At 51.2% G+C, this 115,343-nt stretch carries 111 protein-coding genes, 1 tRNA gene, 1 pseudogene and 1 riboswitch (2 of these 114 cut by a window edge); of the genes and pseudogenes, 58 read left to right on the top strand and 55 right to left on the bottom strand.

The features are described from left to right. On the top strand, positions 1–623 hold the 3' portion of the coding sequence (gene trpA, locus Dform_RS02130) for a tryptophan synthase subunit alpha (RefSeq protein ID WP_076003567.1). It extends 151 nt beyond the left edge of the window; only the last 623 of its 774 coding nucleotides appear in the window; the start codon falls outside the window, past its left edge; its stop codon occupies positions 621–623. Here the strand turns inward: trpA and Dform_RS11335 are convergent, their stop codons facing one another. The 3 genes and pseudogenes from Dform_RS11335 to Dform_RS02120 form a co-directional block, all read right to left on the bottom strand. Beyond that, positions 624–761, bottom strand: coding sequence for a hypothetical protein (locus Dform_RS11335; protein ID WP_158513452.1), 138 nt, complete (start codon positions 759–761; stop codon positions 624–626). A gap of 30 nt (positions 762–791) precedes the next feature. After that, positions 792–962: pseudogene (locus tag Dform_RS11330) on the bottom strand (redoxin domain-containing protein); the annotation flags it as partial. A 12-nt stretch (positions 963–974) separates the two neighbouring features. Continuing rightward, on the bottom strand, positions 975–1,163 hold the full coding sequence (locus tag Dform_RS02120; RefSeq protein WP_076003566.1) for a thioredoxin domain-containing protein: 189 nt from the start codon (positions 1,161–1,163) through the stop codon (positions 975–977). Between the two features lie 131 nt (positions 1,164–1,294). On the opposite strand from Dform_RS02120, the gene Dform_RS02115 reads away from it, so the two are divergent. Next, positions 1,295–1,930 carry a molybdopterin-dependent oxidoreductase gene (locus Dform_RS02115; protein ID WP_076003565.1) on the top strand — a complete coding sequence of 212 codons (636 nt, stop codon included), beginning with the start codon at positions 1,295–1,297 and terminating at the stop codon, positions 1,928–1,930. A gap of 79 nt (positions 1,931–2,009) precedes the next feature. Continuing rightward, positions 2,010–2,210 (top strand): TOBE domain-containing protein, encoded by a 201-nt coding sequence (locus tag Dform_RS02110; RefSeq protein ID WP_076003564.1) that lies wholly within the window; start codon positions 2,010–2,012, stop codon positions 2,208–2,210. Between the two features lie 376 nt (positions 2,211–2,586). On the opposite strand, the gene Dform_RS02105 is transcribed toward Dform_RS02110, so the two are convergent. The 11 genes from Dform_RS02105 to Dform_RS02050 all read right to left on the bottom strand — a co-directional run bounded on the left by Dform_RS02105 (position 2,587) and on the right by Dform_RS02050 (position 16,575). Beyond that, entirely contained in the window at positions 2,587–3,987 is a 1,401-nt protein-coding gene (locus tag Dform_RS02105; RefSeq protein WP_076005032.1) for a reductive dehalogenase, read from the bottom strand. A 123-nt stretch (positions 3,988–4,110) separates the two neighbouring features. Then, positions 4,111–4,794, bottom strand: a complete 684-nt coding sequence (locus Dform_RS02100; protein WP_076003563.1) for a response regulator transcription factor — start codon at positions 4,792–4,794, stop codon at positions 4,111–4,113. Positions 4,795–4,812: 18 nt separating this feature from the next. Continuing rightward, positions 4,813–6,561, bottom strand: coding sequence for an ATP-binding protein (locus Dform_RS02095; protein ID WP_076003562.1), 1,749 nt, complete (start codon positions 6,559–6,561; stop codon positions 4,813–4,815). After that, positions 6,558–7,148: a hypothetical protein gene (locus Dform_RS02090; protein WP_076003561.1), complete on the bottom strand. Its 591-nt coding sequence runs from the start codon at positions 7,146–7,148 to the stop codon at positions 6,558–6,560. The genes Dform_RS02095 and Dform_RS02090 overlap by 4 nt, the downstream gene beginning before the upstream one ends. A 218-nt stretch (positions 7,149–7,366) precedes the next feature. Further along, positions 7,367–8,152, bottom strand: coding sequence for a hypothetical protein (locus tag Dform_RS02085; protein ID WP_145925508.1), 786 nt, complete (start codon positions 8,150–8,152; stop codon positions 7,367–7,369). 597 nt (positions 8,153–8,749) lie between these two features. Next, positions 8,750–9,913, bottom strand: coding sequence for an NrfD/PsrC family molybdoenzyme membrane anchor subunit (gene nrfD / locus Dform_RS02080; RefSeq protein WP_076003559.1), 1,164 nt, complete (start codon positions 9,911–9,913; stop codon positions 8,750–8,752). Then, complete coding sequence (locus Dform_RS02075) at positions 9,913–10,749, bottom strand: 4Fe-4S dicluster domain-containing protein (RefSeq protein WP_076003558.1); 837 nt, start codon at positions 10,747–10,749, stop codon at positions 9,913–9,915. The genes nrfD and Dform_RS02075 overlap by 1 nt, the downstream gene beginning before the upstream one ends. Before the next feature lie 4 nt (positions 10,750–10,753). Then, a complete protein-coding gene (fdnG, locus tag Dform_RS02070; RefSeq protein WP_083635312.1) occupies positions 10,754–13,963 on the bottom strand; it encodes a formate dehydrogenase-N subunit alpha in 3,210 nt (1,069 codons plus the stop codon). 228 nt (positions 13,964–14,191) lie between these two features. Then, positions 14,192–14,806, bottom strand: coding sequence for a molybdenum cofactor guanylyltransferase (locus Dform_RS02060; protein WP_076003555.1), 615 nt, complete (start codon positions 14,804–14,806; stop codon positions 14,192–14,194). A gap of 63 nt (positions 14,807–14,869) precedes the next feature. Beyond that, positions 14,870–16,075, bottom strand: a complete 1,206-nt coding sequence (locus Dform_RS02055; RefSeq protein WP_083635311.1) for a molybdopterin molybdotransferase MoeA — start codon at positions 16,073–16,075, stop codon at positions 14,870–14,872. After that, complete coding sequence (locus Dform_RS02050) at positions 16,072–16,575, bottom strand: MogA/MoaB family molybdenum cofactor biosynthesis protein (protein ID WP_076003554.1); 504 nt, start codon at positions 16,573–16,575, stop codon at positions 16,072–16,074. The genes Dform_RS02055 and Dform_RS02050 overlap by 4 nt, the downstream gene beginning before the upstream one ends. A gap of 139 nt (positions 16,576–16,714) precedes the next feature. On the opposite strand from Dform_RS02050, the gene moaA reads away from it, so the two are divergent. The 4 genes from moaA to fdhD are packed head-to-tail and all read left to right on the top strand — an operon-like array spanning position 16,715 to position 19,546. Continuing rightward, on the top strand, positions 16,715–17,758 hold the full coding sequence (moaA, locus tag Dform_RS02045; RefSeq protein ID WP_083635310.1) for a GTP 3',8-cyclase MoaA: 1,044 nt from the start codon (positions 16,715–16,717) through the stop codon (positions 17,756–17,758). Positions 17,759–17,761: 3 nt separating this feature from the next. After that, positions 17,762–18,235, top strand: a complete 474-nt coding sequence (moaC, locus tag Dform_RS02040) for a cyclic pyranopterin monophosphate synthase MoaC (protein WP_076003553.1) — start codon at positions 17,762–17,764, stop codon at positions 18,233–18,235. Continuing rightward, entirely contained in the window at positions 18,219–18,695 is a 477-nt protein-coding gene (locus Dform_RS02035; protein ID WP_076003552.1) for an MOSC domain-containing protein, read from the top strand. Before moaC ends, Dform_RS02035 begins: the two co-directional genes overlap by 17 nt. A gap of 17 nt (positions 18,696–18,712) precedes the next feature. Then, entirely contained in the window at positions 18,713–19,546 is an 834-nt protein-coding gene (gene fdhD / locus Dform_RS02030; RefSeq protein WP_158513450.1) for a formate dehydrogenase accessory sulfurtransferase FdhD, read from the top strand. On the opposite strand, the gene mobB is transcribed toward fdhD, so the two are convergent. The 5 genes from mobB to Dform_RS11170 form a co-directional block, all read right to left on the bottom strand. Then, positions 19,512–20,156, bottom strand: a complete 645-nt coding sequence (gene mobB, locus Dform_RS02025) for a molybdopterin-guanine dinucleotide biosynthesis protein B (protein WP_076003550.1) — start codon at positions 20,154–20,156, stop codon at positions 19,512–19,514. The two genes, fdhD and mobB, sit on opposite strands and share 35 nt — an antisense overlap. A 125-nt stretch (positions 20,157–20,281) precedes the next feature. Continuing rightward, positions 20,282–24,268 (bottom strand): beta strand repeat-containing protein, encoded by a 3,987-nt coding sequence (locus Dform_RS02020; protein ID WP_145925507.1) that lies wholly within the window; start codon positions 24,266–24,268, stop codon positions 20,282–20,284. Between the two features lie 49 nt (positions 24,269–24,317). Beyond that, entirely contained in the window at positions 24,318–25,277 is a 960-nt protein-coding gene (locus tag Dform_RS02015; RefSeq protein WP_076003548.1) for a fibronectin type III domain-containing protein, read from the bottom strand. Beyond that, the gene (locus Dform_RS02010) at positions 25,274–28,399 is read right to left on the bottom strand and encodes a cupredoxin domain-containing protein (RefSeq protein ID WP_076003547.1); all 3,126 of its coding nucleotides are present in this window, start codon (positions 28,397–28,399) and stop codon (positions 25,274–25,276) included. The genes Dform_RS02015 and Dform_RS02010 overlap by 4 nt, the downstream gene beginning before the upstream one ends. A gap of 395 nt (positions 28,400–28,794) precedes the next feature. Continuing rightward, positions 28,795–29,028 (bottom strand): hypothetical protein, encoded by a 234-nt coding sequence (locus Dform_RS11170; protein WP_145925505.1) that lies wholly within the window; start codon positions 29,026–29,028, stop codon positions 28,795–28,797. Between Dform_RS11170 and Dform_RS11165 the strand changes: the two genes are divergently transcribed. Next, entirely contained in the window at positions 29,021–29,380 is a 360-nt protein-coding gene (locus Dform_RS11165) for a COG4315 family predicted lipoprotein (protein ID WP_076003545.1), read from the top strand. The two genes, Dform_RS11170 and Dform_RS11165, sit on opposite strands and share 8 nt — an antisense overlap. Positions 29,381–29,473: 93 nt before the next feature. Here Dform_RS11165 and thyX read toward each other — a convergent pair whose 3' ends face one another. Then, positions 29,474–30,058, bottom strand: coding sequence for an FAD-dependent thymidylate synthase (gene thyX, locus Dform_RS01995; RefSeq protein WP_076003544.1), 585 nt, complete (start codon positions 30,056–30,058; stop codon positions 29,474–29,476). A 240-nt stretch (positions 30,059–30,298) separates the two neighbouring features. On the opposite strand from thyX, the gene Dform_RS01990 reads away from it, so the two are divergent. Next, positions 30,299–30,784 carry a hypothetical protein gene (locus Dform_RS01990; RefSeq protein ID WP_145925504.1) on the top strand — a complete coding sequence of 162 codons (486 nt, stop codon included), beginning with the start codon at positions 30,299–30,301 and terminating at the stop codon, positions 30,782–30,784. Between the two features lie 191 nt (positions 30,785–30,975). Here Dform_RS01990 and Dform_RS01985 read toward each other — a convergent pair whose 3' ends face one another. From Dform_RS01985 to Dform_RS01970, 4 genes are all read right to left on the bottom strand, one after another. After that, a complete protein-coding gene (locus Dform_RS01985; protein WP_076003542.1) occupies positions 30,976–31,413 on the bottom strand; it encodes a c-type cytochrome in 438 nt (145 codons plus the stop codon). A 38-nt stretch (positions 31,414–31,451) separates the two neighbouring features. After that, positions 31,452–33,170, bottom strand: coding sequence for a GMC family oxidoreductase (locus tag Dform_RS01980; protein ID WP_076003541.1), 1,719 nt, complete (start codon positions 33,168–33,170; stop codon positions 31,452–31,454). Positions 33,171–33,185: 15 nt separating this feature from the next. Further along, complete coding sequence (locus Dform_RS01975) at positions 33,186–33,920, bottom strand: gluconate 2-dehydrogenase subunit 3 family protein (RefSeq protein ID WP_076003540.1); 735 nt, start codon at positions 33,918–33,920, stop codon at positions 33,186–33,188. A gap of 370 nt (positions 33,921–34,290) precedes the next feature. Beyond that, positions 34,291–34,530, bottom strand: a complete 240-nt coding sequence (locus tag Dform_RS01970) for a hypothetical protein (RefSeq protein ID WP_076003539.1) — start codon at positions 34,528–34,530, stop codon at positions 34,291–34,293. Positions 34,531–34,694: 164 nt separating this feature from the next. Here Dform_RS01970 and Dform_RS01965 point away from each other — a divergent pair, with 164 nt between their 5' ends. Continuing rightward, positions 34,695–34,889 (top strand): hypothetical protein, encoded by a 195-nt coding sequence (locus Dform_RS01965; protein WP_076003538.1) that lies wholly within the window; start codon positions 34,695–34,697, stop codon positions 34,887–34,889. A 220-nt stretch (positions 34,890–35,109) separates the two neighbouring features. Next, the gene (locus Dform_RS01960; RefSeq protein WP_076003537.1) at positions 35,110–35,505 is read left to right on the top strand and encodes a DUF2780 domain-containing protein; all 396 of its coding nucleotides are present in this window, start codon (positions 35,110–35,112) and stop codon (positions 35,503–35,505) included. Positions 35,506–35,795: 290 nt separating this feature from the next. Here the strand turns inward: Dform_RS01960 and Dform_RS01955 are convergent, their stop codons facing one another. The 7 genes from Dform_RS01955 to Dform_RS01925 form a co-directional block, all read right to left on the bottom strand. Next, positions 35,796–36,974 (bottom strand): aminotransferase class I/II-fold pyridoxal phosphate-dependent enzyme, encoded by a 1,179-nt coding sequence (locus tag Dform_RS01955; protein ID WP_076003536.1) that lies wholly within the window; start codon positions 36,972–36,974, stop codon positions 35,796–35,798. A gap of 12 nt (positions 36,975–36,986) precedes the next feature. After that, positions 36,987–37,472: an Lrp/AsnC family transcriptional regulator gene (locus Dform_RS01950; protein ID WP_076003535.1), complete on the bottom strand. Its 486-nt coding sequence runs from the start codon at positions 37,470–37,472 to the stop codon at positions 36,987–36,989. A gap of 95 nt (positions 37,473–37,567) precedes the next feature. After that, positions 37,568–38,032: a hypothetical protein gene (locus Dform_RS01945; protein WP_076003534.1), complete on the bottom strand. Its 465-nt coding sequence runs from the start codon at positions 38,030–38,032 to the stop codon at positions 37,568–37,570. A gap of 50 nt (positions 38,033–38,082) precedes the next feature. Next, positions 38,083–38,556 carry a DUF6174 domain-containing protein gene (locus Dform_RS01940; RefSeq protein WP_076003533.1) on the bottom strand — a complete coding sequence of 158 codons (474 nt, stop codon included), beginning with the start codon at positions 38,554–38,556 and terminating at the stop codon, positions 38,083–38,085. A gap of 85 nt (positions 38,557–38,641) precedes the next feature. Further along, positions 38,642–39,151 carry a ferredoxin-thioredoxin reductase catalytic domain-containing protein gene (locus tag Dform_RS01935; RefSeq protein WP_076003532.1) on the bottom strand — a complete coding sequence of 170 codons (510 nt, stop codon included), beginning with the start codon at positions 39,149–39,151 and terminating at the stop codon, positions 38,642–38,644. Continuing rightward, complete coding sequence (locus tag Dform_RS01930) at positions 39,148–39,426, bottom strand: glutaredoxin family protein (protein WP_076003531.1); 279 nt, start codon at positions 39,424–39,426, stop codon at positions 39,148–39,150. Before Dform_RS01930 ends, Dform_RS01935 begins: the two co-directional genes overlap by 4 nt. Then, on the bottom strand, positions 39,427–39,798 hold the full coding sequence (locus tag Dform_RS01925; RefSeq protein ID WP_076003530.1) for a TfoX/Sxy family protein: 372 nt from the start codon (positions 39,796–39,798) through the stop codon (positions 39,427–39,429). It lies immediately after the preceding gene. A 102-nt stretch (positions 39,799–39,900) separates the two neighbouring features. Beyond that, positions 39,901–39,981, top strand: a riboswitch (ZMP/ZTP riboswitch). A gap of 38 nt (positions 39,982–40,019) precedes the next feature. Between Dform_RS01925 and Dform_RS01920 the strand changes: the two genes are divergently transcribed. After that, a complete protein-coding gene (locus Dform_RS01920) occupies positions 40,020–40,487 on the top strand; it encodes a hypothetical protein (RefSeq protein ID WP_076003529.1) in 468 nt (155 codons plus the stop codon). Between the two features lie 61 nt (positions 40,488–40,548). Here the strand turns inward: Dform_RS01920 and gatA are convergent, their stop codons facing one another. Beyond that, positions 40,549–42,006, bottom strand: a complete 1,458-nt coding sequence (gatA, locus tag Dform_RS01915) for an Asp-tRNA(Asn)/Glu-tRNA(Gln) amidotransferase subunit GatA (protein WP_076003528.1) — start codon at positions 42,004–42,006, stop codon at positions 40,549–40,551. A gap of 9 nt (positions 42,007–42,015) precedes the next feature. Beyond that, entirely contained in the window at positions 42,016–42,303 is a 288-nt protein-coding gene (gene gatC / locus Dform_RS01910; protein ID WP_076003527.1) for an Asp-tRNA(Asn)/Glu-tRNA(Gln) amidotransferase subunit GatC, read from the bottom strand. Positions 42,304–42,492: 189 nt separating this feature from the next. On the opposite strand from gatC, the gene Dform_RS01905 reads away from it, so the two are divergent. After that, complete coding sequence (locus tag Dform_RS01905) at positions 42,493–43,680, top strand: type IV pilus twitching motility protein PilT (RefSeq protein ID WP_225973713.1); 1,188 nt, start codon at positions 42,493–42,495, stop codon at positions 43,678–43,680. Between the two features lie 78 nt (positions 43,681–43,758). Here the strand turns inward: Dform_RS01905 and Dform_RS01900 are convergent, their stop codons facing one another. Continuing rightward, complete coding sequence (locus Dform_RS01900; protein ID WP_076003525.1) at positions 43,759–45,105, bottom strand: hypothetical protein; 1,347 nt, start codon at positions 45,103–45,105, stop codon at positions 43,759–43,761. 229 nt (positions 45,106–45,334) lie between these two features. Between Dform_RS01900 and Dform_RS01895 the strand changes: the two genes are divergently transcribed. After that, a complete protein-coding gene (locus tag Dform_RS01895; RefSeq protein WP_076003524.1) occupies positions 45,335–45,730 on the top strand; it encodes a class II SORL domain-containing protein in 396 nt (131 codons plus the stop codon). A 74-nt stretch (positions 45,731–45,804) separates the two neighbouring features. Here Dform_RS01895 and Dform_RS11160 read toward each other — a convergent pair whose 3' ends face one another. Further along, positions 45,805–46,038: a hypothetical protein gene (locus Dform_RS11160; RefSeq protein ID WP_145925503.1), complete on the bottom strand. Its 234-nt coding sequence runs from the start codon at positions 46,036–46,038 to the stop codon at positions 45,805–45,807. A 6-nt stretch (positions 46,039–46,044) separates the two neighbouring features. Next, positions 46,045–46,713: a hypothetical protein gene (locus tag Dform_RS11155; RefSeq protein ID WP_225973739.1), complete on the bottom strand. Its 669-nt coding sequence runs from the start codon at positions 46,711–46,713 to the stop codon at positions 46,045–46,047. Between the two features lie 453 nt (positions 46,714–47,166). On the opposite strand from Dform_RS11155, the gene Dform_RS01885 reads away from it, so the two are divergent. Further along, positions 47,167–47,242 (top strand) — tRNA-Val (locus tag Dform_RS01885). Positions 47,243–47,428: 186 nt separating this feature from the next. Here Dform_RS01885 and Dform_RS01880 read toward each other — a convergent pair. After that, on the bottom strand, positions 47,429–48,517 hold the full coding sequence (locus Dform_RS01880; RefSeq protein ID WP_076003522.1) for a zinc ribbon domain-containing protein: 1,089 nt from the start codon (positions 48,515–48,517) through the stop codon (positions 47,429–47,431). Positions 48,518–48,533: 16 nt separating this feature from the next. Further along, positions 48,534–48,914 carry a TM2 domain-containing protein gene (locus Dform_RS01875; RefSeq protein WP_076003521.1) on the bottom strand — a complete coding sequence of 127 codons (381 nt, stop codon included), beginning with the start codon at positions 48,912–48,914 and terminating at the stop codon, positions 48,534–48,536. A 635-nt stretch (positions 48,915–49,549) separates the two neighbouring features. On the opposite strand from Dform_RS01875, the gene Dform_RS01870 reads away from it, so the two are divergent. From Dform_RS01870 to Dform_RS01860, 3 genes are all read left to right on the top strand, one after another. Beyond that, complete coding sequence (locus tag Dform_RS01870) at positions 49,550–50,347, top strand: SPL family radical SAM protein (protein ID WP_076003520.1); 798 nt, start codon at positions 49,550–49,552, stop codon at positions 50,345–50,347. A gap of 106 nt (positions 50,348–50,453) precedes the next feature. Then, on the top strand, positions 50,454–51,746 hold the full coding sequence (locus tag Dform_RS01865; RefSeq protein WP_145925501.1) for a hypothetical protein: 1,293 nt from the start codon (positions 50,454–50,456) through the stop codon (positions 51,744–51,746). Positions 51,747–51,753: 7 nt separating this feature from the next. After that, positions 51,754–52,185, top strand: a complete 432-nt coding sequence (locus Dform_RS01860) for a hypothetical protein (protein ID WP_145925500.1) — start codon at positions 51,754–51,756, stop codon at positions 52,183–52,185. Positions 52,186–52,379: 194 nt separating this feature from the next. Here the strand turns inward: Dform_RS01860 and Dform_RS01855 are convergent, their stop codons facing one another. Both Dform_RS01855 and Dform_RS01850 read right to left on the bottom strand, forming a co-directional pair. Further along, complete coding sequence (locus Dform_RS01855) at positions 52,380–52,847, bottom strand: hypothetical protein (RefSeq protein ID WP_083635308.1); 468 nt, start codon at positions 52,845–52,847, stop codon at positions 52,380–52,382. Between the two features lie 86 nt (positions 52,848–52,933). Then, positions 52,934–54,403: a hypothetical protein gene (locus Dform_RS01850; RefSeq protein ID WP_225973712.1), complete on the bottom strand. Its 1,470-nt coding sequence runs from the start codon at positions 54,401–54,403 to the stop codon at positions 52,934–52,936. A gap of 141 nt (positions 54,404–54,544) precedes the next feature. On the opposite strand from Dform_RS01850, the gene Dform_RS01845 reads away from it, so the two are divergent. The 3 genes from Dform_RS01845 to Dform_RS01835 are packed head-to-tail and all read left to right on the top strand — an operon-like array spanning position 54,545 to position 58,747. After that, positions 54,545–54,991 (top strand): winged helix-turn-helix domain-containing protein, encoded by a 447-nt coding sequence (locus tag Dform_RS01845; RefSeq protein WP_076003517.1) that lies wholly within the window; start codon positions 54,545–54,547, stop codon positions 54,989–54,991. 11 nt (positions 54,992–55,002) lie between these two features. Then, positions 55,003–55,974 carry a DNA-methyltransferase gene (locus Dform_RS01840; protein WP_076003516.1) on the top strand — a complete coding sequence of 324 codons (972 nt, stop codon included), beginning with the start codon at positions 55,003–55,005 and terminating at the stop codon, positions 55,972–55,974. Further along, positions 55,961–58,747: a hypothetical protein gene (locus tag Dform_RS01835; protein ID WP_076003515.1), complete on the top strand. Its 2,787-nt coding sequence runs from the start codon at positions 55,961–55,963 to the stop codon at positions 58,745–58,747. The genes Dform_RS01840 and Dform_RS01835 overlap by 14 nt, the downstream gene beginning before the upstream one ends. A gap of 26 nt (positions 58,748–58,773) precedes the next feature. Here the strand turns inward: Dform_RS01835 and Dform_RS01830 are convergent, their stop codons facing one another. Continuing rightward, positions 58,774–59,754 carry a tyrosine-type recombinase/integrase gene (locus tag Dform_RS01830; protein ID WP_076003514.1) on the bottom strand — a complete coding sequence of 327 codons (981 nt, stop codon included), beginning with the start codon at positions 59,752–59,754 and terminating at the stop codon, positions 58,774–58,776. A gap of 595 nt (positions 59,755–60,349) precedes the next feature. Between Dform_RS01830 and Dform_RS01820 the strand changes: the two genes are divergently transcribed. Further along, positions 60,350–61,726 (top strand): twin-arginine translocation signal domain-containing protein, encoded by a 1,377-nt coding sequence (locus Dform_RS01820; RefSeq protein WP_076003513.1) that lies wholly within the window; start codon positions 60,350–60,352, stop codon positions 61,724–61,726. A gap of 231 nt (positions 61,727–61,957) precedes the next feature. On the opposite strand, the gene Dform_RS01815 is transcribed toward Dform_RS01820, so the two are convergent. Both Dform_RS01815 and Dform_RS01810 read right to left on the bottom strand, forming a co-directional pair. Next, the gene (locus Dform_RS01815) at positions 61,958–62,245 is read right to left on the bottom strand and encodes a hypothetical protein (protein ID WP_076003512.1); all 288 of its coding nucleotides are present in this window, start codon (positions 62,243–62,245) and stop codon (positions 61,958–61,960) included. Between the two features lie 9 nt (positions 62,246–62,254). After that, positions 62,255–63,703, bottom strand: a complete 1,449-nt coding sequence (locus Dform_RS01810; protein ID WP_076003511.1) for a reductive dehalogenase — start codon at positions 63,701–63,703, stop codon at positions 62,255–62,257. Between the two features lie 374 nt (positions 63,704–64,077). Between Dform_RS01810 and Dform_RS01805 the strand changes: the two genes are divergently transcribed. The 22 genes from Dform_RS01805 (at position 64,078) to Dform_RS01700 (ending at position 86,779) form a co-directional block, all read left to right on the top strand. Then, complete coding sequence (locus tag Dform_RS01805; protein WP_076003510.1) at positions 64,078–66,279, top strand: PAS domain S-box protein; 2,202 nt, start codon at positions 64,078–64,080, stop codon at positions 66,277–66,279. A 4-nt stretch (positions 66,280–66,283) separates the two neighbouring features. Further along, positions 66,284–66,949 (top strand): response regulator transcription factor, encoded by a 666-nt coding sequence (locus Dform_RS01800; RefSeq protein ID WP_076003509.1) that lies wholly within the window; start codon positions 66,284–66,286, stop codon positions 66,947–66,949. Between the two features lie 269 nt (positions 66,950–67,218). Further along, positions 67,219–67,524 carry a DUF2769 domain-containing protein gene (locus Dform_RS01795; RefSeq protein WP_076003508.1) on the top strand — a complete coding sequence of 102 codons (306 nt, stop codon included), beginning with the start codon at positions 67,219–67,221 and terminating at the stop codon, positions 67,522–67,524. 109 nt (positions 67,525–67,633) lie between these two features. Further along, on the top strand, positions 67,634–68,347 hold the full coding sequence (locus tag Dform_RS01790) for a ferredoxin--NADP reductase (protein ID WP_076003507.1): 714 nt from the start codon (positions 67,634–67,636) through the stop codon (positions 68,345–68,347). Positions 68,348–68,433: 86 nt separating this feature from the next. Continuing rightward, a complete protein-coding gene (locus Dform_RS01785) occupies positions 68,434–70,836 on the top strand; it encodes a glycoside hydrolase family 15 protein (protein WP_076005027.1) in 2,403 nt (800 codons plus the stop codon). Between the two features lie 25 nt (positions 70,837–70,861). Then, a complete protein-coding gene (locus Dform_RS01780) occupies positions 70,862–71,152 on the top strand; it encodes a DUF427 domain-containing protein (protein ID WP_076003506.1) in 291 nt (96 codons plus the stop codon). Positions 71,153–71,181: 29 nt separating this feature from the next. After that, positions 71,182–72,543 (top strand): dihydrolipoyl dehydrogenase family protein, encoded by a 1,362-nt coding sequence (locus Dform_RS01775; protein ID WP_076003505.1) that lies wholly within the window; start codon positions 71,182–71,184, stop codon positions 72,541–72,543. Positions 72,544–72,560: 17 nt separating this feature from the next. After that, positions 72,561–73,208 (top strand): cyclase family protein, encoded by a 648-nt coding sequence (locus Dform_RS01770; protein WP_076003504.1) that lies wholly within the window; start codon positions 72,561–72,563, stop codon positions 73,206–73,208. A gap of 23 nt (positions 73,209–73,231) precedes the next feature. Then, positions 73,232–74,212 carry a phosphogluconate dehydrogenase (NAD(+)-dependent, decarboxylating) gene (gnd, locus tag Dform_RS01765; RefSeq protein ID WP_076003503.1) on the top strand — a complete coding sequence of 327 codons (981 nt, stop codon included), beginning with the start codon at positions 73,232–73,234 and terminating at the stop codon, positions 74,210–74,212. A 3-nt stretch (positions 74,213–74,215) separates the two neighbouring features. Continuing rightward, the gene (locus tag Dform_RS01760) at positions 74,216–75,124 is read left to right on the top strand and encodes a sulfite exporter TauE/SafE family protein (RefSeq protein WP_145925499.1); all 909 of its coding nucleotides are present in this window, start codon (positions 74,216–74,218) and stop codon (positions 75,122–75,124) included. A gap of 147 nt (positions 75,125–75,271) precedes the next feature. Then, positions 75,272–76,036 carry an HAD family hydrolase gene (locus Dform_RS01755; protein ID WP_076003501.1) on the top strand — a complete coding sequence of 255 codons (765 nt, stop codon included), beginning with the start codon at positions 75,272–75,274 and terminating at the stop codon, positions 76,034–76,036. Next, positions 76,037–77,020 (top strand): ROK family protein, encoded by a 984-nt coding sequence (locus Dform_RS01750; RefSeq protein ID WP_076003500.1) that lies wholly within the window; start codon positions 76,037–76,039, stop codon positions 77,018–77,020. A gap of 60 nt (positions 77,021–77,080) precedes the next feature. Beyond that, on the top strand, positions 77,081–77,986 hold the full coding sequence (gene gnd, locus Dform_RS01745; protein ID WP_076003499.1) for a phosphogluconate dehydrogenase (NAD(+)-dependent, decarboxylating): 906 nt from the start codon (positions 77,081–77,083) through the stop codon (positions 77,984–77,986). Positions 77,987–78,032: 46 nt separating this feature from the next. Then, on the top strand, positions 78,033–79,172 hold the full coding sequence (locus tag Dform_RS01740) for an alcohol dehydrogenase catalytic domain-containing protein (protein ID WP_076003498.1): 1,140 nt from the start codon (positions 78,033–78,035) through the stop codon (positions 79,170–79,172). A 435-nt stretch (positions 79,173–79,607) separates the two neighbouring features. Next, entirely contained in the window at positions 79,608–80,288 is a 681-nt protein-coding gene (locus Dform_RS01735; protein ID WP_076003497.1) for a response regulator transcription factor, read from the top strand. Positions 80,289–80,540: 252 nt separating this feature from the next. Then, positions 80,541–80,927, top strand: coding sequence for a response regulator (locus tag Dform_RS01730; RefSeq protein WP_076003496.1), 387 nt, complete (start codon positions 80,541–80,543; stop codon positions 80,925–80,927). A 106-nt stretch (positions 80,928–81,033) separates the two neighbouring features. After that, positions 81,034–81,312, top strand: a complete 279-nt coding sequence (locus tag Dform_RS11150) for a DUF2795 domain-containing protein (RefSeq protein WP_145925498.1) — start codon at positions 81,034–81,036, stop codon at positions 81,310–81,312. A gap of 94 nt (positions 81,313–81,406) precedes the next feature. Next, on the top strand, positions 81,407–81,613 hold the full coding sequence (locus Dform_RS01720; RefSeq protein WP_145925497.1) for a hypothetical protein: 207 nt from the start codon (positions 81,407–81,409) through the stop codon (positions 81,611–81,613). Further along, complete coding sequence (locus Dform_RS01715) at positions 81,610–83,406, top strand: adenosylcobalamin-dependent ribonucleoside-diphosphate reductase (protein WP_225973711.1); 1,797 nt, start codon at positions 81,610–81,612, stop codon at positions 83,404–83,406. Before Dform_RS01720 ends, Dform_RS01715 begins: the two co-directional genes overlap by 4 nt. A 1-nt stretch (position 83,407) precedes the next feature. Continuing rightward, complete coding sequence (locus Dform_RS01710) at positions 83,408–83,668, top strand: DUF2795 domain-containing protein (protein WP_076003493.1); 261 nt, start codon at positions 83,408–83,410, stop codon at positions 83,666–83,668. A gap of 144 nt (positions 83,669–83,812) precedes the next feature. Further along, positions 83,813–85,210 carry a reductive dehalogenase gene (locus Dform_RS01705; RefSeq protein WP_076003492.1) on the top strand — a complete coding sequence of 466 codons (1,398 nt, stop codon included), beginning with the start codon at positions 83,813–83,815 and terminating at the stop codon, positions 85,208–85,210. A 180-nt stretch (positions 85,211–85,390) separates the two neighbouring features. Beyond that, positions 85,391–86,779: a reductive dehalogenase gene (locus Dform_RS01700; RefSeq protein WP_158513448.1), complete on the top strand. Its 1,389-nt coding sequence runs from the start codon at positions 85,391–85,393 to the stop codon at positions 86,777–86,779. A gap of 94 nt (positions 86,780–86,873) precedes the next feature. Here the strand turns inward: Dform_RS01700 and Dform_RS01695 are convergent, their stop codons facing one another. Beyond that, on the bottom strand, positions 86,874–88,163 hold the full coding sequence (locus Dform_RS01695) for a radical SAM family protein (RefSeq protein WP_076003490.1): 1,290 nt from the start codon (positions 88,161–88,163) through the stop codon (positions 86,874–86,876). 208 nt (positions 88,164–88,371) lie between these two features. Here Dform_RS01695 and Dform_RS01690 point away from each other — a divergent pair, with 208 nt between their 5' ends. Together Dform_RS01690 and Dform_RS01685 are read left to right on the top strand one after the other, a co-directional pair. Then, complete coding sequence (locus Dform_RS01690; protein WP_076003489.1) at positions 88,372–89,091, top strand: YkgJ family cysteine cluster protein; 720 nt, start codon at positions 88,372–88,374, stop codon at positions 89,089–89,091. A 62-nt stretch (positions 89,092–89,153) separates the two neighbouring features. After that, positions 89,154–90,623 (top strand): B12-binding domain-containing radical SAM protein, encoded by a 1,470-nt coding sequence (locus tag Dform_RS01685; protein WP_076003488.1) that lies wholly within the window; start codon positions 89,154–89,156, stop codon positions 90,621–90,623. Positions 90,624–90,891: 268 nt separating this feature from the next. On the opposite strand, the gene Dform_RS01680 is transcribed toward Dform_RS01685, so the two are convergent. From Dform_RS01680 to Dform_RS01645, 8 genes are all read right to left on the bottom strand, one after another. After that, positions 90,892–92,295: a reductive dehalogenase gene (locus Dform_RS01680; RefSeq protein ID WP_076003487.1), complete on the bottom strand. Its 1,404-nt coding sequence runs from the start codon at positions 92,293–92,295 to the stop codon at positions 90,892–90,894. 165 nt (positions 92,296–92,460) lie between these two features. Continuing rightward, positions 92,461–93,876, bottom strand: coding sequence for a reductive dehalogenase (locus tag Dform_RS01675; RefSeq protein ID WP_145925495.1), 1,416 nt, complete (start codon positions 93,874–93,876; stop codon positions 92,461–92,463). A gap of 88 nt (positions 93,877–93,964) precedes the next feature. Beyond that, positions 93,965–94,687: a YkgJ family cysteine cluster protein gene (locus Dform_RS01670; RefSeq protein ID WP_145925494.1), complete on the bottom strand. Its 723-nt coding sequence runs from the start codon at positions 94,685–94,687 to the stop codon at positions 93,965–93,967. 139 nt (positions 94,688–94,826) lie between these two features. After that, positions 94,827–95,525, bottom strand: a complete 699-nt coding sequence (locus Dform_RS01665; RefSeq protein WP_076003484.1) for a response regulator transcription factor — start codon at positions 95,523–95,525, stop codon at positions 94,827–94,829. A gap of 235 nt (positions 95,526–95,760) precedes the next feature. After that, a complete protein-coding gene (locus tag Dform_RS01660) occupies positions 95,761–98,061 on the bottom strand; it encodes an efflux RND transporter permease subunit (RefSeq protein WP_076003483.1) in 2,301 nt (766 codons plus the stop codon). A gap of 72 nt (positions 98,062–98,133) precedes the next feature. Further along, positions 98,134–98,343, bottom strand: coding sequence for an AbrB/MazE/SpoVT family DNA-binding domain-containing protein (locus tag Dform_RS01655; protein ID WP_076003482.1), 210 nt, complete (start codon positions 98,341–98,343; stop codon positions 98,134–98,136). A gap of 601 nt (positions 98,344–98,944) precedes the next feature. Beyond that, positions 98,945–100,798: an ATP-dependent zinc metalloprotease FtsH gene (ftsH, locus tag Dform_RS01650; RefSeq protein WP_225973710.1), complete on the bottom strand. Its 1,854-nt coding sequence runs from the start codon at positions 100,796–100,798 to the stop codon at positions 98,945–98,947. A 167-nt stretch (positions 100,799–100,965) separates the two neighbouring features. Beyond that, positions 100,966–102,372 carry a glycosyltransferase family 87 protein gene (locus Dform_RS01645; protein WP_158513447.1) on the bottom strand — a complete coding sequence of 469 codons (1,407 nt, stop codon included), beginning with the start codon at positions 102,370–102,372 and terminating at the stop codon, positions 100,966–100,968. Positions 102,373–102,534: 162 nt separating this feature from the next. Here Dform_RS01645 and Dform_RS01640 point away from each other — a divergent pair, with 162 nt between their 5' ends. Further along, positions 102,535–103,158 carry a glycerol-3-phosphate acyltransferase gene (locus Dform_RS01640; RefSeq protein WP_076003479.1) on the top strand — a complete coding sequence of 208 codons (624 nt, stop codon included), beginning with the start codon at positions 102,535–102,537 and terminating at the stop codon, positions 103,156–103,158. A gap of 20 nt (positions 103,159–103,178) precedes the next feature. Here the strand turns inward: Dform_RS01640 and Dform_RS01635 are convergent, their stop codons facing one another. Beyond that, the gene (locus Dform_RS01635; protein WP_145925492.1) at positions 103,179–103,880 is read right to left on the bottom strand and encodes a DUF6629 family protein; all 702 of its coding nucleotides are present in this window, start codon (positions 103,878–103,880) and stop codon (positions 103,179–103,181) included. A 190-nt stretch (positions 103,881–104,070) separates the two neighbouring features. On the opposite strand from Dform_RS01635, the gene Dform_RS01630 reads away from it, so the two are divergent. Next, positions 104,071–104,976, top strand: coding sequence for a hypothetical protein (locus Dform_RS01630; RefSeq protein ID WP_076003477.1), 906 nt, complete (start codon positions 104,071–104,073; stop codon positions 104,974–104,976). A 315-nt stretch (positions 104,977–105,291) separates the two neighbouring features. Beyond that, positions 105,292–105,537, top strand: coding sequence for a DUF2769 domain-containing protein (locus Dform_RS01625; RefSeq protein ID WP_076003476.1), 246 nt, complete (start codon positions 105,292–105,294; stop codon positions 105,535–105,537). Positions 105,538–105,671: 134 nt separating this feature from the next. Here Dform_RS01625 and Dform_RS01620 read toward each other — a convergent pair whose 3' ends face one another. After that, positions 105,672–106,442, bottom strand: a complete 771-nt coding sequence (locus tag Dform_RS01620) for a 4Fe-4S binding protein (protein WP_225973709.1) — start codon at positions 106,440–106,442, stop codon at positions 105,672–105,674. A 595-nt stretch (positions 106,443–107,037) separates the two neighbouring features. On the opposite strand from Dform_RS01620, the gene Dform_RS01615 reads away from it, so the two are divergent. The 9 genes from Dform_RS01615 (at position 107,038) to Dform_RS01575 (ending at position 114,848) form a co-directional block, all read left to right on the top strand. Beyond that, the gene (locus Dform_RS01615; RefSeq protein WP_225973708.1) at positions 107,038–108,807 is read left to right on the top strand and encodes an adenosylcobalamin-dependent ribonucleoside-diphosphate reductase; all 1,770 of its coding nucleotides are present in this window, start codon (positions 107,038–107,040) and stop codon (positions 108,805–108,807) included. Between the two features lie 136 nt (positions 108,808–108,943). After that, on the top strand, positions 108,944–110,440 hold the full coding sequence (locus Dform_RS01610; RefSeq protein ID WP_076003474.1) for a reductive dehalogenase: 1,497 nt from the start codon (positions 108,944–108,946) through the stop codon (positions 110,438–110,440). 60 nt (positions 110,441–110,500) lie between these two features. Continuing rightward, positions 110,501–110,776 (top strand): dehalogenase, encoded by a 276-nt coding sequence (locus Dform_RS01605; RefSeq protein WP_076003473.1) that lies wholly within the window; start codon positions 110,501–110,503, stop codon positions 110,774–110,776. Positions 110,777–110,836: 60 nt separating this feature from the next. Continuing rightward, positions 110,837–111,229 carry a hypothetical protein gene (locus Dform_RS01600; protein ID WP_076003472.1) on the top strand — a complete coding sequence of 131 codons (393 nt, stop codon included), beginning with the start codon at positions 110,837–110,839 and terminating at the stop codon, positions 111,227–111,229. A 180-nt stretch (positions 111,230–111,409) separates the two neighbouring features. Beyond that, positions 111,410–112,246 (top strand): radical SAM protein, encoded by an 837-nt coding sequence (locus tag Dform_RS01595; RefSeq protein WP_076003471.1) that lies wholly within the window; start codon positions 111,410–111,412, stop codon positions 112,244–112,246. A gap of 43 nt (positions 112,247–112,289) precedes the next feature. Next, entirely contained in the window at positions 112,290–113,141 is an 852-nt protein-coding gene (locus Dform_RS01590) for a radical SAM protein (RefSeq protein WP_076003470.1), read from the top strand. 244 nt (positions 113,142–113,385) lie between these two features. Further along, a complete protein-coding gene (locus Dform_RS01585) occupies positions 113,386–113,583 on the top strand; it encodes a hypothetical protein (protein WP_076003469.1) in 198 nt (65 codons plus the stop codon). A gap of 72 nt (positions 113,584–113,655) precedes the next feature. Further along, positions 113,656–114,153: a hypothetical protein gene (locus tag Dform_RS01580; RefSeq protein ID WP_076003468.1), complete on the top strand. Its 498-nt coding sequence runs from the start codon at positions 113,656–113,658 to the stop codon at positions 114,151–114,153. Between the two features lie 17 nt (positions 114,154–114,170). Continuing rightward, positions 114,171–114,848, top strand: coding sequence for a cytochrome c biogenesis CcdA family protein (locus tag Dform_RS01575; protein ID WP_425481067.1), 678 nt, complete (start codon positions 114,171–114,173; stop codon positions 114,846–114,848). 43 nt (positions 114,849–114,891) lie between these two features. Here the strand turns inward: Dform_RS01575 and Dform_RS01570 are convergent, their stop codons facing one another. Beyond that, on the bottom strand, positions 114,892–115,343 hold the 3' portion of the coding sequence (locus tag Dform_RS01570) for a hypothetical protein (protein ID WP_076003466.1). The gene runs 328 nt beyond the window's last position; the window shows 452 of its 780 coding nt (coding positions 329–780); the start codon falls outside the window, past its right edge — the gene reads right to left on this strand; it ends in the stop codon at positions 114,892–114,894.

Below are 115,343 nucleotides of genomic sequence, written 5' to 3'. Positions count from 1 at the left end.
CGGATCCCATCGGTGACGGCCAGGTAATTCAGACCGCCAGCCACCGGGCGCTGATGAACGGCATTACCCCCGCCGCCTGCCTCGAGATGGCGGCGCGGTTGCGCCAGGAAACGGACCTGCCCCTGGTTTTCATGAGCTACTACAACCCGGTCCTGAGCTATGGCGTCGGGCGATTCTGCCGCGACTGCCAGTCAGCCGGCGTCAACGGCCTGATCATCCCCGACCTGCCGCCCGAGGAGTCAGGCGAACTTGGAGCCGCGGCGGCGGCATGCGGAGTCGACCTGGTGTTTCTGCTGGCGCCGACCAGCACAGCTGACCGCATCGCGGCGGTATGCCAAAAATCAAGCGGGTTCATTTACCTGACCTCGGTGGCCGGGATAACCGGCGCCCGCGACGGAGTCCCGGGGTATTTGCCGCAGTTCGCCGCCACGGTCAGGAGGGAAGCGCGCCATCCCCTGGCGGTTGGTTTCGGCATTTCGTCTCCGGCACAGGCGAGGGCCATCGCCGAGTTCGCTGACGGCGTCATCATCGGCAGCCGCCTGCTGCAGATGATCGAAGCGGACTTCTCGCTGAACCGGCTGGGAGAATTCGTTTCCAGCGTCAGAGACGCCCTCGACACCTGATCAAGCCCCAGGGCTTTCCAGGTCCAGCTGGTCGATGACGGAGAGGACTTCATCGGTCGAGGAAATATCGCTCGTGGCCTCCCCGTAATGGGAATAGCGGATCAGCCCTTGCTTATCGACGATCAGCACCGCCGGCATCCGTCCTATCAGGGTCTTGACCCGTTGGGCTTAAAGCCCGGCTACCCGGTGTTCCGGGCCGTCGGCAAGCCCCCGGAAGGGCATGTCGTGTTCCTTCCACCATTTTTGGAATTGAGCCGGGTTCTCAGGCCCGATGGCCACCACCTCGACTCCGCGCCGGGTGAATTCGCCGTACCGCTGGCGCAACTGCGCCATGTGCCTGCGGCAGTACGGTCAGAAAAATCCCCGGTTGAACACCAGGACAACGGGAGACTTGTTCTTGAAATCAGATAGCCCGAACTCGCGCCCGGCGGTATCTCTAAGCACAAAATCCGGGGCGGTTTTGGCGGTGTCTGAATTCAGCGGTTGGACCATCCATTCAATGATAGCAAGGGTAGCCCCAGAATCACAGCGGACAGTCATATGGCCAATAAAGCTCCCGTTAAAATAGTATTAAATTTTCAGGAAATCCGTAAAGATACGAATTCCAATTTTATTCACCCCGGCGCATAATCTTATTGGCTATAATCCAAATTTTTTAGAGATCGGGACACATGTTGAGAAGATTCTGGCTGATCTACTGCCTGGCCGTTGCGTCGCTCTTCCTTTCATCCTGCGCTCCGAAAGAATACCTTCCGGGGGAAGCCAGGGAATTCCAGGGGACAAAATTGACTCCCATAAGCGGCCAAAACAACAACGCCCTGAAGGGCACCCAGTACATTGACCGGGCCTCATACATTCTCACCGTGGACGGCCTGGTAGACCATCCCTTGAGTTTGAGTTACGCCGACCTGGAGGCTTATCCGCAGGTATCCCGATTGATGAACCTTCACTGTGTCGAAGGCTGGGAATTCACCGCGAAATGGACCGGTCCTTCTCTTGTCGACATTCTTAATGCGGCCGGAATCCAATCCGAAGGAAAAATCATCATCTTTCACACCACTGACGTGCCCTCGGGCTATACGTCCCTCAATCTCAGCTACATATTGGATAACAACATCATCCTCGCCCTGAAAGACAATGACATCACCCTTACGCCCGACCGCGGATTCCCTTTTCAGGTGGTGGCGATGTCCAAGTTCGGTTACAAGTGGGCCAAGTGGGTGACCCGCATCGAGGTGTCATCGGATACCGAATTCTTGGGCTACTGGGAGAGCCAGGGGTATCCCAATTCGGCCAATATCCCCTGACACGCGGAGCGCCTCCCAGGTTCTTAAACGATAGCTGATAGGGTATGATTGTAAAAGGAAGTTAAAAAGGAGGATTTTAATGCTTAGCGCTCGCAATCAATTCAAAGGTATGGTCAAAAGTGTAAAACTGGGCACGGTTATGGCTGAGATTGTAGTTGATACCGGAAATGTCGAGGTGGTCAGCATTATCAGCCGTGCCTCCGCCGAACACATGAATTTGAAGGTTGGAGACAAAGTAACCGCGGTCATCAAATCTACCGAAGTGATGATCGAAAAGTAATCGATTCAGCGGTGGCTCTCTATTCATTGTTCTAAAAGGGAGTGCCTAATTAGGCACTCCCTTTTTGCTGAGATTGTCATTAGTAGCGATCTCGTACGTCAATCATTTGGAGAGTAGGACACAAATGCAGAGATTGTATCGTAAACCTGTTAGGATGGTGATGAAAGAGTGTTAGTCTCTCTCAGAAACACAGGCCATTCTCAATGACTAAGACCCAAACAAAACGAGAGTTCAACGGTCTGATTTGCTATTAGATCTCTCATCCTGTTAGTCTGACTTCAGCTGAATGGGGGACAATATCCGGCGGCGTCTGGACAAGATAACCGAGGGACCAAAACCCCTCGGTTATCTTGTGAGGGTACCTGCGGATTGCGGCCTAAATATTTGAATTGAAACCAAACATTGGTTGCGTTTTAAGGTCCCACCAGGATTCGGGATCCCTATTGGCATAATTATAACCAAATGCTTGATCCATATTCTTAAATATTGTGTTAAATATTGGTGTGGTAGCAACCGTTGCTTTAACCACTTCATGGATACCTGCCTTGTCTTTTTTGGCGAAAACGCAAGTGGCTACGCAAATTGAACATAGACTTGTTGATTCGAACCAGTAGGTGCGACATTTTATTCCGTCGCAAAGGAACGCTTTTTTCCCAGGATGATTCCCTTCATATTTCCTATCCCATGATAGGGTATCATCGGGATTTAATGCTCCTGAAGGGCAATGGGTAGCGCATAGTTTACACGTTTGGCAAAAACGCCATATACCAGCATCGATAGGCTTATCAGGAGACAGCGGAAGGTCTGTAATGATGCTTCCCAATCGAGCCATTGTCCCATACTCAGGCATTATACATTGACCGAGGCGACCTTGTTCGCCTAATCCACTAACAACAGCAAGAGCAGGGTTGATACTGACATTATTCACGAATTGATAACTTCCCAACCCTTGATACCCGAGCATCCTGACAAATCGTTGAGCCCGTATTTGGAACAAAGTACTCAAAGAGTATGAGAGTGCGGTTGTCGCATCCCCAAGCAAAGTGGGTGCCCGTTTGTTCATCTCTTCTGACATGGGGAGAGAAAAAACGATGGCCCATTTACATTTATTCGGTATGACGCGTTTAGTCGTCGTTTCAGAAGCTGTCTCAACTTCCTCAAAAACGATGTTTTTACCGTCCCAATCAACACCGTCAATTAGCTTTCTATGATTATCATTTAACTCAACTACAGAAACAGTTCCGGCTCCAAGAAACCGGAAAGCTTTCCGGATTATAGCCGAATTTTCTTCAGGGCTTCCTTGCCAAATAGGCACACCAAGATCACCTGGTTTACCCATACCGTAAGGTGTTACTGTCGTGTCTCCAAAAAAATCATGTGAAAAACCTACCTGCCAACCGTACGCAGCCGCATCAAATAACGCATAGTCTTTTAAAGTGTAACCGGATTTATTTTCCAATATCCACTGTTTACGATCTTCTTTTTGTTTGGCACCCTTTGCATTAGCCACGTCTTTGCCAACGTAATTGGCATAGGAAACCTGGGGTATTTTGGTTGCGTCATGCCGCTGCATCATAGACCAATCAATTTCCACCGTCGGTTCATCTTGGTCTTTGATCCACCAATCCCGTTTATTGCCTGCGGTTGATTCAGACAACAATTCATCCAGATCACTAAATGTTGGACCTGCTACTGCTAAGGTTCCAATCCCTCCGCCCGCTAGTCCCAACCCCTTCATAAAATCACGACGACTCACTGTTGAATGATTGATCGACATTACACCCTCCATCAAATTTCCTAGGAATCATGATATAGGATGGGTGTAAACACAGGGGTTATTTGGGGCACCAGTATAGTGCATTATGGTAACAGTTGGGTAAACGGAACAGTTCGGATAGCTCTAATGAGGGGGAGGGATCATATACCCTATACCCCGTCTATTCAGAATGATTTCTGGTTGATCCGGTTTAGTTTCGATTTTTTTCCGGAGACGGCAGATGTAGTTTTTAATATTATCCGAGGAGCCAGAGATATAATCTCCCCAGAGTATTTCGGATAATTCCGCATTTGTAACAATTTGGCCAGCTTTCCTGATTAGGTGGTAGAGTAACCTGGCTTCGGTTGCTGTGAGAAATACCCGATTATCCCCAAGATATACTTCTTGAATTGAGGCACCGAATCGGATATTTGAGTAGGTGACCGATAAGTCTTCTTCAAGTAACCTGCGTTTTTTTAAAGCTGCTTTTAGACGGGCAATGAGTTCCATCTGTCGGAATGGTTTAACTAAATAATCGTTGGCATCAAGGGCAAAAGCCTTTACTAAAGCATTTTCATCGCCCCGGACAGTGATAATGATAATTGGGACAAAAGAGAAAGTCCGTATCTGTTTCAATACTTCATAACCGTCAATGTCGGGTAAACCAAGGTCCAATAAAATTGCATCAGGATTCAGCTTCTCGGCTAATGCCACACCGCTATTGCCATTTGAACTTGAAGTAACATGAATGTCTGGCCATGCCATACTTAAAACATAAGAAACTGTATCAACGATATTGGGATCGTCTTCAATTATAAGTAATTTCATGTTCGTTCCCAGGTAAAATCAAGCGAGTGGCAGCGTAAAGAGGAATGCGCTCCCGGTTCCTATTTTGCTTGTAACCCAAATCCGCCCAAGGTGTTTTTCAACAATCATTCTTGACAAGGCAAGACCCAATCCCAAGCCACTAAGATGAGAATTGGAGGAACATTTATAGGGATTAAAAATGTCAGCGATTCTATTTTCAGAAATCCCGGGACCATTATCAACAATTGAAAACAATATGTCGTTCATTTCGACACGCGTCGAGATAGTGATCTGCGAGTTATCCCCTGAATATTTTATCGCGTTATCGAGTAGGTTAGATATTACTTGAGTAATACGCTTTCGATCACCCATTGTTTTTGGTAGTTTAGAATCTAGATGACAAGCAATCGTTTGGTTGAATAATTTCGCTTTAGCCACATAGAATTCGACCGCATCACCTACGGCATCGTTTAACTGAAATGGTTTTGAAGTAACACGCAAGATACCGACTTCACCACGCGCTAGATCAAGTAGTTCGTCTATCCGGCTATTTAAGTCATGAGCACCGTGGTTAATACTATTTACCAATGGTCGCCATTGGTTATCACCATTCATATTGGACAGAGTATCACTAGCCAATAGAATGGGGGTTAGTGGCGTCTTTAGTTCATGGACAAGAGCGCGAGTGAATTCGACGCGTCGTTTTATCTCCTCCTCGAGCTCGACTCGCAATTGGGTCTCTTTTTGATATAATCTCTTTAACTCATCTTCGGTTTCTTTCCAAGCCGTGATATTCTCGAGTTTGCCTATAAAACATGGATTCAGGGTGCCGTCGTTGTTGTAGGTAGGGGAGAAACATTCTCTAACCCAAAGAACCGAGCCATTTTCATGACGCACTCGGTATTCTATGTTAAACGGCAATTGAATGCCGCGAGACAAACATTGAGCAAAATAGGAAAAGCGCTTCGTTGAGACCTGGCGGAATGTATCTTCGTCAAAGTAGAATATCCCGTCAGGATTCGAGGTGTACAATCGTTTGAATTCGCCAGGGAGAAAGCCAAGTAATTGAAATATTTTTGGGCTGACAAAAACCAATTTATTGCTCAAAGTATTGAGCTTAAATTTCGCTTCATTGATGGTCCCGATCGGGGTTTTACATCGTGAATGGTCTCGTTTCGTTTGTATGAACCCGCCTTTACTTATTCGTTCACCTGCAGTTTTCACACCGTTCATAACTAAGTGTTGGAAACCAGAGGTGTCGCACTCCCTGATCTCGTAAGGGACCCCAAAAGCTTGAGAAAACGAGGAGACATCCTGCTCTTTAGGTTTATCTGGCTCAAATCTACAAGCAAGTATTTTCTTTGTTCCACAATCTCGAATTAAATTTCCATGCTCGCTATTCGCACCGTAAGAAATGAAAACCTCTTTCCGCCACGTGGTACATAGCGCATTTTTCAGGAGCCAATAACCCTTAGCTAAATAATCCTGGGCTATTTCCTTACCAAGCAACATCTCCCAACAACTGTCGCCTTCTAACTTAATAATCCTTTTTGAATATTGGCGCAGGATATTCTGCAGGTCAGGGTGGCAATTTCCATAGACGAGTAAGGCAACGTCATTTTCTAAACAAGCTTGGTCAAAGACATGTCTTATTAAATCAGAAGAAATTGAGAACATGCAGGAAGGAACCAGGGGATATAATTTATATTCTTTGTTGAAACAGATGCTATTTCTAACCTGCGTGATAATGGAGGAGCATGAAATGATACCAATCTGGTTTTTAATCATTTGTCCTCCTTAACTATTGATTCAATCAAGCTTGGCAAATCTGGCGGAAAATAGAAACCTGGAAAATGTTTCATCAGCGATTTGTCAAGTGAAAATATCAATCCGCCCGCAAACGCTTTATTAGTTAAAGATCTCAATTGGGGGACATATGTTTGGACAAGGTTAATATATTGGAAAGACGAGAAACTAAAAATGATAGCTCTTGGTTGCTCGATTTTCCATTTATTAATAAGTAACTTTAAATCATCTTCACTAGAGATGCCCTGAAACGAGGTGGCGATATTGTGCGTCTCTAGATAGGCTTTTGTCATTAGTGCGCCTATTGTTTGAAGGCTCGAAAAGTAGCATATTGGTAGAGATTCTCTGTTTAACCAGGTAATTTTCAATGCTTTGATACGCTGGTTAACAAGATCAATGATTGAGTAGATGTGAGACGGCCTAATTTCTCTGGCGTTCCATGAAAGAATGGTGCTATCAAGTAAACGAATCAATTCAGACTGATTCATTCCATTTACTGGAGATTCACTGATTGCCCTAGATGAATAGCACCAATCCCAAGGACTACTAGTATGCGCAAGTTCAAACATGATCAACCCTTATGCCCATTATATCACTATAATCTCTGCGTTAGAGTAACAAATAGTACCAGAAAGGTAACAGCTGGATCTTATGAGTTAGAAACCAACAAACCTCTAAAGCGGAATGACAACCAAAAATAGTACAAGAAACCAACGATAAGAGCGACAATTGCCGGCATTGCAGCATTGTTGCCAAACAGGACGAAGGCAATTGCGCTTGCACCTGCTCATTTCTTCATGGAACCAAGTAACATGTAGCTTATTGCCTTGGAAGGTATAACGTTCAATTTGCGGCATATTCGAAAAATCAGTTCACCAAGGGCAAAGATAGTTATGAAAGCTGTGAGTGATGTCACCACAAGCAAATTTGATGAAGTCATCAAGAGATCACGATTTAACCCAATAAGAGTAAAAATGACAATGGCCAGACACCAATTGATTATCCAGCCAGTATTTTTCTCTGTGTATTTAATCAGGCCGGATAATCTAAGTATTTGGGAGAGTACGAGAGGTAAAACAATAAGTTGTCCCAAAATAACAAACAATTGATTGCCGGAATATTCATTGCCAAGGAAAACGTAGACAAGCAACGGTAAGATAAATATTGCGGCAACATATCCCCCTGCCGTACCAATATATGAAATAGCAATATCTCCCTTCAGATTGTAACTGAAAGGTGGGATGGTAAGAGATGGCGGTGCCGCAGCGAGGATAACAAAACCAGCACGGAGGATTGGGTCGTTGGTCATTAAATACCCCAGAGCGATATTTAATCCTCCTAAAAGAAGAAAATTTAAACTGAGGGAAATAACAAGGGGTCTGAACATGTGACTCGGGGCGAGTACCTCAGAAAGACTGATTCGACTTAGAGATAATGACATAGCGCAAACCAACATTGGGATAATTAGACCTTCTCCGTGTTTGGAAACAGACGGCAAACACAAACCCGCTATGATCGCGACTAGAAGAATAAAGTTATGTTGGCGCAAAAAGACCTTAATAATGATGTTCATATGCGAAAGCGGCCTAATCATAACATTTCAAGCTATTGTTGATCATACTTTCACTAAATCTTGGTTTGCGATAGTGCCAGCAGTTTTCTTGCCCAATGGCTTTGCAGTTTCTCAAAAATGAAAACGTACCGTAAAATATTTTTTGAAAATGGCACCAAAAACGTCACGAGACGCTTGACATCTTCGAGAACACTGGTGCTATAATACTTTCCATGAATATTAGCACACCTGTACATTTACCCCCAGTAACTCCGAAGCCCTCCACTCGCCACGTAAATCATGGAGGTGAATTGTTTCCTTTGTTTTCACGGGTGGCAACGGCGTTGAAATGTTTGGGCGACCTGCGGTCGCCCGCCGCGTCGTACCCACGCGGAACGCTAAATGCTAAATGCTAATATTCGGATTTCGGATTTGTGGCAGATTGGTTTTCCCTCGTTATTGGGAACGAATCCCGCGATTGGGCCAAAGCTGAAAATGGATGATTCGTTCCTTCATAAAACTTTCATTGAAAAAACGCAAACAACGAATCTTTCCGGCACAAAACAGTGGAGCGGCTCTTCCGAACCGCTCCACTTGGGATGCACTCGAGGGTGAGGGTTAGGCCGTTACGACCACCGGGTTGGTCTTGGCTACCGCTTCGGGCAAGCCGGCCTTGTTATCCGCGAAGAGCGGCAGGTACTTGGCAGCCAGCCTGAAGGCGTAGATGGCCCCGGCAATGAGACCCAGGGTGAAGATGAACTCCCACACCGTCGGGAAGTAGCTGCCCTGGCGGTAGACCGCGTGCGACAGCACCAGGGTGTTGATGCGGTTTAAGAGCATGCCGAAGAAGATGAGCGATGATGCCCAGAGGAGGCCAGCCCTGGACTCCCTGACCTTCTTCATGGCGATGAGGATGACCGGGACAATCATGCCCAGGCCCACCTCGGCGATGTACAGCAAGCCGTAGGTGTCGAACTTGAAGGCCGAGAAGTGGCCGGACTGGGCGGTATCCCAGATCCTCAGGCCCAAGTAGACGACCAGTATCCAGGCGGCGATGGACATGACCTTGGAGAGCACGTCCAACCGCAGCGTCAGTTTCCATGACTTGGCGGTGACGATGGTAAAAATGGTCAGCACCGAAAGGCCCAGCGACATGGCCGAGATGACGAAGAGGTAGCCCATGAGCGGCAGGTGCCACAGCGGCTGCTGTTCCGGGGTGATCAGGAACAGGGCGCCCAGGGACGACTGGTGCAGGAAGGACAGGAGGATGCCGAAGGTGACCAGCGGTACGGCCAGGGCATGCTGGACGGTTTCGGCCCTGTGCAGCCCGAAGCGGGCGAAGACGTTGGGCGAGAACTCAAGGTACAGCACCGTCAGGTACATCATGACGCACCAGGCCACTTCGAACATGATCGAACTGGGCTGCCACATCCACAGCGGGTGGACGATGAGCGGGCTGCGGCCAAGGTCGACGGCGATGCCCAGGGCGCCGATGGTGTAGCCCAGGGCGGCGATCAGGATGGCGGGCTTGACCAGGGGACGGAAGGTCTCGATCTTGAAGATGTAGACCAGAGCCGCCAGAACGAAGCCGCCGGCCGCCGAGGCGATATAGATGCCGACGTCGAAGGCGACCCAGAGTCCCCAGGGCCAGTTGTCGGACAGGTTGGTCACCGCCCCCAGGCCCCAGATCATCTTGGCGGCGAGCACGCCCAGGGCGCCCAGCGCCAGCAGGATCTGGACGACGCCCCAGAAGCTGAAGAGAGGTATATTCTTGTTGTTCACTAGTGGTTTCCTCCCTTCGAATTAGAAACGGCAGATTCCTCAAGGGCTTTCTTCTTGATTCTATTGTTGCGCCAGACATAAGTGCCGACCAGGAAGGCGCCGAGCGCCGCGATCTCGTACGGGATCCGGCTCAGGAATTCCCAGGTGAAACCGGGATAGCTTTCTTTTTCAACATTCGGGAACCCGATAGCCTGGGGATTCTGACCGGAAATGAACAGCACCTGGGTGCCGCCGGCTTCTTCTTCTCCATAGATGTGGTTGAAGTATTTGTCCGGCGAGTTGGCTATCCTGTTCTTGGCAACGGCCAGCAGGTCATTCCGTTCACCGAAAAGGATAGCCTTGGGTGGGCACGTCTTGGAACAGGCCGGAATTTCGGAAGGGTTCTTGTTTAGCTGGCGGTCCCAGCACAGGGTGCACTTGGCGATCTTGGGCCAGGGATCGGTCTTGCCGTTCTCGTCGAACCAGGTGTACTTGGGGATATCGAACGGGCAGGCGTTCTGGCAGTAGCGGCAGCCGATGCAGCGCCCTTCTTCCCAGACAACCGGACCGAAATCTAGTTTTTGCAGCGCGCCGACGGGGCAAACCGAGACGCAAGCCGGATGTTCACAGTGCATGCACCTCTTGGAAACAAAGGTCCAGTCAAGGTCTCCGTTGCTCTTGGTGCCCTCGTAGAACTCGACGTGAACAAAGGTATAGGCGTTGGTTTCCGGGGGATTGGTCATCGTCGGAGAGAACTTGGTCTCTACCGCCGGATTGAGGTTCCATTGTTTGCAGGCGCTCTGACAACCCCGGCAACCGGTACACTTGACAGTATCGATAAGCAGTCCTTTTGCCATCTTCTTAGCTCCCTCTCTTTATAAGCAGAGGTTCGATCGGTTTGGCCCGGCCGGTCCTCTCATCCATTTCAACCGTCTTCCCGGTGGTTTCGATCTTGACCAGGAAGGCTTTTGATTCCGGAATCATGGTATTGGCGTCACCCGCATTGGGTGTCAGGACATTAGCCGACAAACCCTGGGATAAACCGGCCCAACCCCAGTGCCAGGGTATGGCCACTTGATGGATGATCTTACCGGCCAGGTTGTAAGGCTTGATACGCCCGGTGACCATGGCCGCGAGTTCTACAGAGCCCCGGGCAGAGGTTATCTTGATCAGGTCACCGCTCTTAATGCCTTTTTCCTCGGCCAGTTGCTGACTGATCTCCACGTAGGGATGTGGTACCAGTTCAACCAGCCAGGGCAGGTTGCGGGACAGACCGCCGGCCTGCCAGTGCTCGACGACCCGGAAAGTGGTGCAGGCTATCGGGTAGTCCGCGGCGCTGCCCCGGACATCGAGTCCGCCTTCCCAGATCCTGAACGTCGGATCGAATTGAGCCAGAGGATTGGTGTTCATCGCGTTGGCTACGGGGCTCTCCCACGGCTCATAATGCTCCGGGAAGGGACCGTCAGCCAGACCCGGACCCCACATCCTGGCCACGCCTTCAGCTTGCATGATAAAGGGCAGGATGCCAGTCGCCAGGGCCAGAGGCGGCGCGGCGCTGTCCGCGATATCTCCGAGCCATTTGGCGCCATCCCATTTTATCACCGGGTGTTCGGTATCCCACGGAAGCCCGTTCGGGTCGACCGATGCTCTGTTGTAGATGATGCGCCGGTTTAGCGGCCAGGCCCAGCCAAAGTAGCTGTTGAGACCGATTTTGACCGGCTGGCCGGCGGCATCCAGGATGGAAAGAGGATGAGCGTCGGCGATATCCCTCCGGGCCGCCCGGTTACCGACGAGTCCGGCAGGGAACAGTTCCGGATGGGCCTTCTCATAGGCGTCCAGGTTTTCAGGTTCGACCCAGCTGCCGCTGTAGAGCCAGTTGCCGCAGCTGGTGTTCCCGTCGTCGGTCAAGGCAGTGAAGTTGGTCACCAGCTTGCCGGTGGTCAGATTGTAGCCGTTGATCTCCTTGGCGATCTTCCGGGTCAGCTCGGGGTCGTTCGGATCATACCACCAGTCCAACTTGGTGAGGGGCTCGGCTTTGAGCTTGAGGTCTGGATTGGTTTCAGCGTTGTAAAGCTTGCGCAGTTCCTGGAGGATGCGGATGATCATGTAAGCGTCATCTTTGGCATCTCCCGGGGGTTCCACGGCTTTGTAGCGCCACTGCATCCACCTGGAGGAGTTGGTGACCGAACCTTCCTTCTCATAAGAGCAGGCGGCGGGCAGCACGAATACCTCGGTATTGATGGAAGCCGGATTAGCGCCGGGGCGCTTCCAGAAGTTGGCTGTCTCCGTCTCCCAGAGCTCGGTAACCACCATCCAATCGAGCTTCTCCAACCCCTGTACCGTCTGGGCCTGGTTCGGACCGCTGACCGCCGGGTTCATGCCAAAGCACAAGAGCCCTTTGATCTTGCCCTCATACATATTCTTGAACAGGGGAATCCAGGAATAGTTGGCGCCCGTGTCATTCTTGGGCAGCCAATGGAAGCCGAAATCATTGTCCTTGGTGGCGCTGGTGCCATAGAAGCTCTTCAAAAGGCTGGTGGTGTATTTGGGGGTGTTCTTCCACCAGTTGAGGGATTTTGGCTCGGTAGCCACCGTGAAAGCACGGGGGGCGTTGGAGAATGAAGTCAGACTGGCATCGGTTTCCAGGGGCTGCTTCAAGTAACCCGGCAGATTGCCGAAGAGGAGGGCATAGTCGGTCGAGCCCTGGACATTGGATTCTCCGCGCAAGGCGTTGATGCCGCCTCCGGCCACGCCGACATTGCCAAGCAGCAATTGAAGGATGCCGTAGCCCCGGATGATCTGGGTGCCGTTGGTATGCTGGGTAGCGCCCATGGCGTACATGATGGTACCGGCCTTGCCGACTTTGCCCGTCGCGGCGAAGGTACGCGCGATGACATCGAACTTATCGGTCGGAATACCGGTAATTTCCAGCACCTTGGCCGGGGTATACCGGGCGAAATGGCGTTTCATTACCTGGAAGACGCAATTCGGGTCTTTTAGCGTTTTATCTTTCAGCGGAATGCCCGCCGAATCCACCTGGTACGTCCAATCAGCTTTGTTGTAACTTCGGTTGGCTTCGTTGTAACCGGAGAACAAACCATTCAGATCGGCCGGGGTCTTGAAGTTCGGATTCAGGAGATGGGGCGCGTTGGTGTATTCGGAGATATAGGTAAGATTGTAGTTGCCCGGATTGGCTTCGATATCCTTGATGACGAAGTTGATGATACCGCCGATCAGGGCAATATCGGTGCCGGACCGCATGGGGCTGTAGACATCAGCTTTGGCCGCCGACCGGTTGAACCGGGGGTCTACCACCAGGAGCTTGGCGCCCCTGTCGATAGCCCGTTCAATATGATTGAAGGCCGCCGGGTGATTCTCAGCCGGGTTTGCGCCGATGATCAGGATACAGTCGGCATTGGCAACATCAGTCCAATGGTTGGTCATAGCGCCGCGTCCAAACGATTCCGCCAAACTGGCGACAGTGGAGGAATGTCAGAGACGCGCCTGGTGTTCAATATACACCAGGCCCATAGACCTCAACGCTTTATGTAATATGTAGCATTCTTCGTTGTCGAGCGCGGCGCCGCCGACGTGGGCGATGGCCTCAGTCCGCCGGACCAGCTTGCCGCGGGAATTGGTCTCGATCCAGTTTTCATCGCGGGTCTTCTTGATGCGTTTGGCGATTTCGGTAACCGCGAAATCCCAATCTTTCTCTTCCCAATCCGTACCGCCCGGTTTGCGATAAAGGACCTTTTGCAACCGGCGGGGATTGTTATGGATTTGAGAAATGGCCGCGCCCTTGCTGCAGGCGCCTCCGGTGTTGACCGGGTGGTTCGGGTCGCCCTCAATGTTCACCAGGCGTCCCTGGTCATCGGTGTAGCAAAAGAAACCGCACCCTGACGCGTCATAAGGGCAAATGGTGTAGGTCTCTTTGGTCCATGTCGGGCGATTATCCAGTGGTTTCGAGGAATCGACGCCCGGGTTCGCTTTCGCCAGGCTGGCGGTGGCTAGCAACCCGGCCGCTCCGCCGGTTGCCGCTAGAAAGTCCCGCCTGCTGATTTCCGTTGTCATGCACCCTCCTTAGCTTGTTGCTATTCTTGGACATTTACTAACATCGATGATTTAGTTCTAGACCTATCACATCGAATGTATCAGAAGTACTAGTCCTATCAATCCGTAATGATAGCACCAGCCCCTTATAACCGCAATAGCCAGCGGACCAAAAACCTGCTTCAGTCATTCGAAAAATAATAACAATATCATAACCTTAGATATAAAGAGCGGATTCCAAGAATAAAATCAACTGGAAGGTGGCTTTTCACGAAGAAGTTCCCTGGCTTTCGTAAGGTCCTCGGGAAAATTGATATTGAAAAAACTGAGGCGCCCCGGATCAAGCGAGTCGATCTCCTGTTCTTCTATATACTTAACACGAACCTTGGCCAACAGCTGGCGAAGAGAGTACATTCCCTGGCCGATGAGTTCAGCGGCCGCATCTTTTGCGGCGCGGCGGTAGACAGCGTGAAGCGGTTCCAACATAGCGCCGATCCTGGGAATAACCGCGTCATAGCCATCCGACACAGATACCATATATTTGATCAATTCCGGATTCAAAAAAGGCATGTCGCAGGCGACCACCAGGTTCAAATCTGAGGTCGAGGCCGACAAGCCGGCATAAATCCCCATCAGCGGCCCCTTACCCGAGGCGGAGTCTTCGACAATCCTGACAGCCGGATAATCCTCCAACCCCAGTTGTGTCTTTCCAGGAGCCGTAACGACGATGATTTCGTTACCCAAACCCTGTAACACGGAAACCGAATGCTGGATAAGCGTCCGGGAATTGACTTTCTCCAGGGCTTTATCACTACCGAGGCGGAGTCCTTTGCCGCCGGCAAGTATGATACAGCTAATATTCACGCCTTACCCCATTGATCTAAAGCGAATACCCGCGGCGGCCAATCTTTTAGCTCACCGGTTCGGCTAGAACAGGTTGACCGTGACCAGTTCGCCTTTGGGCAAGATGTCCACATTGGCGGGGATATCGATATAACCGTCGGCGAGCGCCGTCGCGGTAATAGCCCCGGACTCTTTGAACATAGGTTTGGCCCGCTGTTCCGTTATCCGAACGGGAAGGAACTGCCGGCGGCCTACGGAGCCAGGGACGGCTTCCGCGAGCGGCAATTCCAACCTGAGTCCCTGGTCGAGTTTCCGCCGCGCCATTTTACGGATCATCGGCGATGCCAGGAGATAGGCGTTTATAAGGCACGAGGTAGGGTACCCCGGAAGCCCAAGAACAGGTTTGCCATTGACCCTGGCGAGCAGTGTCGGTTTTCCTGGCTTGACCTGGATGCCGTGGAAAAGAACCTCTCCCATCTCCGCCAAAATCTGCGACATCAGATCCCTTTCACCCACCGAAGACCCTCCCGATATGATGACCATGTCTGCCTTTAAAGCCTCTTGTATCGAGGAACGGAGTGAATCCGCCTGATCACGCGCTATCGGCGACATGGTCGCCTGGCCGCCGCTCTGACGGACGACGGCCGAAACGGTGTGGGAATTGATGTCCCAGATCTGGCCGGGTTTCAGAGGGCTGCCCGTTGCGGCTATCTCTTCCCCGGTCGGGACCACCGAAACACGGGGTTTTTCAAAGACCTCGACCTCGGTAATCCCCTGAGAAGCGAGCATCCCCACCTTGCCGGGATTCAGTTGAGTACCCGCGACAAGTAAAACGGATCCCTGTTGGATGTCTTCTCCGGCCCGGGCGATATTGCCCCCGGGGAATACCGCCTTCAATATATTGACCGTACCGCCGTCGAGTTCGGTTTCTTCCACCATGACAACGGCGTCGGCTCCGGCGGGCAGCCGGGCGCCGGTAGCTATCTGGAAGGCGTTCCCGGCTCTTAGCGCTTCCTCCGGAGAATCCCCGGCGAAAACGGCTCCGGCCAAAGGCAGCTTTTTAGGTTGATTGCGGGAGGAACCGAAAGTGTCGGCGGCAATGACCGCGTACCCGTCCATCGCCGCCCGGTCAAACGGCGGCACCGAGACGCGGGCCGTGATGTCCTGCGCCAGGATGCGGTCAAGCGCCGAATCGATGGGTATGGTTTCGGTGCGCTCGACGGGGTTTGCCAGCCCGAGAGACATCTCCCGTGCCTGATCAAAATCCAGCAGCCTGCCGAAAGGTTTCAACGCGATGCCTCTCTTACCATATGGGGTAATTCGGGAACGATTATTTTTTCAAGCGCCAGCCTCACCGCCGCGGCGGATCCCGGCAGACAAAGAACCACTTTACCGTTGGTTATGCCCCCGGCCGCCCTGGAAAGGACCGAGGCCGCGCCAATCTCCTGGTAGCTGAGCGACCTGAACAGTTCACCAAAGCCGTCCATTCTTTTTTGGAACTTAGGCGACACGGTTTCAATGGTGATGTCCTTGTGTGAAAGCCCGGTGCCTCCGGTGATTACCACCGCGTCAATACCGGCGCTCCCAAGCAGATCCTCCATGAGAGAGTCCAGTCCTGGCGTGTTGTTCGGCAAGAGGTGGTAGGAATGAATCCTGTGCGAATGGTTGATAAGGACATCTTTAATCAACCGTCCCGACTCGTCCGTTTCCAGGGTACGCGAATCCGAGACGGTTATCACGGCGACGCTGACGGATTTCGGGGCAAGTGCTTCGTGTTCAATGTGTCCCATAGCCGCATTATAACGCCTGTTTTGGAAATAGGGCAATTAGCAACAATTTTGGATACGTATCCCGGTGTCATTGACCTTAAGTACTAATACTCATATAATTAAAGCATTCGAACCGGATTCCCATCCCCAACAAAAGATTATGCCCGATTATTCCAACAACTTCGGCCTTCAAAGCCTGACCGCCCCGGCCGCTTCTCAGGCTAACGCCTCCCGCTGCCCTACCGAGCTTTATGACGGGCACAACCGGCGGATCGACTACCTGAGGATCTCAGTTACCGACCGCTGCAACCTGAGCTGCGTCTACTGCGGCGACGGCCGGTGTGATAATTTGCCGCATGACGCAATCCTGACTTACGAGGAAATCACCCGGGTCGCGAACATTCTCGCCGGCATGGGCATCTCCCATATCAGATTGACCGGAGGCGAACCGCTGGTCAGGCCGAAGATCGACGTGCTGATCAGAATGTTGAAACAACTAAACGGCATCGACGAAATTTCGATGACCACCAACGGCACCCTCCTGGAACGCTGGGCGGTGCTGCTTGAAAAGTCCGGGCTAAGGAGAGTCAATGTCAGCGTCGATTCTCTGAAACCTGAACGGTTCAGGGAGATAACCCGCGGAGGCGACTTGGGACGCGTTTTGACCGGGATCGAAACCGCCAGACAAGCGGGCTTGAACCCGGTCAAGGTCAACACCGTGGTCATGCCCGGGGTGAATGACGACGAAATCATAGATTTTGCCCGCTGGACTATCGACCGCGGAGCCAACGTGCGTTTTATCGAACAGATGCCTTTTGCCAAAGGCTCCGCGTCAGTCACCGTCGCCGACATGAAAACAGCTATCGAAACGTCGGTCGGGAAACTTGAACCGGTGCGTGAGCATGGCAGCGGACCGGCTAATTACTTCAGGCTGCCGCTGGCCAAGGGGACAATCGGCTTCATCCAACCGGTCAGCAATTGCTTTTGCGACAACTGCAACCGCCTGCGACTTACGGCTGACGGCAAATTGCGTCTGTGCCTGCTGGACGATTCAGAGCTGGACCTGAAACCGATGCTGCGCAGCGACCTGACCGATGACGAGATCAGGCAGGCTCTCCAATGGGCTATAATGAATAAACCGGCGCGACACCACCTCTCCGACGGAATCATACCGGAGAAAATGATGAGGCAGATCGGAGGTTAGATCTTGGAATTATCCCATGTCGACAGCTCAGGCGCCGCCCGCATGGTGGATATCAGCGAGAAATACGATACGGTACGCCGCGCTGTCGCCGTAGCCACGCTGGTGATGAAACCTGAAACCATGACGGCCATCAAAGAATCAACTATCAAAAAAGGCGATGTGCTGTCCGCCGCCCGCCTGGCCGGCATCATGGCGGCAAAAAAGACCCCGGATTTGATCCCGCTGTGCCATCCGCTGGCAATTTCCTCCGCCGCGATAGCTTTCAGTTTCGTCGACGACATCACGCTTTCCATCAGAAGCGAGGTCGTCTGCAAGGGCGCAACCGGCGTGGAGATGGAAGCCCTGACCGCGGCTTCAGTCGCGGCGCTCACCGTCTACGACATGGTCAAGGCGATCGACCGGGGAATGACGATTGAAAACATCTATCTCGAAAGTAAAGAAGGCGGGAAAAGCGGTAAATATGAACGCACCGGTTAACACCGAAGGAAAAATCCTTTCGGTTTGCTTCAGCACAAAGCGCGGCACCAAAAAGAAGGATGCCGCTTCCGGATATCTGGCCGAGGATTTCGGTCTGGTCGGCGACGCCCACGCCGAAGCCCACAGCCACCGGCAACTCAGCCTGCTGGACATTTCCAGCGTCGACAAGATGAGGGCTCAAGGCCTGGACCTGACCTTCGGCGATTTCGCCGAAAACATCACCACCGAGGGACTTTCACTCTATACCCTGCCGTTGGGAACGCACCTGGTCACCAGCCGCGGCGTGGAGCTTGAGATCACCCAGATCGGCAAGGAATGCCACCACCACTGCCAGATCTACCGCCAGGTGGGGATGTGCGTCATGCCCCTTGAAGGCGTCTTTGCCAGGATACTGAAGGCCGGCGAGGTTCATGCCGGGGACACGATCAAAGTGGTCGTGCCCGAGTCAGCCGCCGCCTGAAGCTCAAAGGATTCGTTTTGGAAAAGACCCAGCAAATCCAAATAACCCGGTTTACCGCCGGCGAACCCTCGATCATCGAGGATGAGGTAGCGCGGGAACGGGCATTGACCATCATCCTGAACGGCGAAGAGCTGGTGACCCTGCTCTGTTCGCCCGGGGAGTTCGATTACCTGGCGGCAGGCTACCTGGCTTCGGAAGATCTTATTACAAACGCGACCGATATCAAGGAACTCCTGGTCAATGAAAACACCGCGGTGGTCCGGGTCGATACCGTTGGCAACGCCAACGTCGAGCTGACCTATAAAAGAGTTATCTCCTCGGGGTGCGGGCGGGGGGCGGCGCTGTATTCGGCGGCCGATGTCAGTTCTTTAAAACCCGTTACGTCAACCCTGGAAGTCGGGCCGGCCCAAATATACCAGCTGGTACGTGATTTTCAGCACCATAACGGACTTTACAGGGAAACCGGGGGCGTACATTCCGCGGCCATCGCCGGCCAGGACAGCATTGAATTCTTCACCGAGGATGTGGGACGCCATAACGCCGTCGACCGGCTGTTCGGCAAAGCGCTGCTGGAGAATTTCGATTTTTCGTTAAAAATGCTGCTGACCACCGGGCGTATTTCTTCGGAGATCGTTTCCAAGGTCGCCAGGCGGAATGTAGGCCTATTGGTGTCGAGGTCAGCGCCGACCAGCTCGGCCATAGAACTCGCCGACCGGTTGAACATCACCCTGGTGGGGTTCGTCCGCGGCGAGCGGATGAACGTCTACACCCACCCCGGGAGGATAACGGGCGGTGACGCGCCTTCCAGCCCCGCCGCTACGGCTTCTTCAGCCGGAACTCCAAGTCCCTGACCTCCCCCACACCCTTCAGGGTTTTAGCCATCGTTTCCATGACCGCGGCGATGATTTCCGCCGGGTAGTTCGATAGAGCCACGGGTTCCCCGTTAATTCTGAGGTCAACCCTCGACCTTGAAGGCTTGATCACCGTATCGATAAGGAAATCGGCGATTAAAGACACATCTTCTAAACCAAACCGATTGACGTCGAGGGCAACGGGTTCGTCGCTGACGACGGCCACGACGCGGCTCAGAGATTCCGGGGGCGCCCCCGCCTCCCGCCTATGGACGAGGATCTTGGGAACCGGTGAATTCTTGAAACCCTCGGCCAGGATGATGTCGAAGTCATCGCTGAGCGACCAGGCAACATCGAAAAGGCTGCTTTCGGCCGACTGTTTTTTGACGAAAATCAATTTCTCCGGAGAATTAATCACGGAAGTGCTGCTGCCGGCGGCCAGATGCCTGTTGGTGTCTCTTTCATCAGCCGGCTCGACCAGATGGCCGGGCACGTGTTTCACCGTGGCGACGCGATAGCCCCGGGTCTTCAGCTCGGGGATTATCTTCTCCAGGAGAGTGGTTTTTCCGGAATTGCTCCTGCCGACGAAGGCGATTACGGGAGCGGGCATGTCGATTCTCCTTTAAACGAGGCTATCTTAGGATATTGTAAACAACCTTGCGGATTTTTGGTACTCGGCACATAAAAAGGACAGAGCGCTTTCGCGCTCTGTCCTTCGTTCATCCTATGGGGAATTTACGGTGTTTTCTTCGACCTGCTGCCTACGAAGAGGACTATGGCGAGGATCAGGGCAGCGGCGACAACCAGGCCGATGAGCAGCCAGTTGGTTCCGCCACCAGGTTGAGTTGTCGGCGGATTGGTCGTCTGGGAGGTCGTCGGCAATGTCGTCGTCGGCGGATTGGTCGTCGGAGGGTTAGTGGTCGGCGGATTAGTCGTCGGCGGCACGGTCGTAGGCGGCGGGGTCGTGGTCGGAGGCGCCTGCAGACCGATCAGGGCAAAGGTGGTGAAGTGGGTGATGGTCGCGGTCACCGTCTTGGCAGCCGTGTCGACGGTGCTGGTCAGTTTCACCCAGGCAGTGCCATCCCACCAGGCGATGTACAAACCGCTCTCTGTGAGTCCTGCGATGTCCGCAACGGTGTACTTGAACACCATGTTGATGCCGGGATTGAAAGTCACGCCGGTAGTGCCCATTTCAAAGGAAGAGACGATCTTGCCCTGAGCAGGCGCGCCCGGAACAGAAGCCGGGGTCTGCGCCGATAGGAAGGGTTGGGCGGCGCCGGCGGCGTTCCAGATGAAGACGCCGACGGGGATATTGAGAGTCAGTTTGCCATCGGTGGTGCTTATGGCCCCGGCGGTCAGGGACTTGCCGTTGCCGTCCATGAAGGGCGAGGTTCCGGCCAGGTTGATGCCGATGAGCTGGGAGCCGAAACCGCCGCCACCGCCACCACCGCCACCGCCGGCGGGAGCCGCAGCGATATCCGCGGTCGCCGTGGGAGTGGCGCCGTCGAACAGGATCGAGTAGTTGGCAGCATCAGCGCCGGTAAGAGTCGATCCGGTCAGGGACACAACCTTTCCCGTCCCGACAGTGGCATCAGCGAAAGCAGCGACTGCGTTCAGGGTCACCACATCCGGGTTTATGATGCCGGTCAGGTTCAAGGTATTGGTGCCAATGGTCGCCGATGCAGAACCATCGTAGGTCTTGTTGTTGGCGGTGAATGCACCGGTAATTGTCAGCGTTTTCTGAGTGATGTTGGCGGTCGTCGTTGCCGCGGTCAGGCTGTAGTTGCCGGCGCTGGTTCCGCCAAGGGTCAAGCCGGTGATATTCACAACCTTGGCTGTTCCAGCGGTTGCCGTAGCAAAAGCTCCAGCCGCGGTTCCGCTGACTGAGACAGTATCGCCCGTATACGGCTTGCCGTCGGTGGCTGTGCCGGTTCCGGTAGCCTCGGCGGCAAGGAGCGCGGCCGTACCGCTGACTGTTGCTGCGGTAGTGCGGTCATAAACCTTGTTGGCCGCCGTGATACCGGTTACGTTCAGGGGTTTGGCGGTAATGTTGGCGGTGGCGGTAACCGGGGCAGCAGAAAGCTGGTAGTTGCCGGCATTCGCGCCTCCCAGGACAAGACCGGTGACGGTGACTGTTTTACCCGTTCCTACGTTGGCGTCGGCGAAAGTAGCAGTACCACCGCTGATAGTGACTACGTCCGTGCCGACAACACCGGTCGGTGTGCCGTTAGTGAAGGTGGAAGAGTTAGTACCATCATAGACCTTGTTAGGAGCTATCACGGTTGGGGTGAGGGTGGCTTTGGTGACGTTGATTGTTACGGTGCCTACAGCTCCGTTATAGGTTGCAGTGTCGGTGGGAGTAAAGGTCACCTGCAATGTTTGACTCTGCCCGACGCCCAAAACCGTACCCAAAGCTGGAACGTAAGTGAATGTTCCAGCAACGGGAGCGCCTGGGTTAACAGAGGGCGGAACCGGGGGTTCGTTCGCAGTTGCGTTAAGTTGTCCAGATCCCAACTGAGTACCATAGGCGATGTCGGCCGGATTAGCCCATACTATAACAGGAGTGATTTTATTGTTAGTAACGTTGATGGTAACAGTAGCATTAACAGGTGACACGTAATTCGTTGTATCTGTTGGCAAGAAAACCAAGCTTAGGAACTGACTTCCTCCAACGTTCAGAGCGGTCCCTGCCGAAGGATTATAGTTAAACGTACCGGGAATCGCCGCAAACGGGGCATAGGGGGAGGTTGCAGTTGCATTCAACTGCGAAGCACTCAACACCGTGCCCAGGAGAACACTTCCTGGAGAAGCCCAGGTGATGACTGGAGTCGCTTTGTTGACCGTGAAATTCGCACCCACAAAGGTTATCGTATAGTTGGTATTTGCTAGTGTTCCTTGCGAAATCGCGTAGACTCCAACTGTCTCACCAGCCGCTCGTGTTAAAGCCCCTGTTAAAGTGTCAGTGCCAACAAGGGCTCCTGCCGTAATCTGATATGTCAAAGCAGGATCCACGTCACCATAGAATTTAGCCTTGGCGTCAGCGGTAACGGTGATAGGTGCGCCGGTGATCGTGAAACTTGCCCCGAAGTAGGTTATCGCATAGTTCGTATTAGCAAGCGTGCCCCTGTTGATCGGGTAAGTTCCGACATTTTCGCCGGCAGCGCGAGCCAGTGAGCCCGATAATGTATCACCTGCTGCTAAAGAACCGACGGTGATGGTGTAGGTGAGAGCCGGATCGGCGGCTCCATAGACCTTTGTCGCAGCCGCGGCGGTTACAGTGATCGGCCTGGCGGTGACTGTCAGGGTGGCGACCGCAGAGTTGACGGTAGTGCCGTTAGAGAATGCTGCTCTCACCTGCATCGGCATCATGGCATTGGTCACTGAAGGCTTGGTCAAGGTGAGAGTAGGCGTTGTAGCGCCCATGATATTCATCCAGGTGACACCGTTGTCCATGCTCATCTGCCATTGGACCGTCGGAGCCGGCAAACCGTTAGCCGCGGCGGTGAATATAGCATTTGCTCCATAGACAATAGATTGGCTGACCGGTTGGGTCGTGACCATCGGAGGAACAGTGGGATAGGCCACTACGTTCAACATGACACTAGTATTGGCACCGGCAGCCACCAGGTAATAGACGGAAAGATTTGGAGTTGTACCTGTCGGCATCAAAGTCGCCGATGGGTTTGAACCGGCTGCCACCAGGGTGCCGGTACTGAATACACCACCTCCTCCGCTTAAAGCGTATGTAACGCTGGTACCATTAACATAAACCACTGCCACCATGTTAGCGTCAGAGGTCATACTTACCTGGGTGAAGGCACCCAAAACTGCCTCCGACCAGGTAGCTCCGAGCGTGGCAGTATAGGCGCTGCCAGCCTGGTCGTATCCAACCATGACTCCAAGAGTCGGAGCGGCGGTGATGGGATTCTGGCTCAGGTTAGCCGCGCTGGCTCTTGCGAGGGATTCAAGGCTGTTACCCGCTGCGCCGGCGTTAGTGTCGTAAATGACGCTGAAACTATGGACACCGGCGGCAGTAACTGACTCATGATTGGCGATAACGTGATAAGCTCCAGCCGAATCAACCGCGATGTGCGGGTTCGAAAACAAAGATCCACCGGTAGCGTCGGAAAAACCGCTCCATATTAACGTGGTAACATCGAAGGTTCCGGTCCCTTGATTGGGTCCGGTCGCGATCGAAACGTCGGCTAATGTAGTAACTGGATCTGCGTCTGCAAAAACTACGGTCGGAGCGTTGGCGCTATTAACCGCGATATCGGGATAGCCGGCCATCGGAGGGCCTCCGATCAAGACGAGCGCAGACCAGGTACCGGCGGTGCCGGCCGGGGCGCTGCGCTTGGTATAGTATTGGCCATCAGTTGCGGCAAAGACCACCTGGGGCAGTCCATCAGGTCCGATGGCAATCGCCGGATGGCTATCTGTCACAGTTGCAGGTGGAGTATCAACCACTTCTTCTGTCGCGGAGGTTGTGCCCGGATTGTAGTAGATGCTCCCTCCGCGCTCATAAACAACGTGGGTTACCCCGGTGGCGTCAACAGCCGAGTCGATGTTGGCATTAACGCCTGTTCCGGCGATGGTGTATGTGCCCACCGCCTGGGCATTGGCCGGAAAAGCCAACGCAAATATCGCCGTAGCTGCCAAAAGTATCGCAGCGGGTATCGCCCATAGATTGAAGGTTCTCTTCATCGAAGATGTATGGCTCATTTTATTTTTCCCCCAAATCTTTTGTATTTTTCATTTCCTATACCCTCATCTATGGAGCGGTAATGCTGGCCGGGGTTGATTGAACCCATGCAGAGTTCTGATTGCCATTAACTGCGCGAATTTGATAGAAGTAGGTGCCGGCAGGGACAAGCTGGGAGAATGTAGTGCTTGAGGCCGGGATATTGTTAGTGGTCTGGAGTCCTGTAGTGAATCCCGCATTTGTAGCTCGTTGAATAGTAAAACTGGTAACATTAGCGGTATTGGCCGTCCAGTTCAACGTAACTCGGAAATTCCTGCCCGATGCGACTGCCGGAGTCACTATCGTGAATGTGCTGGGAGCCGCGAAAGCGCCTCCACCACCATATTGGGCTGTGATGAAAGGCGAAGACTGGGTTATGACCGGGAAGCCTGGGGTGTCGACATCACCGACAGCGTTATTGGCACAGACACGGTAAAAATACGTTCTATTCCTCCTGGCAGTGTTGTCGACAAAACTCGTGTTTGTTTTCCCGACAATGTCCCACGAAACTAAACCTGTGGTAAAACCCGTATCGTCAGCGCGTTGCAGAGTGAACCCGCTGGTCCTGGCGCCGACATCCGTCCAGGAAATAATTAACGAACTGCCTTTTTGAGCTATCGTCAAACCCGTCGGAGTGCTCGGTGGCACAACGTAAGCCATGGCATGCATCATGTCGTTCTCTTCGTGTGCCAGGATGTGACAGTGGTACATGTACTCCCAACCGAAGTTCACGACATGGTTCGGAATACTGGTTATGGCTACGCCGTTAGGATCGAACCAGCCGGCCGGCGGCGGGGATTCGAGCGGTACTCCCTCAGGCATCGAAGGATCGATGAGGCGGACACTGTTGGGTATCTGGTCAAGGAACGGAACCTCTGCGGTGGTGTGTTTGATTGGCCTCAAAGCGATAAAGATCTGTTCGAGCGGATTAACCCTGAATGTTTCCTTCCAACCATATTCAATCGGATGTACAGGAGTCATGGGCATCATGCCATGCCATCCCATCCCACCCTGTTGATGAGTTGAGCATTAAACAGATGGAAATGTATGGTATGGGTGTCGACGCCGTTCTGGCTGATGTTCCAGATCTGAGTGCCGTCCCCGAGAGATCCAATCAGTTGGCTTCGCAGGGATCCATGATACAGGTCCACCGGCGGCGACGAGAAACCATAAGGAATGAATTGGGCGATCTGGGAAGTAGTCGCCGGCAGTTCGAGACCCAACATGCCGTTCATCCGCCCGTATTTATCATACACGCCGCCCATTTCATCATGAGCTGCTTTCGGCTGCAACGGTAGAGTAACGGCGGGCTGAAGATTTCCAGCGGCATCGATCGGCTGGAAAGTGTGCGAGATCTTATTTACCTGGATAAACATCTGATCTGCCGCAGTGGGGAACGTATCGGTCCCTTGACCGGTTTTGCCGTAGGCTGAGTTGTAGAAGGGTTGAGGGACGATGATCGGGTCCTGGCAGGTGGCGAAGACGCCCTTCTTGGTGACGACTCCGTTGGTCACGGTCTGCGCCCACACCGATTTTAAGTTGGCAAGAGTTACATCGGGATTGGGAGCGGCAACCGTATTTCCAACCCTGAACTGCATGATCGTCCTGGTGTTGGGGCCTTTGCCGGGGGGCACTACCCCGTAACCGCCGGTGCTGGTCTGGTCCTGGCAGTTGGTGTAGTAGTCATACCGGGGATCCGGGGCCGGCCAGGCGGCAGGTCCGTCATTGTAAAGAATTATTGTTTTCCCGGCAAATGCCGTGAAATCAACGATGACATCAGCCCGTTCTGCAGTACCAAGTGCTAGGGAGATATCCAGCACGGTTCCAGCATTGAACATCGTCGGGTTATTGTTCCAGGTAAGGGGTTGTGGTGGCACTACAGCTGGTTCCGGTGAGAAGCCGCCTTCCGTGCCGATATGCCACCAACTAGGTCCAGCGTTTGCCACATCGGCGACACCGCTGACATCAAAAGGCGGCAGCCAACTGGTCCCAGTCACGGGAATCATACCGACTTCGGAAGGAAATCCGGAGGCGTTGTTCAGAAAAAAGGTCGCAGTAGCGGTAGCCGTTGTCCCGCCGACACCGGTCGGAGGAGCGATAGTGACAACTGGATTTGCGGTGTATTGACTACCTACGACGGTGATCGCTATTCCTATTATTTGCCCGAAAGTCGGGCTCATCGGGTCGACATCTGCAGTGGCGATAGCCTGAGCTCCATGTCCAGTGGTATCGCCCGCTCCGGGTACGATGGTCACGATCGGGTCGGCGGTATACCCGGAACCCCCTCCGGTCAGCGATATGGTTCCCACAATCCCAGTCGCAACGAACAATGAAAGGTTCAACGACCGGTCGTCTCCCGCATTTAGAATGCGGAAGCGATAAGGCCGGGGCTCGACTTCCAAGTAGGGGAAGACAGTACCGTTGACCATCTGGGTGTCCATAAATGCCTCACCTGGAGTGGAAGGATAAGGCGTACCGGGCATCTCTGGAGGCTGCCATGGGGCATTTACGGGATCATAATAGATATTCGGAACGGTCCCCTGCTTAAGGCCTGTTGTAGGGGGATAGAACCAGGGCCCGTACATCCACCGACCATACGCCGCAGCGCCACTGGGGTCCCAAGGATTCTCAGCGGGCATGTAAGTGTGCGGATACCACAGGTCACCTAACTTGGCTGTTCCCGGAGTGGTTCCATATGTTAGCTGAGTGGAATCGAGCCATGTCGGGTCCGTCATTGCAATAGTAGCCGGATCAACGAACGTCCTGTCCTGGATCACCAGCGGGATTCCGATGTCGGGCAGAACTTTCAACAGCCCGGGATTGACTCCCGAGTTGTTGGTGCCGTTGATCAAGTCCTGTTCGACCTGATCGGTGATGACGTACGCCGCGGCCATGCCCACGTAAACATTTAGGCGGGTGATACCCCAGGCATGGTCGTGATAGAACATTAATCGCGCGCTTTGGGCATTTGAATAATAAATAGTAAAAACGCCGGGACCGGGGTCGTTAGTGGCTCCAGCCGTACCGGCGGGGACTGCAGCGTGAGTGATTGGGTCGAACCACATGTCAGGCACAGGAATTGCCCCGACGCCCCGATTATAGTCCGGGTTTTCTCCGGCAGGAGCAATCCACTGGTGAGGGCCGCCGTCTCCAATCCAGACAGAATTGTTGCCATGGTTGTGAACGACGGCGCGGTTGTCCGTGAAATTACCCATGATAGTGAAACCAGGATTATGGGGGTCGTCAATTTCGAACATTCCGGAGCCCATGATTTCGCGGTCAACGGGGACGAACAGGTTGCCCTTGGGACCTGTGGGTAACAGGTTGTAAAATTTGATTCGTACAGGTGTACCCGGATCTCCGGGTTTGGGTGCGCCCGAAGCGAGGATTGCAGGCCCCAGGAAATGGGGTTTATCTACACCCTTGGCCTGAGTCACTCCATCTGGCATCAATACCGGGGTGCCATCCGGGTTAACTAAAGGAAATTGGAGACCAGGCACGTTTGTCGTCGATAACTGAACGTATCCACGATGCCTTGTTGGCGGTAATTCGGTGTGAAGCTTTTCCTCAAATTCGACGACGGCAATTTCATAATAGTCGGACCCTGCGTATGTCGTCTTGTCAGCGACGGCTAGGGGTATATATTGTCCGAGTGCATTGGCAGCCCCTGATGTCAAACCTGCCAACTTATCGATGAATTTGGTCAAAGGCGGGCTGTACGCCCAGTTGGGCGTTCCGAAGTAATCAGGGATCATGTGACCGTTGGGATCGGTGGCCAGCACCGGGGGCGGCGCGATCATTCCACCGCCCATTTGCATCTTCTTGGCCATCTTCTTGGCGCCGCCGGCCACTTTGGCTCTGAGCTTAGCCAGGTTTTCAGCCGCGGCTTTACGGTCGGCCAGAGTAATCTTTTCTTTGAAGACCAACTTCTGTTCGGGAGTCAGCTCTTTGGCCTCAAGAATTTCTTTAGGTACAGCGAGAGCGGCTGCCACGAAAGCCGCGCTGGCAGCGGTCATTTTTGTAAACGTGCGGCGGGTGACATACCCTTTGCCGATGGTTTGGGAGTGCCTTACCCGTTTCGATGTGGAACCCGGATTCTGTTCGATAACCATTTGCTGTTCTTCCTTCCCCGAATATTTTTGCCCGATATATCCATAATACCAAGAAAACGGCTTTTCGCCATTACGTTTTATAATAGTCCTAACATCATCTGAGGGGTATTAGGGGTTCTACGTAATTTCGGCGGGGAAAGTACCTAATCCAATTACGTACCATTTTTTCGCCTCCAGCCTTTAAAAGATGCCCTAAGGACTTCAGATTAGCGCCCGGCCTGCCTGTTGAGATGGTGTTGGGGTAAAAATACTTAAGGGCAACAAATATTAAGGGCATGTATCCCGATAAATGCGTAGGCATACTGATACCGCAAACTTGTTTCTGCTGCGATAATTCATTAAGTAAGCTTAAACGCAAAAAACAGCAGAGGTATAAAAGTGAAAAACAGACCTGTTCATCTCAGGCTCGCGATTCCCATGGCTTCATTAATAACGCTCTTGACCATCGCCGGGTGCGGATCGAATGCCGCGACCACATCGCCCGCTTCGAATAACACCACGCCGCCAGCCACCACGGCTCCGGCGACGACATCCGGCACTGTCACCACCCCTCCCGCGACTACCACGGCGCCGCCAACGTCGACTGCCCCGGCAACGACCCCTCCGGTAACCACTCCCCCCGTGACCACCACGCAACCCCCGGTCACTTACGCCTTTTCCGTCAATGTCGCGGTCAAGACGAGCGTCGGCAATTACCTTGTCGACAGCCGAGGCTTCGCCCTCTATTACACCACCAGCGACCGGCCGAACTTCAGCAACCTGCCGGATGAAACGATAACCGCCTGGCCGGTGTTTTTTGTGCCGACCCTTACCGTCGGAGCCGGGCTCAGCCCTGCCGATTTTGGCATCTTCACCAGGGATAGCGGCGTAAGGCAGATTACGTACAAAGGATATCCCCTGTATCTGAGCATCTATGACAAAGCATCTGGCGATACGGTGGGCAACGGGGTGGGTGGCGTCTGGTTCGTCGTTAAACCCTAATTGTTTCGAACACCGGGAGCATCGAAAGAGCCAGGGCTTAAGCCCTGGCTCTTGATTTATTAGAATTCAGTGAGGTCTGACGAACCCGGCGGCCTACATGTCTCCGAAGACTCCCGGGGCTTTCTCACGCATGATTTCTCTTATTTTGGCGACCACCGCCCGCATCTCAGGCAGAGCGGCCGGTCCCGTGCGCAGCCTGATAATGTGCCGGATCTCCCGGAAATTCCAGGTGCAGATGATCTCCGTCGAACAGGCATTGGGCAGAACGTAGCGGGCGATCTCCGGTTTCACCCCCGCCTGGAGAAGTTCGCCGTAAGCCTTCCATGAAGCTTCCATGGATTCTTTATAAACTCTGGCGATAACATCGTCGCCGGCCGCTTCCGGTGGCGTTATGTAATCTGCTACCGATTCCTTGACATAGCGCTGGCTGCGCTGGGAGTAGGAAGCGATGCGGTGGCGTACGAGTTCGTGGGTCAGGGCGCGGGACGCCTTGATATAAAAGGTCGCCGAGGCGTGTTCGATCAGGCTTTCATGACCCTGCTTGATCCGGGCCTGAAGCCACCCTTCCTTGGTTCCCAGCTTGTCGCCGCTGGCATAACACAGCCTGCCCGCCTGTTCGGTCAGAGATTCGGCATCGGGGGTAATAGCCAGGAGTGTAACGGCGATTTCGTATTCCATGTCTTTCCTTATAATTAAGCACTGTCAACTGATCGAACCAAGCCCGGAGTAGTTAGTCTAACCGACACGGAAGCTCTTATCAAATTGAATTGCCTCAGCAGTTTCCTCCAGGAGCGTTGATTATGATCGGGTTACCCGTAGTGCAGGTTCTTCATTTCCAAGCCGACGGTAAAAAAAATTGCACCAAAAACGACACGAGGCGCTTGACACTTCCAGAAACACCCGTGCTATAATACCCGCATGGATAAATTAGCACACCTGTACAATCAGGAAGCCGGGTTGTTGATCGGAACCTATCGGTCATCGATGCCTGATACGGATCAAACCGGCGCGCCCTCTTTGTCATTCCCATACTTTTCCAGGATTGCGATCTCGGCTGCCGGCGATTTGATTAGGGTTCGTTATGGTTCCTTTTTCAAATCGAATCTTACGATTGCGCCAAAGCTGATTTTCGGGGATTCGTTTCGCAATAAAATCTTTTCGGGGAAAACCGAAAAACAAAAAAGGCTCAGCTTTTTCCCTACGCGCAGGCGGAAGGACTATTCCTTTTCGGCTCAGCCAGATTGTCCTACGCGCGTGCTCCGAGCGGAGTCGGGGCCTGCCCCGCACGACAGTCGAGGAAGCGAAGGAACCGGGATCCAACATTTTGTCATTCCCGCGCTCACCCCGTATGAGTCGGGAAAGGCAGGAATCCAGGTGGAGAGGGGGATTGGTAGTATTGGATAATTGGTATTATTGGATTACTGGTATTATTCCGTTTCCGCCGCGGGGGGAATTGTTTCCTTTGTTTTCGCGCACAAAATGCGCACCGTACAGAACCCGCAACGAGGTCAATGAGTCGTTTCAGTCGTTTTTACCATGCGGACAACAGCATGCGTCGGAATAATATGTCCGGAAGTCTCATGAACTCTTCAAGACTATTTAAGCGCGAGGTTGATCAACTGGCTCTCATCGAAAGCCGCCGAGGGGGTCACCTGGTTATCCTGCACCAGCAGATAGCACAAAACGTTGACCGCATCCGAATGCGACAGGGAACCCGGAGAATTAAGCGGCATCGAGGACGATATGAAATTAAGCATCGCCTGGCCGTTGGGGGCGAACAAGGTACTTCCGTTGTATATTCCGGGCTGGTAATTGGCTCCCCAGACAGCCGGGCCGACTCCGGTACCCTGGCCGTTTGCGGCGTGGCAGCTGACGCATTTGTTTGAATACACTACCTTTCCTTGATTAGCCAGGGACTGGAAGGTATTGCCGGAACCCGTGGTAGTCCCGGGAGACGTCGATGGTGACGAACCACAACCAAATCCGAGGAACGCCACCGAGGCGACCAGCAAAAACAGTGCGAACTTGTTCATTCAATTACTCCAGTCTGCGGCTTATTCAATATAACTGATCATAAATACTGCACCAGATTTCCACCGGTTTGGGCCTGAGACTTGATGTTAGCGGCAGCCCAGTAAGCCAAAGCCTCGATGGTATGCGTGGGATTGTAACCGAAATAGGTCGGAAACACCGCGCCGCTGACGATAAACATATTCGGCAACTCCCACGACTGCAGGTGCTCATTGACTACCGATTTGGTGGGATCGGAGCCCATGCGGCACGGGCCTACTTCATGGTTGTTCCAGGGAGGGATCAAGAGCGGGCCATTGACGGTTGAAGAGGCGCCGGCCTGTTTTAAAATGGCCGCCATCTTGGGCTGTAGGTAATTGCCGATGGCTTTTTCATTATCCGAACCGCTATACGTTACTCTGACTACCGGAAGCCCGATTGAATCTTTAACCGTTGGATCGAGATCGATGACGTTGTTCTCATAAGGGAGGGTCGGTGTCTGGGCAATCAAACCCAGGGTTCTTTTGAAGTACTGCTTGATGAAATCCTTCCGCGGCTGTCCCCAGTTCTGGTTGGCGGCAACCTGCTTGAAATTGCCGGGCGCTAAAGAAGAGGTACCTGAAATCGCGTGGGTGTTGCCGCCGATGGAAGTTATCGAGGCGCCTTCTATGAAGCCCAACCCTGTGTGATCGAAATTATCACCGTTGAACTCGTCGATGGTGGCGTTGGCGCCGGTCTGACCTTCGCTGGGGTTGGTGATAATGGTGTCGAAAATCCCATTAACGATCTGGTACTGGTGGCTCATCAGGTATTTGCCGACCAATCCGTTGGCGTTGATGCCGGAAAGGAGCAGGAGCCTGACCGCGCCCCAGGTGTAGTTGGAGACGATGATAAGCCCGGCTGGTTGTTCCTGCTCCACACCGGCCTGATCGAGGTAGGTGACGCTGGTCGCCCGTCCTCCGCTCTTATTGATCCGGACTACACGGCAACCTGTCCTTGCCTCGAAATTGCCGCTGGCCACCGCTTTGGGATAGACGCTGACCATGGTGCTGGATTTGGCTCCAATGTGGCAGCCGTAAGCCGAGCAGAACCCGCAATAGTCACATCCCGGACGCCCGTCATAGGGTTGGGAAATGATCGCCGAAGGCGTGGGGAAAGGCTTGTAAGAAAGGGCGGTAGCCGCCTGGGCAAAAATGCGGGAACCGGTGGTCTGAATCAACGGCGGCAGCGGAAAATCTTTCGACCTGGCACCCTCAAAAGGATTGCCGCCACTTTGAACAGCGCCGTTGATATTGCCGGCTTTCCCGGAAATCCCTAGTTCAGTGTCGACCTTGTCGTAATAAGGGGCGAGATCGTTATAGGTGATCGGCCAATCTACGACATTCGTGCCCGGCGGCAGGGCATTGGCCCCATATTTTGCGGTAATATCGCTCCTGAGACGGAAATGGTGCGGCAGCGCCCGCCAGTTCCAGGTCCCGTAGTGGATCGAACCGCCGCCGACTCCAGATGAAATGGTCCACGGCACGCCGGAATTTACAGCCGCCGTTTGAGCATTCGGCCGGTAGGTCATGGGCTGCTCATCGATGATCGGTTTTAACAGGTACTGACGCTGTTCGTATTTGAGTTCATCATGATCCCATTGGAAATCCTGAGTCCGGCGAAGAGGTCCCCATTCAAGACCAACAACTTTTAACCCGGCGGTCGAAAGTTCTTTGGCCATGATGCAACCCGCTGCGCCAAGCCCGATTATCACCACATTAACCTTAGGCAACGTAGGCATTATCTATTCTCCTCGTTAAAATCCGGAACTCGGCAGCGGCATGACTATGCTTTCAATATCAGCCAGCGTCAAAATCTTTTTTGACGCCTGGTCAAAACCGATCGCCATTTCGGCATCGGTGTAGGCCGCCTGAGAACCCGGGTAGCCGATCATCTTCCAACCGACCAGGTTCTGGTTGCCGCCGTAGAGCGGGTCGCAAAACGTGCCCTCGGTCATATGCTTGAGCAGCAGGCTGAAAAATTCCCCCGAGCCGGGGGCATAGAATCCAGTGGCGGTGCCTCCTTGCATATCGGTCAACACGCTATCCTGCTGGGTAGTGGTAAGGTCTCCAAAATTCTTGGTGAATTTACTTTGTGAATACGCATTCATGGCGGTGAGGCCACGGTGATATGCCATCCCCAAATTGGCGTAGGCGCCGTTCAAAGCCCTATCAACGTAAATGTGCGCTCCGGCCTCCACGGCTCCCGGGTCAGAAGCCGAACCAGGAAGAAGCCTGCCGAAAGCAGCCTTGACAGTGGCTGCTTCGACCGCATTGAAAAACAAAAAGGTCTCGACCACGGGAGGAGTGGTTGTCGTTGGCGGAGGGGTGGTCGTCCCGGGCGGTGTGGTCGTCGGACTATTCGAGGTGCAGGCCTGGGCTAACGCCATCGAGCCTACCGCAAAACCGCCGGCGATGATACCCGCCCCTTTAACAAAATATCGGCGGGACACGCCGAGATTTTCCTGGGTCGTCTCAATAGATTCCTGCATGACAGACCTCCTATAACCTTATATTACCCCTTTAGCTGCGAAACACAGAAATTCCTGGGAATGCTTGATTCCGAATGGCTCAAATACCTGATTGTTACACCTTGTGAAGGCGAGACATGGCAACATGATATTGTAATCGGGACAATCCGGCAGCGGGCGTTTGCAATGGAACTATGGTGTTGCCGGTTTTTTTGATGCCGAATTGATTCTGGCACACCAAATGAAACGGTGCTTTCCAGGGGTTGTTATCAGCATTCACAGGTTGAACGACAAAATATGGCGGAGATCATTTCGGTAAGAACCGGTTTGATTTATATCCCGGCGCCAGGGGTCAACATACTTCCGGGATAGTAATTCCAGGATATCAGCGTCAAATGACCATCATCTGGTCTTGGCGCACCTCGAATTCCTCTTCGCATTGGACGCATTTAAAAACAACCCGGCTTAATGTGTTGCCTGCCTTATCAAAGCGTGCCACGTCGGCGTATTCGCCGTCATCGGGGCATTTGGCCGTTAATGAATATCGATACTTGGTGTCGGGATCGACCAGAGTGATTTTTCCGGTCTCGAACATTTTCTTGACCATGGCCGGCGCTTTTTTTGCTTCCATGTCTGTCTCCTTTATTGTCCTGAATCGATTCTAGTCCTTGCCGGCGGATGGGGCAACAAGTTGTTTTTGTAAGAATTAAGCCGTTAGTACAATTGAAATTATTAGAAGTAAGGAGTAGGCTTTTCCGCTGAATAAATAATTAAAGATTGGAATGGTAAAGTCTCGTGTTCGAAATCGTCGCCCAACAAGCAGTGGAACTGTTTGAAGACAGCAAAAACCGAAAATTAAAAGATGTTTTGAAGACTATCAAGCATACCTATCATCTTTCAAAGGCAGAGATCGCCAAAGTCAAGAGGATGGTTGAAAACCTTTTGACTTGGGAACTGCTCGGCTTTGAAAGATCCGTCGACGTGTGCTGAAGATCGATTTCATCGTGAATTGAACGTGCGATCCTGATACAGCAGCTTATTCACTTCATCGGTTGTCAATCATTCCGGGTAATCGCAACTGCGCCAAATTCTGGCCGTATTTGATTCATGCCCGCGCGGCAGATAGAATTCGGTTAGAGTCACATCACGTCATTTCTCCCCGGAATATACGGTGTGACTTGGCTGCGAACGCTGCTTTGAGGTTTTTAGGATGGAATTGGTTGACATGTTAACCCAAAAATTGGGGGTTACGGAAGCCCAGGCGAGGGGAGGAGCGGGACTGATTCTCAAGAGGGCGAAAGATGCTCTCGGCGAAAAGGAATTTGCCGGCATTGCTTCGATGGCTCCCGACCTCACTTCCCTGGTCAGGGACCTGCCCGCGACCGACAACACTGTCATCGGTGAAGTAGAGAAGATGTTTTCGATCTTCGGCCGACGGATGGGCAGCCTGGGTTCCGCTGCCGGTATCAGGGCCGGATTCCTGAAATTGGGCTTGAGCGCCGAGATGATCGAGAAATTTGAACGAACGATCCTGGAGTTCGTCCGGAATAAGGCTGGTGACCCTGCCGGATTGTCGTTGGGGAAGTCCTTATCTGTAGATCAATAATTACCTTAATTTAGATTTTTTATCTATTTTGTCCAAAGATGTCTTGACAATTAGACACGACGCGCCTATAATCATTGCCAAGTTTCAGGCATCAATCTCCCCCCTCCAAAAAGAACCGGCTGCGGTGGCAGCCGGTTCTTTTTGGTTAAAAAAATATGTGGTCCTCGAAGAAACAATCGAGCCGGTTAAACTCGCCTCAGAGTTTTCCCCAGGCGTGAACATACAAAGAAAGATAAAAACAGGAAAGCTTCTTGGACTGTAGGAGAGGGTCGACCGGCTGAATCTGAGCGCTATAAACGGCTTAAGAAGCGCTTGATGCGTTCCAGAGACTCCTCAATCTGGGGTAATGACGTTGCGTAGCAACATCTGAGGTAGCCCTCTCCCTGCTGACCGAAGGCGGTGCCTGGAACGACAGCGACTTTTTCGTCCTTGAGAAGGCGCTCCGCAAATTCGTCCGAGGACAACCCCGTCGATTTTATCGAGGGGAAAGCGTAAAAAGCACCACGGGGATCGAAACAACTTAAACCCAGCGAATTGAAGCCCGAAACCATCACCTGCCGCCGGTGATTATAGTCTTCGACCATGGCCTGAATATCGGGCTCTCCATTTTTCAAGGCTTCGATGGCGGCAGCCTGGCCCATCGAGGAAGCACAGAGCATGGTGTACTGGTGTATCTTGGTCATGCCGGCGATGATTTCTTTAGGGCCCGCGGCGTAGCCAATCCGCCAACCTGTCATCGAATATGCCTTGGATACTCCATTGAGCACGACGGTACGTTCTTTCATGCCTGGCAGGCTGGCGAATGAAGGAACGGTCACGCCGTAGGTCAAGCGATTGTAAATTTCATCTGACAGGACAATAAGGTTATGCCGCTCCGCTACGATAGCCAATTCAGCCAGCTTGTCATACGGCATCACCGCGCCGGTGGGATTAGCGGGGTAACCCAGTAAAATTGCTCTTGTCCTGGGGGTTATCGCCTTGGCGACATCTTTCGGATTGAGTTCGAAAGATTCAGCTTCCCAGGTCGGAACCGGCACCGGGATGCCGCCCGCAAGGGTGATGCAGGACGGGTATGAGACATAGCTTGGGTCAGGGATAATTACCTCATCACCCGGGTCCAATATAGCCCTGGCCGCGAGGTCGAGCGCCTCCGAAACGCCCACGGTAACGACGATTTCACCAAGAGGGTTGTATTCCAGACCATGAACCCTACTCAGATAGCGGGCGATCTCCTGCCGCAGTTCGGGTGTTCCGGCGTTGGAGGTGTACATCGTCCGGCCGTGCTCGAGGGCGTAAATGGCGGCCTCGCGGATATGCCACGGGGTAATATAGTCCGGTTCGCCGACGCCGAGTGAAATCGCTCCATCCATCCCGGCCAGTAAATCGAAAAACTTCCGTATGCCGGACGGCTTTATGGCCTTAACGGCCTTCGAGGTCATTGAACGGTTTAAACTTGTTTCGACTGGCATGGATTCAACGCCCTAAAGTACAACTTGCTGCCGGTTGATTTGTTCTGTCCCGGCCAGAACCTCGCCATCTTCCTTGTAGCGTTTGAGCATGAAGTGAGTGGTGGTTCCCTGGACGCCATCGATCTGAGACAATTTCTGGGAGACAAAATCGGCGACCTGGTGCATTGTCTTGCCGGTGACCAGAACCGCCAGGTCATAAGTGCCCGACATAAGGTAAACGGTACGGGCTTCCGGAAAATTGTAGACGCGCCGGGCAATGGCATCAAAACCAGTGTCCCGCTGCGGAGTTACTTTAACTTCAATTATAGCTTCGACGCGTTCATTGGAAACCTTCTCCCAGTTGACGACAGTCTTATAACGGACGATTGTGCGGTCGGCCTCAGCTCCCTTGATTATCCGGGTGATCTCATCTAACGAACCGCCGGTCATCCGTGAGATGGCTTCGGGGGTAGTGCGAGCGTCCGATTCCAGTATCTTGAGGATTTCATTCTTCAGCATAGCTAACCCCCGTTGGCAAGTGTGCCGTCAATTATACGCAGTTAATAGAACGAGGTAAAGAAAATACTGAAGCGGTGATAGAAAAGGAAAGATAACTAGATAACGCGCCTTTGCTTGTGGGCGATGGCATCCAGCATTCCCCCTACCGCGACACCGAAGGCTATCCCAAGGACAAGGCCGAGAACGGCGCTTCCAAACACGCTGCCGATCCCGGTACCCAGAACAAGACCTATAGCGGTCCACAAAGCCAGGTGTTCACCCTCTTCCGCAAGGTGGTGGGCGGTCTTCAGGTGTTTGATGATGCCATCCAGTTGCCGGTAATAGGCTTTCCATTCAGGTATTTGCCACTGTTCAACGTCCTTGATGCCGTCGACGAGGCGGTCGATCACCGGCAAGTGGCCGACACATGCCTCGCAACCCATCGAAAGAGGGTCCAGCCTGCGGGCGACTCGCAGCACCATGTCCAGGCGCAATCGCTTCTGGTTTTTGAGAGTGATATCCGGCTTTAAGGCTTCGATCCGAGATTCGATAGAAGATACGCCCGTCATCTTGTCCGCCATCCATTCCTTCGAACAAACCAAAATATCTTATCATTCGAGGAAACCGGGCGTCATCTCACGGGGGTAAATAGTTCGATAAAATATGCCACCTCTTCATCGATGGCTTCCTTGATAGGGTCGATCTGGATCGATTTGGGGTACCCGTAGGCGGCGTCGTATTCGACAATCAAACTATCGGCGCCGGTATCGATAGCGTCCTGGATAATGCCGAAGAGCTTGTCGACGGTTTCGACGCGGTCGAAGTAGGGCGTGGCGACTTCCTTCGGTTCCTGGGTGTATCCCTTGCTGATAGCGATACCATTCTCAACCTTGATGATGACCGGGAGGACGATTTCGGGCGGGCAAAAGCAGCCAACCCTCAGACGGAATGAATAATCGTCGATGTTCGCCTTTTGCCATTTGGCGCGGGCAGTGTTAAGTTCACCCTGAAGGCCGCCTGGTACCGGGTTACACCCGGGGATAAGCACCAGGGACAGCACAGCGATTAGACCACATGCGAGGACGACGCGATTTAAGTATTTCATGCCATATCTAACGCCGGCAAGGTATTTTGGATAGGTTTAAGAAAATCCTCAATCCCTATCTTTTAATCAGAGGAGAACCAGCACGTTAAACGAAGCGCTCGAAGCGGTCTTTGGTAGCCTTGCAGATGGGGCAGATCTCAGGCGGTTCGCCGCGGCCGCACAGGTAGCCGCAAACCTTGCAGCGCCATACCGGCTGGGACAATTTTATGGTCACACCTCCGGTTGACATAGATTCCTGATTCTTCTCGACCATTTTCCGACCTCGCCTTTCAGGTACCGGTTTCAACTCTTGTTTACCCTGAAGAATTGCGGTATTAACGTATAGAGCGCAGTAACAGGCTCCAAATTCGCTCAAATCTGGATCCCTGTAGTCACAGGGGCAGATTATGTCAAGATCCTGGGCGCGGACACCGGAAGCAAGCCGGCAAGGGCAGGCCATGTAACCATAACGGCACATATTGGTTAAAAGCCCTTCAACCAGCGAGCGTGTAAACTCGATATCCGGATTGAGGTGATAGCCCGATTTTTCGGCTTCGGCGTTAAGCTTGGCGTATAGCCTATCGATGCCAGCGGAATCGGGAGCGGCGCCACTCACGCGAGTGCCTGCCGGATTTCATCTTCTTTGAAGCCTACTATGCATTTCTCGTTATTTAGGACCAGAGTCGGGAATGAACAGGCGGGATTCCAAACCATGATTTCTTTAACCGCCGCGTCCCTGTCTTTGCCCGCAAGCAAATCGACGTATTCGTAAGTATAGGCTACCCCCATCTCATCCAGTAATTTCTTGGTCTTGCCACACCAAACGCAGGTCGATAAGGCAAAAAGCATCACATTGCCTTTGTTCACCCCGGGAACTGTAACGCGAGCCATCTATTTCTCCTTATTCTTCTTCTGTTTAGGTTGTTTAGGAGGCAAGGACGCGCCGTAGCGGAAAGACCTGGAAAGCCACGACTTGAGTAGAGCGGAGTCGTCATACACCGCCGCAGGCAAAGCGATATACTCCTTCATCGGACGTCCGGGAAACGGTTCGAAAGGGGCGGCTTCGTCGAATTCTTCGAGAATCGAGCGGCGATCATCCTCATTCAGCCGTAAGATGATATTCGACTGGTGGACGCCGGTGACCATGTTGCCGTTAATAAAGTAGGCCGGGCAACCGAACATCATCCGTTTTTGGGCCGGTGATCCAGCGGTTGCACCGGCCAGGATGTCGGAAAGCTCAGTGGAACATTTTTCCCACTTCATAGTCACATTTCCATTGTGGCTGATGAAAGTAGTTGTGTCAAAGCGGGGGGGCAAAACATTGACACGTACCCCGTCCGCACGTATATTGTTAGAAGTAAATTTGAAAGTTCGCGCGACTGGCGGAAGTGGAGTTCACCACACGGAGCGCGAGCCACGGATCTGCCGACCGCCTGGGCTTGTTGCTCAGGCGGTTTTTATTTTAGGCAAGAAAGGAAGGGCCTATGTTTTCCAAGGAATGGTTCGTGTATGTCTTCGGAAGATGGATACTGTTGTCAGGAATCGCGGGCGCGATCCTGCAGGTAATCCTGGTCGACAAATTCTCGATTCCCACCTTCCCTGCTTTCCTGCTTAACCAGCTCATCCTGGCTTCGGTCTTCTGGTATGTCGACAAATACATCTTCCAGAGGCATTTCGGGGCGGTCAAGGCTATCTTTAAATTCCCAAGAGTGCGGGGCGAGTTCACCCCGTCGCACCAGTTCAACAAGATCACCGAGGAATACAATGAGTTCTCGGCAGCCTACAAAAAATCACCAGAAGACTACGGTAAATGGCTCCACGAATTCCTCGACCTGTCTCATGCCGTAGAAATGACGGAGCGGGTCTTGAGGGAGAAGGGCGTCGATGTCAGCGGCGAATTCTACCGGATCGTGCAGCAGAATAAGGCAAAAGGCCTGTATGACGGGAACTGATCCGTTAATCAGATGTGCACTGCCCGACCGGCAGAGACTTTAACTTATCATCTAAGAACGGTTAAATGTTTGGCAGGCGTTTATGCCACTCAGTGACCTGTTGAAACGCGTGACCAAGCTTCAGGATAGTTTTTTCAGCGAAAGGTTTACCGATGATTTGGAGTCCTATCGGAAGACCTTCAGCAAAACCGCCCTGGATCGAAATACCGGGAAGACCCGCGATGTTGACCGGGATGGTACAGATATCGGACAGATACATCGAAAACGGGTCAGCGGCTTTCTCGCCGATCTTGAACGGCACCGTCGGCGCCGTCGGCGTAACCAGGGCGTCGTATCTTTCAAAAGCGGCGTCGAACTCGCGGCGTATCACCGTCCTGACCTTTTGAGCTTTTACATACCACGCATCGTAGTATCCGGCTGATAAAGCGTAGGTGCCCAGCATGATCCGGCGTTTGACCTCCGGCCCGAAACCGATGGCGCGGGTCTTCTCCATCGCCTGCCACATGCTGTCGGTGTCCTTGAAAGAGTAGCCGTATTTGACCCCGTCGTATCGGGCAAGATTGGCCGAGGCTTCCGAAGGGGCGATGATATAGTAAACTGCCAGCGCCGCGTCTGTGGTCGGCAGCGAGCATTCCTCGATTTCACACCCCAGGTCCTCGTAAACCCTGAGCGCGGTATCAACGGCTGCCTTGACCTGCAGGGTGACCCCCTGGGCAAAATATTCTTTGGGTACGCCGATTTTCATGCCCTTGACACTGCCACCGAGGCACCCGTAATAATCCGTTTCCGGTTGGGGTACCGACGTCGAGTCCCGCGGATCGTAGCCGGCAATGGCATTCAGCACCAGTGCGTTATCCGCGACGTCCCGGGTAAAGGGACCGATCTGATCAAGGGATGAAGCGAAGGCTATCAGGCCAAAACGAGAAACAAGCCCGTAAGTGGGCTTCAATCCGACGACCGAGCAAAATGCCGCCGGTTGACGGATACTCCCGCCGGTGTCCGACCCGAGGGCTGCCGGCGCTAACCCCGCGGCAACAGCGGCGGCGGACCCGCCTGACGAGCCTCCGGGTACCCGGGAGATATCCCATGGATTGCGGGTGGTGAAATAGGCCGAGTTTTCCGTCGAGGATCCCATGGCAAACTCGTCCATGTTGGCTTTGCCGACAATCACCACTCCGCGTGAGCGAAGACGTTCGACCACAGCAGCGTCATAAGGCGGGATGAAATTCTCAAGCATTTTGGAAGAACAGGTCGTGCGAATGCCTTTGGTGCACAGCACGTCTTTGAAAACAATGGGAACACCGGTCAGCGCCTCAACGTCACCCCCGGCGATTCTCGCATCAGCCTCTTTAGCCTGTGCCAGGGCCAGCTCATCGGTCAAGGTCATGAGAGCCTGGATTTTCGGGTCTACCGCGTCGATACGGTCGAGATAGGCGCGCGTAAGTTCTACCGAAGACACTTCTTTGGCCTTCAGCAGCTTACCGGCTTCGATCACGGTCAGGGATTTTACGTCGATCATGGCTGATTATTATTCGAGGACAGCCCGGATGCGGAAATAATCTCCCTCACGCTCGGGAGCATTCGAAAGCACCTGGTCTGTCGCAAGGCAGGGCGTGGGCTTATCGTAACCCAGGACATTGCTTTGAGCAATAGTATGAGCGGTAGGAGGCACATTTTCCGTATTTACGTGAGAAAGCACCGTGAAGTGCCCCAAAATATCCGACAGCTGTCCCCGCAGACGGTCCACTTCAGCATCATCGATGCCGAGGCGCGCCAGCCGGGCAATGTGAAGGACTTCTTGTTTAGATAGTTCCATATTCACGGGATTATATCATCGGGCGGCCGGACGGGCAATTGATTGTATGCGTATCTAAGTATCAGACCGCCATTTAATACCGATAATCAGGGCAGAGTATCAAATAATTAAGGGTTTTTACGTATTGAGCCCTGCCCCTTCCCGACCCTACTATCTAAACAATGGCTGATCTCTTTGGGAGGGAATTAAATGGCGAGCGTGACAGGTCCGATACCTAATGTAAATGATAACCATACGGTAAAAATATTTCCCAAAAACCCCTTGAATTTATTACCAGACTGGGACTACACTGGAAATATGGATGTCATGGAGCTGCTGCGCATCTCCTCGGACTTGAAGGCCTCTGACCTTCACCTCGTCATTGACAGCCCACCCTTAATCCGGGTAAACGGCGAGTTGCAAGAGCTTGGGACCACCAATATGACCGCCCATGACATCGACGTGGCGCTGACCCAACTTACCGACGAGGAACAACGCCAAAAATTCCTGCAGCATAAAGAGCTCGATTTTGCCTGCACGCTCGATGATTATGGGCGTTTGCGCTGCAATGTCGCCAGGCAAATGCACGGTATTAGCCTGGCAGTCAGATTGTTGCCCCCGGCGGTACCGACGATAGACGGGCTTGAATTACCCCAGATATTGAAAGACCTTGTGGTTCAGCCACGCGGACTCCTGCTGGTCACCGGCCCCACAGGCAGCGGCAAGAGCACCACCCTGGCCGCAATGATCCAGCACCTGAATCAAACGGGCGGACACCACATCATTACCATTGAGGACCCGATCGAATATGTTCACCAGCGGGTTAAATGCGCCATCACCCAGAGACAGCTTGGTGAAGACACCAATTCTTATCCATCTGCGTTGAAGCATATATTGAGACAAAATCCCGACGTTATTATGCTTGGCGAGATACGCGACCCCGAAACCGCCGCCGCCGCTCTGTCTGTTGCCGAGACGGGACACCTGGTTTTATCAACCAGCCACGCACCGTCGGCGCCTCAAGCGGTAGAGCGGATTATCGATCTCTTCGCGCCTCAAGAGCGTCACTTGGCCGAAGCCCGGCTGGCCTCGCTGCTCATTGCGGTAGTCTGCCAGACCCTGGTGCCCAGGGCCAGCGGAAAAGGCAGGATTGCCGCAATGGAAGTCCTCATCGCCAATCCAGCCGCCAAGAGCATGATCCGGGAGAGCAAGGTTCACAATCTGCACAACGTCATCGCCACCAACCGTGAGAACGGGATGATAACCATGGATGAAAGCCTGGCCGAACTTTATAAAGCGGGTACTATCACCCTGAAAACCGTTTTCTCTTATTGTAATGATGCCTCCGAAGTGAAAAAGTATCTGGGCGTACACTCTCAAACGATGCAGGGGAGATAGATCAAGCCGCTGTCCACTCTTTCATCACAAAACTAAATAGCCCTTCAAGGCTCTTTAGTTTTTTCACCTTGGCGAAGTTTACCGTTTTACGTGGATAAACATGGCATCAGGTTTATTCAGGTGACAGACCGTGCAATCGCTCAGCGTGCCCGAATGCCCTTGAAGTTGGATAAATTTGATGGAGTCATTCGCTTCCCGGCTCGGAGCAATAACATGTGGACTGTCGTGGCAGGCAGAACAATATAAACCGCCATGACCGGTCGACTGCTGATACAGAGGCTGATTAGTAGCGTACGCCGATCCATGGCAAGTGCTGCACTGTGGCTCATTCAACCAGGGCATCGGATTTTGCCCGACGGCGACCATGGGTTCAATCACATCGTTGCCACTGGGGTTATGGCAATCAGTACAATTCAATGAATAGTGTTGCGACATGGTGTCTCTGAGGCATTGAGTACTCTCCCCCGGATGGCATGAATAGCATCCGGCCGTGTCAAAAGTGATGTCCGGAGCATTTCCGGAATTGTGGTGAAGGTGGATAGCATTCGAAAGGTTTTTAACCTGACCGATTTCCGGCATGCCGAGGGCATTGTCACCGTGGCATGATGCGCAAAGAACCGGCTGGTGGTCGAGCAATGGCGTTTGTGCTGCCAAGTTTGGATTCCCTGCCAGATAAGAAGTGTAGTTATTTGAGGCAATCCCGTTTAAATAATCGTGTAGAGCCAGGATATTCGTTTCTAGCTTTCCGGTGGGTTGAACCGCGGGAGCATATTTGGTTGTGGCGTCTCCGTCATCAGAATGACACATTGCGCAGTTTAACTCGGTGGAGACCGGCGCTACGACGGTCAACGTTGCCAATATCGAAGATGTCTTCGCATCCCGGACGGTGATCTGAGCTTTTTGATATGGATATGAAGACAACCTGGCGGCATCCTGATCTCTAACGTTCGTGAGAGGAATGCCCTCGGCTATAAAATAGGCACCATCCTGGGCCACATCGAAAGTCCCTGACAATCCTTTTCCGGTCAGCCCCACGTTCGGTGCCAGTGGTTTTGACAGGTTGAAGAGTTGTTGGGCAAAGGTCCAGAAATTGGTTTTATCCGGTTTACCATTCGGTACTCCCGGACCTTTAACCGAATAAGTATTGTCGGGAAAGGTGTATTCGACGAAGATCCCGTCAGTTACAACCTGGGGCTTATCGCCGACCTTGATCACTTGGGCCATTAATGTATTGTAAGGGGGCAAGATGGCGAGGCTGCTGAAATCAGGATTGAAGCAATGCATTCCCAGGTTATTCCAACCGATAACCACGTAACCGGTATCGCCGGGTTTTAAGGCGCTCGAAAGACTAAACCCTTGAATTGGGAGAGCTAGCAGAGTGACAACAAATATCAATTTAAGTATTTTGATAACAAATTTAGTCATATTTCCACCTCCACAGGAATCATATATAACACTACCTGAAAATTATGGTAATCCGTATAACCACGCAAATTTTGATTGCGGGAATACCTAGTTTCCGCACATTCACTCATGTGGAAAGGACTTGAGAAAAAATAGGTGTCTTTCCGTTTGTAGTTTGCGTAATACTACGGATGGCAGCCGTCTGAATTCCGCTTTATAGTCTATGAATAAATAACAAAGAAGTTTTGGCATGGACGCTTTCGGAGAGATTTTCCAGACCGCAGATTGGAAAACGGAAAAACATGTACCGGTGATCGACTGCGATGACAAGGTAAAATCCGGAGAGATATTCCAGGTAAAGACGACGGTTGGGAAAGAAATAGCTCACCCCAACACCACTGAACACCACATCCGATGGATTTCTCTATATTTTCGACCGGAGGGCGCCAAATTCCCCTTCGAGATCGGTCGTTTCGAATTCAACGCCCACGGCGAATCGGTCGATGGACCCAACAAAGGTCCCATTTATACCAACCATTCGGTGACCACTTCGATGAAAATTAACCAACCAGGGACAATTTACGCCACATCCTTTTGCAATATCCACGGACTATGGAAGTCAGAAAAGGCGATTGGGATCATGTAATGTTGTAGCGTTCTCTGATCGAAAAGATAAAAACCAGCCAAAGTATGGACTCTTTGCTGGCATCGTACCAGAGGTTAACGCAGCTTACGCCAACTGCGGTGTCTGCGATGGTAAATGATCATATCTATGCAATGCGATCCCAGCCCGATCCCAATCGCCATACCCACCAAACGTCCAATCGTAAGCAGGAATGATCGATCATCTACAAACCAAATTTCCCATAAATTAAAACCGGCCACAAAGAAGCCGGCAAGAACACCAAGACTCAGCCAACCCGGTGTATCAAATTTTGGAATTTTGACGCTCATACGCGCTCAAACTTGAGGTGATCCGGACGGTCTTTTCGCTCCTCGAAGCCGGTGTCCAGTCCCCACCTCCAGGATCAAATCGGACACACGGGCGTACGGCCGGACATATTTATCGATGTTAGGTTTAAGGCTTTCAGACCAAAATTTTGACATCTCGCTGGGGCTGAAACCCGCTTTACCCCCACTTTGGCGGTAAATCACGGCCTCTCTCCGAAAGCGCGCGTTCCGGGCGCCGGGAGTGGACATTTCCAGATAGACCAGAAAATCGAAAAAAGGCTTTACTGACCCAAAAGCCATCTCGGCAAGTTTGCCGATCATCCAGCCTTCCAGAATGCAGATTTTGGGATGGTATTCGATTGTTTCGGGTGCCCCGCGGTCGTCAATCTTTGGATCGAACCTCGGAATCATGAATGGTGTCATCCCGGCCTTAATGTTATTCATCGTCTCCAGGAACAATGCGATATCGTGCGATTCGGGGCTGCCTCGCCAGGCATAGCCGCGCCTGACCCGTTCCGATTTCGTCAGGTAGAAATCGTCGGACGATAGAACCACCGAGTCCAAGCCAAAACCAGCACTAAGTACGGAGGCCCAGAAAGAGGCTATCGTAGATTTGCCAGAACCCGGAGGACCAAGAATACCTAAGAAAAACGGCTGCGTGCCTGTATGTCGAGCCACATACTGGATGATAGGCAGGTGGACATTTCTTTGGTCCCGCAAGCCCGGAATCCGGCTACCCTGTGAAGAGGCTGGAAAATTTTCCGCAACGAGACGCTCCAGGCATTCCCGGGTTTCTACCAGGGACTGAATATCAGGATAAGCTTCCCCAAACAGAAGGGGATAAATTTCTAGCGTGTCAGTCACGAATGTTTCCTGTAAATGTGCGTGGCCCCTGAGGTTTTATTATCAGCCCACCAGGCATTGAGACGATCACTTTCATCGCCCCCGATCACATCCAAATACAGTTTTACGTTACAACAAAAAGTAAACGTAAATCAATGTTCAGCGCACGGTAAGTTCAAACCGGACGATCAAGGTAGTAGAGGCCGATGAAATCAGCATATTTGCTTATGGACGATCTGTTATCTGTTGTAAAAGCCTTGCTTTTTAGGCTAGAATAGCTTTGCGCTCGGGCGGCTAGTTCAGTGGTTAGAACGCCTGCTTCACACGCAGGAAGTCACAGGTTCGAATCCTGTGCTGCCCACCAAACGTATTTTCGAGGTCATCCTCCTTTCATTTCGCCTATAGTTAGGCGGTCTTCGATGGCAAGCCTAACGCCTGCCAACATCGAATGTCAACGCCCTGCCTCCCTAACGGAGACGAGATTTGTTTCGGGTTTTTGAAACGGAAAGAAGGTCTGTGACGCCTAAAAGCTCCCCTTCTTGAGTGGCAGTTATTGGGCAGCTCGGTTTACAACCGCAGCAAATGTATTGCCATTTTCTAAAGTGAATAATGGAGCTGATTGCCTGTTTGAAGCGTGGACTCGGATACCATCTTCGAATATCTCTAACGAAATTAGTTTAGAATACGGAACTTCTATCGTTTTTCTATCGCCGAGAAAAACAATCCTTTGAGAAGTAGCAACGATGCTTCCACTGTCATCCTCTTGCATTTTTGTCCCAACTACCACTCTTCGCCCTCTTACGCCGCCAGTGCTAAAACGTACACCTTTCATAACTCTGAAACTAACACCAGAATACCCACCTTGATATTCCGTGATATTGACCTGTTTCAACAAGGAAGCCCGTTGCGCCATGTGTGCAATTTCATTTTTCTTCAGAACAATGTTTGACGCGTTAATTATGGGTAATCTACCGTCATTGATGCGCGCGATAAACAATTTGACAAAAATATCTTTGTAATTCCATTCAAGCATTGGGAAATTAATGGTCAATAACTCTGCTATCGCTTTTAATTTTGTTTCTTCTTCAACGGAGAGAATGTTATCAACTAAAATTTCATCAACGATTTCTCTGAAGGTTTCATCTTTCATGTTATCAAAAGATTTGGCAGCAGGAGCTTTTGAGAACACTTCACCGAGACGGCGCATTGCCTCGGCCTTTTCGATTTCACTTCTCCAGAATTTCATGATTATTGCGTGTGCTTCAACACTTAATTGTGCTTCTAATTGTCTGGCAGCGATTTTCGCTAATTCGATTTTCTTTTCTTCAATCTCTTTACAAGGTTTACAAAACCTCGCGCCTTTTAGATTATCGGTAAAGCTCAATTTTTTCCCACATGCTTCGCATAGGTGAGAGTGTTTCTGAGTTTTTATACGGAGTTGAGCTTCTTCGGACTTATGCCCAATTGCCAAGTCCCTCGAAGATAAGTTATCTACTTTATTATCGGGCTGAACAAAAATTGGTTTAAGTTGGGTTTCGGACGTGGTTGGGTTGAGCTCATTAGGGCTCACTTTGACACCACAAGTGGAGCAAAATACGTCACCTTCTTGGAGAATCGCACCACAATCAGAACAATACATTTCTCAGATTTATCCACTAGTCCTTAAGTAAGAGCCCTTTAGCATCTTTCTTAAAGGTGCCCGTTAATATCAATATTCCCTCGATAAAGCCCCAAATACCGCCGATACCCAAGGTAACTACTGTAACCGCTATCTGGGCGATACCGAAACCCGTGTACCCCAAATAAAATCGATGAATACCAAGCCCTCCCAAAAATATCCCAAGTAAGCCAGCAGCGATTTTCGATTTCGGTGAGAACTGGGTTGTTGGCGGATTTCTATTGACCTCAATGTTTTGTGCCAATTGAGTAGGAGGTTGAGATTGCTCAGTAATTGGGTTAGCCACCATCGTTCCACATTTTTTACAAAACTTAGCTGTCTCAGATATTTCGGTTCCACACCTTGCACAAAAAGGCATCTTCAAGTCACCTTTCTTGCGATAGTTACGAAAATAACTTTGTCTAATGTACACCCTACAATTCATCATATCAATAGTTCGGGAATATTATTTCAAAAATGGCGGTTTCTAATGTAACCGTAAATCTCAAACAAGAATCTTTCGCTGGTTGAAACTTGAAAAACATACCCCCGCCCTCTCAATAAAAATTAGGGCGTCATTTTGTAAAAAGGCTGGTTGTGTTCGCCTCACGCGGCAAGCCAATTTTCAAAGAGCCCAAATGTCGTTTTGAAACGCCACATCAAGACCACTAAAGTCCCGCAAATTTTACTTTTCGGCTATTTAGCTATTTACTATTAATGATTATTATTTCGCGTAATATCTTATATATTTGGTTATTTAGCCGAAAATCAGATACAATTTACGTATTTTAGCCGAATAATTATCTTGACTTTTACATGTATTTATGCTATAATATATAGGTAAATTGATAAGAAGCGTGCGAATAGTTTTCTTGTCAATGTTTCATACAAGGAGAATCCAAACAGTATGTAACGGTTAGGGTGAAATCTTTCTTTCATCGTAAATAAACTCTACGTTACCGATTCGGTGATGTGGGTTTTTTGTTGTCAAAAATAAATGAGGAGTGATACAAAATGTCGAAGTTAAAAATAATCGGTGAAAGTAAAACAAGTTTTGGGCATTACATAAACACCTACAACGGCTGCGCCCACTCGTGTGTCTATTGTTACGCCAAAGGGATAGCGCATAGAGATTCTGTTCAGTGGCGACAAGCGACACCCAGGGTTTCTTTCATTGAAAACCTAAAGAAGGATATTGAGTTATTGAAGCAGAATCCATCTCTAAGGGAGGGTATCAATGATATTTGGGTGTCTTCGTTTACTGACTGCTACCAACCGTTAGAAAAAGAGAACCACGCAACTCGTCAAACCTTAGAGCTTTTAATAGCTAATGAGCTTCCTTTTACAGTGCTAACCAAAAACGCGCTGGTATTGGAAGACCTCAATTTGCTTAAGGGATATCCGAAATGCAGGGTTGGATTAACACTCACCACCCTTGACGAGACCTACAGACAGTATCTCGAACCTTACACATCGACAACCGATGAAAAGATTGTTGCTCTTGAGACGTTGAAGGCAAATGGTGTTTCAACGTATTGCTCTGTTGAACCAATAACCAGCAAGCTGAGTGACCCAGTAGCTATCGTCAAGCGTTTAGCTGAGGTGATGGATTTATTTGAGTTTGGTGTCTGGAACGAGAAATATCATATCCCGGGTCTAAATTACGACGAACCCTATCTGATGGGAGAATTGGATAAAGTGATGACCTATTGTCGGAATAGCAAAATCAAACACTGTACCGCAGGTCACAGTGAGGACAAATTGTTGGACTACGACTTGCCTTTTATCCCTTCGTCTATGTTTATCCCATGACATGAAACATCGTAACCTCAATAATTCAGCATAAGGAACAGATATGGAATACGATTACCCTTTCATAAACCAGTATTCAACAGTCCCCAGGAAGATTTCTTCGAAGGTGAAACAACTCTACCCGAATGAAAGCAAGTCGATACAGCATTGCATCAAATTGATTGTGGTGAATCTGAACGTCAATGTGGAGGTAGCGTATTCAAAGAGCGACGCTTTTTATACTAGGGAAAAGACTAGAGACTATACCAAAACTCATATGCTCCGAGCGATAGAGGTTCTTGTGAATGATGGTTACATAAAAATATCCAAGCGCGGAAGCAAGAACATTGCTTTTAAAAAAGGTATCTCGTCTAGGATTCGGCGCAAGTTAAAACTTCACAAAGATTTTCCAAAGAGCAAAACGTATCAAATATACTTGCGGAAACTGCCATTGCTAAGGGTGGATGACGTCTCAATACATACAGCCCAACAAGCGCAAATCATGGAAGTAACCATAAATACTAAACCTAAAACCAATACAACCACTAACATAGTAGCAACTAAACTGACAATCAATAAAACCAACAATACAGCAACACATTCAGTTAACAATACAGTACATACCATACCCTTACGGCGGTATTTCAACGGGAGTTTTTGTCTGAATTACGATTACTTCCATAAAATGAAATTGGACTTCGGCCGGTTGAATCTAAATCGAACTTATCTGAGAGGAGTTGGGTTGACCAGGGTATTTGTTGACGGTGACGGATGCGGACGCTGGTATCAACTTCATGGCAGGTCATATCAGCAACTTTCCAAAGCTGAGCGGATTCAAATTCTTCTGAACGGTGACGAGGTTGCTGAACTTGATTATTCTGCTATGCATCCCCACATCCTTTGTGCTTGGGAAAAACAGACGACTCCCCAAAATTTCTATGAGAGCGTGGTAAATGCACTAATCGTTACCTTCCCTTCAATTACCCGCGACGTGGTAAAGAAAGTCGTGCTGATGTCCATTAACGCGAAGAGTAAAGCGCAACTTAATCGTGCCATAGCTAAGGACTCGTTTGAAGAACGAAAAGCTAACAAGACCCGCATTAAGGAAGGGCGAGCGACAAAAAGCATACTGGTTGATGATATAAAGACATGCGGAGCAAGTTCTGAAGACATCGTAAAAGCATTTCAAACTTCATATCCATTTTTGTCAAAATATGTTTACAGCCAGTCGGCGAATAAACTTATGTTAGTGGAATCGGAAATCATGACATTGGTATTGGAAGAACTGAAGAAACTGGAAATACCCGCTCTTCCGATTCATGATTCAGTTCTATTTCCGAAACAACATGCGACTCAGGTAAAACAAGTTATGTTGGATTGTTATAAGAAGAAAACAGGGTTTGATATTGAGGTCAAGTGAGTACGAAATGGGCGATAACGTTGATTACATTGTTTCATTTCTTGAGGGAATAGCTGAGCGTGTAAAGAGAATCATGAAAGGGGAGGACCTCCCCAATGATTACGATACCGAGGAAACGCTTAGGGATTTATTTAGGGATATGGTATGGCTTACAAAATTCAAATGCTTCGCTGAAACGGCTAGCGAGTCCGATGTCGAAAATCTCATTATAGGTGGTTTGGCAACTGAGTTCCCATGTTTTGAAGAATCAGCCTTTAACATTAAGCTTTGTGACAGATGCGATTTGCGGTTTGCATGCCATACTAGCTCTTGTCACGGTGCTGACAATCCTCAAGGCAAGAGGCAGTGGATTCTGGATGTTATTAGAGCAGGCGTAAAAAGAACAGTTAAAGACGTTGATGATGACTGGGATAAATTGATGAAAAATGCTGGTTTATAGCTGTTTATTAATAAATACTGGCGGAAAATGTCAAACTTATTGCCGTTTTTAACCATTTATCCGTGGTATTTTTTGAGGCAAAAGGACATATTTGAAGCTAAGAACTGTAATGTCAGGCATTCGCGCTGTTCTATTTCTACGTACCCTAACTGTTGTCAAACCTCGACTTTTTAAGGATAAGCCTTAATCAGTTGTCATCTACCGTTGGTTGAATGCAAAACCGACTCAAAAAGGGGACGAAGAGTGTTGTAGGCACAACTGACGAGTTCTTTGTCCCTTTCGTCTCTTTCGACGTCTTTCCGCCCGTGAAACAGATTACATCTAATTTGGTAAATTGCGTCTATATATGTCGTAAAATTCCCGTCAAAGGTGACAATTTTGTTATCATTCCTCATATCGATGATTGGAGATTTCTGAATGGATATGAGATAACGGTTAAAGTCTGCGTTTTCTTTTAATCTTTGGAAACCCGCCTCTAATTGAGCATAAGTTTTAGTCTTTGTGATTAGAGTAGCATCTGTTGAATTTTCGCCAAACAGTCCTTTCATCCATCCATTGAATGCAATCCAAAGGTTGATGAAACGGTCTCCATCATCGAGAGTATTTCGGTCACAACGTTCAATCCAAAGAGAAACGAAATATTGATAATCAATCCAGGGCACGTACTTCCTCTAATAACAAGTACTCTTGTATGGGTAATTCACCATTAACCAGATACTTTCTCGTAAGGCGGGGTGCAATCCCTATGTCACCTGACTTTTGACGCTGATAATTTATTCCTCGCATCTATTAAAATAACTTTGGGGTCTTTTAGCATACCAAGCTCTTTCAAGACATGCTGGACTTTTGCTAATTCCAGATTGGTAAAATAGACAATTACCTTGAAACCTACTTGTGCATCGCTGGCTTTCTTATACAATTCAAGTTGATTCTGAAGATTTTGCTTCAGGTGGGAATTATTAGCGAGCTTGAACTCGATTACAGTTTTATCCAAGCCCATTGATACCTTGTAGTCCGCTGGCCCTCTTCCATCATTTACTTCTCTGCTGACATCAAATGTTGTACCGTACCAGACAAGACGGAACATGATGTGGATATCTTCCTCTTTACGGAGTGGTTTACCATCTTTATAAAGTAACTTCCAACATCCTTTGTTTTCTATTGCATCTTTAAGGTAAGTTATTCTTTGCAGAGTTTCCTGTTCAGAAGAAACGGCGGTTTGATAAAATAAAGTATTTTGGAAAAGGTAATTTCTTAACTCAGAGAATTGCTTAATATATAATGTCTCTGACTCAGAGACGTAGACTGCGCTTCGTCTTGTCGCTAATTCACCTTTTTCTTCTTTTATTCGAATATAGAGGTCAATCAATTCGGGGTGGTTTTTAATAAAATCCTCAACCGCAACGTCTTTTTCTTTTTCTGTAGGACGTTTCGACAAAACCTTTTTGAGATATTCATTTAGCTCCGCTCTCAACTGGTGATTGGGACGAGCATTGATAATTTCGTAGAAAGAATCATAAAAATCATCTCTGTTAATCCAATTTTCTTGCTTGGTGAGTATGTCTTTGGGTGTTAAGAGAACGTAATCATGATTGTAAATTGGAAGAAAATAAGTTTTAGATATCCAAACACCTAGTTCGTAGTTAAATTTGACCCTTGGCACATTAACTTTAGCCAGATATTTAGATTCAATATTTTTCAGACAATAGTTTTGTGTGTATTCACAAAGATATTCTTTTATTAGATTTGTCGTAAAGTCACTTATCATGTCCTTTCCGACACCCGGGCTGATAAGACTCAATTTTTCCAGATGGGTTCCTTGTGTGATGGTTTCCTTACCAAAAGAAGTAAAGAGACTAATCAAATGCCGATTTAGGGCGAGAGCAAACTTTTGTCCAAGCCCCCGACCACTGTTTCCGATTTCACTAAAACCTAAATATGTTTGCTTAACTTCAGAAAAGAAAAAGAGGGATTGGAGACGACCTAAAGAAATGGTTCCCCTGTGAGACAAATCTCTTAGATAAGATAAGTAATTAACTATTGACTTGTGTAAAGCCTGATATTCAGCTTTGTTGCTTTGGAACAAAAGGAAAGGGTCAATAAATAAAGGGAGGTCAGCTATCAAAGAAATATTAAACGCACCATAATCCTTGAAGGATTTTTCAGATGCGTGATAAATATCTGTAAAATAAATTGGAACGTCGTTTTCTCTTTTCATGATGAAAAGATAACCCCATCTCTTGGAGAAGTCAAGAGTATTTCAATCGAGTCAACATTATCCAGAAAATGCGGTATTCCTCTTGCCTTTGTGGTGTTATTACTGTATGATACGTTGTATGCATACACGTGGGAATATTACATGACCGACCAATCAAATGTTTCTAAAGCCCTACTGGTAAAAAAAGAGGAACTTATTTGTGACATTAAGCAAATCGACCAGATGATAACCACGTTAGAGACTGAACATGCCAAAAAGTTAGTCGCCTTAAAGAAGCAAAAGAAACCTTTGGAAGAAGCTCTTATGCACTTAAACGCGTTGTTAAGTTTGGGGAAAATATCGTCCACTCCTATACTATCAATTACAGATTTGGCTTTCGCATATTTGGAGAAAGTCGGGAAGCCATCGCATTACAAAGAAATATCAAGACATGTCCAAAACAGCGGGATTCAAATAGTTGGGAAAAACCCCGACGCGATAATTCTCACCCGAATTACGAGAGATAATAGGTTCAAACGTGCTCATGAACGAGGCACCTACGCACTCGCAAATTGGAACATTCGAAAAAAGCGTAAAACAACAACGTAGTGAGATGAGAATTGACATCTAGACTTTTTCCCCAGATTGAAATAGTCAAACCATTTTATTCAACCGATTTTGGAGAGGCTTGGTATGGCGATGCAAAGAGCTTACTGAAGTTACTTCCCGATAACAGTGTTGATTTAGTTATCACATCTCCGCCTTACGCCCTGCTCCACAAGAAATCGTACGGAAATGAAGATGGCGAAACTTATGTCCGATGGTTTCGACCTTTTGCTAAAGAAATATTTCGCATCCTGAAAAATGAGGGGAGTTTCATTCTTAACATTGGTGGCTTTTGGAACGAGGGTGTTCCGACAAAATCGCTGTACCAATACAAGTTGCTACTCGATTTGTGTGAACCCGTTACAAAAAGCCAAAAGAGAGCGAGATTCAATCTAGCCCAAGAATTTTTCTGGTTCAACCCCGCCAAAATGCCTAATCCAGTCCAATGGGTCAATGTAGAAAGAGTAAGAGTAAAAGAAGCAGTTGAGCATATTTGGTGGTTCTCAAAGACGGATAGACCCAAAGCAAACACAAAAAACATTTTGACTCCTTACTCTGAGAGCATGAAGAAATTAATCAAGCGAGGAACCTATAATTTCGGGAGCAGACCATCGGGATGGAATGTCGGTAAAACATGGAACATAGACAACGGAGGAGCCATTCCCCCAAATTTCTTGCCTGTTGAGCTAGCTGACCAACCTACGAATGCGATAATAGAATCAAATACTTCGTCTAACGACGAATTCAGGCGTAAATGTCGAGAAGCAGGAGAGTCTTTACATCCTGCTTGTTTCCCACCTTACATTCCAGCATTTTTCATTAAACTGCTAACTGATGAGAATGATTTGGTGGTAGACCCATTTTCTGGAAGTAATACCACTGGCAGAATTGCCGAAGACTTAAAACGTAAATGGATTTCTGTAGAATCCTGTGAACAGTACATGAGAGCATCGAAGTTAAGGTGGTTTGACAATGAAGACACCTGATAAATCGTCGTCCCAACTACCTCTTTCTGATTTTGCCTTATCGCAATCAACGATTCCTGTCACGGATGATTTTATACTCGATGCGCTTTTACACGTTAAAGATTCTCGTGAAATTGAAGCCTTGTTGAATGACCGATTCGGAAGCAAAGTATTTTCATCCGAAACCTATTGGCGCCCAGTGGGAGACCAATTAAGTAATGCAGGTGCGATTGAAGCGTCGCCTGAAGAAATCAATCCTCTCATCGAACGTATAGTGAACGGGATTGAAGCAGTAATCGAACTCAAGATTGAAGAAAAACATCGTGGGAATTTAGGTTGGGAAATACCAGAAAGCCCATCGAAGGCGATAGAAGATTTATTCGGGGTGCCAGAAGGCGCTTCGGATAAAATCGACCAGGAAACCGCCCGTAAGAAATTTGGTAATTACGTTAAACTCATTTTACGGGGGAACAAAGAGACCCCAACGGTTATAGTGAAAGACGAAGGCATTGGTATACATCCTTCTGATTTTCATAAATCTATTCTCTCATTAGGCCAAAGTTGTAAGGGACAAAAGAAATATTTAATCGGGATGTACGGTCAAGGTGGTTCTTCCGCCTTTGAAAAAAGTGGCTATTCTGTAATTCTCTCTAGAAAACACCCTTCCCTCCTCAGAAAAGATGAACCAGACCTTGCTGGTTGGACCGTCGTTCGTAAGAGATTGTCAATTCGAACACATATTTATGAATACCTCGTCAATCCAATTACAAAGCGGGTATTCACAATCGGTGGCGCAATCTGTGACGATAAAGGCTTTGCAAATGGTACATACGTTGCTCATGCAAACTATAAAAATCTAGGGTCTTTCGCTACTCAAAGAATGACAAATTATGCTTGGTACACTTTAAACTATCGCTTGTTTAATCCCTTGATTCCTTGGACTTTGGTAGATGAACGCGATAGCTCTCCCGAACTTCGCACAATGAGGGGAGTCTTGTACAGAATTAACCAACTCCCGAAATCAGAACATTCAGTATTACTTCCCCAACAGAGAAAAGGTGAAAATACCTCAGTTAGACACCATATCAAATATATTTATCCTGACCCATCATACGGCTCAATTCTTGTTGAGTGGTGGGTGCTTCAATCTGAAGAACTGACGAACGGAAGGCGAGAACATTCGACTAAAGTTGACCCGTACCGTGACCCAAGCAAACGATTTGCCCAGAGGAGAGTTGCTGTAACCCGAGCGGGTCAGGTGCATGCTGCTTTAACCCCCAATATTTTCATCAGGGAGGGTTTACGTTTTGTCGCAAGCTCCATCATTGTTAACGTCAACACAGACCAATTAAGTTATGAAGCTGGTGCTAGCTTTTTCGCCTCAAATCGAGCTGACCTTAAAAGGGAGAGCGAGGAGATAATTGAAAAAGCACTTGGTTCGGCAATATATCAATATCGGTCTGAGTTAATGGAAATTCAAAGAGAACGGGAAAGGGAAATCATCAGGGGAAGGGGAGCTAAGGACGAAGAGGTATTGAAAACGAAGCTTGACCCTATGATTAAGGCTTTTCTGAGTACAGTATCGACAGGCAGTGGTAACGTTACGCGTCGCAAATATGACAACACACCGAAATTTAAGGGTAAAGCGGTACCAACAACTTTGGAGTTTGCCCGTAATACCCCTCTTGAAATAATCCCAGGCATTCCGACCCATCTCGATTTGATTACAGATGCCTCTGACTCTGTAATGAGAAGCAGGAAAACAACGCTAAAGTTCTCTCAAAGCATATCTCCAGAGATTGTTGACACGACCATTATCGGTGGGGAGGATGGTAGATGGCGGGTGAGGATTGTTCCGTATGCCGATATTACGGCGGGTACTAAATGTGCCCTTTCAGCTACCTTGGAGCAGAGTTCTTGGCGACTCGAAACAAAAAAAGCCTGTCAGTTGGTAGTTATACCACCTCCCGAAGAATACAAGGGTGTTTCTCCTCCAACGTTTTTACGGTTCAAAACTAGGGCGAACAACGAAGTCCACATACAGCAGGGAGGCGGGAGAATTACACTTGAAAGTGATGCAGAAGACAATCTTTTCGACTACGCAAAGTTTTCTATCTCGAAGTCAGAGACATTGAGATTACTTGGCTACAGTCATCCCTCGAAAGGTCAAATTAGGCTCACAATCGAAACTGACCCAGATATCCCGATTGGAGCAGCGGGGAATATTACCGCAAAATTGGAATTCAATGATGGTTCGTTTTTGTATGCTGAAGCCAACGTGATAATTACGAAAAAACAACAAATCGAAGCGGGTGGTGTTCAATACGTACCGAACTACAAAATTCATTACGTCAGACAAGTCACGTCGAGTGAAGACGACGACAAATGGGACGATATGCAAGAAATTCTTGGGATTGACACCCCTTGGAATGCTGACGATGTTGGTGGAATAACCGTCACGCATGATGACGGACGTTCACAACTCCATATTTATCTCAACGTTGACAATAGAGAAACGTTAAACGTTGAGAATAGATTAGCAAGAGCTAATTCCGAAAGCGACATAGAAAATTCTCGGCAAAACCATCGAACACTTTTGGTTTATCATCTTTATCTTTTGGGTATCAGCGACGAAAATGGTAACTTTGTTGCCGACTTGGAAAAAGGGGCTGGGAACCAAGGTCAAATGGATTATAAAGCATATCGAAACGAGATGATTCGTCTAAATAGAACCGCATTGTACGCATCAAAAGAGTATTTGGATTCCTTTAAGGAAGGCCAAAATGCAGCTTGACAGCTAAAAACCAATCTTCCCCCCGATTAAACATATAAGTTATCCAACGGGCTAAACTTTTTATGAGCTTCAACAGCATCGTTAGAATTGAGACTCTGCAAATACCTCTGAGTCATTTGTAAAGTTGTATGACCAAGTAGATATTGGAGGTTGAACACGTCACCACCCGCCCGAAGAAAACTTATGGCGAATGTATGGCGCAGTTTGTGAGGGTGGACTTCGATTTTTGTTTTGTTTTCCAATCTTCTAAACATTAGCTTAGCTGCATTCGCGTCTAGTGAGTGTCCTGTCTTATTAAGAAATAAGTTTGAATCACTCCCCTTACGGTAAAGCGTTAAATATTTCCAAAGAGCTTTCTGAGCTCTAGACCCTACTCTAACAATCCTTTGCTTGCCACCCTTGCCACGACGGATAAATAAGGTTCCGTTTGTCTGGTCAAAGTCTTCTACTTTGAGTGAAGTCAATTCCGAAATACGCAAGCCGCTGTCTAGTAGCACACAAAGAATAGCCTTGTCCCTAACGTCATACATCGTTTTACCCAAACAAGCATCAAACAGTGTGTTTATCTCCGTAACTGAGAGTGCCTGAATGACTTTCTTTTCCTGTTTGGGTGGATTGATATGGTCAAACGGATTTTTATTGATTAGCTCTTCTCTTTTTAACCAGCTAAAGAAGGTCTTCAGCGACCGATAGTAGACGTGAACCGTCGTCGAGTTTGCTGGTCGAGTTGCCATCGAGTTAGTACTTCCCCAACGGACTTTTTCGCTTGCCAGATACCAAAGGAACTCTCGAACGTGAAGAGCGTTAATTAGGTGTACTTCGGTGGGCATCTCCTTGTGGGACAAGAACCACTGGAAGTTGTCCAAGACCATTCGGTAAATAGATACAGTTTTCGGGGATTTGTTCTCACATCGGCAGTTTAAGAGGTAGCCTTGAATCAGGGTTTCGAGGGAGTTTGCCGAGACAAGAGTACTGATAGTTAGGCGGTCTACAGGGCTGTTTTCCATTTTGTCTTGACATCGAATTACGTTTAGCTCACGTTTATTCGGCTAGTTCAGTGGTTAGAACGCCTGCTTCACACGCAGGAAGTCAGAGGTTCGAATCCTCTGCTGCCCACCATCAAACCCTGACTTTCTTGAATGTTTGCTATTCCGGTGTGCTCTTTCTCTTATAGATGCACAACAAAGGTTTTAAAGAGGACTTACCACGTAGGTCCTTATTCTCCACCCAGCACTAGGTAGCTTTGTGACTGGACAAACTAAATCCTGAACTGGGGCCAACCGACCCGGATTTCTCAGAGTGGTCGTTCAAAGCATACTTTACAGCTATCCATCAGGTTACCCGTAATTAGGCGACTCATCCTTTTAAAGCGCACGTCACCCAAATCCGAACGATCCAGATTCCATAACGACCCAACTGGCAAGTACTAACAGCAACCTGCCCCAACTCCCGCCATAAATTCAAGGATAAATCCCTAGATATCCTAAATGCGTAGAAAACTAGTACTTTAGGACGATGTTATTTTTTATTACAATGGTATAGTTGTTTTTATACTAAAATACTGGGTGGTAATTTTTAGTAATAGCTAAAGGAGGATGGTAAATGTCCCAGTTTCATTCCACCGTAAGCAGGCGTAATTTCATGAAGGGTCTTGGACTAGCGGGCGCGGGAATCGGGGCAGCGGCATTGACAGCACCCGTTTTCCATGACATGGATGAGCTGATCTCCTCGCCAAAAGCCAATTTTAAGCACGCTTGGTACGTCAAAAATCGTGAGGCTTACAAGCCAACAGTAGAAGTGGATTGGGATGTCCTGAAGCCCTGGAACAGGAAAGCGAATCTCGGCTTTACTACAATCCAAGATACCGATACGCTGCCCGGGTTTCTGGACAATGATAAACGTCTTAAGGACCTGAAAGCCCAATGGAAAGCCGAGCAAAGGGAACGCTGGGATATCAAGTTCGATGCTCTTAGCGCTGCCAGCAATTATTGGGTCACTTCAGCTGCCGCGGGGACGCCGGCTGCCACCGGTTTTACCACTGTCGCTGCCGACAAAAAGTGGAAGGGAACTCCCGAGGAGGCGGCGCGTGTGATAAGGGCTGCATATAGTTATCTCGGAATGCCGGAGGTTCATTTCCTTTCCGCTACCGACCAAAGGATACTCAATCTGGGTACCACAGGCACATTGACTGACAACCAGGTCAAAGGTAAGGTAAAGTCGGTTACCGTGGCGATGATGCGCAAAGACTTCACCATTGCCCGTTTCAGCACCGGTGACCCATACGGATACAGCGCTCAAGGTTTGTTGAATCGGAGGCAGGCGGAGTTTCTCACCGCCCTTGGCTACAACTGCATCAGCGGTGTCAGTGGCCCGAACTCTGCTTTCGGCGCGCTTGGTGGCGGTAGTGAATTAAGCCGCCTTGATCATTCGGTTAGTCCTAGATTCGGCGCCGGCATCAAGGTGTGGACTCTTTTCTCGACCGATCTGCAGTTGCCGGAAGAAACACCCATCGACTCCGGAATTTTCAGGTTCTGCGCCCACTGTAAAACATGTTCCGACATGTGCCGTCTAAACGGTAACTTCTGCTTGTCTGAAGAAACTGAACCGACCTGGGAATCCCATAATACCCTGCCTGCGGCGACCCAGGCTCTCGGCTATAAAACCTGGGATTACAAACGACCAGGGCTTAAGAAGTACTATGCCGATTATGCCTATTGCGATATCGGCGCCTGCCTTCAGCATTGCTGGGGACAATGCGTGTTCAACGAGCTGGATAATGCCAGCATCCATGCCCTGATAAAGCCCATAGCGGCCACAACAGGACTCTTCAATTCGTCAATCATGGCGATTGAGAGTTACATGCCATTTGGTGTCAGGGAATTTGACGACCAGCCCAAAATGATCGCCGATTGGTGGAATCGTGACCTGACCACCTGGCGTTACGACGAACAAACAAGCGCCGGTAGCAGCCAGATCTAATAAACACTCAAGAAAGCAAAAAGAGGCGGTGACTCTGGTGAGAGCCACCGCCTCTTTTTGTATTTTATCTCATAGGTATTCTGCTTTAATGATAATAGGGAAGAGACATTTCTCGGGACAAGATTACTTCTGAGCACTTGTTAGCAAAATGAGTATCTGCCCCATTATACGAGCGAGGGCGAGATCGAACGTCTCACCCTCGCTTTGGACCGATTTTTACCTGAGGTCAATTCAATTATTACCGGAAGCCGGCCTTCGCCTAAAAATCAGGCTTATGGCAACCGCAATAAGAAGTAACCCTGGGATACCTATCATCACAAATGCCATCAACCCTGCTTTTGGATAGTTTTCAGCGAGCGATCCGAAATAATTCCAAATCGCAAAACCAGTTAAAAGGAATCCGAGAATTCCAAGAACCAGTTCGTACCAGGTAATGTTTCTCCCATTACTGCGAACCCATGAATTAAACGCGAATAGCGCAAAACCAACAACCAAACCGATTATAAATACGCCCAACATGTTTTCCTCCTAAAATACCTTCCCAGTAAATTTGGGACTGACACCATACACTGGAAGATCCATATCCCACCAAGTTTCAGGATCTTTGAAACCATAGTTGAAGTTGCGTTCCATGCTCGCAAAGAAACCGTTGAACAAGGGCGTGTTGGCGACGGTAGAGATCACGATATCATGAATCGGTGCGTCTTTGGTCGAGTTGAAAGGACAAACGCCCTGGCAAGCGCCGCAGAATGCGCAGGTGCGATAATCGACCCACCACCCGGTGTAAGCCTGGTCCGATCGTGCCGCTGCCTGTTCCGCTCCTAACTGGTCGACAGGCGGAGTGGAAGTGGGGCCGCCCATCGATAAGGAGCCATAGGGGCATGTTTCTGCACAAATCTTACACGTTGAGCAGAATTTATACGCACCGAAATCAATCGGCGGCGTTGGCGCCAGCGGAAGGTTGGTCGGCATTCGGGATAAGGCTCGAACATGGGCTCCCCACTCGGGAGAAATGAGAACGTTAGCCATGCGCTGCTGTTCGCCGATACCCGACATCAAGCCCCAGGGATTGGAAGGTCCGACCGCGGAAAAACTGGTTCCGGATAAGCCGTAATAACCCAGCCCCCGCAAAAACTCTTTCAGCATTACCTCTATCTGAGGCCAATGTCGATATGCGTTGGTCGTTGCCGTTGCCCCGAGAGCTGAAGGTTGTCGCGGCGTTAATTCGGTACTCTGGATATTTGTGTAAGAGATAACCCATTGAGCTGCGTCCGGGATATAGCGTTCAGTGGCCGTTTCTTTGGGTTCGCTCCCTCCAAAAATCCACTTCTTCTTATCGGTCTCTTCCTCAAATACAAATTTCTTCGTGTTGGCGGTCAATCCAGTGACCCCAAGATCTTGAGCGCCAAAAAATCGTGCTGCCGCCCGAAGCATTCGAATGTTTTCTTCCGGCGTACCCTGCCATTTAGCAATTTTTAAGGTCTCGGGAGTAGCCGCAGCCTGCAATCCAAGGTACCAGGTTTTATTGGCTTTTCCCGGAAAGTCGTAAAAAGAAATGGTGCCAACGGCATTTGCGAGTGCCAAATCCCTAACCGTACCGGGCTTGAGACCACTGAATCCGATTTCCTGCCCTTTCCCCCAATCAGGATATTTTTCTTTTATCCAGTCAGTCGCAATTTTCAGACCGTTGTCTCTAACATTGGCAGCTTTAGGATCCGTACTGCTCTGATATCTGAAAGGGGATATGCGCCAGGCAGGGGCACGTTGCTGATTCGCCCAATCTATCGGCAATACCGGGTTTTCAAACTCTCTTTCCTTGATATACCAGGGGCGGTGCCATCCAGAGCTTGAAGAAGACACCAGTTCGTCCAGATCGTGGAACACCGGAGATGTCAGAGCGGCGGACCCAGTGGCCACCAGCCCAAGCCCCTTCATGAATGTTCGTCGGGTTACAGTTGAATGGAAACCTGTAGTCATAATTCCTCCCTCACCTAAATTCGAAACGACGCAACTTTTGCCGGTAGACCTCAGAGTAAGATTCTACGTAAGTCACACCTCTCTTTCCTAAGATAAATCCGGCTCCAATTTGGTTCGCCCTAAAGTAATCGAGTCATTCGAAAACAACCCAACTGCCCAGATACAAAAATCTTATTATAGTCGTATTAATTCTCTAAATTAGTTTATTTCTAATATTTAGTATCGGCATCGTCCAAATGGACTAGGACTGCTAGGCATTTCGGATATTAATAAAATATCCGCGTGGATGTGACAAAGAAGACTTTCACCTTGTTCAATACTCAGGCCCAACAAAGGTTGTATAATGAAACTTAAACCATCAAAGGACGGTCGAAGTGGGAGAATCCGAGCTAGACGGTGAAGTCCGATATCAAAAAGCGGATAACGGCCGGAAGAACTGGAAAAATACTCCAAGGCCTACATCGCCAGGTGCCCTGAGAGTTACCAACCGGTTCTTAGAGATCGCGAACGCCTATTCAACCATCCATCCGCTGTTGAACGCTTTTGTCCAGGAAATCAAAGAGTTGACCAAGTGCAGCGGCATCGGCATCCGGCTCCTTGATTGTGACGGCAACATCCCGTATGAGGCTTACTCAGGTTTTCCGGATGAGTTTTACAATCAGGAGAATCAGTTATCGATTAAAAAAGATTCTTGCCTGTGCGTCGATATCATGCGCGAGGTCAAAAAGCCCAGGCTGCAATCTTTTTATACGGAAAAGGGTTCTTTTTATATCGGGGGGATTACAAGTTTTAAAAGTCAGCATGAGCAAGATGCTGAAATAAAGAGCCCTTCCGGTGGCAGGGGAGCCTGCCCGGCCTTCGGGTATGAAACGCTGTGCCTGATACCGATCAAACTGCGGGAAAAGATAATCGGGTTGATCCACCTGGCCGATCACCGCAAAGACGCTATTTCTCCTAGCCGGCTCGCCATGTTGGAACAGGCCGCGATGCAACTGGGCGGCGCGATCGTCAGGGTCCAAAACGATAATGAGCTTCAGTTATACCGGCACAACCTCGAAATCATGGTCCGGGATCGAACCGCCGAACTGAGGCATGTCAACGAGATGCTTGAAAGAAAGTTCGAAGAAAGTGAACGCCTTTCTTCCTCCTTAAGATTGAGCCGCCAGCGGTATGACCTGTTGTTCCAGGCATCCAATTTCGCCATTTTCGTCCATCACCCGACCCAGGATGGTCGTCCAGGCTGTTTTTTCGAGGTAAATGACACCGCGTGCCAGTTACTCGGCTATTCAAGAGAAGAATTGCTATCCCTTACTCCAAATGACATCGTTGATCTTGGCAAAGTCAAAATCACTCCGTCGGAAGCCATCAGTTTACTAAAGGTCAAAAAGGAATTATTGGTTGAATCGATCTTGAAAAAGAAAGATGGTTCGAATGTTCCGGTGGAAGTAAACATACATCAATCATCACTGGAAGGTTCACCGATTGTTCTAAGCACCGTCAGGGATATCAGTGTCAGAAAACGTTTGGAATCTGAGGTAAAATCAAGTCAGGAAGCCCTCGACCTGATGCTGGCGCAGATGCCCTGCATTCTGTGGACGATGGATAAAGATCTCAGGTACACTTCAGCCCAAGGTCTGGGGCTCAAACTTTCTGGGCGGGAACCAAGAGATCTGGTTGGTAAAACCATTTTCGAGTATTCGCCGAGGTTTAACGAAAACTCCCCCCTCATAATCGCTTACCGAAAATCATTGACCGGTATTCCTCAGATGGTGGAACAGCAGTCCACTCTCAATGAACGAGTCTTCCTCATCTACATGCAACCGATGTATGGTTCGTTGAACTCAATATGTGGAATTGTCGGAGTCAGCGTCGACATCACCGAACGCAAACGAACTGAACTCGACCTCCTGGATAAGGAGGAACGCTTGAGCGAACTCGCGAAGGCTTATGTACACGCGCAAGAAGAGCAGCGCCAGTGGCTTTCGCTGGAAATCCACGACCGCGTTATCCAGCCGATGTCCGCAGTCTACCAACAACTTCAAGCACTCACTCCCCAGATCAATTCAGTTCCGGGAATCGCGGATGGGCTCAATCGTGCTGTCGAAATTAGCGAGGACGTGATCAACGAAACCAGAGCAGTCATGAAAGAATTATATCCCGCCACCCTCAGCCGCTACGGCTTAATCAAAATCCTGAGGGAAGAATTGAACAAGCTACAGGATCAGACTGGAATTCGGACAGATTTCAAATACCCTGAAGGATTCGAATGTCCCGAATCACTTGATACGACCTTATATCGGATTTTTCATGAAGCCATATTGAATATCACCAACCACTCCGGAGCGACGCGTGTTTCGGTAACGCTTGTCCAACAGGACCATCAGATCAGGCTTTCGGTTACCGATGACGGAATCGGCTTCGACGCCGGATCCATAGACAAAACTATCGGCGGATTGGTGTGCATGAGAAGACGGACCGAAATTATGGGCGGCAAATTCGACGTCAACAGTAAGTCGGGAGGCGGGACCAGTATCTGCTCAACCTTGCCCATCCCAAAGGTGGCCGATCAGGAATAACTAGATGAACCAGTACAGTGAACACGGACCGGAAAAGGAAATGATCCATTTGTTCCTGGTAGATGATTCCGAGTTTGTCCGTGAGGGTATCCGCGCCGTTGTCTCGGGCGCCGGTGATATGATCATAATTGGCGAATCTGAAAATGGAAGCACGGCGAAAAGAGCCATTATCCAATCCAACCCTGATGTGATTCTCCTTGATATCAAACTCCCTGATACCGATGGATTTAGCCTGGCTAAGGATTTGCGAGCCGCGAACATCAACACACCCGTGATTATTCTCACCGGGTACGACAGTGAGTTATATGTCTCCGAAGCAATAGAACTGGGGGTTAACGGTTTCCTGAACAAGAACTGTCCGCGGAATCTGTTGCTAAATAGCATTCGGGTCGTCAATGATGGCGGCAGTGTTTTCAAGAGCGATTCGACGGGGGTTGGAATTCTACCCCGGAGTGTCTCCCCGAAAGAAATGCCGAAACAGGGTTTCAATGAACGGGATAAAAAGATCCTCAGTGGGATCGCCGAGGGATTAACCAATAAAGAAATCGCGAGAGTGCTCGGGATCGCAGAGGTAACGGTTAAAAAAGGCTCAATATTACTCATGAGAAGGCTCGGCGCAGCCAACCGGACCCAGGCGGCCTTGAAAGCCAGAGCGCTCGGTTTGCTTTGACCTCTTCTATTTTCCCAATTTGTCGTACGATCCACCACGCAATGACGATAAATATTCTGCGAAACCATCGCCAACGAAATAGCTGATCGAACCGCGCCCATGGTTACGGTGACTGGCGCGATACCTATAGCGGTTCATCCCCTCTTTGCTACTCCGGAAAATAAACCCCACGCCTCCCAAAATTGGCCGCCGCCCGGATTTGGCGCTGGAGTCGCGATATATTATCCTGATAATGTCACCAAATTTTTGAAAGAGGTTCCACAAGAGAAATGGCAGTTAAACCGATCCCGTTCAACACAGAGACTGTAATGAAATGCCAGTGCACCAAGTGCCCGGTTCAAGCCGACAGCGCTTGTGTCAAGGGCAAGATGTCCGGCATGAAAGCCGCGATGATGAAAAACCCCCTGCAAAAAGAAGACGTTCCCGGCATGTATTGCTCCACCGGACGGGCGACTTGTGGCGATACCGATTTTTCCAAGATGTGCATCTGTATGACCTGTCCCATTTGGGAGGAGTACAAATTAGCGGAAGGGAAACCCATGGGTTATTTTTGCCGCGACGGGGCATCGATGTAGCCTCCTCGGTTCATCCCCGGGACGCCATGAGGCTGAACCTTCTCCCGCGATAAGGAGGCAGGTTAATATTCTCCACGAGGAAAATGATGACATCTGAGAGGAGTCTCCTTTGTGGCAATTTGATAGTGAATTTACGGACATTATCCAGCGTACTCCCAGCGTAAAATCCTTTCATCTCCCGATACATATCCAGAATGCTCCCTATAAGCCGGGGCAGTTTTTCTTCCTGACGATCAAAATCAACGGCCAGGAAGCGGTTCATCATTTCACAATTTCAAGTTCGCCGACGGACCAGGGCTACATCGAGTTCACCAAACGCATCACCCCGCATGAATTTTCACAGGCGCTGGATAACATGTCCCCGGGAGACTGGGCGCATCTTCAGGGTCCGGCGGGTGAGTTCGTTTTGCCCTCGGAAGGCAGCAAGATAGCCTTTTTGACCGGCGGAATAGGCATTACCCCGGTGCGAAGCATGTTGCGATATATCTCACACCAAAAACTCAATTATGACGTCGTCCTGCTTTATGGCAACGGCAGCGCCGAAGAGATTGTCTTCCGGGACGAACTCGAAGAAATCGTTAGATCCAATCATTCAATCCGGGTTGTTCACGTACTTTCTGGTCCGAATATTCCGCCTGATTGGACGGGCAAAACGGGTTTTATCAACAAAGACCTGGTTATGGAACTGGTGCCTGATTATATGGACCGCCTGTTTTATATGTCAGGCCCCCCCAAAATGGTGATGATCCTCGTGGAACAAATCAGCGCCTTAAAGGTCCCGCAGGAGCATATCTTCCGGGATTCCTTCACCGGTTATGATTAGATCAGGATAGAAAAGCGTCGACCCTGATGGGGCGAAACGCCAAAAATCACCATCGGGCTATCCAGGCCAATTTTGGAGACACTGCAGTGACAAGATTCCGCGGCGAAAGGACAGCCTTCGGCAAACCGGGGCTGGAGCCCCATTGGACTGCCGGGGATAAGGACGGTATCGGCACCACGTCTTCACTTTCCAGCCGCATCTGGTTCACCATCTGGAGCGGAATACTTACCGAGGTGTACTACCCCACCATCGACCGCCCGCAAATGAAGGATTTTCAATTCCTGATAACGGACGGCAAATCATTCTTTCACGAGGAAAAACGGGATACCTATTCGGAGATCAAACGCCTGTCGCCGCACGTCCTGGGATATAAGGTAACCAATTCCGACCATGAGGGCCGGTACTCAATCGTGAAAGAAATTATCGCCGATCCAAGGCTGCCGTGCGTAATCCAGCATGTCGAGCTGGTGGGGTACGACCGGTTCCTTGCGAACTTGAAAATCTACGTTTTATGCACGCCGCACATGGAAAGGGGAGGATGGGGCAATAACGCCCGGGTGGTTGAGGTTGCCGGACGGCAGATCCTTGCCTGCGAAAAGGAAGGCACCTGGATGACAGTTGCCGCCAGCATCCCCTTTCGCCGCCTATCCTGCGGTTATGTCGGCACCAGCGATGGCTGGACCGACCTGGCAGATAATTTCCGGATGGATTGGGAGTTCGATAAGGCGTTGAACGGGCACGTCGCCCTGACCGGAGAGTTGGCGCTGGACGAAGCCAGGGAATTTAGTATCGGACTTTCTTTCGGCGATACCTTGCACAGTTCGGTGACGACGCTTTTCCAAACTCTGGGGGTTCCCTTCAAGAAGCACCTCAAGCAATTCAACTTACAATGGAACAGTTTCTGCCGTTCCATCAAGCCGCTGGAGAAAGCATCCCAGGATCAGGGCGATTTATACCACGCCAGCTACAGCCTACTCACCGCCCATGAGGACAAGATTTATCCGGGAGCATTTATCGCCTCTCTCTCTATCCCCTGGGGCGAAGTCAGGGGAGATTCCGAAAGAGGCGGGTATCACCTGGTATGGACCCGGGATATGGTCAACACCGCCATGGGGTTGCTGGCAGCGGGTAACGCGGATGCTCCTCGCCGGGCGCTTATTTACCTCGCAGCAAGCCAGCAGCCGGACGGGGGCTTTCCTCAGAACTTCTGGATTAACGGCGATCCTTACTGGCAGGGCATTCAACTCGATGAAGTGGCATTCCCCATTTTACTCGCCTGGAAGCTGCAGAAGAGTGGTTTGATCCGGGATTTCGACGTGTACGAAATGGTCTGGCGCGCCGCCGGCTATCTCGTAAAGCACGGCCCCGCCACCCAGCAGGAACGTTGGGAAGAAGCCAGCGGTTATTCGCCTTCCACGCTGGCTTCCAATATCGCCGCGCTGGTCTGCGCCGCGTCCTTCATGGAAGACAAAGGCGACACCGCTTCCGCGGATTTCCTCCGGGAATATGCGGACTTCCTGGAGTGTCACATCGAGGCCTGGACGGTTACCAACCAGGGGAGTATCCTCCCGAACATCAAACGGCACTATATTAGAATCAACCCGGTAAGCGTCACCGACAGCACACCGGACGAAAATCCGGACATCAAGACCCTGGGGATCCATAACCGCCCCGCGGGCGAGCGATGGCAATTTCCGGCCAAAGACGTCGTCGACGCCGGTTTCCTGGAACTTGTCCGCTATGGCATAAGAAAAGCCGACGACCAACTGATTCAAGATTCGATAGCCGTTATCGATTCTAGCCTGAAGATTGAGACGCCTTTCGGCCCCTGCTGGCATCGATACAACCATGATGGTTACGGTCAGGGAAATAACGGCGAACCCTTCCAGGGCTCCGGGAAAGGGCGGGCGTGGCCGCTCTTGACCGCGGAACGGGCTCACTATGAACTGGCCGCCGGCCACGATGTCAAACCTTTCATCCGGGCGATGGAGGGTTTTGCCTCCTACACCGGGCTGCTGCCGGAACAGGTATGGGATGAGGCAGACTTACCGGAAAAGCACTTGTTCCTGGGACGGCCGACCGGTTCGGCGATGCCGCTGATGTGGGCGCACGCGGAATACATCAAGCTCCTCCGCTCCGTCACCGATGGGGCTGTTTTCGATATCATTCCGGATGTAGCCGCGCGGTATTTGTCGGAAAAACGCCGGCACGGTTTCCTGGAAATCTGGAAACCCAACCGGCAGCCCGGGTCGGTTATTGCGGGGTGGACACTCAGAGTGCAATCGCCGGAACCCTTTAAACTGATCTGGACGGACAATGAATGGCAGGATACAAAAAATTCACCTTCCCTGCAGATCAACCTGGGTATCAGTTACCTTGACATCCCGGTTGCCCTGAATCAGGAGGCGCCCATCGGGTTTACCTTTTTGTGGACGAACAGCGATCGTTGGGAAGGGCGAAATTACGAGGTTACGGTCAAAAAAGCTTAGCGATCAAAAAAGCGAGGAGGACACTATGCCTAAAGCGACCTGGAATGGAACAGTGCTGGCCCAAAGCGAAAAATTTGAAATGGTCGAGGGAAACATTTACTTCCCCCACGACTCCGTCACATGGGACCATTTCAGCAAGGGGACCCGAGAATACACCTGCCCCTGGAAGGGGAAGGCTACCTATTACGACATTTCCGCCGGCGGCAAGAAAAATGACAACGCCGCCTGGTCCTATCCCAATCCACTCCCTGCGGCCAATAATATTAAAGGGTATGTCGCTTTCGAAACAGGAAAAGGCATCCAGGTGGAAAGCTAACTCAGGTATAACCATAAAGGAGGTTCCGGATGACTGAGGTAGATGTCCTGGTAATAGGGAGCGGCGCGGCGGGGGAATATGCCGCCAGTTATGCCCTGGGAAACGGGCGTGAAGTCGCCATGATCGAAAAAGCGGCTGTCGGCGGCTCGTGCATATTCAACGCTTGTATACCCACCAAGTCCCTGGTTCAGAGCGCCCGTTTGTACAAGAGGATGCGGTGCGCCGGCGCATTAGGCCTGCCGGTTCTCAGGGAGACCGCGGACTACTCGAAAGTGAAATCTTTCAAGGATCAAATTGTTTCCGGTATCGGCTACGGACGCGCGGAACGATGGATCGGACGCGGCGTAAAACTTTATAAGGGGACAGCCAGATTCAGGTCTCCCCATGAGGTTGAAGTTTCCGGTGAAATCATCACGGCTGACAAAATCATCATCGCCACCGGTTCCAGGCCCGCGGTACCGCCGATTCCGGGGCTTCAAGAAACCGGTTTCATCACCAACTATGAAGCCCTTGAACTGGAGAAACCGCCTGAAAAACTGGTGATTATCGGGGGCGGCGCCGTGGGCGCTGAATTTGCCCAGGTGTTTTCCGCTTTCGGCAGCCAGGTCCACATCGTCGAAGCCGCAGAGCACATTCTTGCCAATGAGGATGAGGAAATATCTTCGGCGGTCGAGAAACTTTTCACCGGACAGGGTATCACCGTTTCTACGTCGGCGAAAGTAATCAGCGTTGATGCCACCTCTTCGGGGAAACGGGTAAATATTCAGCGTGCCGACGGATCGACCAGTAATTTGGAATGCAGCGAAATACTGGTGGCTACCGGCAGGAAACCCAACATTGAGGAACTCAACCTTTCGGCGGCCGGAATTGAATCCGGAAAACGGGGCATCACCGTCGACACCTCGTTACAAACGAACGTGCCGCATATCTGGGCGGCCGGGGATGTCAACGGGACGTACCTGTTTACCTATGTCGCTAACGAACAGGGCAAGACCGCCGCTTTGAATGCTACCAGCCCCGAACACCATGAGTTAGAGTACCGCGTCCTGCCGAGGGCTACTTTCTGCGACCCTGAAGTTGCCAGCGTGGGCTTAACCGAAAAACAGGCCAGGGACAATGGTCTCAAGGTGATAATCGGCAGATTCAAATTTGCCGACCTGACCCGCGCCATCGTCAGCGTTGAAACTGACGGCTTTATCAAGGTCGTCGCCGAAGAAGGCTCAGGCCGGATTATCGGCGGGCACATCGTCGGGGCTGAGGCTTCGACGCTCATCCACGAAATAGCGGCGGCGATGGCGGCCAATACCAGCGTCCAGGTAATCGGCAGTTTGCTGCATTCGTACCCGACCTTCTCCGAAGGCGTCCGCTACGCCTGTCAGGCCGCCAAATGAGGTGCCGGTAAAACACGATGAAAAACACCTCCAAATCACCCTGGATCGACGTTTCGATGCCTCTAAGAGACGGCATGGTGCACTGGCCGGGCGATCCTCCATTTAACGTTGAAAGAATCCACGACATGGACGCGGGGGGATCGGTCAATGTGTCGCGCCTAACCATGGGTTCTCACAGCGGAACTCATATCGACGCGCCGAAGCACTTTTTCAAAGAAGGTCAGGGCGTGGCATCGATGTCTGCCGAAACCGCGATAGGCGTTGCCCGCGTTATCCAGATTCTGGATCCGGTATCCATTAAGCCGGATGAACTGGCCGGGCATCATATCCGTCGCGGCGAGAGAATTCTGTTCAAAACCTTGAACTCGACGCGGGCCTTAAACAACGACCAATTCTTCAACAACTACGTCTTTGTTTCGCCGGAAGCGGCGGATTTCCTGGTCTCTCGGGCGGTCAGGCTGGTGGGCATCGATTATCTCTCCATCGGCGGATTTCACAACGGAGGCGAGGTAACTCATAGAACCTTACTGGCCGGCGGGGTCTGGATAATCGAGGGCCTGCAGCTTTCGGGAATCGAGGCGGGAAAATATCACCTGGTTTGCCTGCCGCTCAGCATCGATCAGGGAGACGGCGCCCCGGCGAGGGCCGTTATCCGGCCAATTTAGGCCAAGCGGCGGAAGGGAGCAACATGGCTGACTCAAAGCTGGAGTTCGGGATTGTAGGGCTTGGGCGCATGGGGGCAAATCTTTCTCTCCAAGCGCTGGAGAAAGGGATCACGGTCGCTGGATTCGATTTAAGAGAGATCCCCGCCGATTTAATCCGGGCCGGCATGATCCGGAGTCCGGATTATTCCGGCTTTCGCAGCCTGCTATCTCCGCCCCGAGCGGTTTTTCTGTACATCCCCGCGGGGCCTGCGGTTGATAACGTGATTGAAGACCTCGCCTCAAATCTGGAACCGGGCGATATTATTGTTGACGGCGGGAACTCGTACTGGGGTGACTCGATCCGGCGCCACAGGAGACTCTCCGAACGGGGCCTCCATTTCATCGATCTCGGAACCAGCGGCGGTATCGAAGGGGCGCGGCAAGGCGCGTGTTTCATGGCTGGCGGCGATACTGATCCTGTTCGCCATATTGAAACCGTTCTGCTAAAACTGGCCACTCCTGGCGGTTATGTTCACGCCGGACCTTCGGGGGCGGGGCACTTCACCAAGCTTGTCCACAACGGCATCGAATTCGGGATGCTCCAGGCTATTGCGGAAGGGATTGGTCTGCTGAAGAATTACCGGAACGAACTTGATATCGCCGAAATTCTCGGGTGCTGGCGCCACGGTTCCGTGATCCGATCTTGGCTGATTGACCTCATGGCCGAATCCTATCGGGATGAGGGCGGGTTGGATCAGATTCCGGCGTTCGTCGACGACACGGGTGAAGTCAACTGGCTAGTAAATGATGCCCTGCACATGGAAGTCCCGATACCGGTTATCTCCCAATCGGTGATGCAACTGTTCACCTCCCGCGACGACAAAAAGTATTGGGCGCGCGCGATCGCGATGATGCGGCACGGTTTCGGCGGACATGCCTTCGGAGCGAGCGAACCGGTCGAACGCGAGCGAAGAGAAGGGCGGGTCGGAGGCTTCGTCCAAAATACGGATAAAGAACTGGGTTAGATTGTGGAAGCGCACTGGATGGTCTATTGGTTCATGTTGCCGGCTTGTATCGTTATTGCCGCGACCGCGATGGCTACCGGCATAAGCGGCACGGCGATGTTAACTCCTTTTCTCATCCTGGCTTTCCCCCTGCTCTCAGTCCCTTTACTGACCACGGGACAAGCAATCGGAATGGCATTGTTCACCGAATTTTTCGGCTTTATTTCGGGGGTGATCGGTTATCATCAAAAGAAACTCATAGATTACAGGGCTGCTAAAAAACTGCTCATGGTATCCATTCCCACGATCATTATTTTTTCGCTTGTCTCCCAATACGTTCCCGGGCTCCTGATGAAAATCATCTATGGGATTATGATGCTCGGTCTTGCGATTTATCTGGGAATTTCAGCCCCCGGCACCGTGCGTAACCCAAAAATTAAAGTGCTGCCAGAAATGGTAAAACGGGCACCCAAACAGGGAACCTGCGAAGAACGTGTCCTCACAGCCAGTGACGGCAAAAAATACCAATATGAGTTTTGCGATCAGATGAGCGGCAAATTGATGACTGGAATCGGCGCCGCGATGGAAGGGTTAATTTCCGTCGGGCTCGGTGAATTTGAGATGCCTCATCTGGTCAAGCAATGCAAAATTCCGGTAGCCATCTCGGCGGGGATCTCGGTTTTTGTCATCGCTGTAACGGTATTGGCAGGTTCGATGACGGCCATAGCCACCCTTATCAAGAATGAAGGCGTTCATTCAATTCCCTGGAATCTGATCGTCTACACAATCCCAGGCGCCGTTATCGGAGGACAAATTGGATCAAGGTACCAGGGCAGGTTGTCGTCTGAAACGATGGAGCGGTTCATATCTGTTCTATTTTTCTTTATCGGAATTGCCTTTTTATTCACCAGTTTGCAGGCGATCCGACATTAACGGCGAGATCTACAAATGACCGGAAAACTATCGTGATTTGCGGCGTTATCAGGAAGCCAATCGTTAAACACATCCCGCCGCCAATAATTATGAAAAACTGAATGACCCGGCGCCTGGGAACCTGTCAACACAATCTGGGAGGATTTTTTGGTACAAGCGATCATCTTCGATCTTGATGGCACCCTGGTGCAGACCGAGAAACTCAAAGCTCAGGCCTACGCCATAGCCGTCCAGAAAATCCGAAACCTGGCACAGCCGGATGCCCGCGCCATTGACGCGTATAAAGAAGCTCTGGGTTCAGGGAGGGATGTGGCTTCCCGCCATGTAATGGATAAACTGAATTTGGAGAAAGAATTGCGGCCCCTGATGCCCCAATACCGGGCTTCAGAACCAGCCGCGGTCCTCACTGAAATAAGGACGGGCATTTACCATCAAATGATCGCCGATCCGGGTGTCATCGCCCGACACCGGTGGACGTATACCCTGGAATTACTCAGGATCGCACGAGAAAATCGCTGCCGTATCGCCCTGGCCACCATGTCTCACCTCAACGATACGCTGTTTATCCTGCGCGCGCTTGACATCGACCGCGCCTTCGATGTCGTTGTCACCGCAGAGGACGTGGTGCACACCAAGCCGGACCCGGAGATCTACCAGGTGGCAGCCCGCAAACTGGATGTGCCGCCAGGTGATTGCCTGGTGATCGAGGATTCTCCCAATGGTGTTCAATCCGCTACGGCGGCAGGGATGAAAGTCATAGCGTTTGCCACCCCCTTTACTTTCGAAGGCCTGCACTCAAAGAGGATCTCCCAAATCTTGAAGGACGTTATGATCGCGCATCATCCGGAGGAAATTATTGAACTGGCGCATAATTATCTGATAAACAACCCTCCGAACCAGGAGACTAATTGATTGAAAAACGACGATAACAAAAAGGCTGGGTTGACACTTGGTGTTGATCTCGGCGGCACCAAGATCGAGACTGCCCTGGTTGATCCCGAAGGGAAAATCGTGGCAACAGAAAGGCATGCCACCGACCCCGGGAAAGGACCCGAAGGAGTGATCGGAGACATAGTCCGGTGTATTAACTCCTGCCTCGGAAAAGCCGGCGCCCAAGCCGTGAGCATGGGTATCGGCGTCGCCGGACAGGTTAGCACAGGCGCGGGGGTGGTGATATTTGCGCCCAACCTGGGGTGGCGCGACGTGCCTCTGAGATCCAAACTGGAACAATCTGTTGGCATCCCCGTCACCATTGCCAACGATGTCCGCGCCGCGACCTGGGGAGAATGGCGGCATGGGGCCGGGCAAAATACCCAAGACCTGCTGTGCCTGTTCCTGGGCACCGGGATAGGGGGCGGCGTGGTGAGCGGAGGCAGGATGCTGGAAGGATGCCTCAATACCGCCGGAGAATTGGGCCATGTTCCAGTGACCACCGGCGGGCGGCAGTGCCACTGCCGAAATCGAGGTTGCCTCGAGGCTTACGCCGGAGGCTGGGCCATCGCCGAAAGAGCCCAAGAAGCAGCCGCCAAAGACCCTTATTCGGGAGCGACGCTCATTAAACAAGCCGGAAACATCAACAAAATAACCGCCCTGACCTTGGCGGAGGCGTTTCGACATGAAGATCAGCTCGCCGTAAAATTGGTCGAGGAGACCGCGGAATACCTGGCAACTGGGATAACCGGTTTCGTCAATGCGTTCAATCCCTGCCTGGTGATTCTCGGCGGCGGTATTATCGAGGGTTTGCCGAATTATATCGGAATGATCGAAGCCAGGGTGCGTGTCCGGGCCCTGGAAGCGGCGGTGGAGCGATTGAGTTTCGTTAAGGCCGCGCTTGGAAATGATTCAGTGGTTATCGGGGCTGCGCTGTTGGCCCATGCGGCACAAGAAAGCCAGTGAATTCGGCGCCCGCGGGCGCGCCGCAATTTTCAAAGTACAAAACGGAAGACGGAGAACACGATGGAACTGGGAATGATAGGTCTGGGAAGAATGGGCGGCAATATGGCTCAACGCTTGATCAAAAGTGGGCACCGGGTTGTTGGTTTTGATCCTTCGACCGAGCGGGTGAAAGAAATGGTTCGATTGGGTGTTATCGGGGCCGCCTCGATTTCAGAACTGATCGATAAATTGGTCTCTCCGCGGGCAATATGGTGCATGGTACCGTCCGGTCAACCCACTGAGGACACGGTTCATGAACTCGGCGGTCTGCTTTCACCCGGAGATACCATAATCGACGGCGGCAACTCGAATTACAAAGACAGCATTCGCCGAGCGGGCAACCTGGCAGAAAAGGGGATTTCATTTCTTGATGCCGGAACCAGCGGTGGCATCTGGGGGCTGGACGAGGGATACAGCCTTATGGTCGGGGGAGACGCCGACGCCTACCGGCGGATTGAGCCGGTGTTTCGTTCTTTGGCGCCGTCGTCCGAGAAAGGCGTTGGATATGTCGGTCCCAGCGGGGCAGGCCATTTCGTCAAGATGGTCCACAACGGCATCGAATATGGTTTGATGGAAGCCTACGCAGAGGGATTCGAATTGCTTCGAGCCAAAGCCGATTTCAATTTGGACTTGACCCAGATAGCCGGCATCTGGCGTTACGGCAGCGTGGTGCGTTCTTGGCTGCTTGATTTGGTTGAACTTGCTCTGAAAGAGGACCCCGGGCTGAAGAACATCCGGGCTTTCGTCGAGGACTCTGGTGAGGGCAAATGGACCGTCCAGGAATCACTGGACCTCGATGTGCCCCTTCCGGTAATCGTGGCGGCGCTCCAGGTACGGTTCCGTTCCAGGCAAGATCAACCGTTTGGAAACAAGCTCTTGGTGGCGTTGCGTAACAAGTTTGGCGGTCACCGCATAAAAACGGAATAAACCATGGCTCCCAGGCGACCTGATCGCGGGAATTGGAGGAAGAAGAATGCGCGCCATTGGATTGGTCCGGGGGGAGAACTCCGTCCAGACATTCGATCTACCGAAGCCGGAGATAACCCAACCTGACGAGGTGCTTGTGCGGATCAAAGAGGTCGGGCTGGATGGCACCGACTACAACGTAGTCCGCTACGGGCCGGATATGGCCCCAGACAAAAACCGGATGGTCATGGGCCACGAAGCGGTCGGGATTGTCGAGGATATCGGAGGCGATGTTAAATCACTGGTTCCCGGGGACATTGTCAGCATTACCGTAAGGCGTGGCTGCGGCATTTGCCATCCATGTCTGCACAATCAAAGCGATATGTGCATGACCGGCTTATTTAAGGAAAGGGGCATTCACAAGCTGGATGGCTTCCTGAGCGAGTACGCCGTCGACCAGGAACAGTACATGGTTAAAGTTCCCCGGGAGATGAAGCATCTTGCGGTACTCACCGAACCTGTAAGTATTGCCGAAAAGGGGATTGACCAAATCCGGATTATCCAGAGCCGGTTCCCGTGGACATGCCCCCACCCAGAGCACGATTTCAAGTCTCCAGATTGGGGCAACTGTAAAACCGGATTGGTCGTCGGCGCCGGGCCTCTTGGTCTTTTAGCGGCTTCGCTCCTGAGACTGGCCCAGGTCAATATAATGGTCGCTGACATTGTGCCGGACAGCCACCCCAAAGCAGGCTTGGTCAATTATCTGGGCGCAAAATATGTTGATACCAGTGATAAATCTCCCAGGGAACTCATGGAGTACTGCGAGGTACACGGGGGATCGGTAGATATCCTGTTCGAAGCCTCGGGCGCCGCCTCAACGGCTCTGCAGTTGATTAGCTACATGGCTCGCAGCAGCATTTACATTATGACCGGAATCCCCAGGGACGAGCTGAACTTGAACATCGACGCCGGACAAGTGATCCGGCACATGGTAAAAAATAACGAAGTGGTAGTAGGAAGCGTGAATTCCAATCGAAGTCACTTCGAAAAAGCCTTGCTGCAGATGACCAGGATAAACTTGGAATTTCCGGAACTCTGTCAGAAAATTTTGACCGACCGGGTCAAATTCAACGATTTTCAGGAGGCGTTTACACCAAAAGGTCCAAAATTCATAAAGACCGTCATTGAAGTCGACCCCTGGGATTGACGCCAAATAATAGTTGTTGGTCCCGATTTTTGGCCGCCCATCATTGGGCCGTATTATGGGCTTCTGGTTGGGTGGTAAGCCGGGAAAAATGCAAGCTCCTTATCGAGTTCTGCGGTGACCTTTATCAACCCGATCAGACGAGGGTCGATCAAGTACAAGCGATTGATTCTCCCAAACCAGTCATGCGCGCTGGATTCAGTAATACCGGAAATAATGCCTACCAGTGGTTACTTCTTAGAATATCCAGCCTGAAAGCCAGGCTAATGGTGTTGGTTATATCCAAAATACTTAGGTCGACTAGTCCTTTCGTACGATGAACATGGCCATACAATATTGTACTCTTATGCGAGGCTAGGGTTATTTTCCTCAACCTTAGATCTCCAAATAGTTATGCCATCCCAGGCCCCAAAATGATTATCGGGTTGGAGAATTGATATGAGAGTTCTAATAGTCGAGAATTTCCAGGATGATGTCATTGCATTGGTTTCGACGTTGAAAATTCCTTGGCCTGAGGTTGAAATCACGAGATGCACTTCCGGCACCTCGGGGTTAGCATTCATAGAAAAGGAACAGTTTGACCTGTTCGTAATTGATTTGGACCTGCCGGATATGAGTGGATTTGATTTTATCGAATCAGTTTTTCTCTACTGTTCAAAACCAACAATCGTGATACGGAAAAATTTAACCGGAGCAGATATTGTACGAAGCCTGCAACTCGGAGCCGATGAGTGCTTTTCTAAACCGTTCGATCCTCTCAGTTTTATCGCGAAAACACAGGCCTTAATACGGCGATATTCAGGTAAAAGCCAGTTGGGTAGTATGGTTATCGGCAAGCTACGCCTGGATACTGACATTCATCGGGCATACGTAGATGGCCAGGAAATCGCTCTAACCAGGAATGAAAATTTATTAATGCATCGGCTCATGCAAAATTACGGTCAGGTCACCTCATATTCTTCCATCGAACGGGCAATTTGGGGAAACTTTGGCGGCAGCGGTAACAACTCGGCATTAAGGGGATGTGTCAAAAGATTAAAAAAGAAGTTCCCCCAGGATTCGTCGCTGAGAATAGTGACGGAACATGGCACTGGCTTTAAATTAGTCGGCATTCATTAAACAGCTTGGTGGGGCCAATACACAGATAGGGCTTGAGTTCAAGCCCTATCTGTATTTCTTAACAATGGTTTACTAATCTGACACATTTTGACACCCTTAACCCCGATATTAATGGAATTCGATCCTAAAATTACCTCACCTTGTTGCTCTTATTGCCACGGCATATTCCTTATAAAAATACACCTCGGTTTTATCATTGATAACGTCTGGTTTTACGTAACAAGACTTAGCAACGATGATTGATGATTGCTGATGAATATCCAATTCATTGAAGAGGACCCAAAGGTCTTCGATGAAGTCAAGAATATAATTGACGAATGCCTTAGCCAGGTAAATATTGTCCAAACTTCTCCAAAAGACTTAGAAAACGCTAAACCGCGGCTTGAAAAAACAAACCTGGTGTTGTTCGACCTGGACTGCGAAACGTGTAATAGCCTCAAATTGTTTGAGGAACTCGTTCAAAACACAAGTATACCCATTGTTGCGATTGATGACGTCAGGACTAGCCCAAACCGGTTGATTAAGGCACTCCATTTTGGCGCATCGGAATATCTGCTTAAACCATTCAGCAAGAATCTCCTCCTTTCCACGATCGTCAGTCATAAACAACCCTCGAGTAATATTCCATGGAGGTTTTAGGCCATGCTGATCTCACTGTTCGTAATAATCACCGCTTTAACGGGGGTAGCGGCGATACAGCATCTCAATCCGGATGGATCAAAGAAAGTAATAGATCGGTTTTAGGATGAAATCTTTACTGTCACCCACAACAAGCTCAGGAAATACGATAGGCCGTAGCACATTTGAAGATCGGGAATTGAAATCTTCAGTCATAGAGGAGTACTTGGAGGGAATCATTTTCCCGGCATCGAAGAACGATATCCTGATTCATACAGAAACTGTTCACACGCCAGAAAATGTAATGGCCTTCTACCGGTATCGCCTGCCGGACAGGGTTTATCAAAATCCTTCTGATGTCAGCTACACATCATTTCTGAGCGCTTACTTCTTCAGTCAGGATTAATTTAAGAATCGAGTATGGATGGTTTTCCCCGAAACGTAATCAGGAGTTGATCGTGGTCTTGTCCAATTTCAATAGGAAGGGAATAACCGAGAGAATGGTAAGCATCGAAGGTTTATTCGAAATAACCGATGAAATCAAACATCAGGTCCCTAAAGAGGGACTGATCAATCAAGCTGTCTCCTCCGGTATCCCGAATGATCTGCTTAACCTTCTTTACTCTCTCCCCCAGGGAAGGTACACACCACGGGATGTAGCTTACATGGCTGTCTTTCCCACCAGGTTTGCCTATGGAGGGCTGTGAGCGTTTCCATGCTTGATGTGTTCGAACCGCAAACGGTCAAAGTTCAGCTTACCCCCAATGCCCTCCGGGTATTGGAGAAGCGTTACCTTAAGAGAAGCTCACACGGAATCGAGACCCCCGAGCAGCTTTTCAGAAGAGTCGCCCGGGCTGCCGCTAGGGCTGAGCTGCTCTATGATGAAAATACCGATACCAAGGCCATCGAAGAAGATTTCTTCGACTTGATGGCGTCTCTGTCTTTTCTACCCAACTCCCCCACCCTCCTCAACGCTGGCACTTTCTCCGGCACGCTCTCCTCCTGCTTCGTCCTGCCGGTGCCTGACTCGGTCGAAGACACCTTCGATGCGGTCAAGAACACAGCGGTAATCCACAAAAACGGCGGCGGACTGGGTTTCGATCTCTCTGGCATAAGACCAAAGGGCAGCATGGCCGGCAACCACGCCGATGCCGCCGGAGGGCCGGTGGCCTTGGTACACGTCCTATCCGCCGCCGCCGATTATATCCGGCAAGGTGGAATCAGACGTGGCTGCAACTCGGTGGTCTTATCGGTAGATCATCCGGATATCCTCGACTTCATCACCGCCAAATCAGATCCCAATTCACTCACCAACTTCTATAACTCTGTCTCTGTCACCGACGATTTCATGAAGAGGGTCAAGGAGAATAGTGCCTATCCCCTGGTCGATCCCCGGACAGGAGATGTTGTCAGGTCGCTCCCTGCCAGAGAGGTCTTTTACAGAATCGTCGATCAAGCCTGGAGGACAGGAGACCCCGGTCTTGTCTTCACCGACCGCATCAACCGGGACAATCCCACACCTTCATTAGGTAAGCTTTCGGCAATCACCGGTTGCGGTGAGCAGGCGTTACTGCCCTATGAGTCCACCAACCTCGGCTCCATCAACCTGGTCAAGATGTTATCCGGCGGTGAGATCGACTTCGAGAAACTGAAAAAAGTCGTTAGACTTGCTGTCCGCTTCCTTGATGATGTCATCGACATCAACAAGTTCCCTACCGAAGAGATAGAAGCCGCCACAAAACGCACCCGGAAGATTGGTCTGGGGGTCATGGGATTTGCCGATATGCTTTTAAGACTCGGCATCCCCTACAACTCCACCAAAGCAATCGCCGTGGCTGAGAGTGTCATGGAGTTTGTGACCAGCACCGCCCATGAGGTTTCTCAAGACCTGGCCAGAAAACGGGGGGTCTTCCCAGCCTGGGGTCAGAGCATCTATGGGCAGCGGAACATTCCCATGAGAAACGCCTGCTGTACCACCATAGCCCCCACCGGAACGCTTTCCATCATTGCCGGTGTCTCTTCAGGGATTGAACCTATTTTCGCGGCCGTCTTCGTCAGGAACATCCTTGACGGTGAGAACCTGCTTGAGATCAACCCCTATTTTGAAGAAGTAGCCAGAGAGCGTGGTTTCTTTACCCGAAAACTCCTAGAGGAACTGGTGACCTCCAATCACCTTCATGAACGCAAAGAAATCCCAGAGGATGTCAGGGAGGTGTTTGTCACCGCTCACCGAGTATCGCCGGACTGGCATGTCAGAATCCAGGCAGCCTTCCAGAGGCATACCGACAGTGCGGTTTCAAAGACGGTGAACTTCCCCAAATCTGCCACTCGAGATGACATAGCCAAAGTCTTCACCATGGCATGTGAGCAGGGACTCAAGGGTATCACAGTGTATCGTGACAGGAGCAGGGAACTCCAGCCGCTGTGTACATCGGAGATCGGGATGAGACTCATTAAGCACATATTTGAGATGAATAATCAATACGTTGGAGGAAAGTGAAATGACAATGGTCATGGAAAGGCGCCATGCATTGGAGACGAAATGCCACGAGAAGGCTGATTACTCCAGGCTGGAGATGAGAGAGATCGAAAAATCACTGCGGGGGATGAACTATCCAGCGACCCAAACGGAGTTAATCAGAAAAGCTCTGATGAATCACGCGGATAACGATGTTTTGGCTTTCCTGAAAATGTTACCCAAGGGCAATTTCAGGGAATTCGATGACATCGAATATTTCGGTTGGTCTTTGTTAGTAGTCTAAAGCGTAGAGCGAAAAACAGAAAGGAGAAAAACAGGTTCGATTTATTTTCGAGATATAGGAAAAATATTCATGGTGAAATCTACATCGGGGAAGTTCTTTATTAGATAGTAATTGGTTAATTAAATAAACAAAAGGAGAAAAAGCGTGTCTAGTTTCCATTCAACAGTAAGCAGAAGAGACTTCATGAAGGGCCTAGGTCTGGCAGGCGTCGGACTAGGAACTACTGCGGCGATAGCGCCGATGTTCCACGATCTCGATGAATTAACTGCGTCTGACAGCCAATTCAAACACCCCTGGTACGTTAAAGAGCGTGAGTACAATGACCCAACCGTTGAAATCGATTGGAACGTTTTTGAAAGAGTCGATCGGACAAGGACCGTCCTCGGCTCCAGGTTCCCCTTGACAGCTACGAATGCTGCCCATGGCTCATTGCATCCGGAACTAGCCCAATACATAAAACTAAAAGCCGATGGTCGGGATATCCAATACATGAAGGAGAAATTCTCGACTTATCAGGGACCTAGCCTTCGCGATCAATCTCTCGCTGGCGCATCATCGGCTTCTGATAAGCTCCCTTCTCCAAGTTTCACGGGCACTATCTCAGGGGTAACAATCCCTACACCGGAAAGCCGGGGAACGACAAAATGGCAGGGTACTCCGGAAGAAAATCTTCAGACCCTTACCAACGCTTTCAAGTTTTTCGGCGCCACCCGCGTTCGGGTTATGGAGATCGACGATAAATCACGCAAGCTCTTCCATAAGAATTCAACCTCCGGCGCGCCGTTCAACTTCAAAGACGTCGATCAACCTTCGGAAGACAAGAGTGAATCCGTAATCCCAAATAAAGCTAAATACGTGGTTATGTATTCTTGTTTGGAAGCGACAGATTACGTTCGACATGCTCCCGCTCCTACTTATAGCGGCTATTGCCATGGGCATAAAGTGCAAGCGAATGTCCATTACTTTATGGGCTCCATGGGTTACCTACACATCGAGGCGGGCAACTGTACAAATTCTGACAGCGTCGCAGCTATGAGCGGCATTGCCGAACACTCCAGGTCTTCGATGGTGGCCACATCCTATAGTCACGGCAACCTGTTCAGATGGATGGGTCGTATTGTCACCGATATGCCATTGGCGCCAACCAAGCCGGTCGATGCAGGCATCGCTCGTTTCTGCGTTAAATGCATGACTTGCGCCAGTATGTGTCCTTACGAAAGCATGCCGTTCGGGGACAAGAGGTGGGATCATGAGAGCCCCGAAGAAGAGCGGTTGAAGAATTATGTTCCCGGATACAAGGGATGGAGATTGTTCAACTTCCGCTGCCCGAGATGCAAAAACTGCCATGGTACCTGCGTCTTCAATGGGGGCAATGAAGCATTGATTCATCAGATAGTGAGAGGTACTCAGTCTGTTACTCCTATCTTCAACAGCTTCTTCGCCAACATGCACGATGCTTTCGGGTTTGGAACCCGGAACCCGGATGAATGGTGGACACATGATGTGCCTACGTTCCAATTCGATAAGACCTACCTTTACTAAGTATCGACGGATACGTTGAAAAGTTAGGTTTGTGTCAATCAACACGGGAGATAGCCTCCCGTGTTGATTGCATCGGTAGTTCTCACGGAATCGGATCCAAGCAGATCAAAATGCGAGAAATATCGTAGGAGGGAGGTTTAGATGTCAGGATTTCATTCAACCATCAGCCGAAGAGCATTCATGAAAGGCCTGGGACTGACTGGAGCAGGGATCGGCGCGTCGGCATTAGCTCCCCGATTCAATGATTTGGACGAATTGGCAAGCTCTGACCCGGATCGATCTCAACCATGGTGGGTTAAAGAAGTCGATAAGCCGGTAGTGGATATCGATTACCAGCTGATGGAGAGGTATGATCAAAGAAACGGCGCCTTCCAGGACGGACTGGCGAAATACTTTGGAAACGGCGATGCCGCAAAAGGACTTGAGGTCCTCAATGCCCAAAATGCCCTTTACAACGAAGTAAGCGATAAATATTTTAAACAAAATAAGCCAGGTTACGCGCTGCGCGACAAAGCGATTACGACTGCCCGAGGGGCTATGGGTACCACGTACAGCTTTCTGGGACCCCAAAAGGCCGCTACTCCGGAAAGTCGTGGAGTGCCGAAGTGGCAAGGTTCACCCGAGGAAAACTACCGCATGCTTCGAAACGCCGCCAAAATTTGGGGTGCAACCCATTTTAACGTCGTCGAATTGGACACTGCCACCACACAAAAACTGGTCTGGTCTTACGATCATGACGGTAGGAAGATTGAATTCGAAGACATTCCGGTCCCGGCTTTGAGCGCAACCAAAAAATCAATCCCCAATTCGGTTCGTTATGTTGTGGTGTTTTATGTTCCGGGTTCCGTCAGAACAAATACCCGGGTGGCTGAACCTCTTGGTGATTTAGCTCGTTGTTACGAACATTTCTTCAATATGCAGAGCCAGCTCATGGAATTTACCAGGGGCCTCGGTTACCAATCAGTAGGCCAAACTTCCAATCAATCGTTGACGACCAAAACCGGTTTCGCGGTACTGGGCGGGAGTCATGAACAATCAAGAATGTTGAGTGCCATTGCTCCAATCGCTGGTCCTTCCCCCCGGCCCGGAATGATTTTTACGGACATGCCATTGACACCGACAAAACCCATTGATGCCGGCATCTTCCGGTTTTGCGCCACTTGCATGAAATGCGCCCGAGCATGCCCAACCCAATCTCTTTCCCTTGAAAAAGAACCAACCTACGAGACATTAGGTGTCTTTAACAACATCGGAGCAAAACGATTTCAGGTGAACGGCGCCACTTGCAGGGCGAACGGGAACGGAAGCGACGTTAATATTTGTCGTTTAGGAAATTGGAATACTTGCATGCGAGCTTGCACTTTTTCCAAGCTCGAAGAAGCCCTGATCCATAAATTTGTCCATGTCACTCTATCCAACACATCCATCTTCAACGGGTTTTTCACCACCATGGACGAATTCTTCGGTTATAATACCGAGTTGTCTCCGGATGAATGGTGGAAACGAGATATGCTCCCATTCGATCAAGATATAACCCAGGGACAGTGGGTACGGTATGACGCGAAGTAGTCCCACTTAACCCTGAGCCCCATCGTGGTCGCCGGTGGTCCCGATTCCGCCCAAATTCTAAAACGGGGTGAAATTTAATTCACCCCGTTTTAGATTAATTGGCGTCGGGAATTCCCACGAAAGGATGCTTTTTCTCTATCGCGGTTTCGATTTGTACCCTGGTATTTAGAGGAACATCCCTTAGTAACTCAAGCGCGAGACGTTTGAGTTCGGGATTACTGGAAGTGTCCTGAACGATTGCCGAATAGCGGAAAACCAGTTCCCATTTTTCCAATTTGGCGGCGGCGGTGGCGGCGATATAGGTTGACGCGGCAGCTTTAGCCCAAAAACCGGCAGCATCGTAAAACTCTAAAGCGGCGGCTGGTTGCTCTTTATCCATGGCGTCTTGCATCTTTATTGCCAACTCTATCCCCGGTGGCTCGGCGGTCAGGTCTGCCTCAGCCTTGTGCCAAGCCAGGCACCCGCCATAACAGCGGCCGGTCTTGAAATGGTGGCAATCAGCGCAACGTTCGAAACAGCCGTTTCCAAGCAGCTGATAATCGACCCGCTGAAGGAACCAGTCCCGGATTTCCTGTTCTGAAGAAAAATCGGTGACTTTAACCCGGCCTACTTTAGACAGCGCAAAACAACGCAAAGCTTCAAGCTCCGGAGTAACATCGATGATCGGATCGCAGACACCCAGCCTTGAGGCCGTTCCTTCATGGTATTGTTTCACCCAGGCGAGTTGTTCATCGTTGAAAAAACATAGCGGCAGCGGACAATCAAGTAACGCTTCGATGCCGAGGCTGGTCGAAGTCTCCAACATTTGAATGCACCGTTCCGCGACGGTCTGGTATTGACCAGGAGAAAGCACTTTGGATTGGGTATATTTTTGCGGATTGGCAACGGTCCAGCGAAAATTCGTCCGAGCCAGGCTGTGGGCCAGGCGGGGCATGAATGTGGGATCAAAATCCGTTCTCCATACATTAAATCCCAGGATGACTCGGAATCCGCGGCGTATGGCGGTTTCCACATTATTAATAACTTTGGAAAAATGCTTGGGGTTGACGTAGTCTCGCGGCTCGTTAATATTGAAAATCAAGCCAGCCGAATCCGGGGACAGATCATCCAGCAATCTGCTCTTAAACACGCCCCCGGTGAGTATCCGGAATCCGGTCGAGGGGCTTATCCTCCGGAAAGTGCTCAGTATTGAAGTAAGTTCAGGGTGTAAAAACGGCTCTCCCCCAAGAATCGACAGGTAATCCAGGTGTGTTTTGCGAGCCCACTCGGCGAGAATTTGAACATTTGCCATGGTGATGAAATCATTCTGGCCGCCGCGCCGCTCTCCCGTTTCAAAGCAGTACGGGCATGAGTTGCTGCAGGGTCTAGCGATAATCAGATTCACAAAGGTCCCCCGGATAATCGTAATTGGCGTATCGATTATAGGGCGAGGTCAAGTTGGCGTCAAAAATGGTAATTGCAGTGACGGGGGAGGGAGCAAAATATTCCAAATGCTCAGAGGTATTTAAAACCATAAAACGATGAATTATCTCATTTTTGTGCTTTACCGATTCAGAAAATATTCACTTTATGTTAAAATACACGCGATACACATGGATATCCGGAAGATTATTGAACAGGAGAGAAGGAGTTTCCTCCCTTCGGCTTCACCAATCATCCCGAGCTCCATTGGATCCTTAACCGAAGCTCTACTGGAGCAAAACTGGGATTCTGAACTAACGCGACACGGAAACAAGCGAATTATCGGCATCCCGAGATTGCGCTTCAATACAAGCTGTGCCGATAAAGCGGACAAGGCTTTCATCGATTTTATTCCGTTATATCTGGTGGCTAGTTTTCTCAAGTGCGAGCGGTGCGGCCAGTGTTGCCGGCCTAATTACCTCTCTTGGGATCTAGGGGTAACGATCTCTGACGCGGAGGCTGCCCAACTACAAAATGTGTGCAGGATAACCAAGCGGCGAGATAAATCATATTTGAAATACCCCTGCCCCTTGCTGGTTGAAAACCAATGCCTGCGTTACTCTCTCAGGCCTTTTGGGTGCCGCTGCTTCCCTTTTAACCGATGGTACGATGAGTCTACCGGCGAAGAGGGACTGGGAATTCTTATGCACTGTCCGGCAGCCAGAAAACTGTACGTGGTGGTCAACCTTTTCCTGGAAAAGCTTGTCAAAGGGAATCGCGAATTGAACACCTGCCTGACACTCCATGATCTCGAGGCGGCAAAACATGACTTCGAGAGTAGAATTATCTCAGAGGAAGATCAGGTATACGTGAATCACCGCGCCAATGTCTGGCGCAATTCTATTATGTAAAATTAAACAGAAAATTGGTTATACAAAATAAATTGATTAAGGTGTTGTCGTAGTCGACCGAAATGAAAATACTGCTTATAATCCCCTCCCGATCATATGGCAACATGCCTGGATATACCAAGTTCCCCGATGAAATGCTGTCTATCGGTGGGATGCTTGAATCCAGAGGGCACACGGTCAGGCTGATCGATAGTAACCTGGACAAACGGCAACCCACGGATTTTGTTGCCTTCGCACCGGACCTCATCGGTTTTAGCGTTGCCACCGGGCCCAACATTGACGACGCTTTATTCAAATCGTGCGAATTCAAGAAACTGCTCCCGGGTGTAAAAATCGTCTGGGGTTTCCGCCATCCGTCGGCGTACCCGGCAGAAGTGCTTGCCGAACCTTGTGTCGATTATGTAGTCATCGGCGCTGGCGAAATCACCCTCGCGGAGCTGGCCGAGAGCCTGGAAAAAGGCAAGCCCGAGATAGATTCCATCCAGGGGTTGGCCTGGAAGGACGGGCAGGAACGGACGGTAATAAATCCCCCTCGCTCATTCCTGCCGGACCTGGATAGCCTACCCGACCCCGCCTGGCACCTCATCGATATCAAAAGATACTCTGACATAACCCTCAACACTTCCCGTGGCTGCCCCTACAAATGTACTTTCTGTTCCGATGCTTCATTCTGGGGAGGCGACATGTGCGACCTCTCCGCAGAGCGCATCGTCGCCCAGATGGAAAGACTGCACCAGGAATACGGTGTTAAGCATATCTATTTTTCCGGGGAACGCTTCGTGTTGAACCGTCAGAGGTTGCGAGATTTCTGCAATCTAGTCATCGCCAAGAAATGGAAGATCACCTGGAATGCGCCGGTTTCCGGCGGCCTCGACGAAGAAACCGTGAAACTCATGGCCAGATCAGGTTGCGCCTCGGTATTATTGGAGATAGAGAGCGGCAGCCAGCGCATTCTTTCATTCGTCAACAAGGGGACCGTCGCGGAGATGGAGCAGACTTTCTGGTTGCTGGTCAAGCACCGGATCATTCCGACCATTTTCATGTATTATGGATTTCCGAGCGAAACCGTTGAGGATTTCAACGAAAGCCTGAACCTCCTCAGACGCCTGGACAACCCGCCGTATCTGTATATGAAATTCGTGCCTTATCCTGAAACAAAGCTGTTCGACTATTGTGTCGAACACGGTTTAGTGGCCCTGCCGAAAACGCTTCATGAGTGGACCTATTTCCCAATCAAATGCGCCAATGAAATCAATTTATCGCAGATACCCCAGAAGATGATGGATGATGCCATGAGCGTCTTCCGGCGCAGTTATGCCACCCGCAGAGTGAGGTTCATGCTGCGGCATAATCCGGCTTTTTTCAAAATGGCCTTCCAGCGGCCGGGTGAATTCTTTCGCTCTGTGTGGGACCTGGGCAAATATTACATCGATGTGCTGCTCGACCCTACCAACGGTTCGGAATCGTGGCTGGGGAGAATTGTCAGGAAGGCAAGACCGAAAAAACCTACGCTCAATCAACCCGGCAGGTGACAATCGTAGTCTTTCTGAAGATCGATAGATCCTGCCTTAGATCTGTTTTTACCGGTAATTTCATCAACGTGTCTTAAACGCATCCATGCCCTCCCCTGGGAGTATCCCGGTTTCAATCGGCGATACTGTCAGATCCGAAAACGTTTGGTTCGATCACGCTTTCCCAATTGTTGATCTCAGGGCGAGGCTGTGATTAACCACAAAAAAAATTACCGGGGGGATAGTCCCCCCGGTAATTCGATAAACGACTATTTATTTGTTTAGTTTATTACCACTTGCTTGTGCCGGCGCCGAGAGTCGTGTCGGCTTCATATTTTTCGAGATCGCGGCTCCACCAACCCTCGAGTTCCGCGGGGGTTCTGGCTTTCGCGTAATCGAAGACCCTGTCCATCTTGGCAAAGAACCCGTCGAACATGCCCGTGGTCGCCGCCGTGGCGCGGACAACAGGATGGATGATGCCATCGGATGGGTGGTTGAAGGGGCAGGTTGCCTGGCAGTTACCGCAGGCGCCCGGTGAGCCGAAATCGATGCAGGATTGCCAGTCCATGAACCAGCCTTTGAAACCGGGGCGGTTGCCGGGGGATCTGGTATCCCACTGGCGCTCGTTTTCCAAAGAGAGAGATTCGGACGGGCAGCGCTCAGCGCAGCGTTTGCATGATTTGCAGAATTCATATCCGCCGAAGCTGATCGGCTTTGACGGGGCCAGCGGCAGATCGGTGAAGAAATAGTTGGTGTAACGGATCATCTCACCGAACCGCGGAGTGTATAAGTGCGAAGTGCGGGCCTGTTCGCCGAAACCCGAGAATATGCCCAGCGGAACATTGGCAGTCACACCGGCCTTATAGGCGCCGTATCCCAGCGTCTTGACCATGCGCATCGCCATATAACCGACCTGGGAAGAGTTGGAATAGGCATGGCCGATAGCCTGATTGCCCAGTGCCAACTTGGTGCCGTAGCCGCCGCGGTATTGAGAGTCTTCCCGCAACAGGTGTACGGTCTGAATATAGTTCTGCTTGACCGCAAAGGTCAGCATGTATTTGCTCTTGCTGGGAATGTGATAGACCTTATTAGCGTCCTGGCTACCCACGGGGCTGTCGTCAAAAACGAAGCCGGAAGCGTCAAAGATATTCTTGGTGGTATCATCCACGGCGATAGCGCCGGTGAGAACCGCGCCGTAGGTATGCAGGGCTGCCCGCATCATCTGCAAGTTGTTTTCCGGCGTATCGTCCCAGGCTACACCCTTGGCGTTGGCCGGTAAAGCAGCTCCGGCGGGGCCGTCCCACGGGGCATCGGGACCGATAAAGCTGGAACCGGTAGCGAAGGCATAGTCCCTGAGGGAATCGCCCGGCGTCTTGTTCGCGAAGGCCGGAATCTGCAAGCCGTCATCACGGACTTTATTCGCAGCAGATGCTTCCGGGTGAATAACGGGCATGGGATTCTTGGCTTTGCTGAAAGGTTTGAAAGTATCCCAGTCGATCTCGACATCGGGTTTTTCAACCTCAAGTTCCTTAACCCACCAGGGGTGCCCCATGGTGTTAGTGCCGGATGCGGCAAGCTCATCCAGATCATGGAACATCGGGGCGGCGGTAGCAGCGGCGCCTAGACCGACTCCGGCGATACCCAAGCCCTTCATGAATTCGCGTCTGGACATTGTACTGTGAAACTTAGCCATATACTCTCCTTCGTATAAATTACATTACTTAACATTTTCATTATATGTCGGAGAGGTAAAACAGTAAATACGTGTGTATGCGTATTTTGGTTAAGCTATGGTTATTAAAATAGTTAAGAGGCAGGATGATCCTGCCTCTTAACTTTGCCAATGAACTCTTTAGCTTTAGCCCGGGAAATTGCCCCGATGGGTGAGGAAACCGAGTTCCGGTCCGATAATGTTCCACCAATCGTCGACGTAGGTATCGTCCTGATGGGCTTCCAGGCCGCCGCGGTTCCGCCCGTAGCCCATGGCATCGTCCATTTTGTGGAAAAACGCGTTGAACACGGGGGTCGTTGAAGAGGTGCCTTTCACGATATTGTGAATCATGGCGTCTTCGTATTTGGTAAACGTGCAGATGGTCAGACACAAGCCGCAGTAACCCGGCGTGAAGCTTGATTTGAAGGGATTGCAGCTCGGGTAATTGAAGTACCAGTGCTTCATGCCTGGGTTGTTCCAGGGGCCAGTGGTATCCCAGGAAGGATCTTCCAGGGAAATGCTTTGAGTCGGGCAGTGGATGGCGCATTTCTTACAGGTGTAGCAGAACCTGGTCATTCCGGCATCGATGGGGGGAGTCGATTCAAGAGGCAGGTCCGTCAACATCAGGTCGATGTAGCGAAGAACGTTTCCGTGCTGGGGAATCATCAGTTCGGAACCAGCCCGGGACATTTCGCCCATGCCCGTCACAGCAGGAAAAGCAGATGAACCGGCCAGGTTAGGTTGGCTCGAAACCGCCAGGTAACCGATATTCTGAACGAACTGCCGGATGCGGACGCCGGCGTTGGTCGAGAAGAAATAGCCGTAAGGATTGTTTACCACGCCGGGACCGGTTTTTAGGGCATCCGAGGGATGTCGGGTGCCCCATGCGAACGCATAGTTAGCTTTATTCGGCAGGATGCTTTCAGTAGCGGTCTGGGAAGCCTGGTCGACGTCTTTGAATACGTTTGTCCGATTGCCGACTTTGGAGAAAATCAACTTTTTCGTATTGTCGGTTAGCTGGGTGGCGCTTTGGGTGATCGAACCGAAGAAACGGCTGACAACGTGCATCATGTGCATGTTCTCTTCAGGGGTGCCCTGCCAGCGCGGCACGCCCAATCCATCAGGCGTGATGCCGGTGTAACCGCTTTTCGCGCCGTTTTGAACCGCGCCGATGGCGTTAGAGACAGCCTGTTCCCGGAGCCTCAGACCCTGGACTCCTTCCTGGGCCCATTTTTTGTAGAGCTCCTTGCTGTCGTTGGAGCCCCACATTTCTTTGATCATGGCATTGGTCTTGTCTTGAATGGCCTGGTAGTCTCCGGTTTGAACCTGGTTCATGTCGTAGCGCTGAATCCGGGACCAATCAATCTCGACCGTGGGATTTTCCGCTTCCCTATTTTTCACCCACCACGGGTTTTTCCAGGACGAGTTCGAAGAAGAAGCCAGGACTTCGTCCATATCGTGAAAAGTAGGCGCTGCGATTGCAGCCGCGCCGAGTCCGGCGCCAGCCAGTCCCAGGGCTTCCATGAATTGCCGGCGGCTCATTGTACTATGAAATTTGCCCAAGATACCCTCCTAATTATTCTAAATTCTGTAATCTGAAGGCTTGTGACGCCCATAATTGTTGTTTTGCCCTTAACACCTCCTGCCTTAATCAAACGCTCCTGTTATACTCAAAAGCTAATTTTTTCATATAATTCAGCGCGTCCGGACCGACCTGGTTGTGTTCATAACCTAACTTCAAATTTTCAAGGTCTTGCATGTTGAACCTGACTTGACCCTGTTGGCGCGCGGTCTCCAGGGTGCGGTATAGATCCTGTAAAAACAGGGTCGCCGTGACATACAGCTCTTTTGCTGCCGGGCAAAGCATGATGATGCCGCGGCGTTCTAGACCGTCCGTGCTTTTAACTGAAGTCAGGGGGAACATTCTGCAACCATAGGGCCTTTCTTCATATTGAGCGCAGCCTTTTGTCTTCAAAAAAACACATGGGTAAGGCAAAATATATTGGCTGTTCTTCTTGATCAAGCGGCACTTTGGCTCCAGCGATACCGCCTCCTGCCGCGACAGGACAACGCCCTTGTCCCATTTGCGGTAGTTAGGGCGGCAGCAGTTGCCGCATTGCCGGCATTTGTGGAAAGTCGCGACAATATATAAGGGCAGGAATGCCATTAGTGAGGCGCTGCTGGGGTTGGGGCTGGATTCCGGAGTCAAAAGGTCGAGACCCATAACGGATTTGAGTTCCGTCGATACGGCTATTTCGTCCCAATGGCGTTCTAGCTCGTCACTGGTTACGATGCTACCGTTTGAAAAAATAGCACTACTGTCTGTTATTTGGCTCTCCGTGAAAATCAAAAACTGAAGATAAGTTTCCGACAATACTGAGTAACGTATTATTACCTACGGCTGAAAGGCGGTCAATACGTGTATATGCGTATATTAGTTAACCGAATGTTATGATTTAGCACCCCGGGCAGCCGCCGTCCAAGTAAACGAAAATAAGAATAGCGCCGGAGGCTTAAGGTCTCAAGTACTGCTGGGGTTTAACCAGGTAATAACCTTGACCGAATTGGTTCTGGATCAGCTTCGGGTTATCGGGATCGGTTTCTAATTTTTCCCTTAAATGCCTGATATGAACCTTGAGGGCATTCGGCGATTTGGGATTAGTCGATCCCCAAATTTCCCGGGAAAGGTCCTCATAACCGGCCAGAAGCCCCTGCCTTTCGATCAATAACTTCATTATCCTGGTCTCGATATCGGTCAGAAATACCTCTTTATCGGCGTACGCTAGAGACCGGTCTTCGACATTGAGTCTCAACATTCCGAAACGCAGTGATTGTTCGGTGCTCTCCGACGAGGTTTTGCGAAACAAGGCTTTTATGCGTCCGATCAGCTCGGCCTGTTTTAAAGGTTTTATCATATACGCATCCGCCCCGGAATCCAGGCCTCTAGATACCGCTTCTTCATCTCCAATGACAGACAGGATTACGATAGGCACGCTGGAAGACGAACGGATCTGTTTTACTACATCAAACCCGTGGATATCCGGTAATCGCAGGTCGACGAGCACCACGTCGGGGTTGTTTTGTCCGAATAAATCGATCCCTTCGCCACCTGATTGGGCCGTGTATAGCTCCACACCCGGGAAGCCAAGTTGCACCGCTAATCGGATGAACTCAGCCGATCCCGGATCATCTTCGATAATTAGTATCTTCATAACAGGGGCTTTTCATTGGAAAATTTAAATCCGGCGGTGCTTGAACTCAGGTAATTTTCGAAGCAGTTGTTGCCTGAGGTATCGTATATGATACCGTTTTTGGCGTCAAATCGATTTATATCGCCATTCAAATAGCCGCTCCATATCCGCGTACATGGCCTGCCAGGGCAAAGGCAAACGGCGGCGCGGACAACGCGCGCCGCCGTTCAGCCCACACAGGTATATTGGTTGCGGATTAGCCGATCTGTGCCGCGACCTTAACTGGCACGCTTTTCCTCTTATCCACCGCCACGATGATTGTCGGCAATACCACCAGGCTTGAGACCAGGGCAAATCCGACGTTGATCATGGTTACCGCGCCGAAATCGGTCAGGATCGGAAAATCCCGGGCGAAAAGGAGGGCGCCGAAGCCGCCCACCACCGTCAGACCGGAGGTGATGACCGCCCTGCCGATCTTGGTCATGGCTGTAGTCATAGCCACTTCCGGCGCTTCCCCTTTTTTACGCTCCTCGTTGTAACGCATCATGATCAGAATGGTGAATTCGACGCCAATTCCGATGATCAGGGATCCCAGGGTGGCGGTAAGCGCGGTGTACTTGATGTGCCCAAGGTACATGACGATGCTGGACCAGCCGATGATCATGGCGACAGGCAGAGTAGCGATCAGAGCCCTGGCCCCGTTGAACCTGAACAGCAGGAAGAGGCCGAGGAAGACCAGGGCGATCCCAAGGAGGGTCATTTCGGTTCGCCCGGAGGTCAGTGAATTCATTATCTCCAGACCGATGACTCCCTGCCCGGTGACAGTAGCTTTTATGCCGGCGGGTGGTGATGTAATGTAGCCTTCGATAGCGTTTTTCAGTTCCTTGAGCTGGTCGGTGCTGATACCCGGACCCGTCCGTACCGTGATGTTAGCCATGGCATCGTCCGGCGTGAGCAAATTGCCCTTGAGTAAGGCAGGCACATAGCCGAGCGCCTGGTCCACCGCGGCCTGGGTCGGCGGTATCTGCCCCTGGTTAATTTGGGCGACAGTGTCGGCAATACCGGTGGCTCCAACGACCGGGACGGCTGATTGAGACAGGATCTTGCCTTCCACCCCCAGCATCCAGTTGAGCGCTTCGGGTGAGGTGACATTGGCGCCTTTGATCATGATGTTAAACGCGGCCGAACCGCCGGAAAGCTGGGCCAGTTCGTTGAAATCCTTCATCAAGGGAAGGTCCTGGGAGATATACTTGTTTTCGTCGGTTTCGGTCGGAATCTTGTTATCCAGAGCCACGCCCAGCACGGTAAAGAGTGCGGCGACGGTGATTATCGCCACCGGGTTGCGGATGACCCAGGGAGCCAATTTACCCAGGCTGCGCTCGACAACTCCAGCCCGTCCTTCGGCGGCAACCTTACCGTTTTTGCCGATGGCTTTGTCGGCCTTGCCCCGGTCGTGGATGTAAAGGATCGGCAACAGGATGAACAGGGAGACAAGATAACAGGCAACGATGCCGATAACCAGCATCTGGCCGAACTGGCGGATCATCGGCACCGGCGAGATGAACAGCGCTACGAAACCCAGCGCGGCCGCGATGATGGCAATGGCGATAGCCGGACCGATGTGCCGGACCGAATCGATGATCGCCTCGCCTACGGTCTCGCCTCGCCTGGCCTCTTCGTCATACCGGTTGTGGAACTGTACGGCGTAATCGACGCCCAGGCCGATCAGGATGGGTAGAATAGCCATGCTGACCATGGTTATCGGCACCGACAACCAACCCATCATGCCGAAAGCGTAAACACTACCGATAACAACAGCCCCCAATGGCAGCCAGCGCCAGGCAAAGAAACCCCTGACCGAGAATACGACAGCCAGGATAACGAGCATCAACAGCATGGAGATGCTGATCATCGTGCTCATGCTCTTGCTCATGAGCGTCTGCATCTCGGCAAAAATGACCGAAGCCCCGGTCACCGATCCCTGGACGCCTGAAAAGGAGGCGTTGTCGATGGCTGTGTTGGCATCCGACACCAGCGCATCGATCTGCGCCTGGGTTGCGCCGCCTTTCATCGTTATTATGACAATGCCAATGGTGTCCGTCGGGAAAAAGTTCTTCATCTCCGGACGCACCGCGCCGTTGTCGAGCAGTATCGCGTTCAAGGTAGCCTGGTCGGGAGGCAATACCGCCGAACCAGTCACCTGGGCCATCGCTTGCCTCAGCGCGAAGCCGGGGCCTACGACCGACAATACCCCGTCTTCTCCGCTCAATTGCTGTTCGATAGAGTCCAGTTCGGTGATATTCGCCAGATTAAGGAGGTTGTTAAGTCCGTCAGCGCGGGCCAGAACGATGATCGCGTCAGCGCCGAAATTATCGTTGAATTCCTGGTAGTCCTTGTAGACCTGGGAATTTGCGTCCATCATCGTTTCCATGCCGGTAGCCCAGGTCAAACGGGTTGCGCCGACCATGGCACCTAGCAGAAGAACGATACTGGCGACGATTACCAGCGTTCTTTTTTCTTCGATGAACCTGCCGAGACCTTTAAAAAACGCGTCCACTTATACCCCTTTTGGTCGAAATTTGAGATGCGGGACGACAATTGAAAGCATTAGCTGCTCAAAGATGCATTTTCAAGCGCCCTGAGCATTTCGGATGCCTTGGTCAGAAACCCGGTGATGTTTTCGGCTTTGACCACCACTGCCGAACACCAGCAGTTTGGATGCCGGCGTAATGTCAAAATCTTTCCGGGCTTCCGCGGGAATAACCATTTGGCCGCGTTCACCGATTGTTGTTGAACCATAGAATTTCGGCGACCAGACCCCGTTAAAATCGTGCTCCATCACAGCATCCTCATACAAGTATGAATAATATGATAGGACAAACTATGTGTTTTGTCCATCTGGCCAGACCCCGCGTTCGCCCCCACCAGGCGCCAAAATCCACGCTCGAAATCTGAAATAAGCCCCAAATTCTAAATTCCAGGGTCAACAACCAGCGGTAAATATTCGTTTTTAGTCTTTTTGATAAAAGTTTTATGAAGAAACGAATCATTCTTTTCAGCTTTAGCCCAATCGTGAGATTGGATCCAAAAACAAAGGAAAACCAACCGCAAGCCCCTCAAAACGCCGGCCTGGCCGAATAATACCAATTCTCCATTGCTATCAATACCTCGCCCCCCGATTCCCGCTTTACGGGGACGGAGGACAAGCGTGCTGTTTCCAATCATGCAAGTATTATAGCACGGGCGTTCCCTGGGGTTGTCAAGCGCCTCGTGTCGTTTTTAGCCTGATATTTCGTTATGTCAAGTTCTAAAGTTGGCGACTTTAGGGTATTTAACTAATGTGAAAAGAAATGCTGTTTTCGCCCGCCAATGATTAAAACTTATGGGGTATTTGGATGGCGACAAAGTTGGGTCGCACGGAACTGTCGGTTGCCTGGCGGTCAACTCTGGGATTGACCGGTCGGCCCGGTTGAATCGGCAGGATTCGCCGCCGGCTTTTCGGTGATCGGCTCCGTAAACGCTTTCTCCAACTCCGGTCCCTCCAGAGTTTCCTTGGTCAGGAGGATGCCTGCCAGGTGGTCGAGCCTGGGCCGATTTTCCGAAAGGATTTTTCGGGCGGTATCGTGTGCGTTCTCGAGGATCACCCGCACTTCATCGTCGATCTGCCTGGCGGTATCCTCGCTATAATCTTTTGTTTCCGGAGGACCGATTCCAAGGTAACCCTGCACGGTGGTTTGACCGTAGGTTCTGAAACCCAGCTTATCGCTCATGCTGTACTCGGTGATCATTTTCCTGGCGATATCGGTGGCTTGCTTGATGTCGCCGTGAGGGCCGGTGGAAACTTCGTTGAAGATCATCTGCTCTGCGGCATGGCCGGCCATGAACGTGGCCAAGGTGCTGCGGAACTGGGACTCGGTGATAAAATAACGGTCTTCCTCCAAGAACCTGGTGTAACCCCCCATAGACCCACGGGCAACTATCGAGATCTTCAGGACAGGATCAATATTTGGCAGGTTCCGGGCAACCAGGGCATGGCCGGCCTCGTGGTAGGCTGTCAATTCTTTGTCCCGTGGTCTGATCGCCAGGCTTTTCCTCTCCGGACCGGCTAAAACCCGGTCGATCGAGTCGGCGAGTTCTTCCATTCCAATAATCTTTTTATTCCGCCGGACCGCCAAAATCGCCGCTTCGTTCATGAGTTCCGCCAAATCGGCGCCGCTGAAACCATGGGTCTGTTTAACGATTAATTCAAGATCCACGTCCTTTGCCAGGGCTTTGCCTTTTGAGTGGATCTTCAGGATAGCGATCCGGCCGTTAGTGTCGGGGCGGTCAAGCGTGACCCTGCGGTCGAAACGTCCCGGCCGTAGGAGCGCCTGATCAAGAACATCGACCCGGTTCGTGGCGGCGAGGACTATCACGCCGATGTTCGGGTCGAATCCGTCCATCTCCACCAGGATCTGATTAAGTGTCTGCTCTCTTTCCTCGTGGCTCCCCGGGATGTTGCCCGCTCTTTGGCGGCCAACGGCGTCCAGTTCATCGATGAAAATGATGCAGGGCGCCATTTTTTTAGCTTCGGAGAACAGGCTCCGCACCCTGGCGGCTCCCACCCCCACGAACAACTCGACGAATTCGCTGCCGCTGATCGAAAAGAAGGGGACGCCCGCCTCCCCGGCTAATGCCCGTGCAAGGAGGGTTTTGCCGGTGCCGGGCGGACCGACCAGCAGCACACCCTTGGGAATAGTCGCGCCAATAGCCTGGAATTTAGCCCTGTCCTTCAAGAATTCAACCACTTCCTGCAGGTCTTGTTTGGCTTCTTCCACCCCCGCAACGTCCGCGAAAGTGACTTTAGGCCGGTCCGGTGACAATAGCTTCGCGCCGCTGCGCCCGAAACCGGCGACATCTCCACCGGCAGCCTGTCGGCGGGCAAAAAATATGAACATCAGGATAAACAGCGCCGGGATGCCGAGGTAAATCAAAAGGGAAGTCAGATTGCTGGCCGCGGCATTGGTGGATGTGTTCACCGGGAAAACAAACCCGAGAGATTTCAGATCCGCCATATTCAATGAATCGATGTTCGCAGTCAAAACCGATCCGTTGGAAGCTGTGGCAGCCGTGCCATTGCTGTCAGTGATGGGGATTGGCGTTTGAGCCTCGACAGTCATCGACATTGTTCCGGAACCGGTGTCTATCGCCACTTTGCTGAATGAATTCGATTGGGAAAGGTTGATGGCTTCTCCCAGGCTGATGCTTATCGCGTTCCCGGAACCGACACAGCCTGAAAGAACTATCGCCCCCAATATTGCGAGAACACCTGCAATTCTTTTCGAAAACGTCATCGGTCGCACATTCCGTCAGATTATGGTTGTTTTCACTATCCCTGAATCACTCTATCACGCGGAAACGGCAACTAAAAATGGCATAAAGAGCCGTCAGGCAGTCAAAATTATTGGCTGATGGCGCTAGTTCAGGAGGGCGGGTACACCAAGGCCGATGTTAGCGGTTTTTTATTTTCGGCGTATTCATCGGAGATGATCATAGCCAGAATAATTACGTCAAAATAGAAGAAATACGACCATAGGCTCCTCCAGGCGAAAAAGAGCGGCAAAACGGCCAGGATTAGTCCCGTGTAGGGATACCTGCGGCAATTCAAATAATACCAGATCATTCCAGCCAATCCGGCGGCAAGCTCAAGAGCCCCGAAAAACAACCTGGAATCGATTTTCAAATAGCCGCTGATCTCCAGCGATACAAACCCGACCCCGATGGGGAAGAAGCGATCGATCATCGGTGCTGTTATCGAATGGAGCCACAAGCCCGGATCGCTCATAATGAACGGCAGATTGAAAGCCGCAAACACTCCCAGCACGATTGCCGAAGTTAAGAATGTCCGCCGGACTCCAAAAAACCGGAAAATGAGGATCAGATAAAACGGCACAAAAAACCACGGTAACTGTTTGATGCTTATCGCGATCCCCATGAAAATTGCCGATAACCACCAGTTTTTTCTCCACATTACCCAACTCGCCAGGAGGAACGGGAAGAACAAAATCCCCGTCTCGCCACTGGCTAGTGAGTTCCAGATTTCCACGCTGGCGATAATCCCCGCCAAAAGCCACAGGCGCAGTTTCGGCGGTGATTTCCAGACAACAAAGATTACCCCCGCGAGCACAAACAGCAGGTAGATCCAGCGGATGTCAGTTATTCCTGCCGCTACGAAGAGAGCCGGTAAAACGAAACTGGCGGCAGGGTAGTTCATTCCGGATTCGAACTCCGGAGGCGGGTCAGCCGGATTCAGGACGGCCTCGTCCCACACAGTCTCCATTTCCGGCCCGGTGGGGTATGGAAAACTGCCGGTGAACCTACCCGTTTGAATCGGCGTGAGTCTATCGTAAGGGACTCCAAATTCGATGCCCCCGGCGACGATGTTTGACGATTGGTACGGGTTCTTGCCTTGCAGCAGGTTCTCCGAAGCTTGCTGGCAAAGCACCGTGGAATCGTTGTAGCCGTAGCCGGTTTGCAATGCCCCCAACAGGTTATGAGTATCGGCGCCCAGAAAATTTGATTGGAAATCTCCTATTTTCCCGGTCATCGCTCCGAAAAACTCAAGCCCTGAGAGCAATATGACGAATGCTATGATTGCGATCGCGACCTTTTTTAGCCGCCGCCCGTGTTTCTTGAGTAAAGCGTCGGTGACAGGTAAAGCTATGAACCATAGTAAAGCAAACCAAAAAAGCCACAGGACGATGCCCAAGGTGTAGAGTAAACCGGAATGCACTACGAACGCCGCACCCGATACGGCGGACGCGGTTAATTTGAGGATTACCGCAATAAAAAACAGGAATATGCGGGGAGTTCCGTGATGATTAGACACGCTGACTTCCATCATCTCTAAATATATTACAAACACCTTGCAGCCCTTAATGACCCGGATTTCCGGCCCAGACCGTTCCACTGCTTTTCGATCATTTCGCCTCGCGCCCAGGGATGATATATTAAAGGCGAAGAAGCCTGGTCGATCCGGCGCATAAAACAGATGATTTGGCTAATCATAACCAGCTATTTTATCGGCGCATTTCCAACCGCCTACATAACCGGGCGGTTGCTTGGGCGCCCCGATATTATGACTTTGGGCGATGGCAACGGCGGATCCCAGAACGTTGCCCGCTCTTATGGCCTCAAATACGGCCTTTTGGTATTTATCGTCGATTCGCTTAAAGGGGCGCTGGTGATCGGCCTAGCGTCATCGCTTGTCGGTACTCTGCCGGCGATGCTGTGGGCAGGCACAGTATGTGTTCTGGGACACACCTGGTCAGTGTTTCTGGGCTTCCGGGGCGGCCGCGGCGAGGCTACCGCGATCGGCGTGTTGACGACACTCATTCCCCTGCCGATGATCATTGCAGGCACGTTCGCCGTCGGCACCTTGATCTGGACTAAAAGCGTCATCAAAACGAGCATCGTTTTGTTCGCGCCGTTGAGCCCGCTCTGCTGGTACACCGGCGTTTCGAAACAACTGACAATCTATTCAGTGATGTTGCCGGTGATCCTGGGGATCATCTACCTCACCAAAGAGCGGCAAAAACTGGCGGGTATGGTTCCTCATCCCTGCCCTGAAACCCCGTCTGACGACAAAAAAGCCTCGAACCCCGATTCTTTTTAGGCCTGCCTGGTCGATCGCTTTTATGATGATTCGATCCTGGCTGAATTTCGAGAGGTCCGCAGTATCCAAATAATGATGACGCTCATCAGGGCGGCGAAAAAACACCATACAGAGGTAACATATTGGGTATAGAAGATCACCGTCACCATCAGGGAAACGGCTATCGCCAATCCCAGCAGCCAAACGTGCTTAACCGACGAAACCCACAGTGGTAAGATGACGGAAATGCCGTAAAGAATCGGAATAAGTCCCCACGAAGTTGGGAAACTATTGTTATATTGAATATGCGAACCCTGGATTTGAACCGTTACCGGGTAGTTCAACAGGCTGTATGCGTTCAAAACTGAGACGATCCCTCCGGCAGCAACCAAAAACGCCAGGAATATTCTGCGTGCTTTAACTTTCTCCATCAGTAATACAGATAGCGGAACAAGAGTCGGCCAGGCTGCCAGTGCGACTGTCAGAAAAACATAGGTGGCGGTATTTTGGATAGCGATGTGGCCGCCTGATCTCAGAGTCAGCCAGAGGACTCCCTCTGCGAACTGCTGCAGGGCGAAAATCAAGGGTATGCTTGCGAAAAGCCGCTGCTCCGGTCTGATCCTTTCACGTTGGGCGGCGATTCCGACCCCGGAAATCACCGCACCGCCGGTAAAACTGGCTACTGCTGAGAAGCACATAGGCTTATTTTGCAACTCCTGAAAACTACCTGCGCTCCCGTTCATTGTGCCACCAAAAGCAGCCGGCCCAAAATGACATGCCGTAAACACCAGAGTATGAGAGTTCACTCTACCCGAAACATCGTGTGATCGCCCGGAGTAGGTACCGAATCAAGAAAAAATAGGTGCTTTCACTAATTACCCAAACCTCTGATTGTCATTACGATGTGTATATACGTTAATCCGGGAGGACGGTATGAAATATGCTAAAGTCGTCAAAATGCTCGCTCTTTTCTCTGCGCTTGCGCTGCTGATGGCGCCCTTTGCCTGCACTAATGGGAGCAATAACCAAACCTCGACCACCGGGCCCGCGGTCCAGGGACCGGCCATCAGCATCACCTCACCCGTATTCCATTTTGATCCGGCCCATCCGGGTGAGAGGCCGGTCATTGCGGGGCCTGGCAGCGTCACCATAACCGTCGATGTCACCGGCTTCAACCTGGTGCCCGAAGGGCAAACCGGGCAGGCGCCTTATGGGCACATCATCTACTATCGGGATGTGGTGCCGCTCATACGCGCCGGGCAGCCAGCTCTAACCGATCCCGGCACCTACGTTTCCACTACCTCGAAGAGCCACACCTGGCAAAATGTACCAACCGGTCCTCACGTCTTTTACGTAATGCTGGTCAATTCGGACAACACCCCCCTTAACGTCCCTGCTTTTGACGATGTCATGGTCATTGTTGAAGGAGCGCCGGTTTCAACCGGTCAACCGACAAGCGCACCCGGCGCGGACCTGGCCATCATCACGCCCACCTTCGATTTCGACCCCGCGCATCCGGGTGAAAGGCCAATTATCAACGGGCCGGACATCACCATCGGGGTCAAGGTAACCGGATTCAATCTGGTCCCGGCTGGACAAAGCGGGCAAGCCCCCTACGGGCACCTCGTTTATTACCTTGATGCCATTCCTTCAACCATTGTGGGGCAATCAGCCCTGACCTCATCCGGCACATTCGTCGCCACCACTTCATTGACCAATACCTGGAAAAATGTCAGTCCCGGCCCGCATGTTTTCTGGGTCCAGTTGGTCAATACCGACAACACCCCGCTGTCCCCGGCCATCCTGGTCAATATCACCTTGATAGTCCTTAACCCGTAATAGCCTCAGCCGGTCAAAGAGAGAGGGAGGCAGCCGCCTCCCTCTCTTCTTCATCGCGCAGAAGCGGCGCCGAATGATCGTTATCGAGCTTTTGGGAAAATTAGGTAAAACTACGGATAGTAACCCGCTGTTTTCTGGGCTATGCTGTGGAGGCGCTTGGGCATGATCAAAATTATGCGCGGCGACACGGTTTTTCGTCGCCAATGCCAACCGCGCGGGAATACCGGGTGCGGAAGAGTGACAAAATCGAATATTTCGCCATCGTGCCTAAAAACTAAGGTCTGAAAAAATGAATGAAGGAGCCGGCTGAATCGAATGGATAACTCCAACCCTGTAAAAAAGGCCATTCTCGGTTTTAACAGCGCCTTGTTCTGCCGTTGTCGGAGCTGTCCGACCTACCCGGGGAAAAACGATCCGCGGGTTTACTGTGAAAGGGGCAAAAGCCCGTTGGAGATCAAGCGGGTCAGTTGCCTGTGCCCCACTTGTCTGGTCTGGAAAGTCAATGGATTCAAGGAGACCTTCTATTGCGATACGGGGAAAGACCCGAAGTCCAGAATATAAATCGCATCAGGCACAATCAAGCAGGGATTTTTTTGTTATCGTGCCCCGTGCCGGTGTAAGCCCCACGGATTCGAACGACTCCTGAGAGCTTACGACACTGGATTCCGTTTAGCAGGGGGCATGGCGTCTCCGGGTTACCAGAGCTTCCCGGCAACCGGGTGGCCCGCCCTTTTTTGAAGAACGATAGCGGCGCTTTCGCATGATGACCGGCAGATGCCGCAGCCATAACATCGCGCCGGGTCGATCCTGGATTTCTTTTCCCCGGCGCTGAAACCGATGGCGCCAAACTGGCAAACCTGCATGCACCTGCGGCAGCCGGTGCACCGTCCCGGAATAATTTCGGCGATAAACTCCGACCTGAACATTATTGGGAAACCGTAGCCTACCGTCGCTCTCATCGCCAGGCAATCGGTCCTGTCGCAATTGCAGATCGCGCCGATAAACGGCGTAACAAACGTCCAGACTGTGTGACAAAGCCCCTCTTTTTCATGCTGTTTTAGACTTGCCAACGCCTCCCGTTTGGTAAGGATTTCCAGACCTGAAGTATCCGGGCCGGTCAGGTAGGAAACGTCCACCTGCCGTATTAAGTCGGCCATCATTCCGCCGTTTGGCGCCATACTCAGGCAATAGCAATACCGGTGTTCTCTGCCAAGAGTGCTATGGCGGCAATAGCAGGCTATTCTGACTATCGAACCCAGCGAATCGAAGATCTTTTCGCATTCTTCAATCGGGACCACCTGACCGAAGTGGCTTTTCATCTGCCGGTTGGTTATATAAGGATTAACGACGGCTTGAACAAATCCCGGCAATGTTTTCAACTTTCCCAGTTTCTCAATGCCGTCGGCCGACCGTTCGGGATGCCGGATGAAATCGGTGATAAACTCCCTGCGGCGAAGATCGCTCATCAGGTCTTCAGAATAGTTTTTGGCCTGAAGGTACCACCGTTGGCCCTCCCCGTGCTGATGGCAGAACTCACACATAGTCCCATTTTCTCAGAAATACCGGCGAGATTAAAGACCATTTCTTCGGTCGAACTTCCAATGATGCCATCCACAAGCCAGGTTGTTACTGCCCGCGGTAACATTATGTCGCATATCGTTTCGATCATTCACCGTAAGCAAGTGAACTCTCATTAAAAATACGTATCTTAGCGGATGGCACTATCAATTTCCCGGGGTATAATTTATGTATATTCTAAATATCATTCTTATCCTGTTTTAATATCCTGCTGATGTTCATCCTGTTGCCAACTGATGTTCGCTCGAAAAAAAAGGTTCAGCCCGGCTTAGCATCGGTGATATAAGTCACATTAATTAGTTATCATAAGATATAGGATATTGATAGTAACTTAAATATGAAATCGAACACGTCTGGCCGGAGTTTCAACTCGTCGATACTAAAACTGTTCCCAGGATCACGGGTGGCAGTCATGAATATATTGGCCCGAGCTTCCTCCGGTGATCATTTTTCAGACACGCCATCCGGGGAGTGAGCATAGTTTTGAAAACATTAACCCAATTGCCGCTCGGTCTGAGCCCAAACGCATTGAGGGTCCTCGAAAAAAGGTATCTCAAACGCGACAGGTGCGGCGCCATTATCGAGACCCCTGAAGGCATGTTCCGAAGGGTTGCTGATGCCGTGGCTATAGCGGAGCGCCTTTACAATGCAAAGGCAGACACCGGCGCGGTAGCAGATGAATTCTACCGGATTATAGCCGGTCTTGAATTCCTGCCCAATTCACCGACCCTTCTTAACGCGGGCACCCAGGCTGGGCAGCTGGCTTCTTGTTTTGTCCTGCCGGTGCCGGATTCGATCGAAGAAAGCTTCGATGCAGTGAAATATACCGCGTTGATTCACAAGAGCGGCGGTGGCATCGGTTTCAACGTCTCCCATATACGACCCAAGGGCAGCCCGGTCGGTGAGCATCTCGATGCCGCGGGTGGGCCTGTCGCCCTGATCCATGTCATTGCCGGGGCTGCCGACTATATCCGGCAGGGCGGGGTGAGGCGGGGCTGCAACTCGGTGGTAATGGATGTGACTCATCCTGACATCCTTGATTTCATTAAAGCTAAAAACAATCCCCAAGCGCTGACTAATTTCTACAACTCGGTCTCTGTTTCCGACGATTTCATGGCTCGGGTAAGGTTAGGCGCAGATTACTACCTGGTTGATCCCAGCACCCGTCAGGAAGTTAGGCGTCTCAACGCAAGGATGGTTTTCGATCGCATCGTCGACCAGGCCTGGCGTACCGGCGATCCGGGACTGGTCTTTTCCGACCGGATCAACTGCGACAATCCGACGCCGGCTCTGGGCAGGATCGAAACCGTTACCGGTTGCGGTGAACAGGCAATGCTGCCCTATGAATCCTGCACCCTTGGGTCGATCAACCTGGCTCGGATGCTCAAGAATGAAAACGGCGAACTCGCCGTGGATTATGACAAACTCGACCGGCTGGTACCGGTCGCCGTCCGGTTCCTTGATAACGTCATCGATATTAACAAATTCCCGGTGCCCGCTATCGAGACCGCCACCAAATCTACAAGAAAGATTGGGCTGGGGGTCATGGGTTTCGCCGACATGCTGATTCAGCTCGGCATTCCTTACAACTCGACCAGGGCGATCACGCTTGCTGAAGAAATTATGGAATTCATATCCAGTAGAGCCCATGGAGCCTCCCATGAGCTTGCCCGGGAAAGAGGGGTTTTCCCGGCTTATGCAGGCAGTGTCCACGAAAGCCGGGGCGTTGCCATGAGGAACGCTTCTTGCATCACCATCGCCCCTACCGGCACATTATCAATAATCGCAGGTGTATCTTCAGGCATCGAACCAATCTTCGCCGCGGTTTTCGTCCGTAATATCCTTGACGGAGAGAACCTGCTTGAGATCAATCCCTATTTCGAAAAGTTAGCGCGGGAACGCGGATTCTTTAACCGGGAACTCATCGAACAACTGGTGGCTTCCAACCATCTCCACGCCCGGAAAGAGATCCCGGAGGATGTACGCAAGGTATTCGTAACGGCTCACCGGGTTTCTCCCCAGTGGCATGTCCGCATCCAAGCGGCGTTCCAGAGACACACCGATAACGCCGTGTCCAAAACGGTGAACTTCCCCCACGACGCCACCCAGGAAGACATCGCCGGAGTATTCATGATGGCTTATGAACAGGGTCTCAAAGGCATCACGGTCTACCGGGACGAAAGCCGTGAATCGCAGCCGCTGTGTACCAGCGATACCGGGCTGGCAATGGTCAGATCGTATTTCAATGGCTGAGCAAGTAACAAGCTTATCCCGCGACACATAATATGGAGGCTCGATGATCCTGACACCCGAGAGAGACCGGGTGACACTGGGAAAAGACCGGAAGACAATCGGGAAAGACCGGTAAATGTAACGAAAGGAAAATAGAATGTCAGTATTTCACAGCACGGTTACGCGCCGGGACTTCATGAAGGCTCTCGGCTTAGCCGGCGCCGGCATCGGGGCAGCCGCCGCCCTTACCGTCCCCCAGTTCCACGATCTGGATGAGTTGGCGGCGACCGGGCCCGGCTTCAAGCGGGACTGGTACGTGAAGGAGCGCGACCTTTTCAATCCGACCATCGAAATCGATTGGGGCGTGATGAAACGCTACAACGGCCGGACTCAGTCGCAGAGTACCGGTGTGCTCCAGCAGTACCCCTCATACAACAATGGCGTAGACGACCGCAAAGCTGCCGGTAACGCCATGGCAGCCGCCCGGCTCGCCAACCAGGACCCGGGTTATTCACAGAAATTCCAGGCGCTGAACAACGGTAAAAACAACCGGGCCACCTATCCCACCTGGACGTTCACCGGCACGTACTCCGACAGCAAAAGCTACGGCAGCACCAACACCAGCCTGGGCTTGCCAAAATGGACCGGAACGCCGGAGGAAGCCTACAACATGTTCTATTCGGCCATGAGGTACTACGGCTACACCTGGCTCGGTGTCACCGAAATCGAAGACCACTGGCGGAACCAGTTGTTTGATCTTTATTCCACCACCGGTACCAACTCGATGTACACTTTTGAGAACGTCGACGCCCCCTACATTGCCGCGGATCCCACCGGTGTCTCGAAGGAAAAGTGGGTTATCCCGACAAACGTTCAAATCTACGGCGTCGCCTTCTCCGAAGCCGCCTCTCCGGAGGCGCGGAAATGCCCGTCGGCGATATCCAACAGCAACAACTCCATCGTCGATAAAGCTTCTTTTCTGCGGAACCGCATGGCTGGTTTCCTGAACGTACTCGGTTACCACATCTTTGGTAACACCGGCGATCAGTCCATGCCGCTTCATACCGGCATCATGGGCCCGTTAACCGGTTATGCCGAGGCCTCGCGGCAGAATAACTACACCCTGACATCGGAGAACGGTCCGCATCACAACGACTTTACCATGCTGACTGACTTCGCCATGTCGCCCACCAAACCCATGGACGCGGGCATCTGGAAGTTCTGCGCTGGCTGCGCCACCTGCGCCAAGCATTGCATGGGCAGAGCTATCTCCCTTGACAAAGAGCCCACCTACGATATTCCGACCACCGACGGTCTGACGTCGACCTTCCACAATCCCGGCCCCAAAGCTTTCTGGCTCAACTGGGTAGCCTGCGCCACTAACCGCGAAGCCTGTGGCGGCGACTGCTGGCCGCAGAAGGGTGGCCGCATGTGCTGGATCCAGTGCCCGATGGGCAACGACAAGGCTGCCATGATCCACGCCCTGGTAAGGACAACCGTATCTCAGACGAGCATCTTCAACTCGTTCTTCGCCACCATGGAGGAGAAGATGAGCTACGGTATCTACGAACCAGACGACTGGTGGAAGATGTCGCTCCCGGTGTACGGACAGGACAGCACCATCGGCGCCGCCAAGGGTGGATACGCCAAATAAACGAGGCTGAAAACAGCCGGGCGCTGCGAATGGCGCCTGTAACAAGAAGGAGAATTCTATATGTGGTTAGTTTCCGGTGCTATCGCCGCGGCGTTCCTCTTTTTGATGGCAAGCTTTTTTAAGAATAAGGGTTATGCCGTCAAATGGTACGCCTGGCTGACCGGTATCATCGCCATGATACTGGTCCTTTTCACGGCCCAGAACTACTTTGGTTCTATCGCCGAGTTCTGGCCGGTCGCGGCTAGATGGTTCCTGCTCATCAGCGGTTTGCCCGCCCTGATCCTGCTGGTTTTAACCTGGCAGTTGATCGTTCGAACGAAGCAACCCGCCAAATAGGTTCGGAGCCGGAGGGAGGGTACTCCCTCCGGCTGAACCAGTCGGATATCGAGGAATAAGATGAAATACTACGCCACCGGCAAACAGATAGTATATCCCGAGGACTACAATACCAAGGTCATGTTCCTGCGCAAAAGCGAGGAATGGATCAGGCAGAAGCAATCCGAAGGCATCCTGGAAAGCGCCTACAGCTTCGCTGCCGGCGGCGGTTTCTTGATCTTCAACGTGTCATCCCACGAAGAACTCATTAAAAACCTGATCGATTTCCCGATGTACTGCCTCTCCGAGTTCAAGGTAGAACCATTGGTGACATTCACCGAAAACGCTGAGCTGATCATCGAGGAATTCAAAAAATTGGGCGTTTACAAAGAGGGCGAAAACTCAACCGTCAACTCTGAGAATAAAGACGACACCGGCCCGGCTGCCGTGCCCCCGGTCTTTTTTAAGAGTTGATTTTGCCATGATGACCTTGTTATGGCTCTTTGCCGCCGGTTCGGTCATGTGCGCTGCGACGTGCCTTATCGCCCAAAGAGTAGTCCCGGAATGGTACGAGTCAGCGCCGAGTTGGGGTGATATTGCCGCCCCCGGAAGTGACCGTTCCCCCCGAATGAACGCGAAAGTCAAAAAACATATATGAACACCAGGATTTATCACATCGCCTACACCCCGGAACTGAAGGAGATCTGTCTCTTCTTCTGGGGCTGCAATATTGAATGCCGCGGCTGCTATTGCAAACGCCGCATTTACTCCCCGATGCTACCGGATTTCCTGGGCAAGCATATCGAAGAACCGGCCGGACTTGCTCCGGCGCCTGAGAAATTCTTAACCATGGACGAACTGGTGTCTATTCTCGACAAATACGATTTTACCTCGGTAGTCCTGGAAGGGCAGGAGGCCGGACTCGACCCGGAGTTCGCCAACATCACCCGGATGTTGCACGAACGCTATCACACCAGAAATCTGCTGCTGTCCAACGGACTGCAATTGCCTGATCTGACCGACGTCGATCGGGTAGAGATTGGCATCAAGGCTGTGTCTGACCATTTGAATATTTTTTACGCGGGCGTTTCCAACAAAACTGTCCTGGAGAACCTGGAAAAACTGGTCGCTGCCGGAAAAGACACTTTTGTCGAGTCCGTCTTCATCCCCGGCTTGATAGATATCAATGAGATCGAACGGATTGCCCGGTACATCGCCGGCGTTAAAAAAGACATGCTCTTTGTCATCCTGCCTTACTTCAAGTCCGGGGACAACCCCTGGCGGCGACCGACGGTCGAGGAGATGGAAAGGGTCGGCGAGACCGCAAAAAAGCACCTTGATAAGGTCTTCTTTTTCCGAGGTAACGAGGAACTCAAGTTCAAAGTGTTCAGCGCTTTCCCGGAGGGTGCCGGAGAACTGGAGAACACCGGGGACATGACCTCCCTCTCAGACCTTCTGGGTAGTCCGGACGCTGATCCAGTGATCGCCTGATCGAAGCCTCATTGAAATTAGCCTCTGAACAACAATCTGAAACATGAACACCAGGATTTTTCATATCACCTACACCCCGGAACAAAAGGACGTTTGCGTCCATTTCTGGGGCTGCAATTTCAAATGCAGGGGCTGCTATTGCGTTGACCGGATCTACAGTCCGATGCTGGATTTCAGGAACTTGCTCAAGCTTAAATCTGATGGCGCCGCCAAACCACCGTGCCATTTCTTGAGTCTCCCGGAAGTCCAGCGAATCCTGGATGGCCTGGAATTTAAAACGGTAGTTATTGAGGGGCAGGAGGCCGGCTTGGATCCGGCGTATTCCGCCTTTACCCGGATGATCCACGAGCGGTACGGGGCCACCGTCACTCTGGTAACCAATGCCTGCGCACTCCCGGACCTGTCCCACACCGATACAATCGAGATCGGTCTCAAAGCGCTTGATGACAGCCTCCATGTCGACTACACGGGAGTTTCCAATCAGCGGACACTGGAAAACTTCGACAAGTTGATAGCGATGGGTAAAAAGTTGGTTGTCGACACCGTATTAATACCTGATTATATCGACTCCGGCGAAATCGAGCGCATTGCGGTTCATGTTGCTTCACGCGACCCGAACATGCCATTCATTCTGTTGCCGTACTTCCCGGCGGGCGTGAATCCATGGCGCCGTCCCACCCCGGCTGAAATGGACGAAGCCGCCGAAAGGGTGAAGAGACATCTCAAACGGGTCTTTTACTTTCGCGGCGGGGAAGAACTCAAGTACCCGATCTACAACGTCTTCCCCGAAGAAGCCTGCCAGGCGGACCGCCCGGATTCGAAAAAATGGCTGGCAACGATTCTTCAGCCGGCTGAAGCCCTGGACAGCACCTCAGCTTCCTGCCGGCCCGCCTAGGAGGCGGTGTGGATTTCATCGGACAGATATCTGCCCTCGGTGGTAAAAAGGTGCCATGCCGACCAAATACCAGTTCCGTCGGCTGTTACCACCCGATATCGCCAGAAATATCTTTTGGAATAAGCCAGAGGCGAATCCCAGACGAGGGTATTTGTTTTCGACGTAACCGGCCCCTATTTCGGCAGGCAGTGACAAAAATACCCCCTTGAGGTATGCTGAATGGCAGAACCATCTCGGGGGGGATATGAAGCTCGGATTTCACAACCGGATCGTCGCTGTGACCGGGATTCTGGCCGTCGTCGCTTTCCTGGCCGGTTGCGGCAGCTCCCTTCAAAATCCGACGCCTTCGAGCCAAAGTCCGGGCGTCACAGGTCCCGCACCTTCGTCTCTGCAAGCCCAAACGCGGGTCGTGCTGGCGGAAATGTTCACCGGGGATTGGTGAAGCTACTGCCCGTTCGCGTCGCGAGCGATCGAAAAGAATGCCTCAGAACTCGGCCCCGGCAAACTGCTGGTATTGCAATACCATTCCGGTGATAAATACGCCACCCCATCCACAGAAGCCAAGGCCGCCGAATACAACGTCCGGGGCTTCCCCTCGATGTATCTTAACGGCGGCAACTTAATCATAGGCGGCAGCGACGCAAGTTACGTCCAGCAGAAAGCAGTCATCGATCGGGAACTGGCCAAAACGCCTGTTGTGGCTATAGCATCGACGATGAAAACCTCCGGTAGCATTAGCGTGAGCACCACCGTCACCAATACAGGCGCCTCATCCATTTCCAACGCCAAATTATACGTTGTCTTATTCGAAGACCTGGGATTCGACGAGCACCACTACACCGTGCGCGACCTCCCGGCCCCGATAACCGTCGCCGGCCTGGCGGCAGGAGCCTCCCAGCAGTTCAACATCAGCTCTGCCTACAACGGAACTTCGGCCAATCTGAAGGCAGTGGTATATCTTAAAGCTGCCAATGGCGAGGTCCTTCAGGCGGCTCTCAGCTCCAAACCGTAAAACGCACGATGGCCAACGTGGATTTTTGGGCGGCTCTCGGCGGGGGGATTTTGTCGTTTCTTTCTCCCTGTGTGCTGCCGATGGTGCCGGTCTATCTTGCCTCCCTGGCCGGCCCTGAGTTTCTGGATGCCCGGAGTTCAGCGATCAACCGCAGGGGTTTATTCCTTCATTCACTCAGTTTTGTGGCCGGTTTCAGCCTCGTGTTTACCGCCCTGGGCGCTCTAGCCGCCTTTACCGGTACCGTCGTCAATCCGTTTACTCCTGCCGTCAGGTATATCTCCGGGACCGTGTTGGTACTGTTGGGCTTATACATGTTGGCGGCGGCGCGTTTCCCTCAGATTAATTTTGAGAAACGCCTCGATCTCCGGGTCGGCCCCCGTGGCTACATGCGCTCGTTTCTCACCGGCGCCGTGTTCACGGTTGCCTGGACGCCATGCGTCAGCCCCATCCTGGCCAGCATCCTCACTCTTTCGATGAGTAGCGGTACCGCCTGGCAGGGAAGCTCGCTACTTGGGATATACTCTCTCGGGCTGGGCATACCTTTTTTGGCCGTCGGATTAGCCGCAGGCACTCTGGTGCCGCTGCTTCGCCGTTTGAACCGGCTCACCCTCTGGTTTTACGTCGCGGGGGGTATTGCCCTGATTTCGGTGGGTGGCCTGATCATCCTTGGCAAGCTCAACCTTTTGGCAAGGTGAAACCGGTTGTTTTGGCAGCCGGATTCTAACCTGAAAAAGTGTCCTATTCGTTGCCGTCGGTATCGGAAATAGTCTTGTCGAACGATTCTTTGAGCTTGGTTCCCAATTTCGTCAGGGCTTCTTTCAATGCCTCGTTGGCAACCTTCGAAGCAAGTGCCTTGGCTTCGACATTGGCTCGTTCGAGACGGGCTTTCGATTCGTTTTCCGCCCTTTGCCTGGCGTCTTCTACGATCCCGGAGGCTTCTTTCCTGGCGCCCTCGAGGATGCGTTTTACCTCCGCCTTGGCAACTTCCGACGCCTGCCGCTTGGCCCGCTCGTGCGATTCGATGATGAGATTCTCCGCCTTGTCCTGGGCTTCGGCGATGAGCCGGATGCACTCATGGTCCGCCTTTTCCCTGGCGATCTGCTTGTATTCTTCAGCAGCGTAATCGGCGTTGTGCTTGGACAGCGCGACGTGGTCGGATATCTCTTTTTCCGCCCGGTCCCGTTCCAGGG

It is taken from the genome of Dehalogenimonas formicexedens (assembly GCF_001953175.1).
GTDB lineage: Bacteria > Chloroflexota > Dehalococcoidia > Dehalococcoidales > Dehalococcoidaceae > Dehalogenimonas > Dehalogenimonas formicexedens.
The sequence above is the reverse complement of the archived record's forward strand: the minus strand, read 5'-3'. Positions and strand labels throughout refer to the sequence as shown.

Excerpts from the sequence above, each read along its gene's own strand:
- Dform_RS11335 (WP_158513452.1), bottom strand. The coding sequence starts at position 761 with ATGCCGGCGGTGCTGATCGTCGATAAGCAAGGGCTGATCCGCTATTCC.
- Dform_RS02120 (WP_076003566.1), bottom strand. The coding sequence starts at position 1,163 with ATGACTGTCCGCTGTGATTCTGGGGCTACCCTTGCTATCATTGAATGG.
- Dform_RS02115 (WP_076003565.1), top strand. The coding sequence starts at position 1,295 with ATGTTGAGAAGATTCTGGCTGATCTACTGCCTGGCCGTTGCGTCGCTC.
- Dform_RS02110 (WP_076003564.1), top strand. The coding sequence starts at position 2,010 with ATGCTTAGCGCTCGCAATCAATTCAAAGGTATGGTCAAAAGTGTAAAA.
- Dform_RS02105 (WP_076005032.1), bottom strand. The coding sequence starts at position 3,987 with ATGTCGATCAATCATTCAACAGTGAGTCGTCGTGATTTTATGAAGGGG.
- Dform_RS02100 (WP_076003563.1), bottom strand. The coding sequence starts at position 4,794 with ATGAAATTACTTATAATTGAAGACGATCCCAATATCGTTGATACAGTT.
- Dform_RS02095 (WP_076003562.1), bottom strand. The coding sequence starts at position 6,561 with ATGATTAAAAACCAGATTGGTATCATTTCATGCTCCTCCATTATCACG.
- Dform_RS02090 (WP_076003561.1), bottom strand. The coding sequence starts at position 7,148 with ATGTTTGAACTTGCGCATACTAGTAGTCCTTGGGATTGGTGCTATTCA.
- Dform_RS02085 (WP_145925508.1), bottom strand. The coding sequence starts at position 8,152 with ATGAACATCATTATTAAGGTCTTTTTGCGCCAACATAACTTTATTCTT.
- Dform_RS02075 (WP_076003558.1), bottom strand. The coding sequence starts at position 10,749 with ATGGCAAAAGGACTGCTTATCGATACTGTCAAGTGTACCGGTTGCCGG.
- Dform_RS02050 (WP_076003554.1), bottom strand. The coding sequence starts at position 16,575 with ATGGGACACATTGAACACGAAGCACTTGCCCCGAAATCCGTCAGCGTC.
- moaA (WP_083635310.1), top strand. The coding sequence starts at position 16,715 with ATGCCCGATTATTCCAACAACTTCGGCCTTCAAAGCCTGACCGCCCCG.
- Dform_RS02035 (WP_076003552.1), top strand. The coding sequence starts at position 18,219 with ATGAACGCACCGGTTAACACCGAAGGAAAAATCCTTTCGGTTTGCTTC.
- mobB (WP_076003550.1), bottom strand. The coding sequence starts at position 20,156 with ATGCCCGCTCCCGTAATCGCCTTCGTCGGCAGGAGCAATTCCGGAAAA.
- Dform_RS02020 (WP_145925507.1), bottom strand. The coding sequence starts at position 24,268 with ATGAGCCATACATCTTCGATGAAGAGAACCTTCAATCTATGGGCGATA.
- Dform_RS02015 (WP_076003548.1), bottom strand. The coding sequence starts at position 25,277 with ATGATGCCCATGACTCCTGTACATCCGATTGAATATGGTTGGAAGGAA.
- Dform_RS02010 (WP_076003547.1), bottom strand. The coding sequence starts at position 28,399 with ATGGTTATCGAACAGAATCCGGGTTCCACATCGAAACGGGTAAGGCAC.
- thyX (WP_076003544.1), bottom strand. The coding sequence starts at position 30,058 with ATGGAATACGAAATCGCCGTTACACTCCTGGCTATTACCCCCGATGCC.
- Dform_RS01990 (WP_145925504.1), top strand. The coding sequence starts at position 30,299 with ATGGATAAATTAGCACACCTGTACAATCAGGAAGCCGGGTTGTTGATC.
- Dform_RS01985 (WP_076003542.1), bottom strand. The coding sequence starts at position 31,413 with ATGAACAAGTTCGCACTGTTTTTGCTGGTCGCCTCGGTGGCGTTCCTC.
- Dform_RS01980 (WP_076003541.1), bottom strand. The coding sequence starts at position 33,170 with ATGCCTACGTTGCCTAAGGTTAATGTGGTGATAATCGGGCTTGGCGCA.
- Dform_RS01975 (WP_076003540.1), bottom strand. The coding sequence starts at position 33,920 with ATGCAGGAATCTATTGAGACGACCCAGGAAAATCTCGGCGTGTCCCGC.
- Dform_RS01970 (WP_076003539.1), bottom strand. The coding sequence starts at position 34,530 with ATGGAAGCAAAAAAAGCGCCGGCCATGGTCAAGAAAATGTTCGAGACC.
- Dform_RS01960 (WP_076003537.1), top strand. The coding sequence starts at position 35,110 with ATGGAATTGGTTGACATGTTAACCCAAAAATTGGGGGTTACGGAAGCC.
- Dform_RS01955 (WP_076003536.1), bottom strand. The coding sequence starts at position 36,974 with ATGCCAGTCGAAACAAGTTTAAACCGTTCAATGACCTCGAAGGCCGTT.
- Dform_RS01950 (WP_076003535.1), bottom strand. The coding sequence starts at position 37,472 with ATGCTGAAGAATGAAATCCTCAAGATACTGGAATCGGACGCTCGCACT.
- Dform_RS01945 (WP_076003534.1), bottom strand. The coding sequence starts at position 38,032 with ATGGCGGACAAGATGACGGGCGTATCTTCTATCGAATCTCGGATCGAA.
- Dform_RS01940 (WP_076003533.1), bottom strand. The coding sequence starts at position 38,556 with ATGAAATACTTAAATCGCGTCGTCCTCGCATGTGGTCTAATCGCTGTG.
- Dform_RS01930 (WP_076003531.1), bottom strand. The coding sequence starts at position 39,426 with ATGGCTCGCGTTACAGTTCCCGGGGTGAACAAAGGCAATGTGATGCTT.
- Dform_RS01925 (WP_076003530.1), bottom strand. The coding sequence starts at position 39,798 with ATGAAGTGGGAAAAATGTTCCACTGAGCTTTCCGACATCCTGGCCGGT.
- Dform_RS01920 (WP_076003529.1), top strand. The coding sequence starts at position 40,020 with ATGTTTTCCAAGGAATGGTTCGTGTATGTCTTCGGAAGATGGATACTG.
- gatA (WP_076003528.1), bottom strand. The coding sequence starts at position 42,006 with ATGATCGACGTAAAATCCCTGACCGTGATCGAAGCCGGTAAGCTGCTG.
- gatC (WP_076003527.1), bottom strand. The coding sequence starts at position 42,303 with ATGGAACTATCTAAACAAGAAGTCCTTCACATTGCCCGGCTGGCGCGC.
- Dform_RS01905 (WP_225973713.1), top strand. The coding sequence starts at position 42,493 with ATGGCGAGCGTGACAGGTCCGATACCTAATGTAAATGATAACCATACG.
- Dform_RS01900 (WP_076003525.1), bottom strand. The coding sequence starts at position 45,105 with ATGACTAAATTTGTTATCAAAATACTTAAATTGATATTTGTTGTCACT.
- Dform_RS01895 (WP_076003524.1), top strand. The coding sequence starts at position 45,335 with ATGGACGCTTTCGGAGAGATTTTCCAGACCGCAGATTGGAAAACGGAA.
- Dform_RS11160 (WP_145925503.1), bottom strand. The coding sequence starts at position 46,038 with ATGAGCGTCAAAATTCCAAAATTTGATACACCGGGTTGGCTGAGTCTT.
- Dform_RS01880 (WP_076003522.1), bottom strand. The coding sequence starts at position 48,517 with ATGTATTGTTCTGATTGTGGTGCGATTCTCCAAGAAGGTGACGTATTT.
- Dform_RS01875 (WP_076003521.1), bottom strand. The coding sequence starts at position 48,914 with ATGCCTTTTTGTGCAAGGTGTGGAACCGAAATATCTGAGACAGCTAAG.
- Dform_RS01870 (WP_076003520.1), top strand. The coding sequence starts at position 49,550 with ATGTCGAAGTTAAAAATAATCGGTGAAAGTAAAACAAGTTTTGGGCAT.
- Dform_RS01860 (WP_145925500.1), top strand. The coding sequence starts at position 51,754 with ATGGGCGATAACGTTGATTACATTGTTTCATTTCTTGAGGGAATAGCT.
- Dform_RS01850 (WP_225973712.1), bottom strand. The coding sequence starts at position 54,403 with ATGAAAAGAGAAAACGACGTTCCAATTTATTTTACAGATATTTATCAC.
- Dform_RS01845 (WP_076003517.1), top strand. The coding sequence starts at position 54,545 with ATGACCGACCAATCAAATGTTTCTAAAGCCCTACTGGTAAAAAAAGAG.
- Dform_RS01835 (WP_076003515.1), top strand. The coding sequence starts at position 55,961 with ATGAAGACACCTGATAAATCGTCGTCCCAACTACCTCTTTCTGATTTT.
- Dform_RS01830 (WP_076003514.1), bottom strand. The coding sequence starts at position 59,754 with ATGGAAAACAGCCCTGTAGACCGCCTAACTATCAGTACTCTTGTCTCG.
- Dform_RS01820 (WP_076003513.1), top strand. The coding sequence starts at position 60,350 with ATGTCCCAGTTTCATTCCACCGTAAGCAGGCGTAATTTCATGAAGGGT.
- Dform_RS01815 (WP_076003512.1), bottom strand. The coding sequence starts at position 62,245 with ATGTTGGGCGTATTTATAATCGGTTTGGTTGTTGGTTTTGCGCTATTC.
- Dform_RS01810 (WP_076003511.1), bottom strand. The coding sequence starts at position 63,703 with ATGACTACAGGTTTCCATTCAACTGTAACCCGACGAACATTCATGAAG.
- Dform_RS01800 (WP_076003509.1), top strand. The coding sequence starts at position 66,284 with ATGAACCAGTACAGTGAACACGGACCGGAAAAGGAAATGATCCATTTG.
- Dform_RS01795 (WP_076003508.1), top strand. The coding sequence starts at position 67,219 with ATGGCAGTTAAACCGATCCCGTTCAACACAGAGACTGTAATGAAATGC.
- Dform_RS01780 (WP_076003506.1), top strand. The coding sequence starts at position 70,862 with ATGCCTAAAGCGACCTGGAATGGAACAGTGCTGGCCCAAAGCGAAAAA.
- Dform_RS01775 (WP_076003505.1), top strand. The coding sequence starts at position 71,182 with ATGACTGAGGTAGATGTCCTGGTAATAGGGAGCGGCGCGGCGGGGGAA.
- Dform_RS01770 (WP_076003504.1), top strand. The coding sequence starts at position 72,561 with ATGAAAAACACCTCCAAATCACCCTGGATCGACGTTTCGATGCCTCTA.
- gnd (WP_076003503.1), top strand. The coding sequence starts at position 73,232 with ATGGCTGACTCAAAGCTGGAGTTCGGGATTGTAGGGCTTGGGCGCATG.
- gnd (WP_076003499.1), top strand. The coding sequence starts at position 77,081 with ATGGAACTGGGAATGATAGGTCTGGGAAGAATGGGCGGCAATATGGCT.
- Dform_RS01740 (WP_076003498.1), top strand. The coding sequence starts at position 78,033 with ATGCGCGCCATTGGATTGGTCCGGGGGGAGAACTCCGTCCAGACATTC.
- Dform_RS01735 (WP_076003497.1), top strand. The coding sequence starts at position 79,608 with ATGAGAGTTCTAATAGTCGAGAATTTCCAGGATGATGTCATTGCATTG.
- Dform_RS01730 (WP_076003496.1), top strand. The coding sequence starts at position 80,541 with ATGAATATCCAATTCATTGAAGAGGACCCAAAGGTCTTCGATGAAGTC.
- Dform_RS11150 (WP_145925498.1), top strand. The coding sequence starts at position 81,034 with ATGAAATCTTTACTGTCACCCACAACAAGCTCAGGAAATACGATAGGC.
- Dform_RS01720 (WP_145925497.1), top strand. The coding sequence starts at position 81,407 with ATGGTAAGCATCGAAGGTTTATTCGAAATAACCGATGAAATCAAACAT.
- Dform_RS01710 (WP_076003493.1), top strand. The coding sequence starts at position 83,408 with ATGACAATGGTCATGGAAAGGCGCCATGCATTGGAGACGAAATGCCAC.
- Dform_RS01700 (WP_158513448.1), top strand. The coding sequence starts at position 85,391 with ATGAAAGGCCTGGGACTGACTGGAGCAGGGATCGGCGCGTCGGCATTA.
- Dform_RS01690 (WP_076003489.1), top strand. The coding sequence starts at position 88,372 with ATGGATATCCGGAAGATTATTGAACAGGAGAGAAGGAGTTTCCTCCCT.
- Dform_RS01685 (WP_076003488.1), top strand. The coding sequence starts at position 89,154 with ATGAAAATACTGCTTATAATCCCCTCCCGATCATATGGCAACATGCCT.
- Dform_RS01680 (WP_076003487.1), bottom strand. The coding sequence starts at position 92,295 with ATGGCTAAGTTTCACAGTACAATGTCCAGACGCGAATTCATGAAGGGC.
- Dform_RS01665 (WP_076003484.1), bottom strand. The coding sequence starts at position 95,525 with ATGAAGATACTAATTATCGAAGATGATCCGGGATCGGCTGAGTTCATC.
- Dform_RS01655 (WP_076003482.1), bottom strand. The coding sequence starts at position 98,343 with ATGGAGCACGATTTTAACGGGGTCTGGTCGCCGAAATTCTATGGTTCA.
- Dform_RS01640 (WP_076003479.1), top strand. The coding sequence starts at position 102,535 with ATGATTTGGCTAATCATAACCAGCTATTTTATCGGCGCATTTCCAACC.
- Dform_RS01635 (WP_145925492.1), bottom strand. The coding sequence starts at position 103,880 with ATGAACGGGAGCGCAGGTAGTTTTCAGGAGTTGCAAAATAAGCCTATG.
- Dform_RS01630 (WP_076003477.1), top strand. The coding sequence starts at position 104,071 with ATGAAATATGCTAAAGTCGTCAAAATGCTCGCTCTTTTCTCTGCGCTT.
- Dform_RS01625 (WP_076003476.1), top strand. The coding sequence starts at position 105,292 with ATGGATAACTCCAACCCTGTAAAAAAGGCCATTCTCGGTTTTAACAGC.
- Dform_RS01620 (WP_225973709.1), bottom strand. The coding sequence starts at position 106,442 with ATGAGCGATCTTCGCCGCAGGGAGTTTATCACCGATTTCATCCGGCAT.
- Dform_RS01610 (WP_076003474.1), top strand. The coding sequence starts at position 108,944 with ATGTCAGTATTTCACAGCACGGTTACGCGCCGGGACTTCATGAAGGCT.
- Dform_RS01605 (WP_076003473.1), top strand. The coding sequence starts at position 110,501 with ATGTGGTTAGTTTCCGGTGCTATCGCCGCGGCGTTCCTCTTTTTGATG.
- Dform_RS01600 (WP_076003472.1), top strand. The coding sequence starts at position 110,837 with ATGAAATACTACGCCACCGGCAAACAGATAGTATATCCCGAGGACTAC.
- Dform_RS01595 (WP_076003471.1), top strand. The coding sequence starts at position 111,410 with ATGAACACCAGGATTTATCACATCGCCTACACCCCGGAACTGAAGGAG.
- Dform_RS01590 (WP_076003470.1), top strand. The coding sequence starts at position 112,290 with ATGAACACCAGGATTTTTCATATCACCTACACCCCGGAACAAAAGGAC.
- Dform_RS01585 (WP_076003469.1), top strand. The coding sequence starts at position 113,386 with ATGAAGCTCGGATTTCACAACCGGATCGTCGCTGTGACCGGGATTCTG.